The sequence below is a fragment of the Gryllotalpicola kribbensis genome (assembly GCF_039538245.1).
GTDB lineage: Bacteria > Actinomycetota > Actinomycetes > Actinomycetales > Microbacteriaceae > Gryllotalpicola > Gryllotalpicola kribbensis.
Genome location: NZ_BAABBX010000010.1, coordinates 1 through 115,343 on the forward strand (window position 1 = coordinate 1; position 115,343 = coordinate 115,343).

At 71.0% G+C, this 115,343-nt stretch carries 98 protein-coding genes and 1 pseudogene (1 of these 99 running past the window's edge); 49 read left to right on the top strand and 50 right to left on the bottom strand.

What is annotated here, in order from left to right; translation table 11 throughout:
* Window positions 1–562: 562 nt before the first annotated feature.
* Genes ABD716_RS06490 through ABD716_RS06500 form a run of 3 tightly spaced genes read right to left on the bottom strand, consistent with a single transcriptional unit; the run spans window position 563 to window position 4,612 of the window.
* Window positions 563–1,087 (bottom strand): hypothetical protein, encoded by a 525-nt coding sequence (locus ABD716_RS06490; RefSeq protein WP_344775027.1) that lies wholly within the window; start codon window positions 1,085–1,087, stop codon window positions 563–565.
* Window positions 1,074–3,101 carry a primary-amine oxidase gene (locus ABD716_RS06495; RefSeq protein WP_344775029.1) on the bottom strand — a complete coding sequence of 676 codons (2,028 nt, stop codon included), beginning with the start codon at window positions 3,099–3,101 and terminating at the stop codon, window positions 1,074–1,076. Before ABD716_RS06495 ends, ABD716_RS06490 begins: the two co-directional genes overlap by 14 nt.
* A 5-nt stretch (window positions 3,102–3,106) precedes the next feature.
* Entirely contained in the window at window positions 3,107–4,612 is a 1,506-nt protein-coding gene (locus ABD716_RS06500) for an APC family permease (protein WP_344775031.1), read from the bottom strand.
* A gap of 179 nt (window positions 4,613–4,791) precedes the next feature.
* On the opposite strand from ABD716_RS06500, the gene ABD716_RS06505 reads away from it, so the two are divergent.
* Window positions 4,792–6,291, top strand: coding sequence for an APC family permease (locus tag ABD716_RS06505; protein WP_344775033.1), 1,500 nt, complete (start codon window positions 4,792–4,794; stop codon window positions 6,289–6,291).
* Window positions 6,288–6,953: a helix-turn-helix domain-containing protein gene (locus ABD716_RS06510; protein ID WP_344775035.1), complete on the top strand. Its 666-nt coding sequence runs from the start codon at window positions 6,288–6,290 to the stop codon at window positions 6,951–6,953. Before ABD716_RS06505 ends, ABD716_RS06510 begins: the two co-directional genes overlap by 4 nt.
* 101 nt (window positions 6,954–7,054) lie before the next feature.
* Here the strand turns inward: ABD716_RS06510 and ABD716_RS06515 are convergent, their stop codons facing one another.
* Entirely contained in the window at window positions 7,055–7,918 is an 864-nt protein-coding gene (locus ABD716_RS06515) for an ADP-dependent NAD(P)H-hydrate dehydratase (RefSeq protein ID WP_344775037.1), read from the bottom strand.
* A 23-nt stretch (window positions 7,919–7,941) separates the two neighbouring features.
* Between ABD716_RS06515 and ABD716_RS06520 the strand changes: the two genes are divergently transcribed.
* Both ABD716_RS06520 and ABD716_RS06525 read left to right on the top strand, forming a co-directional pair.
* On the top strand, window positions 7,942–8,565 hold the full coding sequence (locus ABD716_RS06520; RefSeq protein ID WP_344775039.1) for an HAD family hydrolase: 624 nt from the start codon (window positions 7,942–7,944) through the stop codon (window positions 8,563–8,565).
* Window positions 8,566–8,711: 146 nt separating this feature from the next.
* Window positions 8,712–9,794 carry an NADH:flavin oxidoreductase/NADH oxidase gene (locus ABD716_RS06525; RefSeq protein WP_344775041.1) on the top strand — a complete coding sequence of 361 codons (1,083 nt, stop codon included), beginning with the start codon at window positions 8,712–8,714 and terminating at the stop codon, window positions 9,792–9,794.
* A 133-nt stretch (window positions 9,795–9,927) separates the two neighbouring features.
* On the opposite strand, the gene ABD716_RS06530 is transcribed toward ABD716_RS06525, so the two are convergent.
* The 3 genes from ABD716_RS06530 to ABD716_RS06540 form a co-directional block, all read right to left on the bottom strand.
* The gene (locus tag ABD716_RS06530; protein ID WP_344775043.1) at window positions 9,928–10,965 is read right to left on the bottom strand and encodes a hemolysin family protein; all 1,038 of its coding nucleotides are present in this window, start codon (window positions 10,963–10,965) and stop codon (window positions 9,928–9,930) included.
* On the bottom strand, window positions 10,958–12,310 hold the full coding sequence (locus tag ABD716_RS06535; RefSeq protein ID WP_344775045.1) for a hemolysin family protein: 1,353 nt from the start codon (window positions 12,308–12,310) through the stop codon (window positions 10,958–10,960). The genes ABD716_RS06530 and ABD716_RS06535 overlap by 8 nt, the downstream gene beginning before the upstream one ends.
* Window positions 12,311–12,385: 75 nt before the next feature.
* Window positions 12,386–12,769, bottom strand: a complete 384-nt coding sequence (locus ABD716_RS06540) for a hypothetical protein (RefSeq protein WP_344775047.1) — start codon at window positions 12,767–12,769, stop codon at window positions 12,386–12,388.
* Between the two features lie 9 nt (window positions 12,770–12,778).
* Between ABD716_RS06540 and ABD716_RS06545 the strand changes: the two genes are divergently transcribed.
* Window positions 12,779–13,624, top strand: coding sequence for a hypothetical protein (locus ABD716_RS06545; protein ID WP_344775049.1), 846 nt, complete (start codon window positions 12,779–12,781; stop codon window positions 13,622–13,624).
* 152 nt (window positions 13,625–13,776) lie between these two features.
* On the opposite strand, the gene guaB1 is transcribed toward ABD716_RS06545, so the two are convergent.
* Window positions 13,777–15,213: a GMP reductase gene (guaB1, locus tag ABD716_RS06550; RefSeq protein WP_344775051.1), complete on the bottom strand. Its 1,437-nt coding sequence runs from the start codon at window positions 15,211–15,213 to the stop codon at window positions 13,777–13,779.
* A gap of 149 nt (window positions 15,214–15,362) precedes the next feature.
* On the opposite strand from guaB1, the gene ABD716_RS06555 reads away from it, so the two are divergent.
* The gene (locus ABD716_RS06555; RefSeq protein WP_344775053.1) at window positions 15,363–19,073 is read left to right on the top strand and encodes a multifunctional oxoglutarate decarboxylase/oxoglutarate dehydrogenase thiamine pyrophosphate-binding subunit/dihydrolipoyllysine-residue succinyltransferase subunit; all 3,711 of its coding nucleotides are present in this window, start codon (window positions 15,363–15,365) and stop codon (window positions 19,071–19,073) included.
* Between the two features lie 195 nt (window positions 19,074–19,268).
* On the opposite strand, the gene ABD716_RS06560 is transcribed toward ABD716_RS06555, so the two are convergent.
* A complete protein-coding gene (locus ABD716_RS06560) occupies window positions 19,269–19,511 on the bottom strand; it encodes a zf-HC2 domain-containing protein (protein ID WP_344775055.1) in 243 nt (80 codons plus the stop codon).
* Window positions 19,508–20,119: a sigma-70 family RNA polymerase sigma factor gene (locus tag ABD716_RS06565; RefSeq protein WP_344775360.1), complete on the bottom strand. Its 612-nt coding sequence runs from the start codon at window positions 20,117–20,119 to the stop codon at window positions 19,508–19,510. The genes ABD716_RS06560 and ABD716_RS06565 overlap by 4 nt, the downstream gene beginning before the upstream one ends.
* A gap of 125 nt (window positions 20,120–20,244) precedes the next feature.
* Here ABD716_RS06565 and aroA point away from each other — a divergent pair, with 125 nt between their 5' ends.
* From aroA to bcp, 4 genes are read left to right on the top strand one after another with little or no spacing between them, the layout of a single operon-like run.
* Window positions 20,245–21,621 carry a 3-phosphoshikimate 1-carboxyvinyltransferase gene (gene aroA, locus ABD716_RS06570; RefSeq protein ID WP_344775057.1) on the top strand — a complete coding sequence of 459 codons (1,377 nt, stop codon included), beginning with the start codon at window positions 20,245–20,247 and terminating at the stop codon, window positions 21,619–21,621.
* Window positions 21,618–22,700 (top strand): ribosome small subunit-dependent GTPase A, encoded by a 1,083-nt coding sequence (gene rsgA, locus ABD716_RS06575; RefSeq protein WP_344775059.1) that lies wholly within the window; start codon window positions 21,618–21,620, stop codon window positions 22,698–22,700. Before aroA ends, rsgA begins: the two co-directional genes overlap by 4 nt.
* An 8-nt stretch (window positions 22,701–22,708) precedes the next feature.
* Entirely contained in the window at window positions 22,709–23,704 is a 996-nt protein-coding gene (locus ABD716_RS06580; protein ID WP_344775061.1) for a LacI family DNA-binding transcriptional regulator, read from the top strand.
* A 9-nt stretch (window positions 23,705–23,713) separates the two neighbouring features.
* Window positions 23,714–24,199, top strand: coding sequence for a thioredoxin-dependent thiol peroxidase (gene bcp, locus ABD716_RS06585; RefSeq protein WP_344775063.1), 486 nt, complete (start codon window positions 23,714–23,716; stop codon window positions 24,197–24,199).
* A gap of 87 nt (window positions 24,200–24,286) precedes the next feature.
* Here bcp and ABD716_RS06590 read toward each other — a convergent pair whose 3' ends face one another.
* Window positions 24,287–24,655: a hypothetical protein gene (locus ABD716_RS06590; RefSeq protein WP_344775065.1), complete on the bottom strand. Its 369-nt coding sequence runs from the start codon at window positions 24,653–24,655 to the stop codon at window positions 24,287–24,289.
* Window positions 24,656–24,901: 246 nt separating this feature from the next.
* Between ABD716_RS06590 and ABD716_RS06595 the strand changes: the two genes are divergently transcribed.
* Window positions 24,902–25,150, top strand: coding sequence for a WhiB family transcriptional regulator (locus ABD716_RS06595; RefSeq protein WP_120789842.1), 249 nt, complete (start codon window positions 24,902–24,904; stop codon window positions 25,148–25,150).
* Window positions 25,151–25,330: 180 nt separating this feature from the next.
* Here the strand turns inward: ABD716_RS06595 and ABD716_RS06600 are convergent, their stop codons facing one another.
* Genes ABD716_RS06600 through ABD716_RS06610 form a run of 3 tightly spaced genes read right to left on the bottom strand, consistent with a single transcriptional unit; the run spans window position 25,331 to window position 28,797 of the window.
* Window positions 25,331–26,833 (bottom strand): sensor histidine kinase, encoded by a 1,503-nt coding sequence (locus ABD716_RS06600; protein ID WP_344775067.1) that lies wholly within the window; start codon window positions 26,831–26,833, stop codon window positions 25,331–25,333.
* The gene (locus tag ABD716_RS06605; protein ID WP_344775069.1) at window positions 26,817–28,151 is read right to left on the bottom strand and encodes a CpaE/TadZ family protein; all 1,335 of its coding nucleotides are present in this window, start codon (window positions 28,149–28,151) and stop codon (window positions 26,817–26,819) included. The genes ABD716_RS06600 and ABD716_RS06605 overlap by 17 nt, the downstream gene beginning before the upstream one ends.
* A gap of 19 nt (window positions 28,152–28,170) precedes the next feature.
* Complete coding sequence (locus tag ABD716_RS06610) at window positions 28,171–28,797, bottom strand: hypothetical protein (RefSeq protein ID WP_344775071.1); 627 nt, start codon at window positions 28,795–28,797, stop codon at window positions 28,171–28,173.
* 87 nt (window positions 28,798–28,884) lie between these two features.
* On the opposite strand from ABD716_RS06610, the gene ABD716_RS06615 reads away from it, so the two are divergent.
* Entirely contained in the window at window positions 28,885–29,163 is a 279-nt protein-coding gene (locus tag ABD716_RS06615) for a helix-turn-helix domain-containing protein (RefSeq protein WP_344775073.1), read from the top strand.
* Window positions 29,164–29,202: 39 nt separating this feature from the next.
* On the opposite strand, the gene ABD716_RS06620 is transcribed toward ABD716_RS06615, so the two are convergent.
* Window positions 29,203–29,793: a hypothetical protein gene (locus ABD716_RS06620; RefSeq protein WP_344775075.1), complete on the bottom strand. Its 591-nt coding sequence runs from the start codon at window positions 29,791–29,793 to the stop codon at window positions 29,203–29,205.
* A gap of 142 nt (window positions 29,794–29,935) precedes the next feature.
* Between ABD716_RS06620 and ABD716_RS06625 the strand changes: the two genes are divergently transcribed.
* On the top strand, window positions 29,936–30,343 hold the full coding sequence (locus ABD716_RS06625; RefSeq protein WP_344775077.1) for an Rv3235 family protein: 408 nt from the start codon (window positions 29,936–29,938) through the stop codon (window positions 30,341–30,343).
* A gap of 480 nt (window positions 30,344–30,823) precedes the next feature.
* Here ABD716_RS06625 and secA read toward each other — a convergent pair whose 3' ends face one another.
* The 6 genes from secA to mtrA form a co-directional block, all read right to left on the bottom strand.
* Window positions 30,824–33,640, bottom strand: coding sequence for a preprotein translocase subunit SecA (gene secA / locus ABD716_RS06630; RefSeq protein WP_344775079.1), 2,817 nt, complete (start codon window positions 33,638–33,640; stop codon window positions 30,824–30,826).
* A gap of 127 nt (window positions 33,641–33,767) precedes the next feature.
* A complete protein-coding gene (gene hpf, locus ABD716_RS06635; RefSeq protein WP_344775081.1) occupies window positions 33,768–34,469 on the bottom strand; it encodes a ribosome hibernation-promoting factor, HPF/YfiA family in 702 nt (233 codons plus the stop codon).
* A gap of 98 nt (window positions 34,470–34,567) precedes the next feature.
* Complete coding sequence (locus ABD716_RS06640) at window positions 34,568–35,278, bottom strand: ComF family protein (RefSeq protein ID WP_344775083.1); 711 nt, start codon at window positions 35,276–35,278, stop codon at window positions 34,568–34,570.
* Window positions 35,279–35,457: 179 nt separating this feature from the next.
* Window positions 35,458–37,161, bottom strand: a complete 1,704-nt coding sequence (locus tag ABD716_RS06645; protein ID WP_344775085.1) for an LpqB family beta-propeller domain-containing protein — start codon at window positions 37,159–37,161, stop codon at window positions 35,458–35,460.
* On the bottom strand, window positions 37,158–38,783 hold the full coding sequence (mtrB, locus tag ABD716_RS06650; protein WP_344775087.1) for an MtrAB system histidine kinase MtrB: 1,626 nt from the start codon (window positions 38,781–38,783) through the stop codon (window positions 37,158–37,160). The genes ABD716_RS06645 and mtrB overlap by 4 nt, the downstream gene beginning before the upstream one ends.
* A gap of 34 nt (window positions 38,784–38,817) precedes the next feature.
* Entirely contained in the window at window positions 38,818–39,501 is a 684-nt protein-coding gene (mtrA, locus tag ABD716_RS06655) for an MtrAB system response regulator MtrA (RefSeq protein ID WP_344775089.1), read from the bottom strand.
* A gap of 64 nt (window positions 39,502–39,565) precedes the next feature.
* Between mtrA and ABD716_RS06660 the strand changes: the two genes are divergently transcribed.
* The 6 genes from ABD716_RS06660 to aqpZ all read left to right on the top strand — a co-directional run bounded on the left by ABD716_RS06660 (window position 39,566) and on the right by aqpZ (window position 45,696).
* A complete protein-coding gene (locus ABD716_RS06660; RefSeq protein ID WP_344775091.1) occupies window positions 39,566–40,744 on the top strand; it encodes a hypothetical protein in 1,179 nt (392 codons plus the stop codon).
* Window positions 40,738–41,406 carry a DUF4129 domain-containing protein gene (locus tag ABD716_RS06665; protein WP_344775093.1) on the top strand — a complete coding sequence of 223 codons (669 nt, stop codon included), beginning with the start codon at window positions 40,738–40,740 and terminating at the stop codon, window positions 41,404–41,406. The genes ABD716_RS06660 and ABD716_RS06665 overlap by 7 nt, the downstream gene beginning before the upstream one ends.
* Window positions 41,403–42,521, top strand: coding sequence for a hypothetical protein (locus ABD716_RS06670; protein WP_344775095.1), 1,119 nt, complete (start codon window positions 41,403–41,405; stop codon window positions 42,519–42,521). The genes ABD716_RS06665 and ABD716_RS06670 overlap by 4 nt, the downstream gene beginning before the upstream one ends.
* Complete coding sequence (locus tag ABD716_RS06675) at window positions 42,518–43,480, top strand: AAA family ATPase (RefSeq protein WP_344775097.1); 963 nt, start codon at window positions 42,518–42,520, stop codon at window positions 43,478–43,480. Before ABD716_RS06670 ends, ABD716_RS06675 begins: the two co-directional genes overlap by 4 nt.
* 13 nt (window positions 43,481–43,493) lie before the next feature.
* A complete protein-coding gene (locus ABD716_RS06680; protein WP_344775099.1) occupies window positions 43,494–44,813 on the top strand; it encodes a DUF58 domain-containing protein in 1,320 nt (439 codons plus the stop codon).
* A 127-nt stretch (window positions 44,814–44,940) separates the two neighbouring features.
* Window positions 44,941–45,696, top strand: coding sequence for an aquaporin Z (gene aqpZ / locus ABD716_RS06685; RefSeq protein WP_344775362.1), 756 nt, complete (start codon window positions 44,941–44,943; stop codon window positions 45,694–45,696).
* A gap of 25 nt (window positions 45,697–45,721) precedes the next feature.
* On the opposite strand, the gene ABD716_RS06690 is transcribed toward aqpZ, so the two are convergent.
* A complete protein-coding gene (locus tag ABD716_RS06690) occupies window positions 45,722–46,717 on the bottom strand; it encodes a stage II sporulation protein M (protein ID WP_344775101.1) in 996 nt (331 codons plus the stop codon).
* A gap of 18 nt (window positions 46,718–46,735) precedes the next feature.
* Here ABD716_RS06690 and ABD716_RS06695 point away from each other — a divergent pair, with 18 nt between their 5' ends.
* Window positions 46,736–47,596 (top strand): RDD family protein, encoded by an 861-nt coding sequence (locus ABD716_RS06695; RefSeq protein ID WP_344775103.1) that lies wholly within the window; start codon window positions 46,736–46,738, stop codon window positions 47,594–47,596.
* Between the two features lie 221 nt (window positions 47,597–47,817).
* Here the strand turns inward: ABD716_RS06695 and ABD716_RS06700 are convergent, their stop codons facing one another.
* Entirely contained in the window at window positions 47,818–48,027 is a 210-nt protein-coding gene (locus ABD716_RS06700; RefSeq protein ID WP_344775105.1) for a DUF3499 family protein, read from the bottom strand.
* A gap of 158 nt (window positions 48,028–48,185) precedes the next feature.
* Between ABD716_RS06700 and ABD716_RS06705 the strand changes: the two genes are divergently transcribed.
* On the top strand, window positions 48,186–48,632 hold the full coding sequence (locus tag ABD716_RS06705; RefSeq protein ID WP_344775107.1) for a metallopeptidase family protein: 447 nt from the start codon (window positions 48,186–48,188) through the stop codon (window positions 48,630–48,632).
* Window positions 48,633–48,686: 54 nt separating this feature from the next.
* On the opposite strand, the gene ABD716_RS06710 is transcribed toward ABD716_RS06705, so the two are convergent.
* The 4 genes from ABD716_RS06710 to manA all read right to left on the bottom strand — a co-directional run bounded on the left by ABD716_RS06710 (window position 48,687) and on the right by manA (window position 55,109).
* The gene (locus ABD716_RS06710; RefSeq protein WP_344775109.1) at window positions 48,687–50,108 is read right to left on the bottom strand and encodes a DUF5719 family protein; all 1,422 of its coding nucleotides are present in this window, start codon (window positions 50,106–50,108) and stop codon (window positions 48,687–48,689) included.
* On the bottom strand, window positions 50,105–53,053 hold the full coding sequence (locus tag ABD716_RS06715; protein ID WP_344775111.1) for a glycosyltransferase: 2,949 nt from the start codon (window positions 53,051–53,053) through the stop codon (window positions 50,105–50,107). The genes ABD716_RS06710 and ABD716_RS06715 overlap by 4 nt, the downstream gene beginning before the upstream one ends.
* A 177-nt stretch (window positions 53,054–53,230) precedes the next feature.
* Window positions 53,231–53,554: a WhiB family transcriptional regulator gene (locus ABD716_RS06720; RefSeq protein ID WP_120789821.1), complete on the bottom strand. Its 324-nt coding sequence runs from the start codon at window positions 53,552–53,554 to the stop codon at window positions 53,231–53,233.
* 262 nt (window positions 53,555–53,816) lie between these two features.
* On the bottom strand, window positions 53,817–55,109 hold the full coding sequence (manA, locus tag ABD716_RS06725) for a mannose-6-phosphate isomerase, class I (protein ID WP_344775113.1): 1,293 nt from the start codon (window positions 55,107–55,109) through the stop codon (window positions 53,817–53,819).
* A 114-nt stretch (window positions 55,110–55,223) separates the two neighbouring features.
* On the opposite strand from manA, the gene ABD716_RS06730 reads away from it, so the two are divergent.
* The 3 genes from ABD716_RS06730 to ABD716_RS06740 all read left to right on the top strand — a co-directional run bounded on the left by ABD716_RS06730 (window position 55,224) and on the right by ABD716_RS06740 (window position 59,132).
* Complete coding sequence (locus ABD716_RS06730) at window positions 55,224–56,441, top strand: acyl-CoA dehydrogenase family protein (protein WP_344775115.1); 1,218 nt, start codon at window positions 55,224–55,226, stop codon at window positions 56,439–56,441.
* Between the two features lie 64 nt (window positions 56,442–56,505).
* Window positions 56,506–57,831, top strand: a complete 1,326-nt coding sequence (locus tag ABD716_RS06735; RefSeq protein ID WP_344775117.1) for an O-antigen ligase family protein — start codon at window positions 56,506–56,508, stop codon at window positions 57,829–57,831.
* Window positions 57,828–59,132, top strand: a complete 1,305-nt coding sequence (locus tag ABD716_RS06740; protein ID WP_344775119.1) for an O-antigen ligase family protein — start codon at window positions 57,828–57,830, stop codon at window positions 59,130–59,132. Before ABD716_RS06735 ends, ABD716_RS06740 begins: the two co-directional genes overlap by 4 nt.
* On the opposite strand, the gene ABD716_RS06745 is transcribed toward ABD716_RS06740, so the two are convergent.
* Window positions 59,119–59,820: a class I SAM-dependent methyltransferase gene (locus ABD716_RS06745; RefSeq protein ID WP_344775121.1), complete on the bottom strand. Its 702-nt coding sequence runs from the start codon at window positions 59,818–59,820 to the stop codon at window positions 59,119–59,121. The two genes, ABD716_RS06740 and ABD716_RS06745, sit on opposite strands and share 14 nt — an antisense overlap.
* Before the next feature lie 155 nt (window positions 59,821–59,975).
* Here ABD716_RS06745 and ABD716_RS06750 point away from each other — a divergent pair, with 155 nt between their 5' ends.
* Both ABD716_RS06750 and ABD716_RS06755 read left to right on the top strand, forming a co-directional pair.
* A complete protein-coding gene (locus tag ABD716_RS06750) occupies window positions 59,976–60,941 on the top strand; it encodes a class I SAM-dependent methyltransferase (protein WP_344775123.1) in 966 nt (321 codons plus the stop codon).
* 9 nt (window positions 60,942–60,950) lie between these two features.
* On the top strand, window positions 60,951–62,117 hold the full coding sequence (locus tag ABD716_RS06755) for a glycosyltransferase (RefSeq protein WP_344775125.1): 1,167 nt from the start codon (window positions 60,951–60,953) through the stop codon (window positions 62,115–62,117).
* On the opposite strand, the gene ABD716_RS06760 is transcribed toward ABD716_RS06755, so the two are convergent.
* Together ABD716_RS06760 and ABD716_RS06765 are read right to left on the bottom strand one after the other, a co-directional pair.
* Window positions 62,111–62,866: an ABC transporter ATP-binding protein gene (locus tag ABD716_RS06760; protein ID WP_425553396.1), complete on the bottom strand. Its 756-nt coding sequence runs from the start codon at window positions 62,864–62,866 to the stop codon at window positions 62,111–62,113. The genes ABD716_RS06755 and ABD716_RS06760 overlap by 7 nt on opposite strands.
* Complete coding sequence (locus ABD716_RS06765) at window positions 62,866–63,792, bottom strand: ABC transporter permease (RefSeq protein WP_344775127.1); 927 nt, start codon at window positions 63,790–63,792, stop codon at window positions 62,866–62,868. The genes ABD716_RS06760 and ABD716_RS06765 overlap by 1 nt, the downstream gene beginning before the upstream one ends.
* A gap of 380 nt (window positions 63,793–64,172) precedes the next feature.
* Here ABD716_RS06765 and ABD716_RS06770 point away from each other — a divergent pair, with 380 nt between their 5' ends.
* On the top strand, window positions 64,173–65,621 hold the full coding sequence (locus ABD716_RS06770) for a glycosyltransferase (RefSeq protein WP_344775129.1): 1,449 nt from the start codon (window positions 64,173–64,175) through the stop codon (window positions 65,619–65,621).
* A complete protein-coding gene (locus ABD716_RS06775) occupies window positions 65,618–67,066 on the top strand; it encodes a glycosyltransferase (RefSeq protein WP_344775131.1) in 1,449 nt (482 codons plus the stop codon). The genes ABD716_RS06770 and ABD716_RS06775 overlap by 4 nt, the downstream gene beginning before the upstream one ends.
* Here ABD716_RS06775 and ABD716_RS06780 read toward each other — a convergent pair.
* From ABD716_RS06780 to ABD716_RS06795, 4 genes are all read right to left on the bottom strand, one after another.
* Complete coding sequence (locus tag ABD716_RS06780) at window positions 67,056–68,516, bottom strand: glycosyltransferase (RefSeq protein WP_344775133.1); 1,461 nt, start codon at window positions 68,514–68,516, stop codon at window positions 67,056–67,058. The two genes, ABD716_RS06775 and ABD716_RS06780, sit on opposite strands and share 11 nt — an antisense overlap.
* Window positions 68,513–70,021: a glycosyltransferase family 4 protein gene (locus tag ABD716_RS06785; protein WP_344775135.1), complete on the bottom strand. Its 1,509-nt coding sequence runs from the start codon at window positions 70,019–70,021 to the stop codon at window positions 68,513–68,515. The genes ABD716_RS06780 and ABD716_RS06785 overlap by 4 nt, the downstream gene beginning before the upstream one ends.
* On the bottom strand, window positions 70,018–70,242 hold the full coding sequence (locus tag ABD716_RS06790) for a hypothetical protein (protein ID WP_344775137.1): 225 nt from the start codon (window positions 70,240–70,242) through the stop codon (window positions 70,018–70,020). The genes ABD716_RS06785 and ABD716_RS06790 overlap by 4 nt, the downstream gene beginning before the upstream one ends.
* A gap of 77 nt (window positions 70,243–70,319) precedes the next feature.
* A complete protein-coding gene (locus ABD716_RS06795) occupies window positions 70,320–72,461 on the bottom strand; it encodes a carbohydrate binding domain-containing protein (protein WP_344775139.1) in 2,142 nt (713 codons plus the stop codon).
* 199 nt (window positions 72,462–72,660) lie between these two features.
* Here ABD716_RS06795 and gmd point away from each other — a divergent pair, with 199 nt between their 5' ends.
* Genes gmd through ABD716_RS06825 form a run of 6 tightly spaced genes read left to right on the top strand, consistent with a single transcriptional unit; the run spans window position 72,661 to window position 80,102 of the window.
* Complete coding sequence (gene gmd, locus ABD716_RS06800) at window positions 72,661–73,644, top strand: GDP-mannose 4,6-dehydratase (protein ID WP_344775141.1); 984 nt, start codon at window positions 72,661–72,663, stop codon at window positions 73,642–73,644.
* A 7-nt stretch (window positions 73,645–73,651) separates the two neighbouring features.
* Window positions 73,652–74,611, top strand: a complete 960-nt coding sequence (locus tag ABD716_RS06805; protein ID WP_344775143.1) for a GDP-mannose 4,6-dehydratase — start codon at window positions 73,652–73,654, stop codon at window positions 74,609–74,611.
* 51 nt (window positions 74,612–74,662) lie between these two features.
* On the top strand, window positions 74,663–76,774 hold the full coding sequence (locus ABD716_RS06810; RefSeq protein WP_344775144.1) for a hypothetical protein: 2,112 nt from the start codon (window positions 74,663–74,665) through the stop codon (window positions 76,772–76,774).
* Between the two features lie 22 nt (window positions 76,775–76,796).
* A complete protein-coding gene (locus tag ABD716_RS06815) occupies window positions 76,797–77,927 on the top strand; it encodes a glycosyltransferase family 4 protein (protein WP_344775146.1) in 1,131 nt (376 codons plus the stop codon).
* The gene (locus tag ABD716_RS06820) at window positions 77,924–79,042 is read left to right on the top strand and encodes a glycosyltransferase family 4 protein (RefSeq protein WP_344775148.1); all 1,119 of its coding nucleotides are present in this window, start codon (window positions 77,924–77,926) and stop codon (window positions 79,040–79,042) included. The genes ABD716_RS06815 and ABD716_RS06820 overlap by 4 nt, the downstream gene beginning before the upstream one ends.
* A gap of 49 nt (window positions 79,043–79,091) precedes the next feature.
* A complete protein-coding gene (locus ABD716_RS06825) occupies window positions 79,092–80,102 on the top strand; it encodes a glycosyltransferase family 2 protein (protein ID WP_344775150.1) in 1,011 nt (336 codons plus the stop codon).
* On the opposite strand, the gene ABD716_RS06830 is transcribed toward ABD716_RS06825, so the two are convergent.
* Complete coding sequence (locus tag ABD716_RS06830) at window positions 80,099–81,055, bottom strand: lysylphosphatidylglycerol synthase domain-containing protein (protein WP_344775152.1); 957 nt, start codon at window positions 81,053–81,055, stop codon at window positions 80,099–80,101. The genes ABD716_RS06825 and ABD716_RS06830 overlap by 4 nt on opposite strands.
* 86 nt (window positions 81,056–81,141) lie before the next feature.
* On the opposite strand from ABD716_RS06830, the gene ABD716_RS06835 reads away from it, so the two are divergent.
* Complete coding sequence (locus ABD716_RS06835) at window positions 81,142–82,041, top strand: glycosyltransferase family 2 protein (RefSeq protein ID WP_344775154.1); 900 nt, start codon at window positions 81,142–81,144, stop codon at window positions 82,039–82,041.
* 22 nt (window positions 82,042–82,063) lie between these two features.
* A complete protein-coding gene (locus ABD716_RS06840) occupies window positions 82,064–83,209 on the top strand; it encodes a glycosyltransferase family 4 protein (RefSeq protein ID WP_344775156.1) in 1,146 nt (381 codons plus the stop codon).
* A 3-nt stretch (window positions 83,210–83,212) separates the two neighbouring features.
* Here ABD716_RS06840 and ABD716_RS06845 read toward each other — a convergent pair whose 3' ends face one another.
* The 6 genes from ABD716_RS06845 to purE are packed head-to-tail and all read right to left on the bottom strand — an operon-like array spanning window position 83,213 to window position 89,461.
* A complete protein-coding gene (locus ABD716_RS06845) occupies window positions 83,213–84,181 on the bottom strand; it encodes an NAD-dependent epimerase/dehydratase family protein (protein ID WP_344775158.1) in 969 nt (322 codons plus the stop codon).
* On the bottom strand, window positions 84,178–85,197 hold the full coding sequence (locus ABD716_RS06850) for a glycosyltransferase (RefSeq protein WP_344775160.1): 1,020 nt from the start codon (window positions 85,195–85,197) through the stop codon (window positions 84,178–84,180). The genes ABD716_RS06845 and ABD716_RS06850 overlap by 4 nt, the downstream gene beginning before the upstream one ends.
* A gap of 20 nt (window positions 85,198–85,217) precedes the next feature.
* On the bottom strand, window positions 85,218–87,515 hold the full coding sequence (locus tag ABD716_RS06855) for a hypothetical protein (RefSeq protein ID WP_344775162.1): 2,298 nt from the start codon (window positions 87,513–87,515) through the stop codon (window positions 85,218–85,220).
* Window positions 87,512–88,360 (bottom strand): glycosyltransferase family 2 protein, encoded by an 849-nt coding sequence (locus ABD716_RS06860; RefSeq protein WP_344775164.1) that lies wholly within the window; start codon window positions 88,358–88,360, stop codon window positions 87,512–87,514. The genes ABD716_RS06855 and ABD716_RS06860 overlap by 4 nt, the downstream gene beginning before the upstream one ends.
* Window positions 88,361–88,891 (bottom strand): GtrA family protein, encoded by a 531-nt coding sequence (locus tag ABD716_RS06865; protein WP_344775166.1) that lies wholly within the window; start codon window positions 88,889–88,891, stop codon window positions 88,361–88,363.
* 60 nt (window positions 88,892–88,951) lie between these two features.
* Entirely contained in the window at window positions 88,952–89,461 is a 510-nt protein-coding gene (purE, locus tag ABD716_RS06870; RefSeq protein WP_425553397.1) for a 5-(carboxyamino)imidazole ribonucleotide mutase, read from the bottom strand.
* Between the two features lie 67 nt (window positions 89,462–89,528).
* Here purE and ABD716_RS06875 point away from each other — a divergent pair, with 67 nt between their 5' ends.
* A complete protein-coding gene (locus tag ABD716_RS06875; protein ID WP_344775170.1) occupies window positions 89,529–91,607 on the top strand; it encodes an acyltransferase family protein in 2,079 nt (692 codons plus the stop codon).
* Window positions 91,608–91,618: 11 nt separating this feature from the next.
* Here the strand turns inward: ABD716_RS06875 and ABD716_RS06880 are convergent.
* The 4 genes and pseudogenes from ABD716_RS06880 to ABD716_RS06895 form a co-directional block, all read right to left on the bottom strand.
* A pseudogene (locus tag ABD716_RS06880) lies at window positions 91,619–92,788 on the bottom strand (5-(carboxyamino)imidazole ribonucleotide synthase); the annotation flags it as partial.
* A gap of 28 nt (window positions 92,789–92,816) precedes the next feature.
* Complete coding sequence (locus ABD716_RS06885; protein WP_344775172.1) at window positions 92,817–93,392, bottom strand: PH domain-containing protein; 576 nt, start codon at window positions 93,390–93,392, stop codon at window positions 92,817–92,819.
* A gap of 7 nt (window positions 93,393–93,399) precedes the next feature.
* Entirely contained in the window at window positions 93,400–94,194 is a 795-nt protein-coding gene (locus ABD716_RS06890; protein ID WP_344775174.1) for a biotin--[acetyl-CoA-carboxylase] ligase, read from the bottom strand.
* A gap of 147 nt (window positions 94,195–94,341) precedes the next feature.
* Window positions 94,342–95,121: a hypothetical protein gene (locus tag ABD716_RS06895; RefSeq protein WP_344775176.1), complete on the bottom strand. Its 780-nt coding sequence runs from the start codon at window positions 95,119–95,121 to the stop codon at window positions 94,342–94,344.
* Window positions 95,122–95,390: 269 nt separating this feature from the next.
* Here ABD716_RS06895 and ABD716_RS06900 point away from each other — a divergent pair, with 269 nt between their 5' ends.
* The 9 genes from ABD716_RS06900 to ABD716_RS06940 all read left to right on the top strand — a co-directional run bounded on the left by ABD716_RS06900 (window position 95,391) and on the right by ABD716_RS06940 (window position 105,907).
* Window positions 95,391–97,028, top strand: coding sequence for an acyl-CoA carboxylase subunit beta (locus ABD716_RS06900; protein ID WP_425553399.1), 1,638 nt, complete (start codon window positions 95,391–95,393; stop codon window positions 97,026–97,028).
* Between the two features lie 30 nt (window positions 97,029–97,058).
* A complete protein-coding gene (locus ABD716_RS06905; RefSeq protein WP_344775178.1) occupies window positions 97,059–97,328 on the top strand; it encodes an acyl-CoA carboxylase epsilon subunit in 270 nt (89 codons plus the stop codon).
* A 48-nt stretch (window positions 97,329–97,376) separates the two neighbouring features.
* A complete protein-coding gene (locus ABD716_RS06910) occupies window positions 97,377–98,672 on the top strand; it encodes a class I SAM-dependent RNA methyltransferase (RefSeq protein ID WP_344775180.1) in 1,296 nt (431 codons plus the stop codon).
* A 22-nt stretch (window positions 98,673–98,694) separates the two neighbouring features.
* Entirely contained in the window at window positions 98,695–99,357 is a 663-nt protein-coding gene (locus ABD716_RS06915) for a response regulator transcription factor (protein ID WP_344775182.1), read from the top strand.
* Window positions 99,344–100,648 carry a sensor histidine kinase gene (locus tag ABD716_RS06920; protein WP_344775184.1) on the top strand — a complete coding sequence of 435 codons (1,305 nt, stop codon included), beginning with the start codon at window positions 99,344–99,346 and terminating at the stop codon, window positions 100,646–100,648. Before ABD716_RS06915 ends, ABD716_RS06920 begins: the two co-directional genes overlap by 14 nt.
* Complete coding sequence (locus ABD716_RS06925; RefSeq protein ID WP_344775186.1) at window positions 100,645–101,631, top strand: hypothetical protein; 987 nt, start codon at window positions 100,645–100,647, stop codon at window positions 101,629–101,631. The genes ABD716_RS06920 and ABD716_RS06925 overlap by 4 nt, the downstream gene beginning before the upstream one ends.
* A gap of 292 nt (window positions 101,632–101,923) precedes the next feature.
* Entirely contained in the window at window positions 101,924–102,592 is a 669-nt protein-coding gene (locus ABD716_RS06930) for a Maf family protein (RefSeq protein ID WP_344775188.1), read from the top strand.
* Between the two features lie 98 nt (window positions 102,593–102,690).
* Complete coding sequence (locus tag ABD716_RS06935) at window positions 102,691–104,466, top strand: acetyl/propionyl/methylcrotonyl-CoA carboxylase subunit alpha (protein ID WP_344775190.1); 1,776 nt, start codon at window positions 102,691–102,693, stop codon at window positions 104,464–104,466.
* Window positions 104,467–104,548: 82 nt separating this feature from the next.
* A complete protein-coding gene (locus ABD716_RS06940) occupies window positions 104,549–105,907 on the top strand; it encodes a GH25 family lysozyme (RefSeq protein ID WP_344775192.1) in 1,359 nt (452 codons plus the stop codon).
* On the opposite strand, the gene ABD716_RS06945 is transcribed toward ABD716_RS06940, so the two are convergent.
* Window positions 105,904–106,497, bottom strand: coding sequence for a TetR/AcrR family transcriptional regulator (locus ABD716_RS06945; protein WP_344775194.1), 594 nt, complete (start codon window positions 106,495–106,497; stop codon window positions 105,904–105,906). The two genes, ABD716_RS06940 and ABD716_RS06945, sit on opposite strands and share 4 nt — an antisense overlap.
* Window positions 106,498–106,591: 94 nt before the next feature.
* Between ABD716_RS06945 and ABD716_RS06950 the strand changes: the two genes are divergently transcribed.
* The gene (locus ABD716_RS06950) at window positions 106,592–108,709 is read left to right on the top strand and encodes a YhgE/Pip family protein (protein WP_344775196.1); all 2,118 of its coding nucleotides are present in this window, start codon (window positions 106,592–106,594) and stop codon (window positions 108,707–108,709) included.
* A gap of 162 nt (window positions 108,710–108,871) precedes the next feature.
* Here the strand turns inward: ABD716_RS06950 and ABD716_RS06955 are convergent, their stop codons facing one another.
* Window positions 108,872–110,311, bottom strand: a complete 1,440-nt coding sequence (locus tag ABD716_RS06955; RefSeq protein ID WP_344775198.1) for an NAD(P)H-quinone dehydrogenase — start codon at window positions 110,309–110,311, stop codon at window positions 108,872–108,874.
* A gap of 55 nt (window positions 110,312–110,366) precedes the next feature.
* Between ABD716_RS06955 and ABD716_RS06960 the strand changes: the two genes are divergently transcribed.
* Both ABD716_RS06960 and ABD716_RS06965 read left to right on the top strand, forming a co-directional pair.
* On the top strand, window positions 110,367–111,194 hold the full coding sequence (locus tag ABD716_RS06960; protein WP_344775200.1) for a purine-nucleoside phosphorylase: 828 nt from the start codon (window positions 110,367–110,369) through the stop codon (window positions 111,192–111,194).
* On the top strand, window positions 111,191–112,891 hold the full coding sequence (locus ABD716_RS06965) for a phospho-sugar mutase (protein ID WP_344775202.1): 1,701 nt from the start codon (window positions 111,191–111,193) through the stop codon (window positions 112,889–112,891). The genes ABD716_RS06960 and ABD716_RS06965 overlap by 4 nt, the downstream gene beginning before the upstream one ends.
* 35 nt (window positions 112,892–112,926) lie before the next feature.
* On the opposite strand, the gene ABD716_RS06970 is transcribed toward ABD716_RS06965, so the two are convergent.
* The 3 genes in view from ABD716_RS06970 to ABD716_RS06980 are tightly spaced (at most 49 nt apart) and all read right to left on the bottom strand, a layout consistent with a single transcriptional unit that may run on beyond the window.
* Window positions 112,927–113,367, bottom strand: coding sequence for a PTS sugar transporter subunit IIA (locus ABD716_RS06970; RefSeq protein WP_344775204.1), 441 nt, complete (start codon window positions 113,365–113,367; stop codon window positions 112,927–112,929).
* 31 nt (window positions 113,368–113,398) lie between these two features.
* Window positions 113,399–114,517, bottom strand: coding sequence for an adenosine deaminase (locus ABD716_RS06975; protein ID WP_344775206.1), 1,119 nt, complete (start codon window positions 114,515–114,517; stop codon window positions 113,399–113,401).
* A gap of 49 nt (window positions 114,518–114,566) precedes the next feature.
* On the bottom strand, window positions 114,567–115,343 hold the 3' portion of the coding sequence (locus ABD716_RS06980; RefSeq protein ID WP_344775208.1) for a thymidine phosphorylase. 519 nt of this gene lie beyond the right edge of the window; the window shows 777 of its 1,296 coding nt (coding positions 520–1,296); the start codon falls outside the window, past its right edge — the gene reads right to left on this strand; it ends in the stop codon at window positions 114,567–114,569.

Consider the following 115,343-nt stretch of genomic DNA (forward strand, 5'->3'; position numbering starts at 1 on the left):
CATAATCAAACCCAAGCTGACCCGCACGGTGTCGAGAAACTCCACCACTCAACGGGACGCGGCCCCCAGTCGTGCGGCGAGTCGTGCGGCGACAGTAGATGCCGCATCGGGCTCGTGCCGCTTCCGACCGACGACATTCCTTGGCGTAAAGGTCGTCGCATATCGGCCACAACTGTCGCCACTTGAGGCGCCGGCCGTCGTATTCCGGCACCTACTGTCGCCGCGCGAGCCAGCGCCGCCCGATACCGACAACGACTGTCGCCGCGCGAACCCTCGCCACCCGATACCGACATCCACTGTCGCCGCACGAACCCTCGCCACCCGATACCGACAACGACTGTCGCCGCGCGAGCCGTCGCCGCCCGATACCGGCATCTACTGTCGCCGCACGAGCCAGCGCCGCCCGATACCGACATCCACCGTCGCCGCACGAGTGGGCGCAGCGGTCACAGGGCGCCGCAGCCAGAGGGCGCAGCGGTCACAGGGCGCCGCAGCCACGGCGTGCAAAGGCCCAGGGCGGCCGTGGGGACGACGCCTTCGCCCCACGCCACGCCACGTCTCGTCACGTCAGGGCGAATGCGGCCATGAGGGCGACGGATGCCGCCGCCGCCAGCATCTCGACGCGGCCGGCATGCCGCCGTGACCGCCAGAGCGACCACCCGCAGTACACCGCCGCCGCCGCGAGCGCCACCGGCGTAAAGCCGACCCCGACCCCGAGCCCGTGTTCGTGGCGCATGCCCGCCATGGGCGCGGCGGCCGGGGCATCCCCCATCGCCCCCATGCCCGCCATCGCCCCCATGCCGGCCATCGCGATCGTGAGCGCCGCCATCACGACGAGCCCGAGCGCACGGTGCGCGGCGAGTGGGGTGCAGCAGCGCGCGCCCCGCCCCGGCACCGCGACGACGATCGCCAGGGCGAGCTCGAGGGCGACCCAGGCGTCGGCGGGCACCACGCCGAGCGTCGGCACCATGGTGTCGAGCATGCCGAGCACCATGACGGCCATGGCGGCCGGGCCACGCCAGGCGACTGCTCGCCTCGCGCCCCGGCGGCCACGGGCCGAGCCGAAGACGGACTCAGTGGTGGTCATGCCCCGCATGCCCCGAGTGCCCCGCATGCCCCGCATGCCCCGGCGCGCAGTGGTCCGACACGGTGGGCTTCACGTTGAGGGCGGGGTTCCTGTCGAAGAACCCATACGGCTTCATCGTGAACTTGACGTAGTCCGTCGGCATGACGGGCCAGTCCTCGGGTCGCGGGAAGTGCGTGAGGCCGAAGGTGGTCCACAGCACGATGTCGTCGCCGTCGAGGTTGCGGTCGGCCTGCTGCCAGGCGGTGATGCCGTCGACCCCGGGGTTCTGGTTCACGAACTCGCCCGCGGGGTAGCGCTCGTCCGAGGCATACTGCGTCACCCACAGGGTCTTCGTCGTGTATGCGGCGCGCTTCGCGATCGACGAGCCGGGGTCGGCGAGCAGCGTCGGCGACTGCTCGACGTGCAGCACGTAGCCGGGGTGCTGGCCGAGGCCGTTGACCTTCTCGGTGTTCGAGATCATCCAGTTGCGGCTGACGGCGCCCTGGGCCTCGAGCGCTCCTTCCGCCTCGGAGGAGATGCGCCGCACCGACTTGGTGAACGCGTTCCCGTGCTCGTTGCCCGGCCCCATCGGCAGCCGCACCGCGTCGATCTCGTCGACGGCGTTGGCGAGGCCGTCGACCGTCATGTCGAGCCGCGCGCTGAAGAGGTGCTGGTGGTAGGGCGCGCCGACGCCGGGGGCCACCAGCGTCGCGTAGGGGTAGTCCAGGTCGCCCGTGTGGGCGGAGGGGAACAGGATGCCGGTGAGCTTCGCCTCGAGCTCGATGGTGCCGTCGAGGTAGAGGTACCAGTAGAAGCCGTAGTCGTAGTTCCCGACGGTCGTGAAGAACGAGATCACGAGCCGGCGCGAGCGGCGCACCTCTGACTCGCCCGTGAACACGTCGGTGTGCTTCCAGAGCACGCCGTAGTCCTCCTCGTGCATGCAGATCGCGTTCTCGATGACGCGCGGGTTGCCGAGCTCGTCGGCCAGCGTCGCGTCGAAGTAGCGGATCTCGCCGAGGCAGTCGCAGCCGAGGGTGAGCGAGTTCGTGTAGCGGCCGAAGACGTACTCGCCCGTGTCGAAGTAGTTCTGCCAGTAGCGCGACGGCGAGGGGTCGCCGTAGGGCACGACCATCTCGGCGATCGACCCGCGGTACATGATGGGGCGGACTTCGCCGCCGCGGTCGGGGTCGGCGAAGGCGAGGTTGCGCAGAATGAGCCCCTCGCGGGCGTCGAAGCCGATGTCGAGGCTCCAGTTCGCCCACTCGACGTGCTCGCCCGTGACCGTGAAGCTCGGCCCCTCGGGCTGGGTGATCTCGAGCGGCTTGAGCCCCTCGAGGTCGGCCGGGCGGCCCTCGGGCAGGTGGTAGTTCGCCGATGCCTCGGGCACGGGCGCGGCATCCGTCTCGACGATCTGCAGCAGCTCGTGCGAGATCACGTCGACGTACGCGCACAGCCCGTCGACGGGGTGAGCCCACGGGTGGTCGTGCTCGTGGTCCATGCGGAAGGCGAAGACGCGGATGACTCGGCGCCCCTCCTCCCCCGGGATCTCGTAGTAGCCGGGCGAGAGCGGCACCTGGACGACCTGATCCGGCGCCACGCCCTTGCGCGCGAGCGCCTCGACCCAGCGCGGGTCCTCGTTGACGATGTCGGCGATGTCGGCGAACTCCTCGTCGAGGATCGGAACCTGACCGCGGCTGCCGTCGATCGGCACGCTGGCGACGACGGCGGCGTCCGTGAGCGACACGGTGACGTCGAGGGATGCCCCGCTCGCGCGGTCGAGCAGCAGGGCGCGCACCTCGCGCGCGGGCAGCGGGCCCGTGCCCTGCTGCCACGCGAGCACATCGGCTTTGTCGGGCTCGAGCAGGCCGACATACGCGTAGCGCGTGGCCGTGGTGACAAAGCCGGCCGCCGCGATGATCTCGCTGGCAGCCGCGATCTCGGCCGCCGTCAGGCTGGCGAGCGGGCCGCCCGCAGGGGCTGGGGATGCCTGACCCTCGCGCTCGTGGTGGGCGTGGCTGTTCTCGGTGATGGTCACGGTCGTTACTCCTCGATGGTGCTGATGGTGTCGATGACGTTCTCGTAGGCGCCGGGTCGCTTCGCCCTCATGACAAGGGCCTGCACGACGCCGAAGACGGGGAAGGCCGCCATGACGGCGAGGAACGCGATGGTCAGGGTGCCGAAGACCGGGTTGCCCTTCGCGTCGGCGTCGCCGATGAGCAGGGGGAAGTTCTGGGCGATGATCACGGCGACGGCGGCGAGGCCGAGGAATCCGATCACGGGTGCAATCCAGGTCTTCCAGACGCCCGCCCTGATCTTCTTGACGGCGAAGTAGGAGATGACGGCGAGGCAGGTGAGCCCCATGAGCACGACGATCGCGAAGGTCGAGATGCCGCTGAACCAGGTGAAGACCTGCAGCACGGGGTCGAGCTGGAACAGCGCGAACGCCACGGTGAGCACGGCGGCGGTCACGGTCTGCACCATCGACGACGTGTGCGGCGAGCGGTGGGTGGCGTGCACCTTGCCGAGCGCGCCGGGCAGCACCGCCGCGTTCGACATGGAGTGCTGGTAGCGCGTGATCACGTTGTGGAACGAGAGCACGCAGGCGAACATGCTCGTGATCATCAGGATGTTGACGATCCAGCCGCCCGCGGCGCCGAGGTACTGCGTCGTCACGGTGCCGATGAAGGCCGACGGGTCCTTGGCGAGCTCGCCCATGAGGTGGCTCGGGCCGATGCCCATGACGAGCGCCCACGACGCGAAGGTGTAGAATACGGCGATGACGATGAGGGCGACATAGGTCGCGCGCGGGATGGTCTTCTGCGGGTCCTTCGCCTCGTCGCGGTAGATCGCCGTCGACTCGAAGCCGATGAAGCCGGCGAGCGCGAACATGAGCGCGAGGGCCGGTGCCCCGCTCAGCACATTCGACGGCAGGAACGGCGCGGCCGAGAGCCCCTCCGCGCCGCCGGTCGCGACGACGGCGCCGGCGAGCACGAGAACGACCCCGATCTCGCAGACGAGGAAGACGCCGAGCACCTTCCCCGACAGCTCGATATGCCGATAGCCGAGAAAGCCGACGATCGCGACGACCGCCAGTGAATAGAGCCACCACGGCAGCGTCGGTCCGCCGAGCGAGCCGACGAAGCCGCTGATCACCGCGCCGACGTAGCCGTAGACCGCGATCTGAACCGTCGTGTAGGTGAGGATCGCGAGCCATGCGGCGGCGAGGCCGAGCGGGCGGCCGAGGCCGTAGCCGACGTAGGTGAAGAACGCGCCGGGCCGTGGCACGTAGTTGCTCATGGTCGACAGCCCGACGGCGAAGAACAGCAGGATGACGCCGCCGATGAGGAACATCGTCGGGGCGCCGATGCCGTCGCCGAGGAGAGCGCCGACGGGGAATCCGCCCCCGACGACGGTGAGCGGCGCGGCGGCCGCGATGACCATGAAGACGATGGATCCGACGCCGAGACGGCCCGAGAGGGTGCGGGCGGGGCGTTCGGTCAGGGCAGATGGCGCTGCGGGAAGGGCGGTGGGGTCCGCGGTTGTCATACGAGCCTCCTCAGGGGTGTGACGCCCATGCTGGGCGCGGCCCGTTTCGCCCGAATGACCCGGCCGTAACGCTCATCGCGCTGCGAACGAGACAGGCCGGGGCATCCGTCTCAGTCGCGGTCTCACGGCCGCGACGCACCGGAAACGCGCGCGCAACACGGCGTTGAGACCCTGACGGCATGACCGCGCAGAACCCGCCCGACCGCCTCGTCGCGCTCGGCCGTGCGATCGCACGGCCGCCCGTGGTCGCGGGCGTCGCGCGGAACAGCCCCATGGCGGGGCTCGAGCGCCGCACGGTCGGCTTCGTCGACGTGCTCGCCCAGTCGATCGGCGCCGTCGCGCCTGCGGCGGGCACCGCGACCGTTCCGGCGCTGATCGCCGTGCAGGCCGGTTCCGGCGTGCTCATCGCGGTCGCGGCCGCCTGGCTGCTCGCGATCTGCGTCGGGGCGACCCTGAACCAGTTCGCGCTGCGCCTCGCAGCCCCCGGCTCGCTGTACACCTTCACCGCGAAGGGACTCGGCGCCGGGCCCGCGTTCGCGGCGGGTGCGGGGCTCCTCGTCGGCTACGGGTTCATCGCCATGTTCGGCGTCGTCGGGGCGGCCTACTTCCTGCAGAGCTTCCTCGCGGTGCTGGCCGGCTCGTGGGCCGCCTCCGGGTGGGTCGCCGCGGCGCTGCTCGTCGGGGTCGGCGCCGTCTGCTTCGCGGTGCTGCGGCGGGGCATCCGCCTGTCTGCCCGAGTCACGCTCGTCATCGAACTGGCCTCGCTGCTCGTGATCCTCGCACTGCTCGCCGTCGTCCTCAGCCGCCTGTCTCCCGCGGAGCTGGTCGCGCCGTTCACCGCCCCGCGCCCCGCAGTGGGCGGGGTCGTCGCGGGCACGGCGGTCGCCCTCACGGCGTTCGTCGGCTTCGAATCGGCGGCGTCCCTCGGGCGCGAGGCGGCCCGTCCGTTCCTCACCGTGCCGCGCACGATCCGCTGGACGGTGCTCGGCGTCGGCGCCGTCTATTTGCTGTCGTCGTACACCCAGCTGGCGGGCGCGGGCGCGTTCGGCATCGCGTTCGACGGCGGCCAGGCGGTCGCACGACTCGCGAGCGATACGGATGTCGCGGCCGTCGGCACCCTGCTCGACCTCGGCCTCGCCGCGTCGTTCACGGCGTGCGCCATCGCGTCGCTGACCGCCCTCGCCCGCGCGGTGTTCACGCTCGGCCGCGAGGGTGTGCTGCCGCGGGCGGTCGGCCGCATCGAGCCGCTGCGCAAGACCCCCTATCGGGCGCTCGCCCTCGTCGTGCCCGTCACGGTCGCGGTGCCGCTCGTGCTGCACGCCGCCGGGTGGTCGCCCTGGCAGTCGCTCGAGTTCCTCATCGTGGTCTCGGCGGCGGGCTATCTGTTCGCCTACGTGCTCGCGACCGCCGCGCTGCCCGCGTTCCTGCGCCGCATCGGCGAGTCGAGCGCCCGAACCGACCTCGTCGCGGTCGTCGCCGCGGGCGGGCTCGGCGCGGTGCTCATCACCTACCTCGCCGTCTCGGTCGAGGGCGAACCCGTCGCGGTGATCGTCGTCGGCGGCCTCGCCGTGCTCGCCGCCCTCTGGTACCTCTACGTGCGCCGTACGCGCTCGCGCGCCCTGGCCGGGGCGGGGCTCTTCGACCACACCACGTCGTCCGACCTGCTGGGCGGCTCATGAGTCGGCCCGGGTCGGACCCCGGGCTGACGGGGCGCCAGCCGAGCGCGGTGCACGGCGCGCTCAGCGTGCTCGAAGAGGTGGCGCGCGCCGGGCCGGGCGTCACCGCGCAGCAGATCTCGCGCAGTCTGGGACTGCCGCGCGCGACCACCTATCGCCTGCTCAACCTGCTCGTGCAGGACGAGTACCTGGTGCGCATGCCCGACCTGGCCGGGTTCGCCCTCGGGCACAAGGTCGCGCTGCTCGCCGGTCTCGCCGCGGCGGCGGCCCCGGCCGAGAACCCGCACGACATCGTCGTCGAGCTGCGCGGGCGCATCCGCGGCGGCGTGCATCTCGCCTCCTACCGCGACGGCGTGCTCGAGCTCGTCGACGTCGACCCCGACTTCCCGCTCTCCGACGAGCGCCGCTTGCTCTCCGACCTGTCGTCCTCGGCCCTCGGCACGCTGCTGATCGCCGAGCGGCGCCACGACCCCCTGCCGTTCAGCTCGCGCCCCACGCCCGCAATGCCGGGGCGGGGCTGCTTCGCGGCGGCCCTGCGTGATGCCACCGGAGCTCTGGTCGCCGGCGTCGCCCTCGCCCTTCCCGAGCAGCGCCTCGCCGAGCCCGAGTCGCTGCTCGAGCTCATCGCCCCCGAGTGCCGCCGCCTCGAGGCCGCGCTGCGGTAGGCGCCGCGCGTAAAACGCACGATTCCGCGCACGCGCGGGGGCGGTTCATAGGAGCAATCGTGCGAACTGCGCGCCGCGCCTACATCCCCCTCCCGCAGACCTCAGTCCGTGGCGTCCCCGTCCCGCATCTGCAGCAGCGCCGCGACGACGCCGGGCAGCGCCCGGGCGATGTCGAGCGCCGCAATGGGGCCACCGCCCGAGGCCTTCACCGCCGCCAGACCGTGCAGCGCCGCCGCCGTCGCCGCGAGCTCGGCGAGCGCCGCATGGCCGCGCTCCTCGATGTCGGCGGCGTGCGTCGCGAGCAGCGCGCCGAGGACTCCCCCGAGCACGTCGCCGCTGCCGGCGGTCGCGAGCCACGGCGTTCCCAGCGAGACCGAGATGGGCTCGCCGCCGGGCGACGCCACGTGCGTCACGGCGCCCTTGAGCAGCACGGTGACGCCGAGCGTCTCGGCCGCGCGGGATGCCGCGGCCGCGGCATCCGCCCTGATCTCATCCAGCGTGAGCGGCGACGTCGTGCGCTCCAGCGTGCGCTCGAGCTCGCGGTAGTGCGGCACGATCACCGCGGGCCCGGCAGCGGCGTCGACGCGGTCGAGCGCGCCCGCGTCGATGACGAGCGGCACGCCGTCCATGAGCGCGGCGCCGAGGTGCGTGTTGTCGTCCATGGTGCGCTGCGCGGCGCCGGGGATGCCCGAGCCGACCAGCCACGCCTGCACGCGGCCCGTGCCCGTGACCACCTCGGGGCGCTTGCGCAGCACGAGCCCCGTCGGGGTCGGTGGGCCGACGTAGCGCACCATCCCGACGCCGGTGCGCACGGCGGCCTCGACGCCGAGCACGGCGGCCCCGGGGAAGGCCTCAGAGCCGGTCGCGACACCGAGGACCCCCCTCGTGTACTTGTCGTCGCCGGCGACGGGTGCCCGCAGCATCCGCGCCGTGTCCTCCGGTGTCCACACCCGCTCTGCCGTCATGTGACCACGATAGGTTCGTGAGCGTGAGCTCGCCCATCTCCCTTCCCGGCCGCACCGTCGTCTTCGACTACGGCGAGGTGATCTCGCTGACGCCGACAGAGGCAGACCGCGCGGTGATCCTCGACCTCGCGGGCGCACCGGCCGAGCCGTTCTGGCGGGCATACTTCGCGCACCGCAACGGGCTCGACCAGGGCACCGCCGACGTGGCGGCCTACTGGCGCGCGATCGGCGCCGAGCTCGGAATCGCGTGGTCCGATGCGCGCATCCACGAACTGTGGGCCGCCGACTTCCGCTCGTGGCTGTCGGTGAACCCGGGCACGGTCGAGGTGCTCGCCGATCTCAAGGCGGGCGGCACGCCCCTCGCTCTGCTGTCGAACGCGGGCCCCGACTTCGGGTCCTACTTCCGCCATGGGCCCCTGTCGGACTGGTTCGACCGCTTCTACGTCTCCGGCGAGCTGAAGCTGCTGAAGCCCGAGGCGGCGATCTACCGGCACGTGCTCGACGACCTCGGAATCTCGGCGGAGCAGATGGTGTTCACCGACAACAGGGCCGACAACGTGGCGGGTGCCGAGGCGCTCGGCATCACGGGTCACGTGTTCACCGACCCTGCCGCGCTCCGCGTCTTCCTCAACTCGCTGGCCGAGTAGCCCGCGCCAGCTCCCACCCGCTGGTCGAGTAGCCCGCGCCAGCCCCACCCGCTGGTCGAGTAGCCCGCGCCAGCCCCCCGCCCGCTGGTCGAGTAGCCCGCGCGAAGCCGGGCGTATCGAGACCCCCACTCCGACAGAAAGCACCGATGCCCTCCCAGCTCTTCACCCCGATCACCCTCGGCCCGATCGCGTTCGCGAACCGCGTCTTCATCGCGCCGATGTGCCAGTACGCGGTCGAGAAGCGCGACGGCGTGCCGACCGACTGGCACCTCGTGCACCTCGGCTCGCTCGCGTCGGGCGGGGCCTCGCTCGTGATCACCGAGGCGACGGCGGTCTCGCCCGAGGGGCGTATCTCGCCCGAGGACACCGGCATCTGGAACGACGAGCAGAAGGACGCCTGGGCCCGCATCGTCGGCTTCGTGCATGAGCGCGGGGCGAAGGCGGGCATCCAGCTGCAGCACGCGGGCCGCAAGGCGTCGACCTTCCGGCCGTGGGGCGCGGCCGGCCGCCACGGCACCGTGCCCGCCGCCGACGGCGGCTGGGCGCCCCTCGGCCCCTCGGCCGTCGCCTACCCGGGCTACGACACCCCGCAGGCGCTCGACGCCTCAGGAATCGACAAGGTCGTCGCCGACTTCGCCGCGGCCGCTCGGCGCGCCCTCGACGCGGGCTTCGACGTGCTCGAGCTGCACGCCGCGCACGGCTATCTGCTGCACCAGTTCCTGTCGCCGCTGTCGAACACCCGCGACGACGAGTACGGCGGGTCGCTCGAGAACCGCGCACGCCTGCTGATGCGCGTGGTCGACGCCGTGACGGATGCCGCGGCCGGCCGCGCCGCCGTGTTCGTGCGCTTCTCGGCCACCGACTGGGTCGAGGGCGGCTGGAACGAGGCCGACACCGCCACCGTCGCCCGCTGGGCGCGTGACGCCGGCGCCGACTTCTTCGACGTGTCCACGGGCGGCAACGCCCACGCCGACATCCCCGTCGGGCCCGGCTACCAGGTGCGGTTCGCGCACTACGTGCGCTCGCTCGCCGAGGTGCCGGTCGGCGCCGTCGGGATCATCACCGACGCCGCCCAGGCCGAGCAGATCGTCGCCTCGGGGCAGGCCGACGCCGTGCTCATCGCCCGCGAAGCGCTGCGCGACCCGCACACCCCGCAGCGCTGGGCACGCGAGCTTGGCGCCGACGCACCCGAGCTCTGGCAGCCGCAGTACATCCGCGCCCGCCGCTGACCCTCACCCCGCCTCTGCTCACCTCACCTCTGCTCAGCTCACCCGAAGTGTGAGTTTGGGCTGCCTATTTGCCCGCGAAGCCGCCCGAACTCACACTTCGGGTGAATAGGGGCGAGGGCGAGGGCCGGCGGGCTCAGTCGCGCCGCGTCGCGTCGTGCACTTCGCCGACGAGCTCTTCGAGGATGTCCTCGAGGAACAGCACCCCGACCGCCTCGCCCGACGCCTCGGTCGTGCGCGCGATGTGCGTGCCCGAGCGGCGTAGCACGGCGAGCACCGACTCGATCTCGGCATCCGCGTCGACATCGACGAGCGGCCGCACCGACGAGGGCGGGATCGGCAGCTCGAACGCATCGCCCTCGAGGTCGAGCACATCCTTGAGGTGCACATAGCCCACGGGCATCCCCTGCTCGTCATCGATGACGTAGCGGCTGAAGCCGTGCTTCGCGACCGCGTGCTCGACGTCGGCCGGCGTCGCGGAGCGCGGCAGCCTCTCGATGTCGACGAGCGGCACGCTCACCTCACGGGCGGTCTTGGCGCTGAACTCGAAGGCGTTGCTGAGCGCACCGGTCGAGTCCTGCAGCAGGCCCTCGCGCGTCGACTGCTGCACGATGGTCTCAACCTCTTCGAGCGTGAACGTCGACACCGCCTCATCGCGCGGCGTCACGCCCGTGAGGCGCACCACGCCGTTCGCCGCCCAGTTGAGGGCGTGGGTGATGGGCCCGAAGACGCGCCCGATGCCGACCAGCGGCGGCGCGAGCAGCACGACGGCGCGGTCGGGGAACGAGAACGACAGGTTCTTCGGCACCATCTCGCCGAGCACGACGTGCAGGAACGAGACGACCACCAGCGTGATGATGAACGACGTCACGTCGATCACGCCCTCCGACAGACCGGTCAGACCGAGCGGCCCGTGCAGCAGGTGGTGGATCGCCGGCTCGGACACGTTCAGGATCAGCAGCGAGCAGACCGTGATGCCGAGCTGAGTGGTCGCGAGCATCAGCGTCGCGTGCTCCATCGCCCACAGGGCGGTCTTCGCGCTGCGCTTGCCCCGCTCGGCCGCGGGTTCGATCTGCGACCGCCGGGCGCTGATCACCGCGAACTCGGCGCCGACGAAGAACGCGTTGCCGAGCAGCAGCACGAACAGCCAGACGATTCCTGCCCAGTCAGACATCGGCCTCACCCGCCTGCGCCGCGCTGTCGATGTCGACGGATGCCTGCGGCTGCCGTGTGAAGACGATGCGGTCGGCCCGGCGGCCGTCGAGTGCGGTCACGCGCAAGGTGCCACCCTCGACCGGAACGGTGTCCCCGAGCTCCGGCAGCCGGCCGAGCTGCGCCATGAGGAATCCGGCGACGGTCTCGTAGCGCTCGTCCTCGGGCACCTCGACGCCCGCGCGGTCGAGCAGCTCATCGGGGCGCAGCAGGCCGCTGAACTCGATCTCGCCGCCCGGGCCGGGGGCGAGATCGACGTCGTCGGCGCCCGTGTCGTGCTCGTCGGCGACCTCGCCCACGAGCTCTTCCACGAGATCCTCGAGGGTGGCGACGCCTGCCGTGCCGCCGTATTCGTCGACGACGACGGCCATCTGCAGACTGCGCGCGCGCAGCTCGGCGAGCAGCGAGTCGAGGTGCATGGTCTCGGGCACGCGCAGCGCCTCGGTCTGCAGCGCGCTCACGGGCACGCGCCCGCGGCGGTCGTGCGGAACCGCGACAGCGTGCTTGACGTGCACGATGCCGGCGATGTCGTCGATGCCGTCGTCGATCACGGGGAAGCGCGAGTGGCCGGATTCCCGGGCCAGCGCGATCACGTGCTCGGCGGTGTCGTCGCGCTTCACCGCGTCGAGCTGCGGCCTCGGCGTCATGACGTCGCTCGCGACGCGACTCGAGAACATCAGGGTGCGGTCGAGCAGGCTCGCGGTGTCCTGCTCGAGCACGCCCTGCTCGGCCGAGCGGCGCACGAGCGAGCTGAGCTCCTCCGCGCTGCGGGCCCCCGAGAGCTCTTCCTTCGCCTCGATGCCGAAGAGCGCGAGCACCGCGTTGGCGCTGCCGTTCAGCACGGCCACCGCTGGGCGGAACACGCGGGTGAACACCGTCTGGAACGGGATCACCACGCGCGCGGTCGCGATCGGCAGCGCGAGCGCGAAGCTCTTCGGCACCAGCTCGCCGAGGATCATCGACCCGAGCGTGGCGACGACGATCGCGACGATCGACGAGGTGACCGCGGCGGCGGCATCCGCCAGGTTCAGCGCATCAAGGGCGGGCGCGAGCAGCCTGCCGATCGACGGCTCGAGCGTGAAGCCCGTGAGCAGCGTCGTCAGGGTGATGCCGAGCTGGGCGCTCGAGAGGTGGGTCGAGGTATGCCGCAGCGCATCGATCGTCATCGAGAGCCGGCTCTCGCCGCGCTCACGCCGCGCCTCGAGCTCGGCGCGGTCGAGGTTCACGAGCGCGAACTCGCTGGCGACGAAGAACCCCGTGCCGATGATCAGCGCGATACCGATGAGCAGCAGGACCCAGTCAGGCACGAGTGCGCACCGCCCGGGGCGTCACGGGCTGAGGGCTGAAGGCGCTCGCAGACGGGGGCTCCATACGCGGCCAGTCTATCGGCGTCGCCCGCGCATGCCGCCGCCCGCGGCGTCGCGCCGCCCTTCTCGGACGACTTTCCCGGTTGCGCTGCTCGGATCCTCTTCGCGCTGCTCGGATCCGGACAGCGCGAAGCGGGTCCGAGCAGCGCGACCCCCGGTGGAAGGCCGCGCCGGCACCCGCGTCTTGCCCAGCACAGCTTGCGAACTCGCGAGATTGTCCACGGATGCCTGTTCCGCGGTCTCACTGTCACGCGCCGGTGCTCCACCATCGACGGCATGAAGCACGCGGATCACGCCATCGCTCTCGCCCACGAGTTGGGTCTCATCGTGAACTTCGACGCGCGTGAGCGCCGCGTCGACTCCGACGCCTTGGCCCGAGGCGTCGAGCGCGGAACGCACCTGAGATTGGTGCCCGGCGTGTTCGTCGAAGCGGCCGTTTGGAACGCTGCCGATCGCTTCACGAGGTTCCGTATGCGGTTTCTCGCGGTGGCAACGACCATGGAGCCCGATGTGGTGTTCTCACACCTCACTGCCGCGACCTGCCTGGGGCTCCCGGTGCTGGGCGAGCTTCCCGACCGCATCGACGTGACGATCCCGCCATCCACCGGCGGCCGCAGCAGCGGCAATGTGCGTCGGCACGCAGCGGTTCTCTCCGACCAGGAGATCATCAGAGTCGGCGGCTTCCTCGTGACGAGCCCCGCACGAACCGTCGCCGACATTGCCCGTTCCGAGTCCTTCACGCGCGCAGTAGCGACCGCGGATGCCGCCCTGCGCATCAAGCGGAAGCCGTCGCCACTGCTGACGCTCGACGAGTTCGCTCAGGTGGTGGAGCTCGATCGCAACCGATACGGCGCGGCGAAGCTGCGGCGCGTGGCTGCTTTTGCGACCACTCTTTCCGATTCAGTACGCGAATCGGAGAGCCGCTGCCTCATTCATCTCGCCGGATTTCCCGCGCCGGTGCTGCAGCAGGAATGGCGCGACCATGACGGGCTCGTCGGCTATTCGGACTTCTGGTGGCCCGATCACGGGCTGATCGGCGAATACGACGGTCACATCAAGTACGTGAAGCCAGAGTTCATGAAAGGCCGAACGCTCTCAGAGGTCGTCGAAGACGAGAAGCGACGCGAGGACCGGATGCGCGCCCTCGGCCCCCGGGTGACCCGCTGGGTGACCACGGATCTCACCCTGGCGCGGCTGACCGCCCATCTCACTCGTGCGGGCCTGCCGCTCATTCGAGCGCCGCGACGCGCCTGACTCATCGGCAGGTGGCCTTTGCCTCGGCATCCCCTCGCGTTGCACTTGCGCTGCTCGAATCCTCTTCGCGCTGCTCGGATCCGGGCAACGTCAAGCGGATCCGAGCAGCGCAACCGGAACGGCGCGGGGAGCGGGGCGCGCAGCGCACCCCCTCACCACGAGACCGGCAGCGCCTTGCCCTCCTCATAGCCGGCAGCCGACTGCAGCCCCACGAGCGCGCGCTCGTGGAACTCCGGCACGGTCCGCGCGCCCGCGTAGGTGAACGACGAGCGCACCCCGGTCGTGATCATGTCGAGCAGGTCCTCGACCGAGGGCCGCTGCGGGTCGAGGTAGATCTTCGACGACGAGATCCCCTCTGCGAACAGCTCCTTCCGGGCACGCTCATACGGCGACAGCCGCGCGAACCGCGCCTGCACGGCCTTGTTCGACGCCATGCCCCAGCTCTCCTTGTAGAGCCCGGCGGCGTCGCTGCGCAGCAGGCCGGGCGCCTCGATCGTGCCCGCGAACCACGACCCGATCATGACGGATGCCGCACCTGCGGCGAGCGCGAGGGCGACGTCCCTCGGGTACCGCACTCCCCCGTCGGCCCACACGTGCGCGCCGAGCTCGCGCGCGGCCTCCGCCGTCTCGAGCACGGCCGAGAACTGCGGCCGCCCGACCGCCGTCATCATGCGGGTCGTGCACATGGCACCGGGCCCGACACCCACCTTGAGGATGTTCGCGCCCTCGGCGACGAGGTCCTGCACAGCCGCCGCCGTCACGATGTTCCCTGCCACGAGCGGCAGCCCCAGATCGAGACCGGCGACGGCGCCGAGCGCCCGGCGCATTCCGTCCTGGTCGCCGTGGGCGGTGTCGAGCACCAGCACGTCGACGCCCGCATCGCGCAGCGCGCGGGCCCGCCCCGTGACGTCGCCGTTGATGCCGATGGCGGCGGCGACGAGCAGCCGCCCCTGCGCGTCGACCGCCGGCGGGTAGATCGTCGATCGCAGCGCCGAGGTCTTCGAGAGGGTGCCGATCACACGGCCCTGGCTGATCACGGGCGCGAACTCGACGCCGGCGGCGTCGAGCAGATCGAAGGCGGCGCGACCGTCGGGCACGTCCTCGGCCTCGAGCGCGGTGAGCTCGCCGTGCACGAGGTCGCCCAGCCGGGCATCCGGCGGCACGACCGCGAGCCGCGTCGCGAGCACCGCGCCGGCGTACGTGTCGTCGGCATCGTGCAGCACGACGCCGAGCCCGTGCACGGCCGGCACCCGCTCGAGCGCGTCACTGGCCGTGTCGTCGGGCGACATGATGATGGGCGTGTCGTAGGCGACCGGCTGCTCTTTGACGAACCGGATGCCTGCCGCGAGCTCCTGCGGAGGGAGATCCTGGGGCAGCACGCCGAGCCCGCCGCGCCGCGCGAGAGTCGCCGCGAGGCGCGGCCCGGTGACCGAGTTCATGTTGCTCGCCACGATCGGGATGCGCGCGCCCGTTCCGTCGCCCGGGGCGAGGTCGACGTCGAGCCGGCTGGTGACGGCGGAGCGGCTCGGCACCAGGAAGACATCGGAATACGTCAGGTCGTGCTGGGGCGCTTGGCCGTAGAACCTCATGCCTCAACGCTATGCCGCGCCGGGCAAGTCGGGCACGGGGCGTTGTCCACAGGGCTTAGGCTTGATAGTCGTTGGGCGCTGGGGCCGGAAAGGCCCCGGCCTGATGAAGCAGGACACCAGACGTCAATGGAGAAGGTGGGCGATCGGCTGTGGCAAGCCAGCTGACTGGCACGGAAGAGGGACAGTTCGGAGCCAACGACTGGCTGGTCGAAGAGCTCTACGAGCAGTACCTCGCCGACAAGAATTCGGTCGACCGGTCGTGGTGGCCGATCTTGGAGCAGAAGGCAGCTGAGGCCGCGGGGGCTCCCGCTCAGGCCGCGCCGGCTCAGGCATCCGCCCCCGCTCAGCAGGCGCCCGCCCAGCCCGAGGCACCTGCCCAGCCCACACAGCCTGCCCAGGCACCCGCCCCCGCCCCGCAGGGGCAGCCCACGCAGCCGGTCGCACGCACGACGTCCGTCGCGCCCAAGCCGACCCCGGTCCCGGCCGACGCCCCGGCCGTCGCCCCGAAGAACGACGGGCCGGCCGAGGCCAACGAGGTCACTCCGCTGCGCGGCATGTCGAAGACGCTCGCCGCCAACATGGACGTGAGCCTCACGGTGCCCACCGCGACGAGCGTGCGCACGATTCCGGCGAAGCTGATGATCGACAACCGCATCGTCATCAACAACCACATGGCCCGCACGCGCGGCGGCAAGGTCAGCTTCACCCATCTGATCGGGTGGGCGCTCATCAAGGCGCTGAAGCAGTTCCCCAGCCAGAACGTCTTCTACGACGTGATCGACGGCAAGCCCTCGGTCGTGAAGCCCGCCCACATCGGCCTCGGCATCGCGATCGACCTGCCGAAGCCCGACGGCACGCGCTCGCTTCTCGTCCCGGCGATCAAGCGCGCCGAGACGCTGGGCTTCACCGACTACCTCGCCGCCTACGAGGACCTCGTCAAGCGCGCCCGCGGCAACAAGCTGACGGCCGACGACTTCTCGGGCGCCTCGGTGAGCCTCACCAACCCGGGCGGCATCGGCACCGTGCACTCCGTGCCGCGGCTCATGAAGGGCCAGGGCTGCATCATCGGCGCCGGCGCCCTCGAGTACCCCGCCGAGTTCCAGGGCGCGAGCCCCGAGACCCTCAACGACCTCGGCATCTCGAAGACCATCACCCTGACGAGCACCTACGACCACCGCGTGATCCAGGGCGCGGGCTCCGGCGAGTTCCTCAAGATCGTGCACGAGCTGCTGGCCGGCGGCCAGGACTTCTACCAGGAGATCTTCGCCGCGCTGCGCATCCCCTACGAGCCGATCCTGTGGGCGCAGGACATCAACGTCGACCTCGCCCACCAGGTCAACAAGACGGCGCGCGTGCACGAGCTCATCAACTCGTACCGGGTGCGCGGGCACCTGATGGCCGACATCGACCCGCTCGAGTACAAGCAGCGCACCCACCCCGATCTCGAGATCGCGAGCCACGGCCTCACCTTCTGGGACCTCGACCGCAAGTTCGTCGCGGGCGGCTTCGCCGGCAACTACGGCGAGATGAAGCTGCGCGACATCCTCGGCGTGCTGCGCGACTCGTACTGCCGCACCGTCGGCGTCGAGTACATGCACATCCAGGACCCGGCCCAGCGGCGCTGGTTCCAGGACAAGCTCGAGCGCCCCTATGTGAAGCCAGGGCACGACGAGCAGCTGCACATCCTCACGAAGCTCAACGAGGCCGAGGCCTTCGAGACCTTCCTGCAGACCAAGTACGTCGGCCAGAAGCGGTTCAGCCTCGAGGGCGGCGAGTCGACGATCCCGCTCATCGACGAGCTGCTGCAGGGCGCGGCGGATGCCGGGCTCGACGGCGTCGCGATCGGCATGGCCCACCGCGGGCGCCTCAACGTGCTCACCAACATCGCGGGCAAGACCTACGGCCAGATCTTCCGCGAGTTCGAGGGCGAGTTCGACCTCGCCGGCACCGGCGACGTGAAGTACCACCTCGGCACCGAGGGCACCTTCGTCTCTCCCGACGGCAAAGAGGTGCCGGTCTACGTCGCGGCGAACCCGAGCCACCTCGAGGTCGTCAACGGCGTGCTCGAGGGCATCGTGCGCGCCAAGCAGGACAGGCGCCCCGCGGGCACCTACACGACGCTGCCCGTGCTCGTGCACGGCGATGCGGCGCTCGCCGGCCAGGGCATCAACGTCGAGGTGCTGCAGATGTCGCAGCTGCGCGCGTACAAGACCGGCGGCACGATCCACGTCAACATCAACAACCAGGTCGGCTTCACGACGTCGCCGAGCGAGGCGCGCAGCTCCGTGTATTCGACGGATGTCGCAAAGACGGTCCAGGCGCCGATCTTCCACGTGAACGGCGACGACCCCGAAGCGGTGGTGCGCGTCGCGAAGCTCGCGTTCGAGTACCGCCAGGAGTTCGGCCGCGACGTCTTCATCGACCTGATCTGCTACCGCCGCCGCGGTCACAACGAGGGCGACGACCCGTCGATGACGCAGCCGCTCATGTACGGCCTGATCGAGGCGAAGCGCTCGACCCGCAAGCTGTACACCGAGGCGCTCGTCGGCCGCGGCGACATCACGGAAGAGGAGTACGAGGAGGCGCATCGCGACTTCCAGGCCCGCCTCGAGCGCGCCTTCGCCGAGACGCACGAGGCGCAGACCTCGCCGATCCCCGTGGTCACGCAGCTTCCGAAGAACGACGAGCCGGCGACCGGCGAGCTCGAGACGACCGGCGTCGCGGAATCCGTCGTGCGTGCCGTGGGCGACGCCTTCGACAACGTGCCCGACGGCTTCACGGTGCACAAGAAGCTCACCTCGCTGCTCAAGAAGCGCGTCGACATGAGCCGCCAGGGCGGCATCGACTGGGGATTCGCCGAGCTGATCGCCTTCGGCTCGCTCGTGCTCGAGGGCACCGCCGTGCGTCTCGTCGGCCAGGACTCGCGGCGCGGCACCTTCGCGCAGCGCCACGCGGTCTTCCACGACCAGGTCAACGGGCAGGAGTGGGTGCCGCTCGCGAACCTCGCCGAGAACCAGGGCCGCTTCTGGGTCTACGACTCGCTGCTCTCCGAGTACGCGGCGATGGGCTTCGAGTACGGCTACTCGGTCGAGCGCCCCGACGCCCTCGTCCTGTGGGAGGCGCAATACGGCGACTTCGCCAACGGCGCCCAGAGCGTGATCGACGAGTACATCGCCGCCTCCGAGCAGAAGTGGGGCCAGCGCTCGTCCGTCGTGCTGCTGCTGCCGCACGGCTACGAGGGCCAGGGCCCCGACCACTCGTCGGCGCGCATCGAGCGCTACCTGCAGCTCGCCGCGCAGAACAACATGACGATCGCGCGGCCGTCGACGCCGGCGTCGTACTTCCACCTGCTGCGCCGCCAGGCATACGCCCGCCCGCGCAAGCCGCTCATCGTGTTCACTCCAAAGGCGATGTTGCGCCTGCGCGGTGCGACGAGCGACCTGTCCGAGTTCACCTCGGGCCGCTTCCAGCCGGTGATCGACGACCCCGATGTGAGCGACAAGGGCGCGGTGCGCCGCGTGCTCGCCTGCGCGGGCAAGATCTACTACGACCTGAAGGCCGAGCTGGCGAAGGCGCCCAACCCGCAGATCGCGGTCGTGCGCCTCGAGCAGTTCTACCCGCTGCCCAAGCAGGAGCTCGTCGGCGTGCTCGACAGCTACCCCAACGCCGAGGTCGTGTGGGTGCAGGACGAGCCCGAGAACCAGGGCGCGGCCCCCTACTTCGTCGATGCGGCGCGCCGCGCGGGCAAGCGCGACATCTCGGTGGTCTCGCGCCCGGCATCCGCCTCGCCCGCCGTCGGCACGGCCAAGCGCCACGCGGTCGAGCAGGCGAAGCTGATGGCGGATGCGCTGACCGTCTGACCCTCGTACGCGAAGGGCCCCGATTCCTTGAGGAACCGGGGCCCTTCGTCGATGCGCGCCCCCGCCTTCCGCGCCCGCGCTGCTCAGATCCTCTCGACGCTGTCCGGATCCGAGCAGCGCGAAGCGGATCCGAGCAGCGCGATCACGCGGCCGGCCGGCCATCGCGGCCCCCGCGGGCTCCGCGATCAGCGCGCGCTACGCGTGCGTCTGAAGCGCCCGCAACTTGGTGAGCACCTGCACGCGCAGCTCCTCCGGCGCCGTCTCGCGGCAGGCCCGCTGCACGGCCTCGATCAGCACGACGCCGACCTTGTGCTCGCCGGCGCAGTCGGCGCAGGTGGCGAGGTGCTCGCGGATGTCGGCCGCATCGTCGGCCTGCAGCTCGTGGTGCAGGTATTCCTCAAGGTCCTTCTTGGCTTTGTCACAGCCGCAGTCGGTCATCGTGTACTCCTGGCAGGTGGGGTCTGTGCGGCGCTCCCCCGGTCGCGCGCGTAGTCGGAAAGCAGATCGCGAAGCATCCGCCGGCCACGGTGCAGGCGGCTCATCACGGTCCCGATGGGTGTCTTCATGATGTCGGCGATCTCCTGATAGGAGAAGCCTTCGACATCGGCGAAGTAGACGGCCATCCGGAAGTCCTCGGGGATGGCCTGCAGCGCGTTCTTGACGTCGGAGTCAGGAAGGTGGTCGATCGCCTCCGCCTCGGCGGAGCGGGCCGCGCGGGCGGTCGTCGACTCTGCGCCACCGAGCTGCCAGTCCTCGAGATCCTCGATGGGGGTCTGGTACGGCTCGCGCTGCTTCTTGCGGTAGTTGTTGATGAACGTGTTCGTCAGAATGCGGTACAGCCACGCCTTGAGGTTCGTGCCCTGGTGGAACTGCGCCCAGGCCGCGAAGGCCTTCACGAAGGTCTCCTGCACGAGGTCCTGCGCGTCAGACGGGTTGCGCGTCATGCGCAGGGCCGCCGCATACAACTGGTCCATGAAGGGAAGCGCCTGCTCTTCGAAGCTCCGCTCCGCGGGAGTGTCGCTCGAGAGCTCGAGGTCGTCTGTCATCGCGGCCAATTCTACGGCCCAGGCATCCGTCGCTTCGCTGCCGACGACGGGCCGCTCGATGAGCGCTGATGCGGGCACTGGCGTCCTTTCGTTGGTGCGATCAAATCCTCGATATCCTGCAACCGATGCAGTTCCGCACCTATTCCGCGCCCGAGTTCGATCCGTACGGCGACAGCCGCCAGACCGAGACCTCCGAGCTGTGGGCGGCGCCGTTCGCGGGCGCGCCCGTCGACGCCGACGTCGCCCTGCCCGGCTCCAAGTCGCAGACGAATCGCGAGCTGGTGCTCGCCGCTCTCGCCGACGCGCCCTCGGTGCTCACCGCTCCCCTGCACTCGCAAGACAGCGACCGCATGGTCGAGGCGCTCGCGGCGCTCGGCACGGGCGTCGAGCGGATGCCTGAGCCGGGCCCCTTCGGGCCCGATCTGCGCATCGTCCCGGCCGCCGAGCTCACCGGCTCGACCACGATCGACGCGGGCCAGGCCGGAACGGTCATGCGGTTCATCCCGCCGGTCGCCGCCCTCGCCCTCGGCCCCGTGACGATCGACGCCGACGAGTCGGCCCGGGGCCGCCCCATGCACGCCATGGTCGACGCGCTGCGCGCGCTCGGCGTGGACCTCGCCGACGAGGGCCGTGCCGCCCTGCCGTTCACGGTGCACGGCACCGGCCGGGTCGCCGGCGGCGAGATCACGATCGACGCGTCGAGCTCGAGCCAGTTCGTGTCGGGGCTGCTGCTGTCTGCGGCGCGCTTCGAGAACGGGCTCGTGCTGCACCACGCGGGCGAGCGCCTGCCAAGCATGCCGCACATCGAGATGACGATCGCCGCCCTCGCGGCCCGCGGCGTCGAGGTCGAGACGCCTGAGCTCGGCACCTGGGTCGTGAAGCCGCAGCCGGTCGGCGCGCGCGACGCCGCGATCGAGCCCGACCTGTCGAACGCCGCGCCGTTCCTCGCGGCGGCGGTCGCGACGGGCGGTCGCGTCACCATCGGCAACTGGCCGGCCAAGACCACGCAGGTCGGCGCCGACCTCGCGAGCTATCTGCCGCTGTTCGGGGCCGAGGTCGCCCTCGACGGCGACCGGCTCACGGTGCGCGGCACGGGCGAGATCCGCGGTGTGACGCTCGACCTCTCCACCGGCGGCGAGCTCGTGCCCGCCCTCGCGGCCCTCGCCGCTCTCGCCGACGGCCCGAGCGAGTTCACGGGCATCGGGCACATCCGCCACCACGAGACCGACCGCCTCGCCGCGCTCGTCGCCGAGATCAACGGCCTGGGTGGGAAGGCGACCGAGCTCAAGGACGGGCTGCGCATCGAGCCCGCCGAGCTGCACGGCGGCGTCTGGAAGTCGTACAAGGACCACCGCATGTCGACCGCGGGCGCCCTGATCGGGCTGCGCGTCGCGGGCGTCGAGGTGCACGACATCGGCGCGACGGCGAAGACGCTGCCGCAGTTCCCCGAGCTGTGGCGCCGCATGGTCGCCGGGCCCGAGCACGGAGTCCTGCCCGCTTGAGCTGGTGGTCCGACGACGAAGACGACGACGAGCCGTACGGCGAGTACGACGAGTCGTCCGTCCGCGTCAGGCCCAACCCGAAGGGCAACCGACCGCGCACCAAGCAGCGCCCCGAGCACGGCGACGCCGTCACGGGCCGAGTGCTCGCCGTCGACCGCGGCCGCTACACGGTGCTGCTCGATGAAGACGAGCCGAGCGAGCATCAGCTCACGGCATCCCGCGCCCGTGAACTGCGCAAGCAGGCGATCGTCACCGGCGATCGCGTCGACCTCGTCGGCGACACCACCGGCGGCGAGGGCACGCTCGCGCGCATCGTGCGCATCGGGGAGCGCACGACCCTGCTGCGCCGCTCGGCCGATGACACGGACGCCGTCGAGCGCATCATCGTCGCCAACGCCGACCAGATGCTCATCGTCATCGCGGCCGCGAACCCCGAGCCGCGCGTCCGCCTCGTCGACCGCTACCTCGTCGCCGCCTACGACGCGGGCATCGAGCCGCTGCTGTGCATCACCAAGACCGACCTCGCCGACCCTGCGCCGTTCCTCGCGAACTTCGGCGCCCTCGACCACCTCACGGTCTTCACGAGCGCGCGGGGCGCCATGCCGACCGCCGAGCTCGCGGCCGCGCTCGTCGGCCATACGACGGTCGCGGTCGGGCACTCCGGGGTCGGCAAGTCCACCCTGGTCAACGCGCTCGTGCCCGACGCGAACCGCGCGACCGGGCACGTGAACGAGGTCACGGGGCGCGGCCGCCACACATCGAGCTCGACCGTGTCGCTGCGCGTCGAGACGGATGCCGGCCGCGGCTGGATCATCGACACCCCCGGTGTGCGCAGCTTCGGTCTCGGGCACGTGGACCCGGCCAACATCCTGCGCGGATTCCCCGACCTCTTGGCGCTCGCGCAGGAGTGCCCGCGCGGCTGCACGCATCTGCGCGACGCCCCCGACTGCGCGATCGTCGAGGCCGTCGAAGAGGGGCGGCTGGGCCCCGCCGGCGCGGTCCGCCTCGACTCGCTGCAGCGCCTGCTGCAGACCCTCGCCCCGGGGGTCGGGGGCCAGAGCGGCGAGGAGGGCCGCTAGTGGCCCGCGTGACCATCGCGGACATCGCCGAGCGCCTCGGCCTCTCGAAGGCATCCGTGTCGTACGCCCTCAACGGCCAGGCCGGCGTGAGCGAGCAGACCCGCCAGAAGGTCGTCGCGATGGCCGCCGAACTCGGGTGGCATCCCAGCTTCTCGGCACGCGCCCTGTCGCGCTCGCGCGCCGACGCGATCGGCATGGTGCTGCGCCGCGACCCGGCCCTGCTCGGCACAGAGCCCTATTACATGCGACTGCTCGAAGGCGTCGAGGACGTGCTTTCCGAGGCCGGGCAGAGCCTGCTGCTGCGCATGGTCGGCACCACCCCCGGCCGCGACACCGCCGTGTACGAGCGCTGGGCTGGCGAGGGCCGGGTCGACGGCGTCATCGTGCTCGACCGCGCGATCGACGACCCGCGCCCCGCGCTGCTCACGCGGCTCGGCCTGCCGTTCGTGCTGCACGGCGTCCTGCCCTCTGGGGCGGGCGAGCGCATCGAGGACCAGCATCGCGACGCCCAGCTGATCGTCGCCCACCTCGATGAGCTCGGGCACCGCCGCATCGCGCACATCACCGGCCCCCTCGGCCTCGCGCACGAGGTCGACCGCCGCACCGCCGTGCGGCACGAGAGCACCGCCCGGGGCATCGCCGTGGAGTTCGCCGAGGCCGACTACACCTTCGACACGGCGCACGCCCGCGTGCTCGAGCTGCTCTCGTCAGGCATCCGGCCCACCGCCCTCGTGTTCTCGAACGACGTGATGGCCGTCGCCGGCCTGCGCGCCCTGGCCGATGCCGGCGCACACGACGTCGCGGTCGTCAGCTGGGACGACTCGATGCTGTGCCAGTTCTCATACCCGACGGTCACGGCGCTCGAGCGGTACCCCGACCGCGCCGGGCGGCGCAGCGCCGCCATGCTTCTCGAACTGCTCGACGGCCGCAGCTGGAGCACCGCCGCGCCGAGCCCGAGCACCCTCGTCGTGCGCGAGACCAGCACGCCCGCGCCGCGGCCTTAGGGTCGAAGGGTGACTTCTGCTCCCGTTGCCGGCCGCCTCTCGGCGGGCGACCCCGCGCCCGCGTTCTCCCTTCCCGATGCCTCCGGAACCACCGTGTCGCTCGCCGACTTCGCCGGTCGCCACGTGATCGTCTACTTCTACCCGGCGGCGCTCACGCCCGCCTGCACGACGCAGGCCTGCGATTTCCGCGACGGGCTCGCAGCGCTGACGGATGCCGGCTATGCGGTGCTCGGCATCTCGAAGGACCCCGTTGCGACGCTCGCGAAGTTCGCCGAGCAAGAGCACCTCAACTTCCCGGTGCTCTCCGACGAATCCCTCGAGGTGCACCGGGCCTACGGCGCCTGGGGCGAGAAGCAGCTGTACGGCAAGACCGTCACGGGGGTGCTGCGCTCGACCTTCGTCGTCGGGCCGGACGGGGCCCTCGAGCACGCCCTCTACAACGTGAAGGCGAAGGGGCACCTCGGCATGCTGACGAAGAAGCTCAAGCTCGCGTGATGGCGGGCGGGTTCGGCGCAGTCCGCCCCGTGGGTCGACTCGGCGCAGTCCGCCCCGTGGGTCGACTCGGCGCAGCCGAATGGAGACCTACGCCGCGTTCCCGCGCAGCGCGCGTGTGACCCCCGGGGTCAGCACCAGCACGATTCCCGCGAGCCCGAGCGTGAGCAGCACGGCCCCCTCGAGCGGCCCGGCGAGCAGCCCCTGCAGAGCGCCGACGCCGACCACGAGCTGGATGATCTGCCACACGATCGTGAGGCCGCGCGACCAGCGCTTCTCGAGCCACACCCCGACGGCGGCGAGACCTACCCACAGGAATCCGATCACCAGGCACGCGACGAATGCGAAGCCGTCGGCTTCGACCTGAGCACCGTGCGTCGCGAACTGCACTATGGTGAGTGCGGTTGCACCGAGCACCAGCACCGCCTCGACGCCCAAGACCACCGCGAGCGCCGTCACAGCGCCGCGGGATCCCTTATCAGATGCGGGTTTCCGGCTGGTGTTCACAGTGTTATCCCACTCAAAACTCTTGATCTGGCTCTTGCCCCCATGGGAGGATACAGGGGTCCGGTTAATCGCTCACGGGGCTGTGGGCAGGTCAAAAATCCCCACGATCTTTCGGCCCTGATCCGGTCGTCATCACTGCCGACGAGGCGACAACCCGAATGCCTGCGTCTGCTTTCATGCAACAAAAGGAGCATCCCCATGGACTGGCGCGACAAGGCCGCATGTCTCACCGCTGACCCCGAGCTGTTCTTCCCGGTCGGCAACACGGGCCCTGCCGTCGACCAGATCGAGAAGGCCAAGCAGGTCTGCGGCCGTTGCCCCGTCACCGAGGTCTGCCTGCAGTACGCCCTTGAGACCGGCCAGGACTCGGGCGTCTGGGGCGGGCTGTCCGAAGACGAGCGCCGCGCACTCAAGCGCCGCGCCGCGCGCGCCCGCCGCTCGGCCTAGCGCGCGCCGGCGCCCCGGCGGCCCAGCGCCGCTTACCCTCACCCGGCCGGCGGCCCGACGCCGTCACATGGCTGCGCGCGACACCTAGAACGCACGATTCCGCGTACGCGGGGGGTGCATCGGTACGCGCGAGCGTGCGGAATGCGCGCCGCGCCTACGGCCGTACGCACCCGGCGCGCCTCAGGCGCCGGCGGAACCGCTGGTCAGGAACCGCAGCGGGATCTCCACCGTCACCTCGGTGCCGGTGCCCATCATCGTGTGCCAGTCGATCGATCCGCCCAACTCGCCCTGAATGAGGGTGCGGACGATCTGCGTGCCGAGGCCCGCACCGACCTTGCCCTCGGGCAGGCCCGTGCCGTCGTCGACGATCTTCACCGTCAGCTGCTCCTCGCTGCGCTCGGCGATGATCTGAACCTCGCCAGAGCGGTCGGCGAGGCCGTGCTCGACGGCGTTCGTCACGAGCTCGGTGAGTGCGAGCGCGAGAGGGGTCGCCGCCTCGCTCGGCAGCACCCCGAAGCGGCCCTTCTTCACGGGGCGCACCGAGGTGTTGTGCCCCGCCGCGACCTCGGCGACGAGCAGCAGCACGCGGTCGAACACGTCGTCGAAGTCGACCGCCTGCGCGAGTCCGGTCGACAGCGTGTCGTGCACGACCGCGATCGCGGCGACGCGGCGCTGCGCCTGGCCGAGCGCGTCTTTCGCCTCGTCGGAGTGCGAGCGACGCGCCTGGATGCGCAGCAGAGAGGCCACCGTCTGCAGGTTGTTCTTGACGCGATGGTGGATCTCGCGGATCGTCGCGTCCTTCGTGATCAGCTCGCGCTCCTGATGGCGCATCTCGGTGACGTCGCGCACGAGCACGATCGCGCCGACGCGCTCGCCCCGGTTGCGGATGGGGATGGCGCGCAGCGAGACCGTCACCCCGCGCACGTCGATGTCGGTGCGCCACGGCGCCCGACCCGTCACCACGAGGGGCAGGGATTCGTCGAACGCGGTGTGCCCCGTGAGTAGCTGCGTGGTGACCTCGGCGAGCGACTCGCCCTCGAGCTCGTCGGTGAACCCGATGCGGTTGAACGCCGACAGTGCGTTCGGGCTCGCGAAGGTCGTGATGCCCTCGACGTCGAGCCGGATGAGGCCGTCGGACGCGCGCGGTGCGCCACGGCGCGGACCGCTCGGGGCGCCCAGGTCGGGGAAGTCGCCCGAGGCGATCATCGCGAACAGGTCGTTCGCGCAGTCGTTGAAGGTGAGCTCTTGGCGACCGGGGGTGCGCGCCTCGCTCAGGTTCGTGTGGCGCGTGAGCACGGCGATCGGGGAATCGGTCGTCTTGGCGCTGCCTGCGCCGAGGCGGCGCAGCACCGGCACGGCGCGCACGCGGGTCGGCGTCTCTTCGTACCACTCCGGGGCGCTCGAATCGACGATCTGCCCCGTCTCGAACGCCTCGGTCACCTGTGTGCGCCACTCGGGGCGGATCTTCTGCCCGACGATGTCGCGGTAGAACAGCGTCGCCGCGCTCGATGGGCGCGAGTGCGCGACGGCGATGAACCCGTCTTCGGTGGGCACCCACAGCACGATGTCGGCGAAGGCGAGATCGGCGAGCAGCTGGGCGTCGCCCACGAGCATGTGCATCCACTCGATGTCCTCGGGGGTGGAGCGCCCGTGGGCGATGACGAGGTCACTGAGGGTCGACACCCGACAATTCTATGGTCGGCCGCGACGCGGCCACCGGGGCCGGCAGAGAGGCTCGCGCATGCTTCGAGCGGATGCCTCGACGGCGGCTCGGCTGAGGGGTCGCCGGTAGACCGAGCAGCGCACCGTGCACGAATCCACGAATCTCCTCGCGCGCTGCGGAGCGCGGAGCCGCGATCGCAAGCGGCGCCGCCGCCAGCATCGCAGCGTCGAAGGCCGGCGGATCGTCGGGGATGAGCGCCGCGGGGGCGATGCCGCCGAAGCGCTGCAGGGCCCCGCTCACCTGCCCGGCGGGGTTCCCGCCCAGAACGGAGGCGCGCAGCCGGTTCACGACGAGACGGTGGCGGGCGCCCGGGGCTGCGGCCACGGCATCCGCCCAGCCGCGAAGCAGCCGCGACAGTCCGAGCGGGTCCGCGAGCCCGACGGCGACGAGCTGCGTCGCGTGCTCGAGCACGGTCAGGGTCGCCGCATTGCGCCGCGGGGCGAACAGATCGCTCGCGATCTCTTCGTCGGCCTCGAGGTTGAAGCCGACATCGACGACGACGTGGTCGAACCAGCCCGCGGCCGCGTCGACGACGCGCCCCACCCGCTCGCTGCCGAGCTCGGGCCAGCGGCTCGCCCGGGCGATGCCGGTGAGCACGGCGAGCGCGCCCTGCGGCATCGGCACGTATTGCGCGACGCGGTCGAACTCTGCCCGGGTGAGGGCGTCGTTCCCGGCGAGGCGGCACGCGGCGGCGAAGCCCGGCGTCTCGTCGAGCAGTCCGAGCCATGGTGCGACGGCGCCCCCGTAACTGTCGGCATCGATGAGCGCGACATTGCTGCCGAGCAGAGCCAGCTCGGCCGCGACTGAGACAGCGAGCGAGGTGCGACCCGGAGCCCCCGTCGGCCCCCAGACCGCGATGACCGAGGACTGCCGCATCGGCGCGCCCGGCCCGGACTCGACGCTCGCCGTGCGCACGCCCCCACCCGCGCCGGGCGCACCGGAGGCGGCGGACGTGAGCAGCCGCTCGAGCTCGGCCCAGCTCGCGGGCTCGATCAGCACCTCGGGCGCGCCCGCGCGCGACGCGACGTCGCGCTCGTCGACCGTCTGCGCGAAGACGACCAGGCGCACGCCGGCGGCTGCGGCCGCGGCGCAGAGCTCAGGGGTGAGCCGCGACCTGGCCGCCGACACGAGGGCGAGCTCGACGTCGTGCGCGGCCAGCGTGGCCGCGAGCTCGCCCGCGGTCTGCACCCGCGCGACGACCGCGTGGCCGGCCTGCAGCGCTCCGGGCAGCAGTGCGTCTTCGGCGTGACGGTCAAGGCTCAGAGCGAGCTGGGCCATCTCGGTCCTCCCCTTCCCCTCACGCGTCCGCCGGCAGCACCGTGATCGCGTCGCCGTTGGCGAGCGACTCGAGCACTTCGGCGGTCGCGTCCTTCGGGACGCGCACCTCGACCGCGACGCCGCCGGTCGCCCCGAGGCCCGAATCGCGCACGACCCGCACGACGGTGCCGTCGGGCACGAGCACCCGCGGCGCCGCGAACTTCGGCGCGCCCGTGCCCTCCCCCGTCGCCGCAGCCGACCAGACGTCGACGGCACTGCCGATGTCGATCGACGCGGGCAGCTCGCCGTCGACGCTGATCACGACGCTCGTCCTGCGCTGGGCGGACGCGGCGCCGAGGGCGCCGACCGGCACCAGCTCGCCCGCGGCGATGGTGCGGGTGACGACCGTGTCGGACTGGGGCGCAGCCCGCAGGTATGCCGAGGATGCCGCGCCCAGTCGCACCCGCACGCCGACCAGGTCGCTCGCCGAGACCTCGTCGCCCGCCGCCAGGGCGTGCCGTGCCGCGAACACCTCGACGCTGCGGTCGGAGGCGACCACGAGCCCGGCCACGCCGGCCACCGACGCGATGACCAGCACGATTCCGAGAAGGAAGCGGGGCTCGCGCCAGGTCGGGCGGGGTCGGGGCACGGTCGGCGGTGTGCTCATGACCCCATGCTGGCGAATCCGTCAAGCCCCGGGGAAAGTTATCCACAGTGACGCTGGATCGCTCGGATGGTCGACACAATAGAGGACATGACCAGCCACTCCGCAGGCGATGCCGTGCGTTTCCTGACGACGGCCGACTGCGCGGAGATCCTGAACGTCGAGCTCGCCGACGTGACCGCTCTCGTCGAGACGGGCGAGCTGCCCGCGATCAAGGTGGGCCCGCAGTGGCGCATCGAGCGCGAGGTGCTCGAGTCCTACATCGCGAGTCTCTACGAAGAGCAGCGCCGTCGCGCCCTGTGGGAGCAGTCCGACTTCGCGAGCCTCACCGAGCTGTCGGGCGGCACGATTCTGCGCCCCGGCGACTGACGCCGCCGCGGCCGCTCCAGCCGCCGTGGTCGCCCCCGGTCAGAGCCGCAGCAGCGTGACCGCCGTGAGGGCGACCATGCGGTGCTCGATCACGCTGGACTCGCGTCGCACCGCCCCTCGCTCGTGCACGGCGAGATCGAAGTGGTCCGCACCGACCCGGTCGATCGTGCCGTGCAGCGGAACGGGTTCCGCGCGGCCCAGCACATCGAGCGGAACCCGCCGACGGGCGAGATCGCGCAGCACCACCCCGATGCCGATCTTGGCCGAGAGTCCGCCGGCCGCGGGCGGCTGCTGCTCAGGCATCTGCTCTCTGCTCTGGCGAAGCCGCGCCGCGCTCAGCGTGACCGACGCGATCGACCCGAGCGGCACCACACACTCGCCCCCGCCGTCGAGCTCGGCCGCGAGCCAGTCGCGCCCCACCGTCACCGGCGCGATGTCGACGGCCAAGCCGTCAACGAGGCGCAGGCGGATGCCCGGCCCGGCCTTCCCCGCGAGAGAAGCCAGCCGGTCGCGCAGACTCGTGCGGGCGGCGCGCAGCCGCTCCTCTTCGCCGCGCTGCTGCGCGCCCTCTGCGTCGAGCCGGGACTCGAGCTGAGCCTCGAGGTCGTCGAAGAGCAGATCGAAGCGCATGGGGGCGACGCTAGCCGGCGCCGAGGCGCGGCGGAAAAGTTATCAACAATGGAAAAAACCTCTGGCGCTGGCGCCGTGACCCATGAAAGGGTCACAAACACTCGACGACCGTCTCGTCGAGCTCGCACAAGCTGGGGGAAGAATGGCGAACGCACAGCGCCATGAGCGGTTCGATGTCGACGACTACTTCGGGGTTCAGCGCACGGCGGATCTGCCCGATCCTGAACCCCTCATCACCAACCTGACGCGCTGCGTGATCGAGATCCTGGCGGGCGCCCGCGAACTCGAGCAGATCGCGCGCTGGATCACCGACGACGTCTACACGAAGCTCGCTCGCCGGGTCAGCTTCGCAGCGCGGTCGCGGGCGCTGAAGCGGGCACCCGCGCAACGGCCGCGATTGACGATCCTCTCGATCCGCACCTTCGAGCCCGACGCCGGCATCGTCGAGGCGACCGTCGTCGTTCAGATGCCGCAGCGCGTGCGCGCCGTGGCGCTGCGCCTCGAGGGGCTCGACTCGCGCTGGCGCGCGACGAGCATCAGCGTGCTGTAGCAACCCGCTCGGCGGCGCGCGCGACGTCGATCAGCGTGCTGTAGCAACCCACTCCGCGGCGCGCGCGTCTCGGGCGAGCCGACCGCGCACAGTCGCGCCCGGTCGCGGGTGGGCTGTTCGATCGTGCGGTGATGCCGGGCGTCGTTCTGCGCCCTCGTGCCCCTGCGCGGCGACATTCGATGCCGGAATGCGCCCACGCAGTTCCGCGCGGCGACACTAGACGCCGGAATGCGCCCACGCAGTTCCGCGCGACGACACTAGACGCCGAAACGCGCCCCGCGATTCCAGCCCGGCGACACTAGACGCCGAAATCCCGCGGGAGAACGGCATCTACTGTCGTCCGGCGGGAGATCTGCGTCGCAAAAACGGCATCTAGTGTCGCCGCGCAAGTACCGGCAGGGCGCAAATCGGCGTCTAGTGTCGCCGCGCGAGAACCCGCAGGGCACAAAACGGCGTCTAGTGTCGCCGCGCGGGAAGGCCCTACCGCTTGCGGTTCTGGGCGCGGCGCTGGGCGCGGTTCTGCGGCTCGTCCTCGGAGGCAGCGGCGTCGCCGGTGCGCTGACCGAAGGCGCCGCGAGCACCGCCCTGCTGCGCGGCGGGCGCCTGCGGCTCCCCCTGCTGCAGCTCGCGGCGGCGCGCCGCGCGCTCGGCGCGCTCGGATGCGGCGCGGTCGACTTGGCCGCTCTGGCCGCGCACCTCGACCCCGCCCGAGTCGCTCGGAGCCGAGTACGACAGACCCTGCTGCTGCGACTGGTCGAGCCCCTTCGCGGCGACGCCCGAGACCTCGCCGGCCGCCTGCGTCACCTCGACCTCGAGGTTGAACAGGAATCCGATCGTCTCTTCGCGAATCGCGCCCATCATCTGCTGGTACATGGCGTAGCCCTCGCGCTGGTACTCGACCAGCGGGTCGCGCTGCGCCATGGCGCGCAGGCCGATGCCGTCCTTCAGGTAGTCCATCTCGTAGAGGTGGTCGCGCCAGCGGCGGTCGATCACCGAGAGCACGACGCGGCGCTCGAGCTCACGCATCGCGGGCGCACCGAGCTGCTCCTCGCGGCGCTGGTAGGCGACGTGCGCGTCGGAGAGGATCTCGCGACGCATGAACTCGCGGTTGATGCGCCCCTTCGACCCGGCCTCGGCGACGACCTCGTCGATCGTGATGCCGACGGGGTACAGCGTCTTGAGCTCGCTCCACAGGGCGTCGAAGTCCCAGTCGTCGCCGTTGCCCTCGCCGGTGTGCTCGTCGAGTACCTCGTCGACGACGTCGTCGAGGAACTTCTGCACGCGCTCGTGCAGGTCGTCGCCCTCGAGGATGTGGCGGCGGTCGGCGTAGATCGCCTCGCGCTGGCGGTTCAGGACGTCGTCGTACTTGAGGACGTTCTTGCGGATCTCGGCGTTGCGCGCCTCGACCTGCGCCTGGGCGCTGCGGATCGCGCGCGAAACCAGCTTGGACTCGATGGCGAGGTCGTCGGGCGTGGATGCCCGGCCGAGCAGCGACTCGGCGGCGCCGGCGTTGAACAGGCGCATCAGGTCGTCGGTGAGCGACAGGTAGAAGCGGCTCTCGCCCGGGTCTCCCTGGCGGCCCGAGCGGCCGCGCAGCTGGTTGTCGATGCGGCGCGACTCGTGGCGCTCGGTGCCGAGCACGTAGAGCCCGCCCGCTTCGCGGACCTTGTCGGCCTCTTCGGCGGCGGCCGACTTCAGCTTCTCGAACGTCTCGTCCCAGGCGGCCTGGTACTCGTCGGGCGTCTCTTCCGGCGACAGCCCGCGCGCGTTGAGCTCGGCGACGGTGAGGAACTCGACGTTGCCGCCGAGCATGATGTCGGTGCCGCGGCCGGCCATGTTGGTCGCGACGGTGACGGCGCCGAGGCGGCCGGCCTGTGCGACGATCGCGGCCTCGCGAGCGTGGTTCTTCGCGTTGAGCACCTCGTGGCGCACGCCGCGCTTGGCGAGCAGCCGCGAGAGGTACTCGCTCTTCTCGACCGAGGTGGTGCCGACGAGCACCGGCTGGCCCTTCTCGTGCCGCGCGACGATGTCCTCGACGACCTGCGCGAACTTGACCTCTTCGTTCTTGTAGACGAGGTCGGGCATGTCCTTGCGGATCATGGGCTTGTTGGTCGGAATGACGACCACGCCGAGCTTGTACGTCGACATGAACTCGGCCGCCTCGGTCTCGGCGGTACCGGTCATGCCCGACAGCTTCTTGTACAGGCGGAAGTAGTTCTGCAGCGTGACGGTGGCGAGGGTCTGGTTCTCGGCCTTGACCGGCACGCCCTCCTTCGCCTCGATCGCCTGGTGGATGCCCTCGTTGTAGCGCCGGCCCATCAGGATGCGGCCGGTGTGCTCGTCGACGATGAGCACCTCGTCGTTCATGACGACGTAGTCCTTGTCGCGCTTGAACAGCGCGTTCGCCTTGATCGCGTTGTTGAGGAACGAGATCAGCGGGGTGTTCGCCGACTCGTAGAGGTTGTCGATGCCGAGGTAGTCCTCGACCTTCGCGATGCCGGGCTCGAGCACGCCGACCGTGCGCTTCTTCTCGTCGACCTCGTAGTCCTCGCCGGGAACCAGCCGGGTCGCGAGCCGCGCGAACTCGGTGAACCACCGGTTCGCCTCGCCCGACGACGGCCCCGAGATGATGAGCGGCGTGCGCGCCTCGTCGATGAGGATCGAGTCGACCTCGTCGACGATCGCGAAGTTGTGGCCGCGCTGGACCATGTCGGATGCCTGCCACGCCATGTTATCGCGCAGGTAGTCGAAGCCGAACTCGTTGTTCGTGCCATAGGTGATGTCGGCGGCGTACTGCTCGCGGCGCTCCTCGGGCGTCTGGCCGGCGAGGATGACGCCGGTCGACATGCCGAGCGCGCGGTAGACGCGGCCCATGAGCTCGCTCTGGTAGCTCGCGAGGAAGTCGTTGGTGGTGATGACGTGCACGCCGCGGCTCGGGATGGCGTTGAGGTACGCGGCGGTCGTCGCGACGAGGGTCTTGCCCTCACCGGTCTTCATCTCGGCGATGTTGCCGAGGTGCAGCGCGGCGCCACCCATGATCTGAACATCGAAGTGGCGCATGCCGAGCACCCGGCGCGCCGCCTCTCGCACGGCGGCGAACGCCTCAGGCAGCAGATCGTCGAGGCTCTCGCCCTCGGCGTAGCGCTCGCGCAGCTCGACGGTCTCGTTGCGCAGCTCGTCGTCGGTGAGCTCCTTGAAGTCGTCTTCGAGAGCGTTGACGGCGCGCGCATAGCCTTCGAGTTTGCGCAGCAGCCGGCCTTCGCCGACGCGCAGGACCTTTTCCAGGACTGAGGCCACTGAAGAACTCCACTTGTTCGAGAGCGGGGGATCCCGGTCAGTCTAGACGAGCGGGTCACGCCCGCCCTGAACGGACAGGGAGAGGGCGGCGGATGCCTCAGGCATCCGCCGCCCCGTGAGATCGCCGCTACTTGACGGACTCGAGTTTGCGGGCGGCCGTGGCGGCCTCCTGCAGCTCGTCGGCGTTGTCATCGAGCTGGATCACGCCGTAGTCCCAGCCCTTGCGCCGGTAGACGACGCTCGGCCGCTCGGTCTCTGCGTCGATGAACAGATAGAAATCGTGCCCGACGAGCTCCATGTAGTAGAGCGCGTCGTCGACGGTCATCGGAACGGACGCGAAGGTCTTCGTGCGGATGACGACGGGGCAGTACTCGTCCTTCTCGTCCTCCGCCGCCTCGGACTGCACCGGGACGGCGCCCGTCGCGAGCTGCGTGAGCGCGTTGCCCGAGATCGGCGTCACGTCGGTCTGGGCGAACGCACCGCTCGCCGCGTCGTGCAACGAGGTCTGCCGGTGCGCGCCACCGCGGTGCACCTTGCGGCGGTCCTTCGCGCGGCGCACGCGCTCGAGCAGCCGGCCGATGGCGATGTCGAACGCCGCGTATTTGTCGGCGGCCGTCGCCTCCGCGCGGACCACGGGCCCGCGCCCGACGAGCGTCAGCTCGACCCTCTCGTCACCGGGCGTTCCGCCCCGCGTGGTGAGACGGGAGAGCTTGATCTCGAAGACAAGAGCTCGCTCGGCCAGGTGGGACACCTTCTCGGCCTTCTCGGTCACGTACTCGCGAAAACGGTCCGTGATCTGGGCGCCGCGTCCGACGATGTCGATTTCCATCGCAACCTCCTGTTCTCGGTGCGTTCCCACCGTGGTTGCCGGTGGGTGGAGCCGCACCTGCTCTGTGCCGACCAACCTAGTTCCGCCCTCTGGTGATGTCACGGGCAATTTCTGCGGATTTCGGCATGCGCTCCCAGCTTCGGAACGCGGCGCGCGGTGCGCGCCAGGGCGACCACGCCGACCACGACATGCCCCGCCGCCCGAAAGGCCCGATCAGCTTCCAATACCGTCGCGCCGGTCGTCACGATGTCGTCGACGATGAGCACGAAGCGGCGGCCGGGCGGCCCCGTGACTGTCAGCGCCTCCGCACGATTCGCATATCGCGATGTGGTATCTAAGTTGGATTGGTCTTGAGTCTGTCGGGTGGCGCGAAGCGCACCGGAGTCCCGGTACCCGGCCCGGCGCAGCAGCAGCGGCACGTGGCGGTAGCCGCGGCGGCGGAAAGCGGCGCGCGAGCTCGGGATCGCGGCCAGCTCGACGCGGCCGTGCGCCTCGCGAGGCGCCTCGGCGAGCGCCGCGCGCAGCACCCGCCCCAGCACGGAGGCGAGCGCGGGCGCGGCATCCGTTCGCCCTCCGTCCTTGAAGGCGAGCAGGATGCTGCGGGCCACTCCCCCGTATTCGAAGGCGCGCCACACCCCGAGCTCGCTGCCGTCGTCGCGGGTCAGGGACTCGCGCACGGGGTGCACGGCCGCGAGCTCGGCGCGGCAGGAGGCGCACAGCGCGCGGTCGGGGGCGCCGCAGCCGGCGCACTCCGTCGGCGCGAGCACGGCCCAGGCATCCAGCACCGCTTCGCGCACGCGCTCCCACATGGCACGCGATCCTGCCCCATCCGCTCCGCCGCCGCGCGCCCACACCGTTCCCCCTGTGGAAAGCCCCTTCGGAGCTCACGCGAGACGACCGCAGGTGCCGCAATGCGGCGCCAGAGCGACATGTGGCGTCGTCTCGGCGGAGGGGGCCGCGCTCATGCGGCGGCTCGCGGGCGCCCGCCCTAGGAGCGGCCCTGCTGGGTCGCGAGCACCTCGACGTCGGTCGCGGTCGTCTGCCAGCCGTTGCCGGCCGGGCTCTCGAGCGCGCCGCCCGAGGTGAGCACCCAGAGCTCCGACGACGGGTTGCCCGCGGCGATCACCGTGCCGTCGGCGGGGCCGGCCGTCGGGTCCGAGAGGGTGCCGCCCAGCTGCTGGGTCACGATCGCGGTGCCGCCCTGGGGGCTGACGCCGAGCACGGCGACGGAGAGCTCGTCGCTCCACGCCAGGCTGATGCCAGAGGAGAGCCCCAGCCCGCCCAGGTCGACCGGCTCGCCGATGCGGGTCGGGTGGCCCGTCGAGTCGCGCACGATGCCGGCGACCATGAGGTGCGACTGCCCGTCGCTCGTTCCGATCAGGGCGGCGAGCCGGGTGCCGTCGCGCGAGATCGCGAACGAGAGCAGCTGGCGCGCATCGGGCCAGGCGGCCTTCAGCGACGCGGTGGCGCCGTCACCCGCCGAGACCGCGAAGTCGGCCCTGGCGTCGCGGGTCGCCGACCACACGATGCCCCGACTGTCGATGGCCGGAGCGATGAGACCGTGCCGCGTGTCGATCATGACCGGGTTCTCGAGCGCCGCCGACACGGCATACGCGGCACCGCCCGCGAGCGCGGCCGCGGCCGCCCCGTTGGCGCTCACGGTCGCGGCCGTCGGGTGCAGCGCGACGAGCTGGTCGGCGACGCCGCCGAGGGAGACGACCGATTTGCCCGAGAGGAAGCCGAACTTGCCGCCCTTGAGCACGAGGGGGCTCGAGACGACGGGCGGGTCCTGCACGGCATCCGTCGCCCCGCTCACGTTCTGGTTCACGCCGCCGATCGAGAGCGTGACGGAGGACGCGCTCGTGCCGAGGCTCTCAGTCAGCTGCTCGTCCATGCGGTTCACGGTCGGCTCGTCGGCGCCCGCCGCGACGGCATTGAGCGCGACCTGCGCCGCCCCGCCCGTGACCACGACCGAGCCGCTCGCGAGCTGGGTCCCCTTCGGGAAGGCGGTCACGACGGCATCCTGCAGCCACGGCGACGGCCCCGCGAGCAGCGCCTTCGCGATGCGGGTCGCGATCGTCGTGCGCGAGGAGGGGAACCAGCGCAGGTCGGGCACGAGGAAGCGGTAGTCGGGGCTGTAGAAGTAGAGCGGATGCGGGCTGAAGACGTTCTGGAACTGGTCGGAGTCGATGACGATCCCCGACGGGGCGTCCGAGATGCGCCACTGCCCGTGCTCTTTGACGAAGGTGTATCTGAGCGGCACGGGCGCCTGCGAGTCGGCTGCGCGGTAGTTGCCGCTCTGGTCGATGAACGCCGAGGGCGTGATCTGCAGGTTCAGCTCTGTCGAGTTCACGCGCTGCGGCTCGCGGCGCAGCGCCGCACGGTCGACCGTCACCGAGGCGTCCGGATTCCACTGGCTGCGGAACGACGACGAGAGGAACTCGCGGGCGATCTGGTAGCCCGTCTCGGGGCTCACCGCGGCCTGGATGAACCCGTTCAGGATCTGCGCCTGCGTCTCGCCGTCGCCCGGGCCGAGCGGGTGGTAGTCGACCTGACCGAACGGGTTGTCCTGCGCGGACACCGGCCCGCCGCGGGTGACGGGCCCCTCGCGCGGGATCGTGGCGCAGGCGGCGAGAACGGATGCCGCGAGCGCGGCGACCACGACGAGAAGCGCACTGCGCCAGCGCCTCATCGGCTCACCTCCTGGGGGTCGGCGGGCTGCAGCGGAATCGGCGACTCGCCGATCGCCCCGCCACGGCGCCGCGGCAGAGTCAGGCGGAAGCAGGACCCCTCGCCCGGCCGCGACCAGACGTCGAGCAGCCCGCCGTGCACGAGCGCGTCCTCCTGCGAGATCGCGAGGCCGAGCCCCGTGCCGCCGATCGTGCGGCGGCGCGAGGGGTCGGCGCGCCAGAACCGGTCGAAGACGTGCCCCACCTCGCTCTCGCTCATGCCCATGCCGTGGTCGCGCACGGCGAGTGCGACGGCGCTGCGGTTGCTGTCGACGATGACCTCGATCGGCTTGCCCTCGCCGTGCTCGATGGCGTTGCCGATGAGGTTGCGGATGACGCGGCGGATGCGCCGGGCATCCATCGGCACTTCGGCGTAGCCCCCGGGCGCCGACAGGCGCAGGGTGGTCCCGTTCGCCTCGGCGAGCGGCTCGAACTCGTCGATCGCGTCCTCGGCGAGTCTCACGAGGCTCGTCATCTCGATCTCGAGCGAGACCGACCCCGCGTCGTAGCGGCTGATCTCGAGCAGGTCGGACAGCAGCAGGTCGAAGCGCTCGACCTGCGCGTGCAGCAGCTCGGCGGTGCGCATCGTCGACTCGTCGAAGTCGCCCTTGCGGTCGTGGAGGTGCTCGGAGGCGAGGCGGATGGTGGTCAGCGGCGTGCGCAGCTCATGCGAGACATCCGAGACGAATCTCTGCTGCAGCTGCGAGAGGGTTGCGAGCTGCGTGATCTGCCGCTGCAGGCTGTCGGCCATCGCGTTGAACGAGCGGGCGAGCGACGTGAACACGTCCTCGCCGTTCTCGGGGATGCGCACCTCGAGGTCGCCGGCTGCGAGCCGCCGGCTGGTCGCCGCGGCGAGCTGGATCGGCGCGACGACGAAGCGCACGACGACGAAGGTCAGCGCACCGATGAGCGCGATCAGCGCGATGCCGGCGAGCACGAGGGTGCGCTGCACGAAGTTGAGCGTCTGCTCGGCATCGCTCAGGTCGTAGCCGAGGAAGAGCTGGTACGTGCCCGCCGTGGGCAGCTGGATCTGCGTGCCGACGATGACGCCCGGGTGCGTGCTGGTGCGGGAGCCGCTGTCCACGGGCAGCGCGACCGACTGCGAGTAGAGCGTGTCGGCCGACTTCGCCACCGCGTCCGAGAGCTGCCGCGAGATCAGGCTCTGGCTCATGCCGCCCGCCGTGTAGTCGGTGGGGGCCTGCGGGTCGGCGGCTTGGCCGGGCTTGCGCACGAAGGCGAGCATGCGGCTCGAGGAGGCGCCCTGCACGACGGACTTCACGGCCTGGCCGAGCCCCAGGACCGTGGCCGGGTCGCTGGCATCGGTCGCGTCGAGGCTCGACTGCACCTGCTGCTGCGCACGGCCCGCGTCGTGCAGCGCCTGATCGAGCCGCGACTTGTAGAGGTCGTTGCCGACGGAGTACGAGATGACGAGGCCCGTCACGAGAATCGCCACGCCCGAGAGCAGGATCGTGATGGCGACCGTGCGGAACTGCAGCGAGCGCGCCCACGCGCGAGCGATGCGCGCCGGCCATTCGGACGGGCGGCGCCACCACCCGCCCGTCACGCGCAGCGCCGCCGTTGTCATGGGTGGATTGTAGGAAGCTCTGCTGGGGCCGCCGCTAGGCGGTGAGGCCCGCGCGGTAGCCGACGCCGCGCACCGTCTGCACGATGCGCGGGTTGTCGGGGTCGTGCTCGACCTTGGCGCGCAGCCGCTGCACGTGCACGTTCACGAGCCGCGTGTCGGCCTTGTAGTGGTAGCCCCAGACCTGCTCGAGCAGCATCTCGCGCGTGAACACCTGCTGCGGCTTGTTCGCGAGCGCGAGCAGCAGGTCGAACTCGAGCGGGGTCAGGTTGATGCGCGTCTCGCCGCGCCGCACCTCATGCGCGGCGACATCGATGACGAGGTCGCCGACCTGCACCGACGGCGTCGCCGGGCCGGCGCTCGAAGGGCGCAGGCGGGCGCGCACGCGGGCCACCAGCTCTTTCGGGTTGAAGGGCTTCACCATGTAGTCGTCGGCGCCGGACTCGAGACCGCGCACGACATCGGCCGTGTCGGACTTGGCCGTCAGCATGATGATCGGGATGCCGGAGAAGGAGCGGATCCGCTCGGCGACCTCGATGCCGTCGAGCCCCGGCAGCATCAGGTCAAGCAGCACGAGATCGGGCGCCGCCTGCCGGAAGGCCTCGACCGCCTGGGCGCCGTCTGCGCAGAACACGGGGTCGAAGCCCTCGCTGCGCAGAACGATGCCGATCATCTCCGCGAGCGCCGTGTCGTCGTCGACAACGAGGATTCGTGTGGTCATTTGTCCCCAGATCACGCCGGAGAATTCGGGTCTCCGGGCTCTTCGGTTCTCTAGGTTAGTGGTTATGAGCGATCAGACCGGCTGGCGGCCACCCCAGTACGGGGCTGCGCCGGCCTGGGCGCCGCCGCCGAAGCCGGGGCTCGTTCCGCTGCGGCCGCTCACCTTCGGCCAGCTGCTCGGCACGCCGTTCCAGGTGCTGCGGCGCAACACCGGCGCCCTGTTCGGGGCCGCGGTGCTCATTCAGGTACTCGTGGTGATCGGCTCGCTGCTCGTGGTCGGCAGCGCGACGGGCTGGTTCCTCTACCGTGCAGCGCACGCGACGGATGCCGACAGGGACGCCATCGAGGCGGGCGGCGTCGCCGCCGTGATCGTCGCGGCGCTCGTGGCGGTGGCGTTCAGCGTGATCGCGAGCGGTGTGCTGCAGGGCATCGTCGTGATCGACGTCGCGAACGGCGTGCTCGGCTACCGGCCCCGCGCCGGCCAGCTGTGGCATGCGACCAGGGGGCGGCGCTGGGCGCTCGCCGGCTTCGTGTTCCTCGTGGGCGCGGCGCTGCTCGTCGGCGTCGCGGTGCTCGCCGGGATCGTGGCCGCGCTCGTGATCCCCGGCGCGGCCAGCGGCGGGGGCGGCGGCGCGGCCCTCATCGCCGTCGGCGTCATCGTGGGGCTGCTGTGTGGCGCGGGTTTCGCCGTGCTGTGGGCGTGGCTGTGGGGGAAGACCTCGCTCGCAGCATCCGCCATCATGCTCGAGCGGCTCGGCATCCGCGCCGCGATCGCGCGCTCGTGGCGGCTCACGCGCGGTGGGTTCTGGCGTGTGTTCGGCGCGCAGGTGCTCGTCATCGCCATCTGCTGGGTCGCGACCCAGATCGTCAGCACGCCGATCTCGCTGATCTTCCAGTTCGCGCTGCAAGCCGCGTTCCCGACCGGCACGCCGAGCTCGTTCACGGGGGTCGACGCGTCGTCGCTCGCGATCGCGGGCATCTCCTACGGCGTGCTGCTGCTGTTCACCCTCGTGATCGGCGCGGTCACGAGCGTCATCCAGTCGGCCACCGGGGTGATCGTCTACGTCGACCAGCGGATGCGGCGCGAGGGCCTCGACCTCGTGCTCACCCGCTACGTCGAGGACAGGCAGCTGGGGCGGCCGCTCGGCGACCCCTTCGCGACGCCGCGCTTCGCCGAGCAGCAGGCACAGCAGGCGCCGCAGCCCCCGCAGCAGCAGGCCCCGCAACCGCCCGGGGCGTGGTGACCCTCGGCGAGGGGCTCGGCGCGCCGCCGCTCACGCCCGACGACGACACCGCCCGGCGCTGGCTCACGCAGGAGCTGAGCAAGCCCGAGTACGCCTCCGCACGCCCGAACTGGTTCGATCTGCTCAGCCGGCGCATCGCCGAGTGGTTCGATTCGCTGAGCCTCGGCGGCGGGCACGGGGCACCGGGCTGGCTCGCCGTGATCGGCGGCGGCCTCGTGCTCGTGATCGTCGTGTTCGCGCTGCTGCGCTTCGGCCTGCCGCGCCGCAGCCGGCGCTCGCGGGCGCGACGCGTCGGCGGCGAGGTGGCCGACACCCGCAGCGCCGAGCAGCTGCGCGCCGCCGCCGATCGGGCCGCGGCACAGGGCGACTGGTCGCTCGCGGTGATCGAGCGCTTCCGGGCGATCGCGGCCTCGCTCGTCGAGCGCACGATCGTCACCGTGCGGCCGGGCACCACCGCGCACGAGGTCGCCCTGCAGGCCGCCGGCGCCTTCCCGGCAGAGGCGGCCGCCCTGCGCGGCGCCGCCGACACCTTCGATGCGGCGCGCTACCTCGGCCGTGCGCAGGACCGCGCGGCCAACGAGCTGCTGCGCGAACTCGACGAGCGCGTGCGGCGCGCGACACCGCAGTTCGTGTTCGCCGCGGAAGGCGCGGTGCGCGCATGAGCACCACGATCGAGGATGCCGCAGCCCGGGCATCCGCCCCCGTTCTCACGCCCACGCTCAGCGCGCGCGTGCGGCGCAGCCGCGGCAGGCTCGTGATCGCCGCCGTCGTCGTCCTCGTCGCCGTGCTCGGCGTGCTCATCGCCGGCCAGTCGACGCAGCAGCGGCCCGAACTCGACCCGGCGAGCGCGACGCCGACGGGGGCGAAGGCGCTGCTCAGCGTGCTGCGAGCGCACGGCGTCGAGGTGCGCACGGCGACCACGCTCGCGCAGGCGGGCCGGGCCGCGGCGAGCGCGTCGCCCGACGATCTCACGGTCGCCGTGTTCGACCAGAACCGCTACCTGTCGCCCGCGAAGCTCGCCGCCGACGACCGGCTCGACGCGCGGAGCGTGCTGATCGCACCCGCCCCCGGCATGGAGGAGGCGCTGCGCGCGGTCGGCCGCGACGTCGCCGTGATCCGCACCGCGAGCGTGCTCGAGAACCAGCACATCGCCAACGCGTCGAACGCAGGCGAGGCGATCCGGCTGCTCGGCGGCACGCGGGTGCTGATCTGGTACACGCCGAGCCCGGCCGACGTCGGGGTGGGCACCCCCAAGACCATCGCCGATCTCACGCCGCCGTGGGTCACGCCGCTCATCGTGCTCGCCGCGCTGGTCTGCGCCGCCGCCGCGGTGTGGCGCGGGCGCCGCTTCGGGCCGCTCGTCGTCGAGGACCTGCCGGTCGTCGTGCGGGCGAGCGAGTCGCTCGAGGGGCGCGCGCGGCTGTACCAGCGCTCCGACGCGCGACTCACGGCGCTCGATGCCCTGCGCATGGGCGCCGTCGGGCGGCTCGCGACGGCCGTCGGGCTGGGTCCGGGCGCGGCGGTGGCGGATGTCTGCGCCGCGGTCGCCACGCAGACGCGGCTCGACCCCGCCGAGGTGCGCGCCGTGCTGCTCGACGCCGAGCCGGCGAGCGACGCCGAGCTCATGAGCCTTGCCAGACGGGTCGCCGCGGTCGAGGCCGCCGTGTCGAGCCCGTCGACTCCACCCACGCGCCCCGCGGTCGTCACGAACGCGGCGGAAACCGAGCGACACGGCCGAATCGTGACGACCGGAAGCAGCAGAGAAAGGCAGCGATGAGAGCGGAAGACGATGAGCTCAGGACGGCGTTCGCGCGCGTGCGCGACGAGGTCGGAAAGGCCGTGGTCGGCCAGGGCGGCGCGGTGAGCGGCCTCATCATCGCCCTGCTCGCGAACGGGCACGTGCTGCTCGAGGGGGTGCCGGGCGTCGCCAAGACCCTGCTCGTGCGCGCGCTCTCGGCGGCGCTCGCGCTCGACACGACCCGCGTGCAGTTCACCCCCGACCTCATGCCGGGCGACGTCACCGGCTCGGTGGTGTTCGACCCTGCGACGGCGCGGTTCGAGTTCCGCGAGGGCCCGGTGTTCACCAACATCCTGCTCGCCGACGAGATCAACCGCACGCCGCCGAAGACGCAGTCGGCGCTGCTCGAGGCGATGGAAGAGCGCCAGGTCTCGATCGACGGCGTCTCGCACCCGCTGCCCGAGCCGTTCATCGTCGCCGCGACGCAGAACCCCATCGAATACGAGGGCACCTACCCGCTGCCCGAGGCCCAGCTCGACCGCTTCCTGCTGAAGGTCGGCCTGCCGCTGCCCGAGCGCGACACCGAGCTCGAGGTGCTGCGCCGGCACTCTGCGGGCTTCGACCCCCGCTCGCTCGACGCGGCCGGGGTGACCGCGGTCGTCGGCGCCGCCGAGATCGCGGCGGCTCGCACGGCCGTCACCCGGGTCGGCGCGCGCGATGACGTGCTGGGCTACATCGTCGATCTCGCCCGCGCGACGCGGCTGTCGCCGTCGGTGCGGCTCGGGGTGAGCCCGCGCGGCGCGACGGCGCTGCTGGCCGCCTCGAAGGCCTGGGGCTGGCTGTCGGGCTACGACGCGATCACGCCCGACCACGTGAAGGCGATGGCCGTCTCGGTATGGCGGCACCGCATCCAGCTGCGGCCGGAAGCCGAGCTCGAGCAGGTGACGCCGGACGCGATCCTGCAGTCGATCCTGCAGCAGGTGCAGGTGCCGATCTAGTGGCGGATTCCACATGGCGCTGACCGGCCGGTTCGCGATCCTCGTCGCCCTCGGCGCGGTGCCGCTCGTGCTGCTCGGGGACTCTGCCGTGGCGGCCTGGGGAGTCGTCGCGGGCTGGGTCGCGCTGTGCGCCCTGCTCGCCGCCGTCGACGTGTGGCTCGCCGCGTCGCCGCGGGCGCTCTCGCTGACGCGCGAGCTTCCCGTGCGCGTGCGGCTGGGTGAGTCGGTCGAGTCGCGTCTGCTGGTCGGCAATCAGGGCGGGCGGATGCTGCGCGCGGTCGTCCGCGACGCCTGGCAGCCCTCCGCGGGAGCCTCGACGACGCGGCAGCGCGTGCGCGTACCCTCCGGCGAGCGGCGCGCGCTCGCTCTGACGCTCACGCCCACCCGCCGCGGCGAGCGCCGTGCCGAGCAGGTGACGGTGCGCGCGCTCGGCCCGCTCGGTCTCGCCGCCCGGCAGGCGGTGCTGGCCGCGCCCGGCCGGCTGCGCGTCCTGCCGCCCTTCCTCGCTCGCAAGCACGTGCCGTCACGGCTCGCGCGACTTCGCGAGCTCGACGGGCGCACGGCGGTGATGATCCGCGGGCAGGGAACCGAGTTCGACTCGCTGCGCGAGTACGTGCGCGGCGACGACGTGCGCAGCGTGGACTGGCGCGCGACGGCCAGAGCGGGCACCGCGTTGCCGACGCTGATGGTTCGCACCTGGCGGCCCGAGCGCGACCGCCGCATCGTCATCGTCGTCGACTCGAGCCGCACCTCGGCCGCGCGCATCGGCGACGAGCCGCGCCTCGACACCGCGATCGAGGCGAGCCTGCTGCTGTCGGTGATCGCCGATCGCGCCGGCGACCGCGTCGACCTGCTCGCGTTCGACCGCCGTGTGCGGGCGCGCGTGCACGGCGCCTCGGGCGCCGAGCTTCTCGGGCGCGAGGTCGACGCGCTGGCATCCGTTCACCCCGAGCTCATCGAGATGGACTGGCGTGCCGTTCCCGGCCAGGTGCGCGCGCTCACGACGCAGCGAGCGCTCGTCGTGCTGCTCACCTCGCTCGATTCCATCGGAGCGGCACAGGGACTGCTCTCGGTGCTCGGGCAGCTCACGGCGGCGCACACCGTCCTCGTGGCATCCGTCACCGACCCCGAGATCGCCGAAGCTGCCCGCCACCTCGACGACCGCGCCGCCGTCTATCGGGCGGCGGCCGCCGAGCGCGCGCTGCTCGACACCGCGCGGCTCGGCGAGGCGGTGCGACGGCTCGGGGCGCACGTCGTCACGCGCACCCCCGCGGCGCTGCCACCGGCCGTGACCGACGCCTACCTCGACCTCAAGGCGGCCGGCCGGCTCTGAGCAGCTGCCTGTTCCCTCAGCCCGAGCGTGTCGCTAGTCTCGCCGGTAGCGGGGGCAGGCGCTCCCCGATGATCGCGTTAGGAGAGCACTCGTGACGACAGAGCCCGCCATTCCCGCCGAGCCGACGATTCCCGAGCCGAACCCGTCCTCGAGCTTCTTCAACAGGCTCGTCGCCGAGGCGCTCGGCACCCTGCTGCTCGTCGCGGGCGGCGTCGGAACCGCCGTGTTCGCAGCGAACTTCCCTTCCGCAGACAAGAACTCCCTCGGCGTCGGCTTCCTCGGCGTCGCGCTCGCGTTCGGCCTCACGGTCGTCGTGGGCGCCTATGCCTTCGGCCCCATCTCGGGCGGCCACTTCAACCCCGCCATCACGCTCGGCGTCGCCGCGGCCGGCCGGTTCCCGTGGAACGAGGTGGTCGGCTATATCGTCGCCCAGCTCGTCGGCGGTGTGATCGGGTCGTCGATCATCGCGCTGATCGCCTCGACGGGCGACGGGTTCTTCAGCGCGGCGCACGAGGCCGGCTTCGCCTCGAACGGCTTCGGCGACCACTCCCCCGGCGGCTTCGGGCTCGGCGGCGCGATCGTGGTCGAGATCGTCTTCACCGCGATCTTCGTCTTCGTCGTGCTCGGCACCACGGCGAAGATCGGGGCGGTCGGCTTCGCGCCGCTCGCGATCGGCCTGTCACTGACCCTGATCCACTTGATCACGATCCCGATCGACAACACCTCGGTGAACCCGGCCCGATCCATCGCGGCGGCCGTCTACGGCGGCGGCTGGGCCTGGGCGCAGATCTGGGTGTTCATCGTCTTCCCCATCGTCGGCGGGCTGCTCGCCGGGTTCAGCTACCGCCCGCTGTTCGGGCGCACCTTCACCGAGGCGCCGTAGCCGCCAGGCATCCGCTCGCCCGCATCTAGCCTGCGGTCAGCTGCGTCGCGCCCCGGTCGGCCTCGGCGAGATCACCGGTCTCGCCGGCGCGGGCGGCCCGGCCGCCGACGACCAGCATGTACGCGAGGAAGGCGAGCAGCGCGAGCGCGCCGATCAGCAGCTTGAGCCACACGGGCAGGTGCGACGGGGTGACGAACCCCTCGATGATGCCCGAGACGAACAGCGAGATCGTGAGCCCGATCGCGACGATGAAGAGCGCCCGGCCTTCCTCCGCGAGCGAGCGCGAGCGCGTGCGCGGGCCCGGCGCAACCCAGGCCCAGAAGATCCGGAAGCCGGCGGCGGCCGCGACGAACACCGAGGTGAGCTCGAGCATGCCGTGCGGCAGCACGAACGAGAAGAAGACGTCGCCCTTCCCGAAGGCGAACATCGCGGCCGCGTCGATGCCGACGTTGACCGCGTTCTGGATGATGACGAGTGCCGGGTAGACGCCCGTGATGCCGAAGGCGATGCACTGCGCCGCGACCCAGGCATTGTTGGTCCATACCTGGCCCGCGAATCCGGCGGCGGGATTCTCGCGGTAGTAGTCGACGAAGTCGCTGTCGACCAGCTTCTTGAGGTCTGCCTGGTTGCCGAGGGCGGCGAGCACCGCGTGGTCGCCGTTGATCCACGCCGCGAGCAGCACCGAGATTCCGATCGTGGCGACGGCGACCGCGAGGGTGAGCCACCGCAGCCGGTAGAGCGCGGCCGGCAGCTGCAGCACGAAGAAGCGCGGCAGAGCGCGCAGAGGGTTGTCGGATGCCCCGGTGAAGCGCAGCCGGGCACGCGACAGCGTGACCGACAGTCGCTCGCCGGGGATGCTGTCGCCCGCGGTCGACGCGATGGCGGACAGCTGCGCCGAGCCGCTCTGGAACAGCTCGATCAGCTCGTCGGCCTCGCGCCCGCTGAGACGGCGGCTCGACGCGAGGCGGTCGAGCCGCTCCCACTCGCCGCGGTGGGCGGCCGTGTAGGCGTCGAGGTCCATCGTGCTTTGATGATAGCCATGGCCGCAGCCCCGCCGACCGTCATCCCCACCGCTCCCGGTGATCGCGGCGGCGAGCTCGGCGGCGTCGTCACGGGCGAGGCGGTCGCGCTCGCGGTGCGGCCCGCGGGCTTCCTGCTGAGGGCGCTGTCGGGGTTCATCGACCTGCTGTGCTCGATCGCGGTGCTGCTGATCTGCACGGTGCCGCTGCTCGTCTTCGGCAGCGGCCTCGACGACTCCGTGGCGACGGCGCTGACGATCGTCGCGCTGGTGCTCGCGGTGATCGGCTACCCCGTCGCGATGGAGGTCGCGACCCGGGGGCGCTCGGTGGGGCGCTTCGTGGCAGGAACGCGCATCGTGCGCGACGACGGCGGCGCGGCAGGCACGCGCCACGCCTTCGTCCGAGCGCTCGCGGCCGTCGTCGAGGTCTACGCGACGCTCGGCGGACTCGCCGTGATCGTCGCCCTGCTGAACGCGCGCTCGAAGCGCATCGGCGATCTGCTCGCCGGAACGTACGCACAGCACGAGCGCGTGCCGGCGCTCGCACCGGCTCTGCTTGCGGTGCCCCCGCAGCTCGCCTCGTGGGCTCAGCTCGCCGATGTCGCCGCTCTGCCGGATCCGCTCGCGCGGCGGGTGAGCGCCTTCCTCGCCCAGCAGCACCGCCTGTCGCCGCAGGCACGCTCAGGGCTCGGCGCCGAGCTCGCTGCCGAGGTCGCGCCGTTCGTGCACCCGCTTCCGGTCATCGACCCCGTGACGCTGCTCTGGGCGGTCTCGGCCGTGCGACGCCTGCGTGAGACCCGCGCGCTCGAAGCCGAGGGCCGCCGGCTCGCCGCGCTCTCACCCACCCTCGCGCGCCGCCCGAACGGATTCCCCGACCGCTGAGAGCCCGGCTTCTCAGCGCGAGCAGTGCGGCCACGCCCGCGAACCAGTTGCATGAGGGAACAGCTTCTACAGGGGCACCGAATCTGTTCCCTCATGCAACTGCCTCGGGGGTGAGGCGTCGCATTCATCGAACCGCGCCGGCGCAACGGCCTGCGACACTGCGCGAGCGCGCGGAAGACTTATGAGCGCGGGGCGAGGCGGCAGCAGCCCGCCGCGAGCGATCAGCCGTTGCCGAGCGTCTGGTGCCGCACGACCCGCCAGCCCTGCGGTGCCGACAGACGGTCGGCGTGCTCGGCGCACAGGTCGAAGCCGTGCGGGGCCTTCACCGGCGCGAGCGGCCCGACGACCGCCATCGAATCGGCGTAGACATACGTCAGGGTGGCGACCGCCTCGCGCTGACAGGTCGATTTGGAGCACTGGCGGTCGAGCATGAGTCGAGACTACGCCGCCCTCCGACACGACGGCGAACCCACTCCGGCGCGGGTCCGAGCGGCGGTCGAGCGGCGGCCACGCGGAGGTTGAGCTGCGGTCGAGCGGTGCGCACCCGGACGCGCGCCACCGCTCGCGCCGCCGGACGTAGGATTCCTGCATGCCCCGACCCCGCCGCCGCGAGGCGCAGCCCGCCACCCCCGCAAAGCGCCTCAACCGCCACGGCCGGCGCGGCGTGCGCGGCCCCGTGACCGGCCCGCACCTGCCGCTGCTGCAGGGGCGCATCGACTTCTTCGAGACCGCGGTCGCCTCGTGCGCCGACTACCTGAAGGGGCTGTGGCCCGACGCGCTCGGCGACGTGCGCTTCGAGATCGCGGCGGCGCCTGCGAACGCGCTCGGGCTCGACGAAGTCGAGCGCTGGGCCGTCGACACCGCTCGCGGTCGCATCACGCTCTTCCGCGTGCCCATCGAGCGGCTCGCGAAGCTGCACCGCAACGACGAGCTGCACAAGCGGATGCTGATCGAGAGCTGCGTCTTCCGCGCGGTCGCCGAGTACCTCGGCAAAGACCCGTGGGACCTCGCCCCCGAGCGGTTCCGGCACTTCTGACGCCGGCCGCACCGACCACGCCCGCCACCCCGGCCACGCTGGGCCGGCGCCGGGTCAGCGCCGATAGACGGTGAGCGCCGACGCGCTCGCACTGGTCGGGTAGGCGACATAGGCCCCAACCATTCCGCTCGCCGCGTAGCTCACCGATGCGTAGACGCCGTGCCCGTCGGAGGTCGTGAGCACCCCGGGCTTCGCGACCTTCCGCGACACCGAGCCGCCCGCGGGCACCGACACCGTGCCGCCGTTCGGGCCGCTGAGCTTGAGCTTCACCGCCGCCGACGAGGTGTTCACGAGGTGCAGCACCGCCCCCGGCCCCGGCGCGATCGGGAGCGCGGCCGCGCCCGTGAGCGGCGCGGCCGCCGCGTACCACGCGAAGTCCGTGCCGCGCTTGGTGTCGACCGTCGATGTGTGCACGGCCGCGACGAGGGGCTCGGTGCTGTCGATCGTCACGGTGAACGTCCCCGTGCCGGCCTTCTCGAGCGGGATCTCGGACACCACGCCATGGCTGGCCGTCGCGCTGAGCGCCGTGCCGCCGCCCTTGCCGGCGTCGGGCTTCACCCCGATCGTGACCTTGGCGTCCTTCGTGCCGACCGGCAGCACCCGCAGCACGGGAACGCCGCCGTCGCTCGAGTCCGTCGCAGTCGCCGTCGACAGGCCGGAGCCGTCGAACACGGCACCCGGGATGACGAGCTTCTTCGACGGCGACGCGGTCGGCCCGACCCACTCGTCGCCCTGCGGGGTCACGCCCGAGATCTCGGATTCCTGCAGCTCGGCGCTCACGGTGCCGCCGGTGCTCGTGACGTGCACCACGGTCGCGCTCGCGTTCGGCACGAGGCCCGCCAGCGGCACGACCCGCTGCGTGTGGGGCTGCACGAGGATGCCCGTGCCGCCGGCCGCCGCCGCGAGCCCCTGCTCGGAGTACGCCTCGATATCGACCGTCGCCGCGACATCGCCCGGGTTGCCGAGCTCGACCAGCGTCGTCGAGCCGAGGGAGGTCGCCCCGCCGACGAGCCAGTGGTCGAAGTCGGGCTGCGCGCAGTTCGCAACCGAGAGGCCTCGCATGTCCTCCGTGCTCGACTCGGAGCTCTGCGCCCCGGCGAGCAGCGGCTCGCGCGCGGCATCCTTCGCCTTCTCCTCGAAGGCCTGGGGAGCCGTGCCGCCCTCCTGCACGTCGGCCGCCGTGAAGGGCACGGATGCGGGCGACGAGTCGTCACCGCCCGAGACGACGGTGGGCGCCGACAGAGCCGAGAGCGTCGACGTCGACGTCCCCGAACCGAGCTGAAGCAGCGGCCCCGGGCAGGCGACCGACGCGGCGGCCGGCACCGGGGTCACGGCGCGCGACGCCGGCTGTGCCTGCGCGCTCGGCAGCGGCAGCGTGAACACGGCCGTCACGACCGCGAGGGTGGCGGCGAGCCCCGCGGCGCCGGCGAGCACGCGCACACCGGCCCGGGTCAGAACGGTTCTGCGGTCGCTCACAGCTGGGTCTCCTCGTCGGAGCCGCCGACGGCGGCATAGGCGGGTTCGAGCTCGACGCCCGGCTCGGCGGTCTGCTCGAGGTCGGGGTCGGGGCGATCGGATGCCTCGGCCGGATCCTCGGGAACGCGGGCGGCCTCACCCCCGCCCTTCGGCCGGCGGATCCGCCGCCGGGGAGCGGCGGTGTTGCCGATCGGCACCGCGAGCAGCGCGAACACGCCGAACACGACGACGAGCATCAGGACGATGAGCGGCTGCCGCCAGCCGCCGGGGTTGTCGGGCAGCGCCACGGGCGCGATGTCCTTCGTGGTGCTCCACAGCGTGCCGTTCGACGTGCTGCCGACGCGGGCGAGCAGCGGGTCGCTGTCGAGCGCGGTCGCGGCGCGGTCGCCGAACGCCTTCTGGCTGACATCGGGCGACTGCCCTGTGTGCAGGAAGACGAAGCTGATGCCGAAGCGCTTCAGATCGGCGGCCGCGTCGAAGCCGCTGCGCGAGACGAGGTTCACGGCCAGTCGGGCGAGCTCGGCGTTGCTGGCGGACAGGCTCGGCTCAGTGGACTCGAGCGTGCTCTGCTGCTCGAGGGTCTCGCCGGAGCCGTGCACGACGCCGGCCGTGATCTCGCCCGTGTCACCCGGCGTGACGACGAGAGTCGCCGTGCGCGGCTCGCTCGCCGCCTCGGCCATGACGTAGGCGGGCAGCTGGCCGCCCGGGTTCGAGATCACGGCGGCCGAGCCGAGCAGCCCGGTCGCGGCGAGCGGCACCACAGCGGCGATCGCGCCGACGGAGGCGACCCAGGCCGGGCCGACGGAGAAGCCGCCGAGCGCGGCGAGCGCGAACAGCGCGGCACCGGTGAGCCCCAGCCAGTACAGGCTGAGCCCTGACCCGGCCCAGAGCCTGACCGAGTGCGCTCCGGAGACCTGCAGCGCGCTGTGCGAGGCGACGGCCGCGGTCGCGAGCCCGAGGAACGCGCCGAGAAGCGCGCCGCCTGCCCGCACGGTGGGGCGCAGGAACAGCGCGAGCAGCGCGAGCACCATGAGCGGCGCGACCAGCACGATGAGGAGCACGGTCAGGGCGCCGGTCGACCAGCCGAGCGTGTGCGCGAGACCCTGCCAGCCGCTCGTCGCGCCGCCGGGGAATCCGAGCAGCAGCTGCCAGTCGGCGGCCGCGGGCCCGGGCACCGGCACGCCGGGGTCCGCGAAGATGCGCAGGGGGTGGCCCGCGCCCAGCTGGGTGAGCACGAGCGGCAGGAAGAGGGCGATGGCCGGCAGGGGCACGAACAGCGCACGGAAGACGCTGCGGCCGCTCGCCGCCGTCCACACGAGCCAGGCCAGGGCCAGCGCCGGCGTCAGCGAGGGCGCGCACGCGGCGACGCCCGCGGCGAGCAGGGCGGTGGCGCCGGCTGCCGACCACGACCGGCGCGCGGAGACCGCGGCGAAGATCAGCCACGGCAGCAGCACGTGCGCGAGAACGGCCGCGGGGCGCCCGGCGGCGAGCGCCGCGAGCAGAGGCGGCGCGAACGCCCAGGCGAGGGCGAAGACCGCGCGGATGCCGGGGCGGCGGGTGAACCGCGCGGCGAGCACCCAGGCGCCGATCGCCGCGATGGGCATCGCCGCGAACCAGAGCAGCACGAGCGAGAGCGACGGCTGCCAGAAGGTCAGAGAGCCGAGCAGCGCGAGCACCGCCTGGAACGGGTCGCTCGGCCCGGCGAATCCGACGCCCACATTGCGCCAGCCCCACCCGAGCCCGCTCCACAGCTGGCCGACCGAGGTGTTCAGCGGCAGCAGTCCGCCGCCGCCGAGCGCGCTCGCGCCGAGCAGGCGGCCGTTGACGGCGACCGAGGCCGCGAGGGCGGCGATGAGCACCCAGCCGCCGCCCGAGCCGAAGAAGTCGAGCTCGCGCCACTCGCCGTGCGCGGCGGTCAGGGCTGCCTCGCGCGCGAGCATGCGCCGTCTGCGCAGCTCGGAGGCCGGGAGTCGAAGCGGGGCGATGACGGCCCAGCCGGCGCGCTTCGCGTTGGCGACGTTGCGGCGTGCGGTCGCCAGCTGGCCGTCGGCGAACGCGGCCTGGAAGGCAGCCGCGAGCTCGCCGCCGACGGCTCCTGGGCGCTTGGCGATGAGCCAGGCGATCGCACGGGCGAAGCCGAGGGGCACGAGGGTCAGCCAGTGCAGCGCGAGCGCGACGCCGGGCGCGTAGGCGAGCCTGCGGTGCAGCTGGGCGAGGCGGCGCTGGCGGTGGCTGACACGCTCGGCGCCGGTGCGCTGCGAGAGGCGGGGGCCGACGACGCCGTCGCCGCCGATCGCGACCCGGGCACCGGGGGCGACGACGACGCGGTGGCCGGCGAGCCGCACGCGGACGCAGAAGTCGAGGCCCCCGTCGACGACCGGCAGCGCGAGGTCGAGGCCGCCGAGCTCGGTGAAGACCTCATGCCGCACGAGCATGCCGGCCTCGTGGACGCCGAGCACGTCGGAGGCGCCGTCATGCTGCCCCTGGTCGAGCTCGTCGTCGACGAGGGGAACCGTCGCGCCGAAGCGGGTCATGGTGAGGCCGAAGCCGCGCAGGCGATCTCGGTCGTCCCATTCCACGAGCTTCGGCCCGGTGACGGCGACGGAGGGCGAGACCTCCCCGACGGCGAGCAGCTGCTCGAGCGCCTGGGGCTCGGGCGCCGTGTCCTGGGCGAGCAGCCACAGCCACTGCTCCGCGTGCACCGGCGGCTCGACCGCGCGCAGGGCGGCGGCGACAGCGGCGGGGAAGCTCAGCTTCTCTTTCGTGGCGAGGTGCTGGGTCGGCGCGAAGGCGGCGACCTCTGGGGTCACGTCGCCGTCTGAGCCGGTCTCGATCACGACGACGGAATCGGGCCGGCGGGTCTGTGCTCGCAGCGACTCCAGTGTGCGCTGCACACGCGCCGCCCCGTGCCGGACGACGATGATGGCGGTGACTGTCTGAAGCATCGCGGACAGCCTAGGTAGGCGTTTCCCGCCGCCCGCGCAGCGCTACAGGCGCGTCATGAAACCTGGGAGCGCGGTGAAACAGCGGTGCGACTCGGCGAAGCCGGATGCGCGCCGACTCGGCGACACCGGATGCGCGGGCCGACTCGGCGAAGCCGAATGGAGGCCGGTCGGACTCGCTCAGCCCGCGCGGCGGCGGAGCTTGCGGCGCTCGCGCTCGGAGAGGCCGCCCCAGATGCCGAAGCGCTCGTCGTTCTGCAGCGCGTATTCGAGGCACTGGGCGCGCACCTCGCAGGAGGTGCAGATCTTCTTGGCGTCTCGCGTGGAGCCGCCCTTCTCGGGGAAGAACGCCTCGGGGTCGGTCTGCGCGCACAGCGCGTCGGACTGCCAGGCAAGAGCGTTCTCGTCTTCGTCGACGTCGGCTCGGCGAACGCCGGGCACCCCCAGTCGTACAGGATCGACAAACCAGTCGTCCGGCACTGCGGAGCGATAAGCATCAGTCATATCGGACTCCCTTTCCCCACCCGGCCCCAACCCCTTGAGGACCGCCTGTCTTGCCGGTCGCGCCGGAACGGCGCTTGACCAATTACACCCGTGTAATTCACCGCAAGTCAAGTCGCGAATCGTAAGGGCAGACAGATCGATCGCGCCGCCCGGGCGTGTCGGCGTGTCACGAAATTGGCGGGATCGGAATCAAATGATGTCTACCCCCCATTGGGGGTCGCACCAGAACCGGTCGCACCTGAGCTGGGCTAGACGCCGGGGTCTACGCCGCGATCGAGTCTCCCGTGGTCGCGAGGAACAGCTCCCCCGCGCCGCCGATCGCGAGCTGCTGCTCGTCGGGGGTGATGTAAGCCGCCTGCCCGCGAGCGAGCGAGACGGAACCGGTGCGGCCCGTGAGCTCGAGCGCCCCGTCGGTCGCGATCGCGATCGCGGGCGCCGTGAGGGGGATGCCCGCGGGGTCATCGCCCTCGTCGACGACCGCGTGCACGAGCGCGAAGTCGGGCACGTCGGGGCGGAACACCTCGACGCCCGGCGCCAGCTCGGCCGGCTCGAGCAGCGGCGCCGGCAGCGGGGTGAAGTCGAGCACGCGCGCGAGCTCGGGCACGTCGATGTGCTTTCGCGTGAAGCCCCCGCGCAGCACGTTGTCGCTGGCGGCCATCAGCTCGATGCCGAGCCCCGCGAGGTACATGTGGATGTTCCCGGCCGGCATGTAGAGGGCCTGCCCGCGCACGAGCCGCACGCGGTTGAGCAGCAGTGAGATCACCACGCCGGACTCCCCCGGGTACGCGTCGTTGAGAGAGATGACGGTCTCGAACGGCAGCAGCGCAGGGTCGAGCGCGTCGACGCTCTCGAAGTCGTCGGCACCGCACTCGGCCAGCACCAGGCGCGCGGCCGCGACGGTCTCGGCGACCAGCTGGTCGACCTCGGCGCCGCCCGAGAGCAGCCACGTGACCGCGTCGCGCAGCGCCGCGCCGTCGTCGGGAGCGCCGGCGAGCCGGTGCGCGAAGTCCTCGAGCCCGGCCGAGGACGCACCGGCGCCGCGCGCCGCCGAGCTCAGCCGGGCGAGATCGCTGGCCACGGCGGCGCGGCTGCGGAATCCGCAGAGGGCATGGAACGCGTCGGACAGCGCGAACAGCATCTCGGGCTTGTGGAACGGGTCCTTGTAGTTCCGGTGCGGCGCATCGAGGGGAACGCCCGCCGCGTTCTCGCGCGCGAAGCCCTCGGCGGCCTGCTCGGGCGACGGGTGCGCCTGCAGCGACAGCGGCGCGGCGGCGGCCAGCACCTTCAGCAGGTACGGCAGGTGCGGCGACTGCCCCGCGGCCTGGTCTGCCGCGAGCTGCTGCGCACCGAGCGCCGACTGCGGGTCGGCCGCGATCCAGGCGGCGAGATCGGGGGCGGGCGAGCCGCCCTCGATGCGAGCCGGCGAGCCGGGGTGGGCGCCGAGCCACAGCTCGGCCTCGGGGCTCCCGGTCGGCGCGCGCCCCAGCAGCCGCGCTATGGCGGTCACCGACCCCCACGCATAGTCACGGGGCGTGTTGTCGATCCGCACAAACATCGGGGGCGCTCCTCGCGTCGTCACGTCAGCAAAGCCACACCAGGCTACCGACCGGTCCTTCCCCGACCGTAGCCTGACGACGACCACCCAGCAGCAACGGAGCTCAGAAGGATCATGACCGACACTGCCATCGCGCCCGCCACCGTCTTCGAGCCGCTCGTCGCGGACTTCTACGGATTCGCGAACGAGCTGACCGACGTCGAGAAGGAGGCGCTCGCGAAGCTGCGGGCGCACCTCGAGGCCGAGGTAAAGCCGCTCGTGACGGAGCACTGGGAGAAGGCGACGTTCCCCCGCGAGATCATCCCGGGCCTGCACGAGCTCGGCGTCGCGTCGTTCGCCTGGGAGGAGACGAAGCCGTTCCCGAACTCGGCCGTCTTCCGCGGCTTCGCCGCCCTCGAGCTCGCCCGCGTCGACGCGTCCGTGGCCACCTACGTCGGGGTGCAGAACGGCCTCGCCGCCGGCGCCGTGTCGCTCTGCGGCAGCGCCGAGCAGCGCGCGCACTGGCTGCCGAAGCTCGCCTCTGGCGAGATCGTCGGCTCGTTCGGCCTCACCGAGCCGCTGTCCGGCTCGGACTCGGCGCAGGGGCTGCGCACCACCGCCCGCCATGAGGACGGCCCCGACGGCGGCCACTGGGTGCTGAACGGCGCGAAGCGCTGGATCGGCAACGCCACCTTCGGCGACGTCACCGTGATCTGGGCGAAGGACGAGGCCGACAAGCAGGTCAAGGGATTCCTCGTGCCGAACGACACCCCGGGATTCGTCGCCACCAAGATCGAGAACAAGACGGCGCTGCGCATCGTGCAGAACGCCGACATCACCCTGACCGACGTCGTCGTGCCGCACGCCAACAAGCTCGTGAACGCGAACTCGTTCCGGGACACCGCGAAGGTGCTGCGCCAGACCCGCGCCGAGGTCGCGTGGGAGGCCGTCGGCGTCGCCATCGGCGCGTACGAGGCGGCGCTCGGCTACGCCAAGGAGCGCGTGCAGTTCGGCAAGCCGATCGCCTCGCACCAGCTCGTGCAGGATCTGCTGGTCAAGTCGCTCGGCAACATCACCGCCTCGCTCGCCCTCGTCGTGCAGGTCTCCAAGATGCTCGACGCCGGCACGCAGCGCGACGAGCACTCGGCCCTCGCGAAGGCATTCACGACGTCGAAGATGCGCGAGACGGTGGCATGGTGCCGCGAGGCGCTCGGCGGCAACGGCATCGTGCTCGACCACGACGCGGCGCGCTTCTTCGCCGACGCTGAGGCGATCTACTCCTACGAGGGCACCCGCGAGATGAACACCCTCATCGTCGGCCGCGCGATCACGGGCGAAGCCGCGTTCGTCTAGGCCGGCGGCGGGCGCGCGCGACACATCAGGGATTCCTGAGCGGGCGCGCCGATACCCTTTGGTTATGAGGATCCCGGCCGCGCCGCTGCACCCCGCCGCGGGCATCCTCGCGACCCTGTCGTTCTTCACGATGTTCGCCGGCGACTTCTGGCGCAACCTCATCGGCTGGCCGGCCTACCTCGCTCTCGCCGGCGTGCTCGCCATCGCGAACGTGGTCTGGATCTTCGTCGCCCGACCCCAGCTGCGCTTCCGCAAGTGGCCGAAGATGCTGCTGCTCTTCGTGCTGCTCGCCGTCGCCTCGATCGCATGGGCGCGCTACCAGGGCACGAGCGGCCCCGGCGGCCACCTCGATGTGACCCTCGGCGCGCTCGCGCTGATCGCGGCGGGGGTCGCGGGCCTCGCGCCCGCGCTCATCCTGACCCAGCGGCAGCTCGCCGCGGTCGTCGGCGGGGCGCTGCGCTGGGTGCTCGGGCTGTCGCTGCTCTTCGAGCTCATCGTGGCGCTCGTCGTGCGGCATCCGGTTTTGCCGCTCGTGCGCGTGGCGGGCGTCGACTACACGGGCAAGCTGCCCGGCGCCTTCTACTGGAGCCGCGACCAACTGCTGCACGGCGGCCAGATCCAGGGCATCGTCGGCAACTCCGACCTGCTCGCGATGTGCGCGCTGATCGGCCTCATCATCTTCGCGCTGCAGCGCGCCGACGGGCTCTCGCGGCCGTTCTGGGGCTGGTTCTGGATCGCGCTTGCGGTGCTCGAGCTCGCGCTCACCCGCTCGGCGACGGTGACGGTCGCCGCGTTCGCGACGGCGGTCGTGCTCGGTTTCGCCCTGTGGGCGCGCATGCGCGGGCAGCGGGGCCGCGGTCCGATCTACCTCAGCGCCGTGCTGCTCGTGGTGGTCGTCGTCGGGGGCGTGCTGACCGCGTGGCACGAGTTCACGGCGCTGCTCGGCAAGGAGCCCGACCTCACGGGCCGCACGACCATCTGGCACTCGGTCATCGCGCTCGCGCAGCAGCACCCCGCGTTCGGCTGGGGCTGGCTCGGCTACTGGGTGCCGTGGGCCGAGCCGTTCGACGGGCTCGCCGTGCGGCACGGCGTGCAGTACCTGCAGGCGCACAACGCCTGGCTGGATGTCTGGCTGCAGCTCGGCATCGTGGGGGTCGTCGTGTTCGCGTGCCTCGCGCTCACGACGCTGGGGCGCGCCTGGTTCATGGCGGTGGACCGACCGATCGTGGATGCCTCGGCCAGGCATCCGTTCACCGCCTTGACGCTTCTGCCCCTGCTCGTGTTCTCCGCCCAGCTCGTGCAGTCGCTCGCCGAGAGCCGTCTGCTCATCGAGAGCGGCTGGGCGCTGCTCGTGGTGTGGTCCGTGACGACCAAGGCGAGCCGCCCGTGAGCCGAGTCGGGGGCTGGCGCACCTTCGAGGAGCCGCTGCTGAACTTCTTCGGCTCCGGGCGGTTCGCGAACGCGCTGTCGCTCGTCATCGTCGGTGCGGCCTTCTCGACCTTCGCGCTCCTGCGCGTCGTCGCCTGGCCCGGCCTCATCGGCGCGCTCGGCACGCTCGTGGTGCTGGCGACCCTGTCGTTCATCGAGCGGCGCGGCCAGCACGAGGCACGCGGGCTGCTGCCGATCTCACTGCTGGTCTTCGTCGCCTGGTGCACGATCAGCGTGTTCTGGAGCGAGAATCGGGGCACCACCGTCGCCTCGTCGCTGTACCAGCTGGCCTGGGCATACCTCGCCATCTATCTCGCGATCGTGCGCGACACGATCCAGGTCGTGCGCGTCGTGGGCGACGTGCTGCGGTTCCTGCTGGCCGGCTCGCTCGCGCTCGAAGTGTTCAGCGGCCTCGTGGCCTCGGAGCCGGTGCACTACCTCGGCGTGAGCGGCACCATCGCGCACGGCGGCCCGATCCAGGGGATCTTCGGAAGCCGCAACGCGCTCGCGCTGATCTCGGTGATCGCGCTCGTCACCTTCTTCGTCGAGTGGCGCACGAGGTCTGTGACGCGCGGGCGGGCGGCGCTGTCGATCCCGCTCGCGGCGATCAGCCTGCTGCTGTCGCGCTCCCCCGTGGCCGTGGCCGTCATCGCGATCGTGGTGGTCGCGGCGCTGTTCCTCGCCCTGCTGCGCAGCATTCCGGATGAGCGGCGGCGCTTCTCGGTGCAGGTCACGCTCGCGGTCGTCACGGTGCTCGCCGCCGCCGCGGCGTGGGTGCTGCGCGACCGGATCATCGCGCTGCTGGATGCCCGCAGCATGCTCAAGGTGCGGCACGAGCTGTGGATCCAGATCTGGGACTTCAGCAAGGCGAACCCGCTCGTCGGCTGGGGCTGGACAGGGATCTGGCGCGGCGACGAGTTCCCCTACAGCCTCATCAACCAGTTCAGCGGCATGCCTGAGGCGAACGGCCTGAACGCGTACCTCGACGTGCTGCTGCAGCTCGGCTGGGCCGGCGTGCTGATCTTCGGGGTGCTCGTGGTGCTCGCAACGGGGCGGTCGTGGCTCGTGGCATCCAACAAGCGCAGCGTCATTCACACGTGGACGCCGCTCGTGCTGATCGCCCTGCTCGCGACGAGCGCGACGGAATCGGTCGCGCTGGTCGACTACGGGTGGGTGCTGCTCGTGATCTGCACCGTGAACGCGTCGCAGAACATGAGCTGGCGGAGTGCGCTGCCGCGCTCGGCGCCGGTCAGTCCTTGGTGAGAATCGACGTCTGGTCGGGGTACGGCAGGGTCGGAGTGAGGCCGAACATGCGCCGCTCGTGCAGGCCGCTCTTCGCGATGGCCTCCTTGTAGCGGGCGCGGTGCGTGTTGTCGAAGACGATGATGCCGTCGTCCGCGAGGTGGGGGACGGCGCGCTCGAGGCAGGCCTCGCGGGCACGGCCGTCGATGACGATCAGGTCGAACAGACCGCCGACCTCGTCGATGACGGCGACGTAGTCCGCGAAGTCCTGGTTCTCGTAGCCCGGCTTGTGCGAGCCGATGACGGGATGCTGCGAGGGGACGCCCTCGCGCACCGTGAGGTCGACCTCGCCGGCCTCGGCGAGCATCGGGGCGATGAAGTCGGCGAAGCCCTGGTGGTTCTCGACGGAGTGGATCTCGTCGACGCGGCGCCGCAGATAGGCCGTTGATGCGCCCGAGCCGTATTCGAAGGCGCGGATCGGGTGCGGCCGCGCGGAGAGCCACGCGTCGACGTAGGAGATCGCGCGGTAGGTCCACCACGGCATGTCGAGCTCATTCATCGCCCGGACGTCGTGGACCCGCGGCAGGGTGAACGCCCAGTGGCGCAGCCGCGCATCACGCGGCGGGACGGTGGCCGGCAGCAGCCTGGCCGAGGTGAGCCCCTTGCCCACGGTCTGGGCGGCTTTCGCGTAAACGTTCTTGAGTGCCATGGGGGTGGTGTCGCCCTTCGGATCCGCGGAAATCCCCGCCAGCATAGCGACCCCGTCTGTCCTCGAGAGACGACCCGCGCACGACATGGCGCAGGCACAGCGCCGCCCCTTCTCGCCCTCTGTCGCGCGCCGCCCGGCGCCGCTAGCTTGGTCGCGTGATCGAGGACCACTACAGCACCTCACTCGACGCGCTCGGCGGCAGAGAGTCGTGGATCGGCAAGGAGGCGTTCTGGCTGCCGACCCATTTCGTTCCGCTCTCCGGATGGAATGAGCACGGGCCCTTCTTGTCATGGCTGATGGCGAGGCTGGCGCCCCGCACCTTCGTCGAGCTCGGCTCGCATTACGGTTATTCCTACTTCACGGCGTGCGACGCGGTAAAGCGGCTCGGGCTTCCGACGGAGACGTGGGCCGTCGATTCATGGGAGGGCGACGAGCACGCGGGCTTCTACGGCGACGAGGTCTTCGAATCGGTTCGGGCGATCAATGAATCCGAGTACGTGACATTCTCGACTCTCGTGCGCGGCTACTTCGACGCCGTGGTCGACGAGTTCGCCGACGGCTCCATCGATCTCCTGCACGTCGACGGGCGCCACCGCTATGAGGACGTGAAGCACGACTTCGAGACGTATCTGCCGAAGCTCTCCACGCGGAGTGTCGTGCTGTTCCACGACATTGCCGAGCATCAGTCCGACTTCGGCGTCTGGCGGTACTGGGAAGAGCTGTCCGAGCGGCACCCGTCATTCGCCTTCGAGCACGGCCACGGTCTCGGTGTGCTCGGCGTCGGCGCCGAGCCGCCCGAGTCGATGACGGCGTTCTTCGCGGCCGCCGGCGCGGACCCGGACGTGATCCGCACGGAGTACTCGCGACTCGGCCGCCGCCTGCAGGACGTGGCGGACTGGAAGTTCGAGACGCTGCGAATGCAGGTCGAGGTCGGCGAGCAGTCCGCGCGACTGCGAGCGAGCGAGACCGAGCTCGATGCCGTCCGTTCGGAACTCGCGTCAGCGCGAGAGGACCTGGCGGCCGCCCGGGCCGAGCTCGAGCGCACGAGGGCGACCCTGAGCTGGCGAGTCGGCGCGCCGCTGCGCGCCCTGCGGCGCCTCGACCCACGACGCCGCGCTTAGGATTCCTGGATGATCGCCTTCCCCGGCGCCGACGGCGCCGTCGCCGACATCGTCATCATCGCGTGGACTCGGGTCGACACCTTGCGGGCATGTCTGCAATCGCTCGCCGACGTGGAGGCGGCGCCCACATTCGGAGTCCGAATCGCGGCCAACGGCGCGACCGAGGAGGTCCGCCGGTTCCTGCGCGACGAGGTCTCCGGGGCCACGGTCGTCGAGATCCCCGAGAACATCGGGTTCGGCGGCGGTTGCAACGCCGCTGCGGCAGGCTCGCGGGCCGAGAACCTCGTCTTCCTCAACGACGACGCCGTCGTCGCCACGGACTGGCTCTCCGCCTTGGTCGACGCCGCGGCGCGCACGGGCGCGACGGCGGTCTCTGCCCTCATGCTCAACCCCGACGGCACCGTCCAGGAGGCGGGCTCGCGCGTGCGCGCCGACGCGGGAACGGTCCAATTCGGGGCGGGACTCAGTGTCGAGGAGGCGGCGCAGCGCGGGCTGCTGACCGAGAGACGGGTCGACTACGGCTCAGGTGCGAGCCTGCTCGTGCGGCGCGACGCCTTCGAGTCCGTCGGCGGCTTCGACGAGGCGTATCGCCCCGCGTATTTCGAGGATGTCGACCTGTGCTTCCGGCTGGCGAGCGCGGGGATGACGGTCTTCTTCACGCCGGCGGCGCGGGCAACCCACGCGTCGGGCGGCTCGACCGCGGCATCCCTGCGCTTTAGAGACTTTGCGTCGGACAACGCCGGATCGCTGTTCACGCGCCGATGGGCGGCGACTCTCGCCACGGCGCCCAGCCCCGACGAGCCGATCGATCGCCTCTGCCGCGTCGAGGCGCCCGACTACGCGGCCGTGCCGGTGCGCGCGCACGAAGAGGATGCCACCGCCGCCGCCCTGGAGATTCAGCGCGGGTACGCGGCGTGGCTCGAGAGGTCCCTCGATTCTGCGCAGAGCGAGTCCCAGGGTCTGCGCGCGGAACTCGAACGACAGCGCGCCGCCGCCGACGCCGCGAAGGCCACTGCGGACGAGACCGCCAAGCTGCTCGAGGTGGAACGCCTGCGCGCCGAATCCCTGGGCGACCGCGCCCATGACCTCGACCGCCAGATCTCCTCGCTGATCGACGCGAACCCGGTCAATCTGCTGCGCTGGCACAGCCGGGCGCGCCGCACGCGGGCTCAGTGATCGAACGAGCGCCGCAAGGCGGCGATGCCCGGCTCGGTGTCGCCGTCGAAGACGACGTTGCCGTGCTGCAGCACGACGACGCGGTCGCACAGCGCCATGATCTGCTCTGCCGAGTGAGACACGAAGACGATCGTGCGCCCCTCGCGCTGGAACTCGGCGATCTTGTCCATGCACTTCTTCTGGAACGGCTCGTCACCGACCGCGAGGACCTCGTCGACCAAGAGGATGTCGGGGTCCACGTGCACCGCGATCGCGAAGGCGAGACGCACGTACATGCCTGACGAGTAGAACTTCACCTGCGTGTCGATGAAGCCGCCGATCTCGCTGAACTCGACGATCGAGTCGAAGTAGCCGTCGACCTGGTCGTGCGTGAGGCCGAGGATCGCCGCGTTGAGGTACACGTTCTCGCGCCCGGTCAGGTCGGGGTGGAATCCGGCGCCGAGCTCGAGCAGGGCGGCGAGACGGCCGCGCCGCAGCACCTGACCCGTCGTCGGCGTGATGATTCCGCCGATCGCCTTGAGCAGCGTGCTCTTGCCCGAGCCGTTCGCGCCGACGAGGCCCACCGAGGTGCCGGACTGAATGGAGAAGTCGACGTCGCGCAACGCCCAGAAGTCGTCCTTGTGGGCCCGCGAGCGCCCGAAGTTGACGAGCCGCTCCTTGAGTGACTTGTCCTTGTGGAGCACGAACCGCTTCGAGACGTTCTCGATCCTGATGACGTCGGTCGTGCTGGTCGTGGTGGACATCGACATCAGATCTCCTGCGCGAAGTTGCCCTGCAGGCGCGAGAAGATGCGCTGCACGATGGCGAGGAACACGAGGCCGATGACGAGCATGATCAGCAGCCTGAGGTCGAGGTTCGGCGGATAGAGGGTGTGCGCCGAGGGGTCCTGACCGGCGATCCACATCGCCCGCTGGAAGGTCAGCATCGCGACGGACATCGGGTTCGCGAGATAGATCTGCTCGAGGATCGGATGCCCCGTGCTGAGGATGGCGTTGTGCACGAACGCGAAGGAGTACACGATCGGTGAGACCCAGAAGAAGATGTTGAGCCCGACCTCGACGAGGTACTGGACATCGCGCAGGTACACGTTGAGAGCCGACAGCAGGATGCCGATGGCGGTGCCGTAGACGACCGTGACGGCGAGCGCCGGGAAGATGCCGAGGAGCTCGAAGTGCAAAGGAGGCTGGCGCAGCGCCAGGGTGGCGATCACCAGGATCGCGAACTGCGACAGGAAGTCGACGATGGCCGACCCTGTGGCAGCGAGCGGGAAGATCTCGCGCGGAAGGTAGACCTTCTTGATGAGTCCCGCATTGGCGATGATCGAGCTCGTGCCGCTCGAGACGATCGCGGCGAAGAGGCCCCAGATCGTGAGCCCCGAGAACACGAAGATCGCGTAAGACGGGATCGCGCGCTCAGCCCCGAGGATCTTGCCGATGGCGAAGTAGTAGATCAGCAGCATCACGAGCGGTCGGATCAGGGTCCAGGCGAACCCCAGCGAGCTGTCCTTGTACTTCGCCTTGAGCTCGCGCCGCACGAGCAGCCCCATCAGCTCCCGCTGCACCCAGAGCTCGCCGATCGACCGGAAGAAACCCGTGAAGTGACCGACGCCGCTGGTGCTCGCGCTCTCAAAGGGCAGGGTCGCCAGTCGGGCGGCCCGTTCACTCGCTGCGCTCATCTACCATCCTTCATGCGCCGCGATGCGGCAGGTTGACAGCTAGATTGTATTGGGCGATCCCGTGGAAGCTGTGCAGGCGCCGGGTGCCGCCACATGCCCTCCTCGCTAAGCTATGCCGGCAGCCACTCGGCACAGGAGACCCCGACAAAGAACCGGAGCGCCCTCGCAGAATGACTACTCCACCTGCGGCAGGAATCGCTGCGCCGTCTGTCGATGGCCTAGCCGATTGGGAGAGCTACTTCACGACGCGTGACGGTGCGCTTCTTGATGTGAACGCGATCCGGCGCTCCGCGAGTTGGCGAGTCACGGCTCCCCTGCGGGCCGCTAGTTCGATCGCGACACGCCTTCTCAGACGAGGTGACAGGCCTGAGCGCACCGCTGTGGCGAGACTTGAGACCCGACTTAAGGCTGCGGCTGCCTACATCATTCCCAACGTCTCCGAGGCGCCCGTCGCGCAACTGCTTGAGGACTGCTGCACGACAGCGCGCGACAGCGGCGATGCCCACGTGTGGCTGCTCTTCATAGCCGTGTCGGGCGCCCTTCCCACGGAAGCTGAACTGCAGGCGCTCCGACGTGCCCTCTCGCTCGCCCCGGCAGGAAACCTCGGCGCCGCTGCGCTGCGCACCTGCGCTCCCGTTGCACTGGCGCACCACTCGCAACTTCGCACGTTGGATCTGCGTTCGGGCCTCGTTTCGCTCGTAGATTTCTCAGCGCGGCACGGCTTCACCTCGGGCGTGCAGAGGTTCACCCGCGAGGTAAGCAGACGCTGGAGTGAGCGAGCGAACGTCACCTTCGTGGCCTTCAACGATGATCCCTCGGCGCTTCGACACCTTTCCGCCGACGAGCGAATGCGGCTCGTCGACTGGAGTTCGGAACGTGCAACAGAGGAGTCACAGCATCGCGACAACCCCTGGGGGACCGTCGTCGTGCCCTGGAAAGCCACCCTCTTCCTGCCCGAAGTGCCGCAATATGGTCAGTCTCCGGTACTGGCGGCTCTTGCGCGATTCTCAGGTAACAGGGTCGTCGCGTTCGGTCACGACATGATCCCCATCGCGTCGGCTTCCGAGTTGCGCCTTGATGAACCTCTTCGATTCGGGTCGTACCTCACCGTCCTCAGGCACGCCACCGAGGTCGTGGCTAACTCCGCGACGTCTGCTGAAGAATTCCGCGGCTACGTCGGCGCGCTCCACGCGCAAGGGCTAGAAGGGCCCGCAGTCTCACACCTTCTGCTTCCGGTAGAGCGGCTCTCAGGCACCGCAGATCAGCTTCCTTTGTCGGAGCGAGCGATGGTTCTCGCCGTGGGCAGCCACGAGCCCCGCAAGAATCAGATCGCATTGGTCTACGCCGCAGAGCAACTCTGGCGCGAAGGTCTCTCATTTGAACTCAGACTTCTAGGGGGCCGCGGCCCCCGCAACTTCACCGTCCTGCGCGACGCGATCTCAGCCCTGCAACTTGCCAAACGTCCGATCACGGTGGAAAACGACGTCAGCGATGCTGAACTGGCTGCTGCATACCGCGCAGCACGCTTCAGCGCGTTCATCTCACTCGACGAAGGTTACGGTCTGCCTGTAGCAGAATCGCTTGCTTCAGGAACCCCCGTGCTGACGACGAACTATGGAAGTACCGCAGAGATCGCGTCGGGTGGAGGCTGCGTGCTCGTCGATCCGCGGGATGACGAGGCGATCGTCGACTCACTGCGCCGCATGCTCACGGACGACCGTCTGATCACGCAACTGCGGGCTGAGGCACTCGCGCGGGACGATGACACGTGGGACAGCTTTTCGCAGCGGCTGTGGGAGCGAGTGACCCTAAGCGAGGCCCGATCATGATCATCACGAACGAGCTTGAGGCGCGAATCGTCCATCTGCTTGAGCACTGGGATGCGGCGCCCGTCCGGACCGACTCGTCGTCGATCGAGTTGCTGTACACCGAACTGGATCGAGAGCCGAGTCTGACGCGTGCATGGGAGGCGCTCGCTGTCCTTCGGCTTACCCTGCCGACTCGAGACGACGTCTATGGCTTTGCTCGCGCGGTGAAACTCAACGGTGCGCAGGTCGCGGTCGATGCGCTTCCGTCCCCAGTCAACTGGTCTCCTTTCGGCCGAACCGCCGATGTGGTGATCATCAGCCGCGGGGTCGTCGCCGATGTGCACACGACCGTACATACCAAGGGGACTACCGGAATCCAGCGAGTTGCACGGGAGACCGTCAGCCGCTGGGCTTCGCTGGGGTTAGCGACGCCGGTCGCTTGGAGCGAGGAACATCTCGCGCCGCGTCTCCTGTCGGCTGAGGAAGCGGCTTCGCTGAGCGGCCGTTCGGACGGGGAAAGCTCGACGAACAATGAGCCCATCACCCTTGTGATTCCGCTTGGCGGCACGTACGTCATTCCCGAGCTCACGATAGAGCCGTGGCGTAATTTGCGATTGTCCGCCATTGGGCAGTTCGCCTCGACCAGCCTTACTGGGATTGGCTTCGATACCGTGCCCGTGACTTCGACTGAAACCGCGGCTGCGCCGATCGCCGAGCGCTTTCCGCGCTATCTCGACGCCCTCGGCTGGGCCGACCGCGTTGCGGCGATCTCAGAGGCTGCCGCAACCGAGTACAGAGGGTGGCGGCGCATGCTCGTCGGATCTGGGCGGATGGGTCCAGAGATCGAGAGCATCCCTCTCGCAGCGGAAGTCTCGCAACCCGGCAAGAGCGCTCACGACAGGGCGCGTTCCGCGTTGGACATCAAGGACCAGGCGCCATTTGTGCTCGTGGTCGGCAGTCACGAACCGCGGAAGAACCACCTCGCCATCCTGTACGCCGCAGAGGTGCTGTGGCGCGAGGGACACGATTTCCAACTCGCGTTTATCGGCGGGAACGCGTGGGGCGCAGAGATGTTCACGCGCGAGGTTGCCCGGCTCAAAGACAGCGGGCACCCGATCAGCATCGTAAGTGGAGCAGGGGACGACATAGTTTTTGGTGCGTACTATCACGCGGCGTTCTCCGTGTTTCCCTCCCTTAATGAGGGCTTTGGACTGCCTGTCGTTGAGTCCCTAGCGAGCGGCACGCCGGTCATCACGTCTGCATACGGAAGCATGCGCGAGATCGCCGAGCAATATGGCGGCGTCGTACTAGTCGATCCTCGCAACGACCAGTCCCTTATCGAAGCCATGCGAACACTACTCACGGACTCGGCTCTACTTGAATCTCTCACCCGACAGGCACAGAAGGTTACGCCGAAAACGTGGGACAGCTACGCGACCGAGGTCTTCGACTACCTCACGCGCTGACCGCAGCGCCTTCGATCCCGCGCCACAGTGTGGCCGCGTAGTCGTCCCACGTGGCGCGCGGGAGCGCGGCGGTCTCCGCCGCGAGACGGGCGAGCTCTGCATCGTCGTCGAGCAGCACGCGCATCGCCTCGGCGATGGAGCGCGGCTCGCGCGGGTCCGCCAGCACGCCGCCGTGGCCCTCTGCGAGTTCGCGCATACTGCCGAAGCCGGAGGTGACGACGGGCGTACCGCTCGCAAGCGATTCGGCGACGGGCAGGCCGAAGCCCTCGTTGAGCGAGCAGAACACGCTGAACCGCGCGAGCCGGTACAGCGCCCAGATGGTCGCGTCGCTCGCACGCGAGACGGTCGTGAGCGGGCGCCCGCGCTGCTTCAGCTCGGCGACGAAGTCGTCGAAGAGATCGGAGTCCCACGACGCGCCGCCGGCCATGACGACGGCGAACTGCGCGCCCTGCTGCCAGAGCAGCTCGCACGCGTGCAGGAAGGCGACATGGTTCTTGCGCGGCTCATGGCTGCCCACGGCGACGACGACGGGCAGGGCGGGGTCGAGGCCGAGCTCGCGCCTCGTCGCCTCGATCACGGACTCGTCGACGTCGCCGACCGCAAACGGAAGCTCGGCGACCGAGACCGCCGGCCCCGGCAGGCCCGCGCCGCCCAGCATCCGCCGCCACCCCTCGAACTCGGCCGCGGCCGCCCGGGAGATCGCCACCACCTCATCGAAGGAGGCGAGCGAGGCGAGGTACTGCGCGAAGGCAGCAGGCATGCCGGGCGGTGCGATCTCGGCGGTGGTGATCGCGATGCAGTCGAAGCCGACCGCGACGAGGCGGCTGCCCGAATGGCGTGCGACGGTACGGATGCCGCGGTAGCGGTGGCGCGCGACGGAGATCTCGGGCAGCACGTAGGTGGCGTGGAACGGCACCACGACCTCGTCCCCGTGCCCGGCTTCCTGCGCGGCTGCCGACTCCGCTGCGCTGAGGATGAGCGCGCGCTCCTCGTCCGTCGCGGTGTGGATGCGCGGCCGGGAACGGTCCCAGCAGACCAGCTCGATGCGTGCGAGCGGCCATCTGGCGATGCTCTCGCGCGCGACCCGCTGGATGCCCGTGGTGTACGGCGTGCGCCCCGTGTCGGTCGCGTCGACTAGGATCCCGTTGCTCACCCGCACCGCGGGGCGGCGCCGCCAGCGCGCGGCGCGCAGTCGCTCGCGCACGAGCTCGCCGAGCCCCTCGACGCGCCAGAGCCGCTCGGCCGCGACGACCTCCTCCGGCTCGGGGATCGCCCCGTCGAGAACCGCACGCACCAGATAGGCGGACTCCGACGTGGCCGTCACCCCGGCGGCGACCAGTCGTGCGACTGCGGCGTCGGCGTCGTCCGTCGAGCTCAGGGCGGTCTGGGGGGCGAGCTGAGCGGCGATCAGCCGCAGGCGCTCGGCGGTGGTCCGGGCGACGATGGTCACTTCGCGGTCTCCTGCTCGTCGGCGGTGAACTGCTGCCAGAGCTCATCGGCGAACTGAGCCCACGTTCGCTCCGGAGCGGCGGCGGCCTCGGCGCGCAGCCGGGCGATGAGCTCGTCGTCTGCCAGCATCCGCCGCATCGCGTCCACGATCTGCACGTCGGAACGCGGGTCGATCGTGACGCACCCGCCGGCCGCGGCGACCTCGGCCAGGCTGCCGAAGTCGCTCGTCAGCACGGGCGTGCCGAGTGAGACGGACTCGGCCACGGGAAGCCCGAAGCCCTCGTGCAGCGACAGCAGCACCGTGAACCGCGCCCGCCGGTAGAGCGACCACAGCTCGGGGTCCGAGAGGCGGCGGTGGGATTCCACCGCCATGCCGCGCGTGCGCCAGCGCGCGACCTTGGCATCGAAGCTCGCCGTCTGCTGGCGGCCTCCGCCGCCGACGAACACCATGCGGAACCGGACACCCTCGGCGAACAGCTGCTCGGCCGCGGCGAGCACGGCCTCCTGGTTCTTCCGGGGCTCGTGGCTGCCCACGCACAGCACGATCGGCAGCTCGTCGCCCGCGCCTTCCCCCGCGACCGCGGCACGCGCCTCCGCAGGCACCTCGACGGCGTTCGGCACCGCGACGATGCGGGGGCCGCGCAGCCCCTGTGCCGAGAGCGCAGTCGCGAACCCCGCGAACTCGTCGGCGGCCGACCGGCTCACCCCCGCGACGAAGTCGGCGTGTTTGACGACGTCGAGGAACTTCGCGAATCGCTCGCTCTCGAGCTCGGGCTGGCTGTCAGCGCTGCTCACCGGGATGGTGTCGTGACCGAGCACGCCGACCTTCGCGCCCGAGTACTCCGCGAGACACGCCGCTGCGGCGCACTCTGCCTGCTGCAGCACCTCGGGGTGGAAGACACGCGCGCCCCACGGGACGACGATCGGGCGCTCGGCCCGCTCGGCAGCGCGGTCCGCGACGGTGGTCGGAACGCCGGACCGCCAGGCCAGAATCCGCGCGCGCTCGCGATCGTCGAGATCGACGTATGCCCCGCCGAACGGCGACCAGCGCACGAGCCGGACCGGCCGGCCCGACGCGACCCAGTGCGGCACGAACGAGCGCACGACGCGCTGCACGCCGGTGTTGTGGTCATTGGAGGCAGAGAAGCTGACGTCGACGAGCACGGTCTCGGGGTCGTCGACGAGCTCGAGCCCGCGCGTGGCCCGACCCGGCCGGCCGATGTCGTCGACGGAGACGGCAAGTGCCGCGGCGACGCGCTCGGAACTCGGCGCGAGCTCGACCGCGCGACGGAAGGCCGCGAGAGCGTTGCGGTCGGGGAAGGTCGCGGCGATGGCCGTGTAGGCGAGCCACGCGTCGCGCGCGGACCCCGCTGCCACCCGCTCGACGAGCGCGGCAAGCTGCTGCGGCGGGTCGGCGTCTGCCGGCAGCCCCAGGGCTGTCGCGACGGCACGCAGTCTGGCGCCGAGCGCGGCCTCGACCGCGGTCGGCGACGGCGCCGGGCTCACCGAGCCGCTCTCAACCTGCTCACCGCGACGTCGCGTGCCAGCCGCAGAGCGCCCGAGAAGCCGATCTCACGAGACTTGCGCACGAACACGGTGGCGGCCCAGCGCGGCATGATCAGCGCGCGCCGCACCCCGGTAGCCTCTGGGGTCGACCGCTTGACGTACGAGGCGACGACGTCGCCCGACCAGGCGCGAAGGACGGCCTCGTCATCATGTCCTGGCATTGCTCACCGCCTTCTGGTCCACCTCGGTCGAACGCAAGCTGAATTATATGGAGCCGACTCGGGCGTCCCCATGCGCACTAGTGAATCACTGCGCCGTCGAAGAAGACGGTCGGCCCATTGGCGGTCTGGTACAGCTGCAGCCGCAGAGACGTCGCCGTGCTGTGCTGCACCGTCAGCGACACCGTGTACTTCGTCCACTTGGTGCCGACAGAGACAGCCGCAGACGCCGCCGAATTGCCGTCCGGTCCGAGTTCCCACAGCGCCAGAGTGCCCTTGAACGTCGAGCCAGCACTCCCGCTGCGCAACCAGATGGTCGCCGTGTAGCTGTCACCGGCGGCCAGCTTGCGGGTGACGTTCGCCTCGATCGAGCCGTTGGCATTGGGCGTGTTCGTGGCACCGAGGTGGGCACCGTCGACCGGGCCCGGCGACCCCACCTGCGAGCTCGCGTACACAGTCATGTTCGTGCGGCTCTCGTGAATGCCCCAGCCCGTGCTGCCCGACTCCAGTGACCCGTTGGGAAGGAGATTGGCCTGAAGAGAGACGTTGTCGATGAGCAGCGTCTGAGGCGCGAGCGTGTTCTCGTACACCTCGACCTTCAGGTGCGTCGCCGCCTGGTTGGTGACGGTGAGGGTCGTCGACACCGGCTGCCAGGTGGAGCCCGCCGTGAACGTCGTCGTCGCGACGGCGGATGTGCCGCCCAGCGACCACAGCGCGAGCTTTCCGCTGAACGGCTTGTCGCGCTGAGTCTTCACCCAGATCGTCGCGGTGTACGCGCTGGCACGGGCGACGGGCCAGGGGACGTCCTGCGCCACCGAGCGCCCGACGACGCTGGTGTTCGTGGCGAGGTAGTGCGTCCCGCTCTGCGCGGCGCCGGTCACGACGGAGCGGTTCAACTGGCCGTTGCCGAACCCCCAACCGGTTGCCCCTGACTCGAAGGAGGGCGACTGCAGCGGCACGGCCGTGCGCGCCGGCTGACGCGTCTGCGCCTGCAGCCCGATCTCATCGAGATAGAGGTGCGTGTTGGCGGACTGAAGATAGAACTGCACCTTGAGGGCCGTGTGCGACTTCATCGCAGCAGTGAAGTTGACCGTCACCTGGGTCCACGTGCTCGTCGCAGTGAAGGTCTTGATCGCCGCCTCGTTGCCGCTGCCGCCCGTTCCCCAGATGACGAACTTGCCGGTCGTCTTGGTGCCGGCCTTCGTGCGCACCCAGACCGTCGCCTGATAGGCGTCTCCGACCGCGGTCGGCACGGTCAGCGACTGCTGCATCGAGGAGCCCACCGTGGGCGTGGAGAGGTCGATGTAGCCCGACCCGCTCTTGGCGCCGGAGTCCTGGTAGACCTTCCGGTTGACGGTGCCCGTAAAGGTCCAGCCGGTGACGCAGCCGTCGAAAGTGGGGCACTTCAGGGTGCCGTTCTGGGGGTCTCCGAACCAGTCGCTGTAGATGCGCCAGAAGTTGCGGTTCCCGTAGGCGGAGCAGGTGTCGCCGGTGCCGTAGAGGTTCGCCAGCGCGGCCGCATTGGGGACATACGGCGTGTAGTCGTAGAGCCCGGCCGTCGCCTGGTTCTCGATGTAGACGGCCTTCGTGCCGCAGCCCTTGTCGGGGTTGTACTGGATGTTGTTGGTGCGCCCGGCCTGATAGTTGAACGAGCTCGGGTACTGGCGATAGATCTGGAACTGCCGCGCTGCGGCGTAGATCTGCGAGAAGAATCCCGCATAGTCCTCGCTGCACGGCGCGGTGTCCGGGCACGCGAATCCTGCGGCCTCCTGGTACATGTACGACGTGGGCTTCGACTTGGAGACCAGGCTCTGCTCTTTCTCGACGAGCGTGATCAGAACCGCGGGGCTGATGCCGCATGCCTTGCCCACCGTCGCGAACACCGTGCCCGCGTTCAGGCCCGAACGCGCAGAGATCGCGGAACAGTACTGGTTGGCCGCGATGCTGGGGCTGCTCACGACGAGGTTCTTGAGGCACGGGATCGACCCGTTGTTGGTGCAGCTCGCGCCCTTGGAGACGATGAAGCTCTGCGCCTGTGAGGCGGTGAGCGACGAAGAGTCGTAGAACACCTGATCGCTGATGATCATGCCGGGGTCGAACTTCGAGGCGTCCGCGGCCTTCGCGGAAGACGAGGGCAGCGTCGTCGCCGTCATCACTCCGGCCACTGCCGCCAGCACGGCGAGGACCGCCAGGAGGCGGGTTCGCGTCGATCGATTCGGCATCAGGAACACTCACTCGTCGGTCGGGGCGGCACTTCGGAACCCCTCGACCCTACGAGCCGGGGGGCGGACGGCCCGGACGCGACGCGCACCCGAGCCCGGATTGGGGGTGCACGCGACCACACAGAGTTCGGCAAGCCCCGCTTTCGGGGCCCGCCTATGATGTAGGGGCGAATTGCCCCACAACCGATAGGACTTTTGCATGAAACGCGCTCTGATCACCGGCGTCACCGGCCAGGATGGAATGTACCTGAGCCGCCTGCTGCTGTCGAAGGGCTATGAGGTCTACGGCCTGGTCCGCGGCCAGAACAACCCCAAGCTCGACGTGATCAAGGCGTGGGCCCCCGAGGTGAAGATCGTCACGGGCGACCTCCTCGACCAGTCCAGCCTGCTGCGCGCCCTCAACGAGGCCCAGCCCGACGAGGTCTACAACCTCGGCGCCATCTCGTTCGTCGCCTACTCGTGGGAGAACGCGCAGCTGACCAGCCAGGTCACGGGCCTCGGCGTGCTCAACATCCTCGAGGCCATCCGCCTCTACGCGCACGACGACCCCAGCAAGGTCCGCTTCTACCAGGCCTCGAGCTCCGAGATGTTCGGTCGCGTGCAAGAGGTGCCGCAGCGCGAGACCACGCTGCTGTGGCCGCGTTCGCCCTACGGCGTCGCGAAGGTCTACGGCCACTACATGACCATCAACTACCGCGAGTCCTACGGCATGCACGCCTCGAGCGGCATCCTGTTCAACCACGAGTCGCCCCTGCGCGGCCCTGAGTTCGTGACCCGCAAGATCAGCAAGGCCGTCGCGCGCATCGCGCTCGGCCTGCAGGACCAGGTCTCGCTCGGCAACCTCGACGCGAAGCGCGACTGGGGCTTCGCCGGCGACTACGTCGAGGCGATGTGGCTCATGCTGCAGCAGGACGAGGCGAGCGACTACGTCGTCTCGACCGGCGAGACGCACCCCGTCCGCGAGTACCTCGACATCGCGTTCAACCACGTCGGCATCTCCGACTGGGAGAAGCACGTCTACCAGGACCCGCAGTTCTTCCGCCCCGCCGAGGTCGACCTGCTCATCGGCGACTCCGCCAAGGCTCAGGACAAGCTCGGCTGGAAGCCGAAGGTCTCGTTCAAGGAGCTCGTCGAGATGATGGTCGACGCCGACCTCGAGCGCGAGAAGCCGGCCGGGGCCTAAGACCGCCGTGCCCGTCGCTTTCGTCACCGGCGTCACGGGGCAGACCGGCAGCTACCTCGCTGAGAACCTGATCGGCCGCGGCTGGCAGGTTCACGGTCTGTCCCGCGACGGCGATCGGCCCGCCGAGCTCGAGCAGCTCGGCGTCGCGTTCCACACGGGCGACCTCACGGATGCCGCATCCCTCGCCGCCCTCGTCGATGAGGTCGAGCCCGATGCGGTCATCAACCTCGCCGCGCTGAGCTCGGTCGCCGCCAGCTGGCAGCAGCCGCTCATCACGGCCGAGCTCAACGGCCTGGCCGTCGCCGCGCTCATCGACGCGGCCAACGAGCTGCAGAAGCGCCGCGGCGCCCCGGTCTCGTTCGTGCAGGCGTCCAGCGCAGAGATCTTCGGCGATGCGCCCGCGAGCCCGCAGAACGAGTCGACGCCGATCGCGCCGGTCAATCCCTACGGTGCATCGAAGGCATACGGCCACCTGCTCGTCGGCGTGTACCGCCGCACCGGATTGCGCGCGTCGAGCGTCATCCTCTACAACCACGAGTCGCCCCGGCGGCCCGAGCAGTTCGTGACCCGCAAGATCACCGCGGGCGCGGCGCGCATCAAGGCGGGTCTGCAGGACAGGCTCGTGCTCGGCGATCTGAGCGTCAAGCGCGACTGGGGCTGGGCGCCCGACTACGCCGACGCGATCGCGCGCGTCGCGGCCGGAGATCAGCCCGGCGACTACGTCGTGGCGACCGGGGTCTCGCACACGATCGAGGACTTCGTCGCGGCGGCCTTCGCCGCCGTCGGCATCGACGACTGGCGCCCGTATGTCGAGACGGATGCCGCGTTCGTGCGGCCCGCCGACGCCGCGGAGCTGCGCGGGGACGCGTCGAAGATCCGCGAGGTCTACGGCTGGGTGCCGACCGTCGGCTTCGACGACCTCGTCCGGAGGATGGCCAGGCGCGATCTCGAGCTGCTCGAGGCATGAGCCGTCACCGACTCGGACGTTCCACTCACACGATGCGAAAGGCGCGACACTGTGACAACTGAGCTGGTCGACCCCAGCGATGCCAGCGAGTCGGTCGCAGCCCGGCCGGACGCGGTGGATGCCGCACCCTGGTGGCAGCGCGCTCTCACCGCGGCCCCCGACGCGATCCTGCTGCCGTTGCTGTGGCTCTGCCTGACGGTGTCGGCGACGATCATCTTCCGCGTCTTCAGCCCCTGGCTCGTCATCCCCGTCGTCGTGGTCGCGTCCGCGCTCACCTGGCGGTGGCGGCCGCGCTCATACAGCGGGCGGTTCGCGTGGCAGTCCTCGCTCGCGGCGCTCATCGGAGCCGTCGTGTGGCTGGTCGTCAACGCGCGATTCGCCTCGCAGTGGCTGATCGTGACGCGCGACCCCGGGTTCCTCACGCTTGAGGGCGTGTGGCTGTCGAAGCACACCTCTCCCAACCTGCCCGCGGCCGACGCCGCCGCCCTCGCCGCGAAGATCCCCGGCGCGACCGTCAGCGGCTCGGCGTACTTCTACTCCGACGGCGTGCTGCACGTGCAGGGCGCCAAGCTCGTTCCAGGCCTCGTCGCGATCGGCGGCTGGTTCGGCGGCATCCACGGGGTGCTCGTCGCGAACCTCGTCATCGGCGCGATCGCGCTCCTGCTCTTCTACGGGCTGGGGCGACGGATGGTGGGGCCGATCTGGAGCCTCGCGGCGACGGCGAGCCTCGCGATCAGCATGCCGTTCATCGGGTTCACCCGCACGGTGTACTCGGAGCCCGTCGTCGTCGCCGTCACCTTCGGCGGATTCACGATGCTCTGGCTCGCGTACCGCGCCCGCAACCGCGTCCAGTTCGCCCTCGGCGGCGCGCTCATCGGCGCAGGCGGGCTTGCGCGCGTCGACGGCGCGGCGATCACCGTCGGCCTGGTCGTCGGGCTCGCGCTCGCAGCCGCCGGAACGACGAGCACGGTACGGCGCCGAGAGCTGCGGTCGGCCTTCCTGCTCGCAGGGGGCGCGGCGATCGTCGTGACCGCCCTCGGCCTCTACGAGCTGCATCTGGACAGCCCCGAGTATCTGGCCGCGCTGCGGGCTCAGTGGCACGACCTCGTGAAGGCCGTCAGCGCCGTGTTCGTGCTCGGGGTGCTGGTTCTGCTCGGCCCGCCGTGGCGGTGGATCACGGTCTTCCTCGCTCGGCACGCCCGAGTGGTGGGCGGCGTGGTCCTCGCGCTCGTCATCGTGGTGGGCGCCGCCCTCGCGTCGAGGCCGCTGTGGTACGAGGGCCACCACATCGTCGCCGGCTCGGCGTACTCGTCCTCGATCAAGAACATGGCGCAGGCGCAGGGCCTCACGGTCGGCCCGACGCAGAGCTTCGACGAGAACTCGCTGACGTGGATCGCGATGTACTACAGCTGGGTCGTCGTGGCGGCCGCCGTGCTGGGGCTCGGGCTCGCGTTGCGCCACGCCCTCGTCCACCGCGAGCCGGCGCTGCTGTTCATCGCCACCGTGATCGCGGCGCCTTCCCTTCTCTATCTGTGGAACGTGTCGATCACGCCGGATCAGCTGTGGGCCATGCGGCGCTTCCTGCCGATGACCCTTCCCGGCTTCGTCCTGCTCGCGGCGTGGTTCTTCCACAGAGCGGTGCTGTGGCTGCTGGCCCGCACCCGCCCCGTCGCGACCGTGACCGCCGTGGCCACCTGCCTCGTCGCCGCCGGCGGATTCGCGTTCCCCGCGGTCTCGTGGACCTCGTCGAACCTGTTCACCGCGGTCGAGTACGGCGGCCAACTCTCTCAGCTGAACGCGATGTGCAAGCTCGCGGACGGCCGCCCCGTGATCGTCGTCGGCGGCTTCCCGACGACCGTCATCCCGGCCATCCAGACCGTGTGCGGCGACCAGGTGATCGCTCTCGACAAACGGCTCACGACGGACGAGCTTAAGAACATCGCAGCGGTCTACGGCAGCTCCCAGCCGCTCCTCTTCATCTCAGACCCGATCGGCGTGCCCTGGGCGGGGGGAACGGCCCCCGCGCCGTACACCTCGGCGCAGATCCAGCGCTGGCCATCGGTTCTCAACGAGCGCCCGACGCAGCCCTTCTTCAAGCAGACGACCTGGCGCGCGGGGACGATCGACGCCGACGGCAAGGTCGTCGGAATCCCCGCGCCGTAGTCCGATGGCACAGTCCTCACCCGTGAGCGTCCTCTTCGACGCGACCGCGATCCCCGCAGACCGCGGCGGCGTCGGCCGCTACGTCGATGCGATCGTCGCCGAACTCGCAGCACGCAGCGAGATCGACCTCGCGGTCGTGTGCCAGAGCAGGGACGTCGACGGATTCCGCGCCGCCGGCGCCCGCACGGTGATCGGCCTGCCCCCTCGCTTCTCGCGCGTGCCGCTGCGCCTCGCGTGGGAGCAGCTGCGCCTGCCGCGGCTCGCGCGACGGCTCGGCGCCGACGTGATCTACTCGCCGCACTACACCTTCCCGGTGCTCACCGCGCTTCCCCGCGTGGTGTCGATCTGGGACCTCACCTTCTTCACGCTTCCCGAGGCGCACTCGACCCTCAAGCGGCTCTTCTTCCGCAGCTGGATCCGCGCGTCGCGGTTCACGCGCAACCTCGTCATGACGAGCTCGCAGGCGAGCGCCGACGAGCTCACACGCATCGTAGGGACGCCGGCCGCCCGCATCCGCGTCGCCCCGCTCGCCTACGATCGCGAGCGCTTCGCCGTTCCCGCGCCCTCCGAGGTCGAGGCGTTCCGCGCGAGCCTCACCCCGCCGGTCGCCGCCTGGATCGCCTTCCTCGGCACCCTCGAGCCGCGCAAGAACGTTCCCGCCCTCATCGAGGCCTACCGCAGCGCCGTGGCCGGCCGCAGCGAGCGGCCCGCGCTGCTACTCGCAGGCGGCAGGGGCTGGGACGACGACGTGCAGCCGGCCGTCGACCGGGCCGTCGCCGACGGCTTCGACGTGCGCGCGCTCGGCTACCTGCCGATCGAGCAGCTGAAGGACTTCCTCGGCGGTGCCGAGATCGTCGCCTACCCGAGCCTCGGCGAGGGCTTCGGGCTGCCGGTGCTCGAGGCGATGGCCACCGGCGCCTGCGTGCTCACCACCCGCGAGCTCTCCCTTCCGGAGGTCGGCGGCGACGCCGTGGCGTATGCGGGCACGGATGCCGCGAGCATCGCCACCGCGCTGGGCGAGCTCCTCGACGACGCCGAGGCGCGCCGCGTGCTCGGCCGGGCCGCCGTTGCGCGGGCGGCGCAGTTCACGTGGAGCCACAACGCCGACCTGCTCGTCGCGGCGCTCGTCGCGGCCGCCGAGGCGGCGCGATGACCACGCTCACGGTCATCGCCGAGCAGCTGCTCGCGCCGGTCCCCGGTGGCATCGGCCGCTACACCGCGAGCCTGCTGCCCGAGCTGATCGCGGCGGCGCCGGCCGGCTGGCAAGTCGAGGCGCTCGTGGCGCGGCATCCCGAGGCAGCCATCGCCGAGCTCGAGCAGCGCTTCCCCGGCCTCGCGGGCACGCGCGCGCTGCCGCTGCCGCCACGCCTCATGCCGGAGCTCTGGCGGCGCGGCATCCCCGGAACGATGCCGGGCGGCCACGTGCACGCGACCAGCTCGCTCGCCCCGCTCTCGCACCGCTCGCACACCGTCGTCTCGCTGCACGACGCCGTGCCCTGGACCCACCCCGAGACGCTCACCGCCCATGGCGCCGCGTGGCACCGCGCCATGGGCGAGCGCGCGGCGCGCTTCGCCGACGGGGTCGCCGTGCTCACCCAGGCGGTCGCCGACCAGCTCGCCGAGGTCGCCGACTTCGGCGATCGGCTGCACGTCGTGCCCCCCGCCGTGAGCCCGAGCCTGGTGCTGCCGAGCTTCGCCGACGAGCGCGCCGCCGCTCTCGGCCTGCCCGACGAGTACATCCTGACGGTGGGCACCCTCGAGCCCCGCAAGGCCCTCGGCGCGCTCATCGAGGCGATGGCCTCGCCGGCCGCTCCCCCGCTGCCGCTCGTCGTCGTCGGCCCGCCCGGCTGGGGCGGGGTGAGCGTGGCGGATGCCGCGGCCCGAGCCGGCCTCGCCCCCGATCGTGTCCTCCCGCTCGGCTTCCTGCCTGACACAGACCTCGCGGTCGCGTACGACCGCGCGACCGTGTTCGCCTTCCCGAGCCTCGCCGAGGGCTTCGGGCTGCCCGTGCTCGAGGCGTTCAGCTTCGGCACGCCTGTCGTCGTCTCCGACGACCCGGCGCTCGTCGAGGTCTCCGCCGGGAACGCGCTCGTCGTGGAGCGCGCGCCGGCCGCCTCCTATCCCGAGCGTCTCGCCGCAGGCATCCGCTCGCTCGTCGACGGCCCCAGTGACTCCGCCGACGCGATCGGCGCTCGACGCGCGCGCGCCGCGGAGTTCACGTGGAGCCGCACAGCGGCCGCGGTCTGGCAGCTGCACCTGCCTCACTGACGCGTGCCCACTGCCGGGATTCGCAGGCGCGGCGCGGCATAATGTCGGGGTGAAGCTCTTCATCCAGATCCCCTGCCTCAATGAGGAGACCACACTTCCTCTGGTGCTCGAGTCGATGCCGAAGCACATCGACGGCATCGACGAGATCGAGATCCTGGTGATCGACGACGGCTCGAGCGACCGCACCGTCGAGGTCGCCAAGTCCTACGGGGTGAAGCACTTCGTGCGCCACACGCGCAACATGGGCCTCGCGCGGTCCTTCCACGACGGCGTCGACTACGCGCTGCGCCACGGCGCCGACATCCTCGTCAACACCGACGGCGACAACCAGTACCCGCAGGCGATGATCCCCGAGCTCGTGAAGCCCGTGCTCGACGGCCAGGCCGAGATCGTCGTCGCCGACCGCCAGACCGCGACCATCGCGCACTTCTCGCCGTTCAAGAAGCTCATGCAGCGGATCGGCAGCTGGGTCGTCAACAAGGCGGCGGGCACCGATCTGCCCGACGCGGCGAGCGGATTCCGCGCCTACAGCAAGTACTCGCTGATCAAGCTCAACGTCGTCACCCAGTTCAGCTACTGCATGGAGACGATCATCCAGGCCGGCAACAAGCGGCTCGCGATCACCAGCATCCCGATCGAGACGAACGCGAAGACGCGCGAGTCCCGGCTGTTCAAGAACATCTGGCAGCACATGTGGCAGTCGGGGCTCGCGATCCTCCGGGCGTACCTCATGTTCAAGCCGTACGCCATCTTCGCGAGCATCGGCGCCATCTTCGGCGTGGCAGGGCTGATCCCGTTCATCCGCTACCTGTTCCTCCTGGGCGACGGGGCGCGCGGCGGTCACATCCAGTCCCTGCTCGTCGGCGTGACCCTGCTTCTGGCCGCGGTGATGTCGCTCGTGATCGGCATCGTCGCCGACCTGACGCGCATCAACCGCATTCTGCAGGAGGACCAGCTCGAGCTCGCCAAGCGGCAGCACTACGGCGTGGGGCTCGGCGCTCGCGAGTACCCGCATTCGGCGCAGCCGGCCGTGGCCGAACGGAAGCGGGACGCCGCCTAGGGTCGTTCGGGGCCGACGGCCGACGACGCCGGCTCTGGCCGCCCGCGACGGTCGAGAGCGCGCAGAAGAAGGCCGTAGCAGAGCGAGACGACGTCGACTACGACGAGCAGGATCCTGCTGACGACGGCGACGCCGAGGACGACCGCGGCGCCGTAGATCCCCGAGAAGAGCAGCACGAGGATGCCCTCGCGGACGCCGGCTCCTGCGGGGGCGAGCACTGCCAGGAATCCGACCGCCCACGCGAGCGAGAAGCCCGAAACGGACGGGATGAAGGTGCGCGCGCTCAGCCCGTCGATCGCCCCGAACAGCAGCCACAGGTGCAGCCCCCACATGATGTAGCCGAGCAGCGACCAGACGATCGACAGCCCGAGCTTGCCGCCGCGCAGCTCGGGCAGGTGCTCGCGGCGGCGCATGAGGCCGAACAGGACGCCGAGAATGCGGCGCATGACGGGCGGCAGCAGCGCCACGACCCCGATCACCAGCACGAGCAGGATCAGCCACCAGTACTCGTGGGCGAGCGCGGGGACCAGCAGCAGGCTGCCGACGGCGAGCACCGTCGCGGTCGTCAGCTGGACGCCCATCTGCATGATCATCGTCACCGCGACGGACGACGCCGGGATGCCGGCGGACGCGCCGAGCTGCGAGGCCACGACCGTCGGCCACACGCCCCCTGGGATGTACTTCCCGATCTGCGCGATGAACGTCATCTCGGCGGCCTTGCGCACGCCGAGGCCGAAGCCGAACGCGTGCACGAGCGACCGCCAGTTGAGCATCTGGAAGTAGTTCCCGACGAGGCCGAGCACGAACGAGGCCGCAACCCAGGCCGGGTTCATGCGCCCGAGCGCAGCCGCGACGTCTCCCCAGTTCCTGGCGACGAAGTAGACGAGGAAGGCGACCGCGATGACACCGAAGGCGATCTGCAGCGGTCTCTGAAGCTTGCGGAGAAGGTGCACCTGACGACGTTACCCGCTCGACCTGAACGGTTCCGACGGCCTCGCGCTCAGGCCGCGCCCCGGCAATGCCCCCGTAAACTGTCCCCGTGCGAGTCGACGAGAAGGCGGGGCCGGAAGGAGCGATGACGCCCGAGCTGCCCCACACCGCCTCCGCGCTCGCCGTCGTCACCGTGAGCTACCACTCGCAGGGGGCGCTTCGCGAACTCGTCGGCTCCCTGGCCCGCAGCGAGCTCGTTCCCACCGCGACGATCGTGGTCGACAATGCCCGCGACGACGGCCTCGACCTGCCGACCCTCGACGGCCTCGAGGTCGTCGCGGCACCGACCAACCTGGGCTACGGCGGCGGCATCAACTTCGGCGCGCGGCGCCTGCCGCAGAGCGTCGAGTGGATTCTCATCACGAATCCCGACGTCACCTTCACCGAGCACGCGATCTCGACGCTCCTCGCCGTCGCGAGCGAGCAGCCGGATGCCGGCGCCGTCGGCCCCCGCGTTCTCGAGAGCGACGGTGAGACCTACCCCTCGGCGCGGGAGCTGCCGAGCCTGCGCACGGGCATCGGCCACGCCCTGTTCGCCAACGTGTGGCTCGGGAATCCCTGGACGCGCCGCTACCGCGGCGAGAACCGCGTCACGACCGGCACCTGGCGCGAGACGGGCTGGCTCTCGGGCTCGTGCCTCTTGGTGCGCCGCAGCGCCTTCGAGGCCATCGGCGGCTTCGACGAGAGCTACTTCATGTACTTCGAGGACGTCGACCTCGGCGCCCGGCTCGCGCAGGCGGGCTGGCGGAACCTCTACGTGCCCGGTGCGGTGGTCACTCACACCGGCGCGCACTCGACCACGAACCATGCCTCGGCGATGCGCAGAGAGCATCACCGCAGTGCGTACCTGTACCTGTCGCGGAAGTACTCGGCGCCCTATCTGTGGCCCCTGCGAATCGGCCTGAAGATCGCACTGTCGGTGCGCGCCCGATTCACGAGCCGCGGCTGAGCCCCGATAGTCTCGTGGCACCATGACGACCCTCCGCGTGATCGCCGACGACACCATCGCTCGCACGTCGACACAGCCGAGGATCAACGGCCTCACCCGCTACGCCGGCGAGCTGACCCGGGCGCTCATCGCCACCGCTCCCCCGGAATGCGACGTCGAGCTGATCGTCTCCCGCCGCCCCACGAGCGAGCTGGCCGCGTTCGAGAGCGCGTTCCCCGGCACCACCCGCACGACGGTGTCACGGCTGCCGCACGGCGCGCTGGCGAGCGCCTGGGCCAACGGCGTCCGGGTCGCCGCGGGCACCGGCATCCTGCACGCCCCGAGCCTGTTCGCCCCGCTCGTGCGCGGCGACCAGCACGTCGCGCGTCAGCTCGTCGTGACCGTCCACGACACGATCGCGTGGACGCACCCGGGCTCCCTCGACGACGCCGCCTGGGCGCGGCGGATGGCGCACCGGGCCGCGAAGCACGCCGACGCGATCGTGGTGCCGAGCCACGCCGTCGCCGCCGAGCTCGCCGAGCACGTGAACGTCGGCGAGCGCATCCGCGTCATCCCGGGCGCCACGAGCGCCGGCATCACGCTGCCCGACGACCCAGAGGTCCGCGCGAGCTGGCTGAAGCTCCCCGAGCGCTTCGTGCTGGCGTCCGGCTCGATGGACCCCCGCAGCGGCATCGACGCCCTCGTCGAGGCGGCGGCGCTGCCCGAGTTCCAGGACGTGCCCGTCCTGGTCGTCGGCGACGACGAGTGGCGCGGCCGCCGCATCACCGAGGCCGCGATGCTGGCCGGGCTGCCCGAGGGGCGGGTGCGCCCGCTCGGCACCGTCAGCGACAGCGACCTCGCCCTGCTGCTCACGCGCGCCGCGGCGTTCGTCGCCCCCAGCTACGCCGAGGGCTTCGGGCTCATGGCCCTCGAAGCGCTCGCATTCGGAACTCCGCTCGTGCACTCAGACGCCCCCGCGCTCGTCGAGCTGGCGAGCGGCGCCGGCTACCAGGTCGCGCGCTACGACGCCGGGTCGCGATATGCGGAGCGGCTCGCGGCCGCCGTCGGCACCGTGCTCGCCGGGGATGCCAGGGCCGAGGCGCTCGCCACCCTCGGGCGCGACCGCGCCAAGGCCTTCAGCTGGCGCGATTCCGGAGCGCGCGTCTGGCAGCTGCACGCCGAACTGTAGGCGTCAGCGGACCCCGTCGGGGTGCTGCACCTGAAGCAGCACGTCGTCCATGGTGGCGCCGATGCCGGCGGCGAGGGGGGTCAGCTCGCGGTGGTCGAGCTCGGGCCAGACGACCGACCTCATCCTCAGATCGAGCCCTTGCAGCGCCGCCTGCGCCGAGTAGCCGAGCATCGCGTTGGGCCGCCGCTTCTCGATCTGGCGGAACTGGCCGAGCAGATCGGCGATGCTCGTGCCCCGCCCCGAGCCGAGGATCTTCGTGACCCCGGTGCCCGGCGGGCAGCCGAGGAGCCGGTCGAGGGCATCGAGCAGCAGGCGCGCGCAGTCGTCGACGAAGATGTAGTCGCGCACCGTCTCGACGGGCACGAAGATCGTCGCGGGTTTCGGCGACAGCTGCGCCTTCGCCAGGTGCGAGATCAGACCCTGCAGTTTTCCGAGTTTCTGGCCGGGGCCGTACAGATTGGTGATCCGCCCGACCAGCACGCGGCATCCGCTCGCGGTGAGGCACACGGCGAGCTGTTCTGCGTCGAGCTTGAACCGGCCGTAGAGCGAGATCGGCGCCGGCTCGGTCTCTTCCGTGAACGGCGGGTTCGTCGACCCGCCGTAGACGCCGCCTGCCGACGACGAATAGAACAGGCATCCGCGCGCCAGCAGCTCAGCGTCGAAGACGGCGGCGACCCGCTCGCAGAAGAGGCGGAACTGCGCGAGTTCGCGCGCTACCTGCGCCGCGGTCGCCGCGGTCACGGCCGCGCCGGCGACCCAGACGATCGCCCAGTCCTCGCCCGCCGCCGCGCTCACCGCATCGCGGAGCGCCTCAAGACCTGCGTCCACCGCGGCGGCGAACGCGCCGTCATCGCCCCACGGCAGCCCTGGCTGCCGGATCAGGCGCCATCGCCGCCGCGGGTCGGCGTCGATGGCATGGGCCACCGCGCCGCCGAGCATGCCGCCCTGGCCGACGACCCATGCGATCGTCACCTGCGGCTGCCCGGCAGCGCCTTGCCCATGGGGCCGTCCGCCGGATCCGTGGTGATCAGGTACAGCGGCTTCCCCATCGCCATGTTCACCGACACGCCGATGTACTCCGCGATGACCCCCAGCGAGAACAGGATCGCGCCAGAGGTGATCGTGACGATGATCGTCGTCGACGCCCAGCCCGGCGGGGTGTTGTTGCCCGCCGCGGTCGCGATGAGCACCCAGATCGTGAGGGCGATGCCGAACGCGGCGAAGAGCACGCCGATGTAGCTCACGATGCGCAGGCCGCGCGTGCCGTTCGAGATCACGAGCCGCCAGAAATGGGAGAGCAGTCGTCGTAGGGAGTAGCCGGACTGCCGCCCGGCCCCCTCCTGCCGCAGCGTCGTCGGGCTCGTCGCCGTCGAGGACACGATCCAGCTCAGCGCGACGTCGAGGTAGACCCCGCTGCCGGCGTAGGCCGCGACGCTGCGCCCGATCGAGCCGACCACGAGCCGGAAGCTCTGGTAGTTCTTCGCGTTCGCGCTGCCGAGCAGCAGCGAGATGAGCGCCTTCGCCGACTTCGAGGCCAGGTTGCGCAGGAACCCGTGCGGCGCCTCGTTCACCGGTTTGGAGTAGACCAGCGGTGCCTGCTCGCGCAGGGCGGTGTCGAGCATGCCCGCGATGTCGGCCGGGTCGTGCTGGCCGTCCTCGTCGAGCGTGACGATCCAGTCGCCGGCCGACGACGACATGCCGGCGAGCGTGGCCGCGTGCTGCCCGTAGTTGCGGCTCAGCCAGATGGCGCGGGCGAACGGATGCTTCCCCTCGAGCTCCCTGATGACGCGGGCGGAGTCGTCGCGGCCGTTGTCATACGAGAACAGCACCTCTGAGACGACGAAGTGGTTCCCGTCGGGCGTGACGCTCTCTTCGGTCAGGGGCACGAGCTCCTCGGTCAGCGGCGCGAGGGTGTGCTCGCCGCCGTAGACCGGGATCACGACCGACACGGTGTGCAGATAGGGCCGTTCGTCGGAGGGCTGTTCCATAGCTCGTCTTCCCTCTGGGCTCACTTCGCCACGGCCGACGCAGTGCGATCGAGGAACCGCTGCGTGGCGTCTTCGGTGAACAGGATATTGGAGAGGCCCAGCTGAACCGTCTGCCCACTCGCCGGGATGGCCACCCTGAGCTGGGACTGGCCGGGTGCGAGGCTCAGACGCAGGCGCACGCTGCCCGTTCCGCCCGTGAGACGCACGGTCTGGTGGGAGCCATCGGGCAGCGTGAGCTGCACGGGGCCGGCGACGGCGGGCACCGTGCTCACCGTGAAGCTGAAGACGCCGTCGACCGTGCCGGAGCGCGGGTTCTCGAGGGTGAGGGCCGAGTCGGGCTTGTTCGACGCCCAGAGCTCGCGCGGGTTCGGCTTCGGCGTCGTCGTGAGCTGGAAGTCGGGCACCGGGTACGGCGTGACCGGCTCGATGACCGCCCGGCGCGTCGCGTCGAGCAGCGACGGCGGCACCTCGCCGCGCAGCTGCGACGCCAGCGGTCGCAGGTCGAAGGCGACCCAGCGGCTGCTCTCATCGCCGACCGCGCGCACCGCGGGCAGCGCCTGCAGACCCGTCACGAGCGCCCGCCCGCCGTCGTTGTACGCGTCACGGTCGACCAGGATGCCTGTCATGCCCGCCGCCGCCGCGAGCGCCGCGATCTGGGCGGGCGAGTGCCCTTCGAGCTCATCGGGCCAGTCTGCGATGGGGCGCCCCTTGATGCCGCCCGCCGTCCACCTGATGCCGGTCGTGTGCAGGAACGGGACGAGCTCGCTGGAGGCGAGCGTGCCGTTCGGCGACGAGTCCTCCGGGAAGCGGATGTACGGCAGCTGCAGGATCGTCGCATCGTCGGGGAACGCCTTCTGGAGCGAGGCGAAGTAGGCCCGGTCGCCGAGGAACGACGTCTGCGCGGCCTTCAGGCTCGTGGAGGCGTCGTAGGGCGTCTGGTCGATCAGTGCGATGCAGCCGATCAGCACCGCGGCGACGAGCGACACCCAGGCGGGCGCGACCGAGCGGTGGGGCGCGCGCCGCCGATTGGCGAGCCAGACGAGACCGCGCTGGATCAGCAGGCCGATGATGCCGAGGCACATGATCGCCATGACGATCGAGATCCGGTTCCAGCCGCGGATCACCGTGGTGACGAAGGAGATGAAGGTCGAGATCCCGCCCACGCTGCCGAGCAGGAATGCGAAGAAGGTCAGAGCGGAGAGGGCGATGAGGTTCTGGAACCAGGGCCGGGCGACGACATCGTCGCCGCGCCCCGCACGCAGGCGGCTCAGCACGAGGTAGGCGATGACCGCGAACGCCGCGACCAGCCCGGCCGCCGCGAGGCCGCCGAGCGCGGGGTGCTCGCTGATCATCGGGTAGCCGTTGTCGTAGGCCGCGCGCAGCCTGCGCAGGATGCCGATGTTGTGCCCCGACCAGGGCAGCACCAGCTGCGCCAGCTTGAAGGCATACAGCTCGGTGTCGCCGTGGCTGCGCTCGAGCGCTTGCAGCGCGGCGCCGTGGGTGCGCTGGAAGATCAGGTTCGGGGCGACGTTGATCAGCATCGTGACGACGACGACGGCGCCCGCGACGACCGCACCGCCGAAGCGGCGCCAATCGCGCCTGAGGATGAGGGCGACCACGCCCGCGAAGGCGAGCAGCAGCAGGAAGAACACGGAGTAGTACTGACTGGCCGTGGCGAGCAGCGCGGTGATTCCGACGACGGCCGCACCCCGACCGGTGAGCACCGCCAGCACCGGGTGAACCCCGGGACGCCTCGTGAACAGCGCTTCACCGCGCAGGACCCAGACGAGCACGACGACCGCGAGGGGCACCGGGAAATACTCGCCGAGATAGAGGTGCGACTCGCCGCGCTGGAAGTGGTACGGCGCGATCGCGTAGGCGACGGCGAGCGCCACGGCGAGCGCCCGGCCCACCCCGACCGTGCGCAGGAACCACGTCGCGGTGAGCGCGGCGAGCGGGAAGCCCAGCAGGAACACGACGTTGAAGACGACGACCCAGTCGTGGCTGAACAGCCCGACGACCTTCGCCATGATCAGCGTGAAGTTGTCCGCCTGCGGGAAGTCGTAGTAGAACTCGCCGGCGGGCGCGCCGAGTCGCGGCTCGAACTCGAACCAGCCCTGGGTCAGCACGGTGCTGATGTGCGCCGCACTCGCGATGGCGTCGCCCTGGTATTCGAACGGCACGCTCAGCTTGGCGTTCCACAGCCTCAGCCCGATGACGGCCGCGACGCAGCCCGCGACGAACGACCACGCGTAGACGACCCACTCGCGCCGCCACCACGCGAGAGCGGTCTCGCGCCTCAGAGTGCTCTCGCTCACGCCGCCGCCTTGCTCATCCGGCGGCGCAGGTACGCATAGGCGAGCCGGCGCAGAAGGGCCGTCTTCGTCGCGTTGAGATCGCCGATGCGGCGGTCGGCGGCACTGACGATCTCGGGATGCCGAGCGTGCATGTTCGCGTGGAAGTCGGCGGCCTGGCGGGACTGCTGTCGCATGAGCCGCACGCTCCACTGGGTGTCGCTCACGCGGAATCCGGCGAGAGACTCGTCGATCCCCACGAAGTCGCCCTGCAGCAGCACATTGGCGTAGCTCGCCTCGTCGATGAGATAGGGCGCCGCGTCGTCCCACCACCCGGCGCGCTCGAGAGCCTCGCGGCGCATGAGCACGCAGGCCGGCTCTCCGAGCAGGTTGGTGCCGGCGCGCACCGTGGCGCGGATCGCGTCGGCGCCGCGGTGAACGCCGACGAGACCCGCGAGGCCGCGCCCCGTGACGACCGGGGCGCCGTGGGCATCGATGACGTCCCGGCGGGATGCCGCGAGCACAGCACCCGGGTTCGCCTCGAGCGCCTCCACCTGCCGCGCGACGAGCTCGGGGTGCACGAGATCGTCCCCGCACACGAGCTTCACGTAGTCGCCGGTCGCAGCCTGGCTGACGCGGTCCCAGTTGGCCTTCGCGCCGCCGCCGGCCGGGGTGGGCGAGAGCACCCTGACGCGGTCGTCGGCGGCGGCATAGCGATCGAGAATCAGCTGGGTGCCGTCGCTCGAGGAGTGATCGGCGACGATCACCTCAAGCCGCTCGTAGCTCTGCGCCAGGACGGCGTCGAGGGTCTCGGCGAGATAGAGCTCGTTGTTGTAGGCGGGGATCACGATCGAGACGGTCGCGGTCACTCACGCCTCCTCTCTCTTGCGGCGGAACGAGAAGTCGCGGTGGCCGAAGAAGCTGATCATCGTGGTCACCAGCACGATGAGAGCCTGCGCGAGCAGCGGCTGCATGTGCAGGACGCCTGCGAGCAGGGTGAGCAGCACCGCGTTCACGCCGAGCGAGACGAGATAGACCGTCTCGAAGCGCGCAAGGTCGGTCCACAGGTGCCCGCGCACCCGGAAGACGAAGCGACGGTAGAGCACGAAGGCGCACAGCACGCTGAGCACGTGCGCGCACAGCAGAGTGAGCAGATAGTCGAAGCGCAGCGTGAAGCCCGCGATGGTCGCATGCCACGCGATGTTGCGGAAGAGCGCGTCGAAGAGCGCGAACCACAGGAATCCGATGACCGTGTTCGCCGTGCCGACGATCAGGAACGCGATGCGGTAGTCCTTGACGAGCCGCAGCATCAGCCCCGGCGCACCGCTCATCCCGGCAGGGGCGACGGGAACCGCTCCCGCCTCCTCAGGCGCCGACGGCTCGTCTCCCTGGTTGTGCATCGCGTGAATACTACCGGCGACGCACGTCGCGTTCGGTGACGGTGGCCGTCGCCGCGCCGGTCAGAGCCCGGCGATCAGCGCCCGGTTCTTCTCTTCGACGAGGGCCTCGAGCTCGCGGGCGTACTCCGCGACCTGCGCGCTGAGCTCGGCGTCGCCCGAGGCGAGGATCCGGGCGGCGTACAGCCCCGCGTTCGCCGCCCCGTTGATCGCCATCGTCGCGACCGGGATGCCGGCGGGCATCTGCACGATCGACAGCAGCGAGTCGAGCCCGTCGAGCCGCGCGAGCTGCACCGGCACGCCGATCACGGGCAGCGTGGTCACGGACGCGACCATGCCCGGCAGGTGAGCGGCGCCGCCTGCGCCCGCGATGATGACGCGGATGCCCCGCCCGGCCGCCTCCTTGCCGAAGGCCACCATCTTCTCGGGTGTGCGGTGCGCCGAGACGACCTGCACCTCGTAGGCGATGCCGAACCGGTCGAGCGACTCGGCAGCGGCCTTCATGGTCGGCCAGTCGCTGTCGGAGCCCATGATGATGGCGACCTGCGCCTCGGTCGTGTTGATCGCTGCCATGGAGCCCATCGTACGGACAGGCCCCGACCAGGGCCGAGCCGAGAAAGGCGGCTAGGCTCGATGCTCGATGTCTTCGCCGAACACCCTCGTCGCGGGAGCGCTCCGGCACCGGGCAGGTCGTCGCCCGTCATCCGGCCGCCCCGGCTTCCGACTCGATGTCCAGGGTCTGCGCGCACTCGCCGTGGGGTCGGTCACGCTCTACCACGCGCACCTTCCCGTTCTCACCGGCGGGTACGTCGGCGTCGACGTGTTCTTCGTCATCTCCGGCTTCCTCATCACCTCCCATCTGCTGCGCGACGTGCTCACCCGAGGGCGTCTGGACTTCGGCCGGTTCTACGCAAGACGTGCGCGCCGCATCCTTCCGGCGTCCTTCGCCGTGCTGCTGGCCACGCTGGTGGCGGCGGTCTTCGTCGTTCCCCCCGCTCAGCTGCGGCAGGTCGCGCACGACGCCGTCATGACCGCGCTGTACGTGCCGAACTGGGCGTACGCGGCAGGGGGAACCGACTACCTCGCCCAGTCCGACGCGCCGAGCCTGTTCCAGCACTACTGGTCGCTCGGGGTCGAGGAGCAGTTCTACCTCGTCTGGCCGCTGTTGCTCGTCGTCGCGTTCGCGCTCGTGCGCCGTCGGAAAACGCGGCTGGCCGGCGTGCTCGGCGCGATCGCAGTCGTCTCGTTCCTGCTGTGCGTCGTGCTGACCCGCACCAGCGAGCCCTGGGCGTTCTTCGGCCTGCACACGCGCGCGTGGGAGTTCGCGGCCGGCGGCCTCGTCGCCCTTCTTCTCAGCGGCCGCTGGCGGCTGCCGAGAAGTGCCGCGACCGTCGCGGGCTGGCTCGGCGCCGCAGCGCTCGCCTGGTCGCTGTTCGCCTTCACGGACGCGACGGAGTTCCCAGGAGCGGCGGCCGCCGTTCCCGTGCTCGGCACGGCGCTCGTCATCCTGGGCGGGGCGTCCGCACCGCCGCACGGCCCCGGCGCCCTGCTCAGCTGGCGCCCCGCGGTCTTCCTCGGCGAGATCTCCTACTCCCTCTATCTCGTGCACTGGCCTGTGCTCACGCTGGCGCAGGCCGCCGTGGGCGCGGAACACCCCCTGCGCATCCGCTACACGCTGCTGCTCGCGGTGCTGTGCGTGCCGCTCGCCTGGGTCCTCTACCGGTACGTCGAGAACCCCCTGCGACGCAGCGCCCGCCTGTCGGCGCTTCCGGCACGCACGACGCTCACCAGCGCCCTCGCGGGCTCGCTCGTGGCTGTCGTCGCCGCGGCGGGCGTGTTCGGGATCGCGGTCGCGGCCCCGACGAGCACCTCACGCACCGTCCGCCCGACGGCTGCGACGCTCAGCCCCGATGCGACCCCGTTCGTTCCGGCGAACCTGCAGCCGGCGCTGGACAAGGCGAGCACGGACAACCCCGCCGTCTACGCCGACGGATGCCACCTCGAGTTCTCGAGCACCGCGCCGCCGGGCGACTGCCGCTTCGGCACCAACGCCGCAGCCCCGCACGTTCTGCTTTTTGGCGACTCGCATGCCGCGCAGTGGTTCCCCGCGCTCGACGCGCTGGCCGACGACGGCGCCATCTCGCTGCAGTCCGTGACCAAGAGCGGCTGCCCGGCGGCGAGCATCTCGGTGGACTTCACGTCGCAGAGCGGCCCGATCGCCTACCCGCAGTGCGAGATCTGGCGGGACGCCATGCTGAAGCAGATCGCTGCGGATCCGCCGCAGCTGATCGTGCTCTCCGACGACAGCGCCCCGCCGCTGCCCGACGGCGGAACGCCGACGGCGGCGCAGTGGCAGCAGGCCGTGGCGCAGACGCTGTCGCGGCTGCCGCAGCAGTCGCGCGTGCTCGTGATCGGAGACACCCCGCTGCCCGGAACGCCCCCCTCCGCCTGCCTGTCGGCGCATCTCGATGACGCGGCGAGCTGCGCTCTCCCGAAGGCGACGGCCGTGCGCTCCGACTTCATCGCCGCCGAGCGGGCAGCCGCGAAGGCCGCTCATGCGCAGTTCGCCGACGTCGACGACTACCTGTGCAACGACACGTCCTGCCCCAGCATCATCTCGAACCGGCTGGTCTATCGCGACGGGTCGCATCTGACCGCGACGGCGGCGCGCAGCCTCGCCCCGGAACTGGGCAGGGCCGTGAGGGCAGCGCTCGGCTGAGCGGGCTCGGCTCAGCCCTCGAAGAAGGCTGCGGCCGCGCGAGCATCCGCCAGCACGGCGTCGAGGTCGGTGCCCGTCACCGTGACGTGCCCGACCTTGCGGCCCGGGCGGGACTCCTTGCCGTAGCCGTGCAGCTTGGCCGCGGGGTGCGCGGCCGCCACGGCCGGGTAGCGGTCCTGCAGGGTCTGGCCCACCGGGCCGCCCAGCACGTTGATCATGACCGCCCACGGCTCACGCGGGCGGGTCGAGCCGAGCGGCAGGTCGAGCACCGCGCGCAGGTGCTGCTCGAACTGGCTCGTGACGGCTCCGTCGATCGACCAGTGGCCGCTGTTGTGCGGGCGCATCGCGAGCTCGTTGACGAGAACGCGGCCGTCGCGCGTCTCGAACAGCTCGACCGCGAGCATGCCCGTGACCCCGACGCCCTCCGCGACCCGCACCGCGATGTCTCGGGCCACCTCGGCGACGGTCGACGCCGTGCCATCGGCTGCGCGCGCGGTGTCGGCGGCGGTCGGCGCGGGCGCGGTCACCTCGGCGCACACCCCGCCCTTCTGCACGGTCTCGACCACGGGGTAGGCGACGATCTCGCCCGACGGGCGACGCGCCACCTGCTGCGCGAGCTCGCGCACGAAGTCGACGAGCTCCTCGACGATCAGCGAGCCGCCGCGGCCGTCCTCCTCAAGGGCGATGAACCAGTCATCCGCCCCGTTCTTGTCGTCGACGACGCGCACGCCCTTGCCGTCGTAGCCGCCGCGCGCGGTCTTCACGACCGCACGGCCGCCGTGCGACTCGAGGAACGCGCCGAGCTCGTCGGCGTTCGAGATCGCGGCCCAGTCGGGCGACGGCAGCCCGAGCTCGGTGATCTTCTGGCGCATCAGCAGCTTGTCCTGCGCATAGAGCAGCGCATCCGGGCCCGGGTGCACAGTAATCCCGGCGTCGACGAGCGCGTGCAGCACGTGCTGCGGCACGTGCTCGTGGTCGAAGGTCACGACGTCGACCGTGCGGGCGAACGCGAGCACGGTGTCGAGATCGCGGTAGTCGCCCACCCCCGTCGCGGCGAGCTCGGCAGACATCCCCGGCGCCTCTTCGAGCACCTTGATGGTGAGGCCCAGCGAAACGGCGGGCGGGATCATCATGCGGGCGAGCTGACCGCCGCCGATCACTCCGACAGTGCTCTTCATGCTCTTAACGCTATCGGTCGGCCGCGATCGGTCAGCGCCCGTCCCACACGGTCGTCTGACGCGTGATCGTCGGCGACTGCATCACCTGCCGCTGAGCCGTCTGCAGGCTCGCGGCATTCTCCATCAGATCGTGCAGCGCGACCTGCACCGTGCGCGCCTTGGGGATGTCGGCGAGGACGAGCACCGTCTCGCCCGAGACCGTGATGCGCAGATTCCCCGAGCCGAACATCACCTGCAGCGGCCCGCGCGACAGCTCGACCTCGTAGCCGCGCAGGTGAAGCAGCTCCTGCCTGCGGCGCACGAAGAAGCCGCGACGCACCACGATGCGCCGCGTCGTGATGATGTACCGCTTCGACAGCCACGAGAAGTACGGCAGCAGGAAGAACAGCAGCACGAGCAGCGCCGCGGCGAGCATCACGGCGTAGTGCGCCCAGCTCGCGGGGAAGCGCTCGGCGAAGTATCCGTAGGCACCGCTGACGAGGATCAGCGCGATCGACGGCCAGAACAGCACCCGTGCGTGCGGGCGCAGGCGAGCGACCACCCGCTCAGGCGGGGGCGCGGGGACCTCGGGGGCCGCCGCCGTGCGCGGGGCTACCGGTCGGGCCATGTGCCCATTAATACCGCAGGTGCGTCACGTCTCCCGCCGCCACCGCCGTGGGTCCGGCATCCGTTATCACCATGAGACGTCCCTCGGTGTCGAGGCCCGTCGCGTGCGCCGTCACGAACGTGCCGTCAGGCAGCTCGATGCGCACGTCGCGGCCGACGGTCGCGCACTCGCGCTCGATGAGCGAGCGGATGCCCGAGCCCTCGGCGTCCCCCCGCGCGTTCGCCAGCTCGTACGTCAGCACCCGCAGCTCGCCGAGGTAGGCCGCGAGGATCGCATCCGGGTCCGGCGTCTCGACCCCCGCGAGCCGCAGCGAGGTCGCGGTCTCGACGGGCAGCTCGTCGGCGGCGATCGTGACGTTGAGGCCCGCGCCGACGACGACGGCCGAGGCGTCGGGCAGCAGCTCGGCGAGGATCCCGCAGACCTTCCGCCCGGCGATCAGCACGTCGTTCGGCCACTTGAGCTCGACGCCGCGCGCGCCTGCGGCGTCGACCGCGCGCTTCATGGCCACGCCGGCGATGAGCGGCAGCCAGCCGAACGCGCCGACTGGCAGGCTGCCCGGCAGCTCGTCGGGGCGCAGCAGAACGGAGACGGCGAGGCTCGTCCCGGGCGGCGCGCTCCACTGCCGATCGAGGCGGCCTCGCCCGGCGGTCTGCTCATCGGTGAGCAGCACGGACAGGTGGGGCCAGTCGGCCGGTGCGGCGGATGCCTGCTCGACGAGGTCCTTGTTGGTGGAGCCTGTGCTCGGCACGACCACGAGCCGCGAGGCGACCGAGCGGGCGAGCGGCAGCTCAGAAAGAGTCACGCCTCATTCTCCCGCGGCGCGCTCGCCGAAGGGTGCCGCCGGGAGCCTTCGCTGCGCGGATTCCTCACGGCGCATTCGCCGAAGGGTGCCCACGTGAGGCTTGCACGCGGCGGTCGACCGTCGCCGCACCCCTCGGCGAGGCATCCGTCAACCGCGCCAGCCCTTGAGGACGAGCGCCTCGCGCGTCATCCGCTCGACGTCCGCCTCGGTGTGGTGCTTGCGGACCCTGATCACGGTCCACCCCGCGAGGACCAGCTTGTTGTACCTGTCGACGTCGATGCCCGACCACCGATCCCCATGCCACCGCTCGCCTTCGTACTCGATGACGACCTTGTAGCGCCGATAGACGAGATCTCCGATCGCGATCTGCTTTCCGTCGGAGCTGTAGATGCGCGCGTTGCGCTCGGGCTCGGGCAGTCCCGCCCGCAGAATCACCAGTCGCACCCAGGTCTCTCGCGGCGACCACACGTTCTCGCGCAGCTGAGGAAGCGCCTCACGCAGCTTCCGGACGCCCCGCCCTGCGCCGTACGCGGTCAGCGCGCGCTCGAGATGACGCCTCGTCGTGAGCATCACCGGCTTCTCCGACAGCATCCGATCACCCGCCGTGATCAGCTCGTCGACGGTGAGAACGGATGCCAGCTCACACCAGAGCTCGGCCGGTACTCGCACGCGGTGGCCGAACATCGAGGTCGTCTCGGCCGCGGCCGCCTTGTGGCCCACGACGAACGTGCCGCGCGGGAGAAAATCACCCGGTGCCGTGACATGCACCTCGAGCCGCTCGAGCCTGTTCGGCAGGGGAACGCCGATGATCCGAGCTGCAGTCGGGCCGCTGAAGAACCAGCCGCGCGGAAGCTTCGCGCGATAGCAGTCGCACAGGATCGAGAACTGAGCGTCGGCATCCGCGCCGTCGAGCAGCGCTCGCGGCACGCGCACCGGTCGAGGGCCTGACCGCGCGAGCGCCCCGATTGAGGAGAGTCGGCTCGGGGCGCACCCTGTGCTGGGCGAGTCCACACCGTCGCGGGAGGCGAGCGCTCGCCGAAGGGTGCCCACGTGAGGCTTGCACGCGGCGATCGACCGTCGCCGCACCCCTCGGCGGGGCATCCGCATCGGGCATCCGTAATCGCTAACGATCTCGCGCGCCTTTGTAGGAAATCCTCAACGCAGCGCGCCGGAAGTGCGCGGGTAGGGTGAAAAGCGTGACCGAAGACGCCACTTCGCCCGAGCCCGAGCCCGCGATTGCGACCGAGACAGAGGGTCCCGACCTCGCGACCACCGCCGGCCGCATCGCCGACCTCAAGTCCCGCTACCACGAGGCTGTGACCGTCAAGGAGGAGGCGAGCGCTGCCAAGCAGCACTCGAAGGACAAGCTGACGGCTCGCGAGCGCCTCCTCAACCTGCTCGACCCCGGCACCTTCGTCGAGTTCGACGAGTTCGTGCGCCACCGCTCGACGGGCTTCGGCCTCGAGGCGAAGCGCCCGTTCGGCGACGCCGTCATCACGGGCGTCGGCGCCATCGACGGCCGCCAGGTCGCCGTCTTCAGCCAGGACTTCACGACCTTCGGCGGCTCGCTCGGCGAGGTCGCGGGCGAGAAGATCATCAAGGTCATGGACCACGCCCTCAAGACGGGTTCGCCCATCATCGGCATCCTCGACTCGGGCGGCGCCCGGATTCAGGAGGGCGTCGTCGCCCTCGGCAAGTACGCCGAGATCTTCCGCCGCAACACGGCGGCCTCCGGCGTCATCCCGCAGATCTCGATCGTCGTCGGGCCGGCCGCGGGTGGCGCCGTGTACTCCCCCGCCCTGACCGACTTCGTCATCATGGTCGACAAGACGAGCCACATGTTCGTCACCGGCCCCGATGTGATCAAGACGGTCACCGGCGAGGACGTCGGCTTCGAGGAGCTCGGCGGCGCGCTCACCCACAACAAGCTCTCGGGCGTCAGCCACTACCTCGCGACCGACGAGGCCGATGCGCTCGACTACGCGCGCAACCTGCTGAGCTACCTGCCCGACAACAACCTCACCGACGCGCCGGTCTACGACGTCGAGCCCGAGCTCGAGATCACGGATGCCGACCAGGAGCTCAACGCCCTGATCCCGGATTCCCCGAACCAGCCGTACGACGTGACGCGCGTGATCGAGCACATCGTCGACGACGGCGAGTTCCTCGAGATCCAGCCGCTGTTCGCCCCGAACATCGTGATCGGCTTCGGCCGCGTCGAGGGCCGCTCGGTCGGCATCATCGCGAACCAGCCGAACGCGATGGCCGGCACCCTGAACATCGACGCGGGCGAGAAGGCGGCGCGCTTCGTGCGCTTCTGCGACTCGTTCTCGATCCCGATCGTCACCCTCGTCGACGTGCCCGGCTACCTGCCCGGAACCGACCAGGAGTGGACGGGCGTCATCCGCCGCGGCGCCAAGCTGCTCTACGCCTACGCCGAGGCGACCGTTCCGCTCGTCACGATCATCACGCGGAAGGCCTATGGCGGCGCCTACATCGTCATGGGCTCGAAGCAGCTCGGCGCCGACATCAACCTCGCGTGGCCGACGGCCGAGATCGCGGTGATGGGCGGCCAGGGCGCGGTGAACATCCTGTACCGCTCGCAGATCTCGGATGCCCGTGAGCGCGGCGAGGACGTGCAGGCGCTTCGCCAGAAGCTCGCGAGCGACTACGCCTACGAGGTCGCCTCGCCGTACCTCGCCGCCGAGCGCGGCGCCCTCGACTCGGTCATCGAGCCCGCCGCCACTCGCACCGCGATCATCAAGGCGCTGCGTTCGCTGCGCACCAAGCGCGCGTCGATGCCGCCGAAGAAGCACGGGAACATCCCCCTGTGAGCGGAACGACACTGTGAGCGGAACGACACTGTGAGCCCCAAGCACCGCGCCGAGATCGCGGGCGACGCAGTGGCCCCTGTCGAGCCCGCGGCGGTCGACATCCGCTTCGTGACGACGGGTCTCTCGCCCGAGGAGGTCGCCGCCGCGACCGCCGTGCTGACGGCGGCGCTTCAGCAGCAGGCGCAGTCCGCCGCCGCACGCCCGAGCGAGCCGCCCCGCTCTGAGTGGGCGCGCTCGACCCGCGGCCTGCGCCGCCCGCTGCGCGGCGACTGGCGCGGCTTCACGGCAGAGGGCCTGTAGCCGCAGCGGAGCGCCCGACGCTCAGGCGCCGCATGGGACGATTGACGGATGCCCGCACGCCAGCCCCGCCGCCGCCCTCAGCGCCCCGCCGCCGCCCCGCACCCCGCCGTCGGCACCGAGCTCGAGCTCGAGGTGACCGGCGTCGCCCACGGCGGCGTCATGGTCGCCCGGCACGAGGGCCGCGTCGTGTTCGTCGCCGACGCGATCCCCGGCGAGCGCGTGCGCGCCCGCGTCACCGAGGCGAAGAAGTCCTTCTGGCGCGCCGACACCGTCGAGGTGCTCGAGGCGAGCCCGCACCGCCGCGAGCATGTCTGGGCCGAGGCATCCGTGACGCGCGACCCGGAAGGCCGCGCGGGCGGCGCCGAGTTCGGCCACATCGAGCTCGCGCATCAGCGCGAGCTGAAGCGGCAGGTCGCCACAGACGCCCTCACCCGCATGGCCGGCATCGACCCCGGCACCGACTTCGCGGTGCAGGCACTGCCCGGCGACGACGAGCGCCACGGCACCGGCTGGCGCACGCGCGTGCGACTGCAGGTGGCCGCCGACGGCACCGTCGGCCCCTTCGCCGCGCGCTCGCACACCGTCATCCCCGTCTCGTCGCTGCCTCTGGCCGCCGAGGCGATCGCCGAGATCGCTCCCCTCGCCACGCGCTTCGGCGATGCGGCATCCGTCGACCTCATCGCGCCCTCGCAGGGGCGCCCGCTCTCGATCGTCACGACGCGCGACGGCGCCGTGCCCTCCCTCGCGCCGATCGTCGAGAAGGTGGGCGATCGCGAATTCGCACTCGATGCCCTCGGCTTCTGGCAGGTGCATCGCGAGGCCGCGGCGACGCTCACGGCCGCCGTCCAGCGCGCCGTCGACGCCGACGAGTTCGACCCGCGCGCCGCGAACCTCGATCTCTACGGCGGGGTCGGCCTGCTCGCCGCCGCTGTCGGAGACCGCTTCGGGCAGGCCACGCGCATCACCAGCGTCGAGTCCTACGAGCCGGCGACCGATTTCGCCGCCCGCAACCTCTCCGACTGGGTCGGCGCTCGCGCGATCACCGCGCGCGTCGAGCGCTTCGTGCAGCGCCTCGCCGACGACGCGACCGCCGTCGAGCGCGGGCGCCAGCGCGCAGCCACCGTCGTGCTCGACCCGCCGCGCTCGGGCGCGGGCAAGGCGGTCGTCGACGAGCTCGTGCGCACCGCCCCCGCTCAGCTCGTCTACGTCGCGTGCGACCCGGTCGCCTTCGCACGGGATGCTGCACTCTTCGGCGAGGCCGGTTACGGCATCCGCTCGCTCGAGGCCTTCGACCTGTTCCCGAACACGCACCACGTCGAGCTTGTGGCGCGCCTCAGCAGATAGACGCCCGGCTACAGTTGCCTGCATGGTGACAGTGGCGATCGTCGACGATCACGAGTCCGTGCGGCTCGGGCTGCGGGCCGCCTGCGGGGACGCCGGCTTCACGGTGACCGGTGAGGCGGCGACGGTCGATGAGCTGCTGCCGCAGCTCGCCGGCGCCCCCGCCGACATGGTCGTGCTCGACCTCTCGCTCGGCGACGGATCGAGCGTGACCGACAACGTCCGGCGGCTGCAGGATGCCGGCAGCGCGGTGCTCGTGCACTCGATCGCCGACCGGGTGCAGGCCGTCCGCGAGGCGCTCGCGGCGGGGGCTGCGGGCGTCATCCCGAAATCGGCGCCGACCGGCACGGTCATCGACGCGATCCGCACGGTGGCCGAGGGCGGGGTGCTCAACAACCTCGAGTGGGCGAGCGCGATCGACGCCGACAACGATTTCGCGCGGGCCAAGCTCGGCCAGCGCGAGCGCGACGTGCTGCACCTCTACGCCTCGGGCCTGCCGCTCAAGGCCGTGGCGAGCGAGCTCGGCATCGCGCATTCGACGGCGCGCGAGTACCTCGACCGCGTACGCGTGAAGTACGTGGAGATCGGCCGCCCGGCGCCCACCAAGGTCGACCTGCTGCGGCGCGCCGTCGAGGACGGCATTCTGCCGGGTCTCGCCACCGACACCACGGGCGATGACCGGCGCTGACGCCCCGCACGGCCCGGCGCCCGCGCTCGGGTTCGAGCCGCCGCCCGCGCCGAGCCCGCTGCCGCCCGCGCCGCGCTCGCCGCTGACGCAGGCGCGCATCGAGACGATGGTGTCGCGCGCGATCGTGCTGTTCGGCGTGGTCTTCGGCGTCCTCGTCATCCCCACCCTGGTGAGCCAGCAGCAGCGCGTGCACCAGCCGCTCGGCTGGATCCAGGCCATCGCGCTGTGCGTCTGCCTGCTGTGGGCGGTGGCCGGAGCGATCTCGCAGCGCGGCGTCGGGGCCGCGACCACCGCGTTCGCCGGGGTGTACCTCATCGTGCTGGCGCTGTGGCCGCTGACCGCCGAGGGCACCGACGTCGACGGCACCCCCTGGCTGTGGACGCTCTGCACCGTCGCATCGGCCTACGCCGCGGTGCGCCTGCCGCTCTGGGTGGCCGCGGTCTACGCCCTCGCCGCTCCGGCGCTGTTCGGCCTGATCCTCTGGAGCGTCACCGACGGGCGGCAGTGGGACATCGCGCTGCTCGACGCGCTCTATGCGGCGATCGTCGGCAGCGTGATCCTCACGATCGCGTGGATGCTGCGCACCGCGGCGGGCGTCGTGGACACCGCCCAGCGCGCCGCGCTCGACGGCTATGAGCGCGGCCTGCGCGAGCACCTCGGCGAAGCCGAGCGCGTCGAGGTCGACGCGCTCGTGCACGACAGCGTGCTGACGACCCTGCTCGCGGCGGCGAACGCGCGCACGCCAGAGGCGAAGCGGCTCGCGGCGCGCATGGCGGCCGACGCGCTCGGCCACCTGTCGTCGACGAAGCCGGCGCCGAGCGCCGCGCCGGAGGGCCTGACGGATGCCTCGAGCCTCGCTGCCGGCATCCGCGCTGCCGCCGCCTCCATTCCCCATGCGCCGCGCTTCCACAGCTACGGTGAGCTCGCCGTCGCGCTGCCCGTGAGCGTCGCCGAGGCGCTGCACGCGGCGACGGTCCAGGCGATGCTGAACAGCTCACAGCACGCCGGCGGCGCCGAGGTCGCGCGCTCGGTCACCTTCATCGGGCTCGGCGCGGCGGGCGCCGACGGCCTGCGCATCCAGATCGTCGACAACGGCGCGGGCTTCGACCTGGCGGACGTCGCACCGCGGCGTCTCGGCCTCGCGACGTCGATCGTCCAGCGCGTCGAGGTCGCCGGCGGCGCGGCACGGGTCGACTCGGCGCGGGGCCGCGGCACGACGATCACGCTGACGTGGCCCGCAGGCGACCGACCGCGCACGCGGGCCGCCGGCCCGGAAGAGGCGGCGACGTGATCGCCCCCTCGCGCGTCGTCATCCTGCTGCTCGCCGCGCTGTTCTCGGCCTACCACATCGTGCTCGGGCTGTCGGCGCTCGAGGTGCCGCGGTCGCCGTGGCCGACTCTCTGGTCGCTCGCGGCCTTCGCGACGGCGATCACGCTCAGCCTGCTGCGCCCCGCCGTTCGCGTGCTGCCTGCCTGGGTCGCGCTGTTCGATCTCGCGGTGTCGATCGCCGTTCCCATCGCCGTCTCGTCTCAGCTCGACCCGAGCCGGCCCAACGGCTACGCCACGTGGTACGTCGCCGCGATCGGCACCCTGCTCACGATCGTCATGGTGCGCGGGCGGGATGCCTGCGCCTGGATCGGCATCGCCTTCCTGTCTGTGTTCACCATCTGGTGGGCGGGGTTCGACTCGCTCGGCGATCTCGGCGTGGTCGGCTCGATCGTGTGGGTCGTCGCGGCGAACGTCGTGATGTACGCGGTGACCAAGACCGGCGAGGATGCCGAGCGCTTCGCCGCCGTCGAGCGGAAAGCCTCCGAGTGGCGCGCCGCTTACGACGCGCACGTGGTCGAGCGGCGGCGGCGCCTCGAGCACACCTACACCCTCGCCGAGCCGCTGCTGACCGAGATCGTGCGCTCGGGCGGCGAGCTGAGCGAGGAGCAGCGCGTCGAGTGCCTGCTGCTCGAGGCGACGATGCGCGACGAGATCCGCGGGCGCGGTCTGCTCAACGACGCGGTGCGGCGCGTGGTGACGGCCGCGCGGCGGCGGGGCGCGGCGGTCAGCCTGCTCGACGAGGGCGGGCTGGACGAGCTCGACGACGCCCGGCGCGACCGCATGCTCACGCGCCTCGCCGATGCGATCGCGGGCGCGGATGCGGACACGCTCATCGTGCGCACGGTGCCGCGTGCGGAAGAGGTGTCGGTCACCGTGGTGGGCCTGCGGCACTCCCCCGACGACGATGACAGCGACGTGACGCTGCGGCTCGAGCTGAAGGGCTGACGGAGCTCGGCTGCGCCCTGAGCGCGGGCGAACCGCGGCGGGAACCACCAGGCTTGCGGTGGGGGCGGAACCCCGCCCCCACCGGAAGCCTCGAGTCGGAACGACAACCCGAATGTCGTTCCGACTCCCCCCAATGGCACTCGCCCTGCATACCCTTATCGGCGAATGATCGGACAGCCTCTGCTGAAGAGAGTCGCTGTACGTTACCCATGGTCCCCATAGACACACGTATAGAACAGTCGGCTCTTAGGGGGACACGAGGGGGACCACGGGGTTTCGTAGGCTGAGGCCCATGCGCCTGTATCTCGCGTCGACATCGCCCGCCCGACTCTGGCTGCTGCGCAACGCGGGCATCGAACCCGTCGTCGTGCCCTCCCACGTCGACGAGCCGGCCGCCGTCGCCGCCGCGGAGGCCGAGCGCGCCGCCTCGGGCGAGCCGAGCCGGCTCGGGGCAGCGGAGATGGTGCAGCTGCTCGGCCGCGCCAAGGCCGAGGCGGTCGCGGGCAGCGCGGTCGACGAAGCGCCGATCGACGGCATCGTCGTCGGCTGCGACAGCGCGTTCGAGATCGACGGCGTCATCTACGGCAAGCCGCACCTCGCCGACGTCGCGACCGAGCGCTGGCACGGCCAGCGCGGCCGCACCGGCGTCCTGCACTCGGGCCATTGGGTCATCGACCACCGCGGCGGCACGGCGAACGCCGCCGTGGGCGCGGTGGCTCGGGCATCCGTCTCGTTCGTCCCCGACATGACGGACGCCGAGATCGACGCGTATGTCGCAAGCGGCGAGCCCCTGCAGGTCGCAGGCGCCTTCACGATCGACAGTCTCGGCGGCGCCTTCATCGAGAAGATCGACGGCGACCCGTCGACCGTGGTCGGCATGTCCCTTCCGACGCTGCGCCGGCTCGTGCGCTCACTCGGCGTCGAGTGGACCGAGCTGTGGAACCGCGCCGGCGCGTCCTGAGCGCCCGTCACCCCTCTGGGCTGATCTCACAAAGCCCTCCGGGGAGTTTTGTTCATGCCATCCAAATGCCCCTCCATCGAGCTTCGTAGGCTGGTGGGGTGCCCCGTATCTCAAAAGTCCTGATCGCCAACCGTGGCGAGATCGCCGTTCGAGTCATCCGCGCAGCAAAGGACAGTGGGATCGGATCGGTCGCCGTCTACGCCGACCAGGATCGGGACGCCCTGCACGCCCGCCTCGCCGATGAGGCCTATGCCCTCGGCGGCACCACGAGCGTCGAGACCTACCTCGTCATCGACAAGCTGCTCGCCGTCGCGCGCCGCTCGGGAGCGGACGCCGTCCACCCCGGCTACGGCTTCCTCGCCGAGAACGCCGACTTCGCCCGCGCGGTCATCGACGCCGGCCTGATCTGGATCGGCCCGAGCCCCGAGGCCATCGAGCGCCTGGGCGACAAGGTCAGCGCACGCCACGTGGCCGAGATCGCCGGCGCGCCGATGGCGCCCGGCACTCTGAACCCGGTCGCGGGGCCCGACGAGGTGCTCGCCTTCGCCGACGAGCACGGGCTTCCCGTCGCCATCAAGGCCGCGTTCGGCGGCGGCGGCCGCGGCCTCAAGGTGGCCCGCACGCGCGAGGAGATTCCCGAGCTGTTCGACTCGGCGACCCGCGAGGCCGTCGCGGCATTCGGCCGCGGCGAGTGCTTCGTCGAGAAGTACCTCGACAAGCCGCGGCACGTCGAGACTCAGTGCCTGGCCGACGCGCACGGCAACGTCGTGGTCGTCTCGACCCGCGACTGCTCGCTGCAGCGGCGTCACCAGAAGCTCGTCGAGGAGGCGCCCGCGCCGTTCCTCACCGACGCGCAGCGCGACGAGCTGTACCGCGCGTCGAAGGCGATCCTCAAGGAGGTCGGCTACCTCGGCGCCGGCACCTGCGAGTTCCTCATCGGGCAGGACGGCACCGTCAGCTTCCTCGAGGTGAACACGCGACTGCAGGTCGAGCACCCCGTCTCTGAGGAGGTCACGGGCATCGACCTCGTGCGCGAGCAGTTCCGCCTCGCCGAGGGCGGCGTGCTCGACTACCCGGACCCCGAGCCGCGCGCCCACTCCTTCGAGTTCCGCCTGAACGGCGAGGATGCCGGCCGGAACTTCATGCCGGCGCCCGGCCCCGTGCACGTCTTCACTCCGGCTTCGGGCCCCGGCGTCCGCGTCGACTCCGGTGTGCGGGCCGGCGACGAGATCTCCGGCGCCTTCGACTCCCTGCTCGCCAAGCTCGTCGTGACGGGCGCGACCCGCGAAGAGGCTCTCGAGCGCTCGCGCCGCGCGCTCGACGAGTTCGAGGTGGCCGGCCTTCCGACCGTCCTGCCGTTCCACCGCGCCATCGTGCGCGACCCCGCGTTCGCCCCCGAGAACGGTGAGCCGTTCAGCATCTACACCCGCTGGATCGAGACGGAGTGGGCGGGCGGCATCGAGCCCTGGAGCGGTGCCGCAGAGGCGCCGCGCGAGGCCGAGGAGCGGCAGAGCGTCGTGCTCGAAGTGCAGGGGAAGCGCGTCGAGGTGACGCTGCCGGCGAAGCTGCTTTCCGCCGCCCCGGCGGCGCGGTCGACCGGCGCCGCCCCGAGGCGCGCGACGGGCGGCCGCGGCTCCGCGGGCGGCGTTCCCGTGGCATCCGGCACCGCGATCACCGCGCCCATGCAGGCGACGGTCGTGAAGATCGCCGTCGAAGAGGGCGCCGAGGTCGCCAAGGGCGATCTCGTCGTCGTGCTCGAGGCGATGAAGATGGAGCAGCCGCTCGTCGCACACCGCGACGGCCGCGTCGAGGGCATCAACGCCACGGTCGGCGCGACGGTCTCGAGCGGGACGCGCCTGCTCAGCATCGTCTAGCCGCGACCGCGGCCAGAAGCCGGTTTCCCAGACTTCCGGCTAGGATTCTCGCGACGCGCCCGAGCGTCGCGAAAGGGGAGCCGTGCCTCGTCTGGCCCGCACGACGTTCATCACCGGGGCCGCAGCCCTGCTCGTGCTCGCCGGCGCGCTCGTCGCCGAGCCTGCGCTGGCCGCATCGCCGTCGGCGCCGCACCCGAGCTGGGCCCAGGGCTTCGACGTGAGCACGGGGACCGCTTCCGACATCGACGCCGGCGTGAAGGCCGGCGCGAAGTTCGTCTTCATCAAGGCGATCGAGACCGATGACAAACTCGGCAACATCTCGAACCCCGACTTCGCCGCCCTGTGGAAAGAGGCCGGCGCGAAGGGGATCTCTCACGGGGCGTACGCCGTCGCGGACATGGGCGACGGCAAGGGCGACTGGGCCAGCTCTCACCAGGGCGGCACCGACTTCGTCAACAAGGTGAAGTCGTCGATGGCCGGAAAGGCCTATGTTCTGCCGCCGGTGATCGATCTCGAGGCCGGTGCGACGACCACGTGCTGGGTCACCACGGACGCCAAGTGGAACAAGAGCCTGGCGGCCAATCAGAAGCTCATGGTGACGTGGATCAAGACCTACATCCAGATGGTCACGTCGGGCCTCGGGCGAACGCCGATCGTCTACACGAGCCAGAGCTGGTGGAAGACCTGCACGGGCAACAGCAGCGCCATCGCGCCGCTCGCCAAGCTCTGGGTCGCGAACTACAACACCTCGCCCGGCAGCCCCGCGATGCCCGGAGGCTGGGGCGCCTGGACCTTCTGGCAGTGGAACGGCGGCACCGCCACCGGAACGGGGACGTTCCCCGGTGACCAGGACGTGCTGGACACGACCATTGCGGGCCTGAACCAGTACGTGACACCGTTCGCCAGCGCCCCGACGCCGACCATCTCGGGCACGGCGAAGACGGGCCGGGTGCTGACCTTCGCCAACCTGAGCTCGTGGCAGTCCAACGCTGCGAGCCTGAGCTGGACCTGGTACCAGAACGGCTCAGCCATCAGCGGCAGTGCCGACAAGGCCTCGATCACCATGACCGGCGCCCAGTACAACCACACCATCTCTCTCAAGGTGACAGCCAAGAAGTCCGGTTACGTCACGACGACGAAGGCGTCTGCCGCGACGGGCAAGGTCGTGGCGAGCGGGCTGACCGTCGGAAAGCCCGTGATCACGGGAACCGCCCAGGTGGGCCATCAGCTGCTGATCAGCACCGGCACCTGGACGGCCGGCACGAAGTTCGCCTACCAGTGGTACTCGAACGGCGCGGCGATCAAGGGCGCGACGACCTCTCACTTCACGCCGTCGGCGTCGTATGCGGGGAAGAAGATCACGGCGAAGGTCACCGGGTCGCAGACCGGCTACACCACGGCGAGCGCGATGACGAACACCCGCGGCCCGCTGCTGCCCTAGTCGTCGCGCGGCGCGAGCCGCACGAGCTGCACGCTGATGCGGTGCGCCATCGCCTCCACCGAGTCGCGCCCGGTCAGCGGCGTGCCGAGCCAGCCGCTCAGCAGCCAGACGATCCCGCCTGAGACGATGACGACGCTGTCGCGGATCTCCTCGGACTCGGGGTCCGCCACGGACTGCAGCAGGGGCGAGCGCTCGAGGATGCGCCGGGCCACCAGGTCGACCGCGGCGTTCACCGCCGAGCCCGAGCGCGGGCCGTGCAGCACACGGCGGTAGAAGGCCCGGTGGGCCGCGAGGTGCTCGAGCAGCTGTCGCACGACGGGCTCGACGCGGGCGAGACCGTCACCGGCATCCGCTGAGACGGGCTGATACCGCTCGAACTCGGTGTCGAGGCGTGTCACGGCCGCGGCGCGCGCGAGCTCGGCGAGGTCGCCGAAGTGCTGGTAGAACGTGGGCCGCGTGACCCCCGCCGCTGCGACGACCTGCGTGATGGACAGGGCGTCGAGGTCGTGCGCGTCGAGCAGCTCGGTGGCCGCCGCGACCAGCGCGCGCTTGGAGCGCGCTGCACGCGGATCATCGGTCGCGGCATCCATTCGCTCATCCTTTCAGCTTTCAAGCTTTACAAGTGTAAGATAGACCCTCGCGAGCTAATTTACATCTGTAAATCAGCGTGGAGAGGGTTGAGACATGGCACGTCCACTTCAGACGGAGACCGACAAGCGGCGGGGTCGCGCGGTGCGCATCGCGATCGGGGCGATCGCCTGCATCCCCCTGATCTACGGCGGCGCGCTCGTGTGGGCCAACCAGGACCCGACGCACCGCCTCGACAAGATCCCCGCCGCGGTCGTCGACCTCGACCAGCCGGTCACGCAGAACGGCACGACCGTCGATGTGGGCAAGCAGCTGGCGCACGAGCTCGTCACGGACGACGCCGACAACGACTTCGACTGGGTCGAGACGGATGCCTCGGCCGCGCGCGCCGGGCTGAAAGACGGCACCTACCTCGCCACCATCACACTTCCGAAGGACCTCTCCGCCAACGCCGCGTCGCTCGGCTCGGACACGCCGCTCGACGCGGCCGCCTCGAAGGTGACGATCACGACCGACGACGGCCACAACTACATCGTCGGCGTCGCCTCGAAGACCGTCGGCCTCGCGATCTCACAGTCGGCCGCCAAGTCGGTGTCGCAGCAGTACCTCAGCCAGATCTACGCCGGCTTCAACCAGATCGGCGGCAAGCTCGGCGAGGCCGCCGACGGCGCGAAGCAGCTCGCCTCGGGCGCCGGATCGCTCGAGTCCGGAACCACGACGCTCGTGACCGGCGCGCAGCAGAGCGCCACGGGGGCATCGCAGCTCGCCTCCGGCCTCGGCACGCTGTCGTCGGGGGCGCAGTCTCTCAAGAGCGGAACGGCACAGGTATCCTCGGGCGCCTCGACGCTGTCGAACGGAGCCGGGCAGCTCGCCGGAGGCGCCGACACCCTCTCGAGCGGTCTGACGGACCTCAAGAACCAGACCACAGGACTGCCGGACTCGGCGAGCCAGCTGAACAGCGGCGCCCAGGCACTCCAGAAGGGGCTGGCCGGCTCGGGCACCGCGAGCGACCCGGGGTACACCGGCGGCGTCGACCGACTCGCCGACTCGTGTGCGACCATCGCGGCGAACCCGCTGACGGCCGCGGACCCGATCGCGGCACAGCTGTGCGACGGCATCAATCAGGTCGCCGGTGCGAAGAGCGCGAGCGGCTACGCCAACAGCGTCGCCCTGCGCACCGGGGCACAGCAGCTCGCGACCGGCACCTCGAAGCTGAGCGCGCAGGCGCCCGCCCTTGCGAACGGGATCGCCCAGGCATCCGCCGGCGCCTCGCAACTGGACAGCAAGCTGCATGACGCGGCCTCGGGCGCGCAGACGCTCGCGAGCGGGGCGCAGCAGGCCGCGAGCGGGGCGTCGCAGCTGGCCTCGGCCGCCGCGCAGGCCCACAGCGGCGCGCAGCAGCTCGCCACCGGCACGGCGCAGCTCGCGGACGGGGCGAAGAGCCTCGATGCGGGAGCGCAGCAGCTGAGCTCGGGCTCGAGTCAGCTGGCCGACAAGCTCGCCGAGGGCAAGGCATCCGTGCCCAGCTACGACGACGCGGAGAAGACGCATCTGAGCGGTGTCGCCGCCCAGCCGATCTCGCTGGCGGAGACGAAGCTGCACAGCGTGCCGAGCTACGGCTACGGGCTCGCGCCGTACTTCCTGGCGCTCGGGGCGTGGGTCGGCGGGCTGTCGATCTACATGATCCTGCGGGCGATTCCGCACCGCGCGATCGCGGCCGGCCGCCCCGGCTGGCTCGCCGCGCTGCTCGGCTACCTGCGCGGCGCGTGGATCTCGCTCGTGCAGGCCGCTCTGCTGTACCTCGTCGTGACGCTCGGCATCGGTGTGCACCCCGCCCACCCGGTCGGCCTCGCGCTCTTCATGGGCCTCACCTCGCTCGCATTCACCGCCGTGAACCACACGCTCATGGTGCTGTTCGGCAGTCGCGGGCGGTTCCTCGGGCTGATCCTGCTCGTGCTGCAGGTCGCAGCGGCCGGGGCCACGTATCCGATCCAGACCACGCCCGCGTTCTTCCAGGTGCTGCACGGGCTGCTGCCGCTGACCTACGGCGCGAATGCGATCCGCTCGCTGATCGCCGGCGGGTCTGCCGGGGTCTCGACAGGGGTGGTCGTGATGGTGTGCTGGATGTTCGCGGCGCTCGTCATCTCGGTCGGCGCGACGGCGCTCAGGCACAAGAGGAACTCGGAGCTGCTGCTGCCCGACTTCGCGATCTGACCCCGCCCCCGGAAGTCCCCCCGCCCCCGAAGTGCCCTACCACCCCCGAAGTGTGAGTTCGGGTCCCCGTAGCCGCCAACAGTGAGCCCTAACTCACACTTCGGGGGAAGAAGGGAAGGAAGGGAAGCGAGGAAGGGAAGTGCAGCGGGTGAGACCGCGGGCTCAGCCCCCGACGATGTGCATCGCGCGGGCGGCATCCGTGATCGCCCCCGAGATCGACGGGAAGACCGCATAGGCCTTCGCCACGTCGTCGACGGTGAGGCGGTGCTCGACGGCGAGCGCGAGCGGGAAGATGAGCTCGCTCGCGCGCGGCGCGACGATGACGCCGCCGATCACGGTGCCCGAGCCGGTGCGGGCGAAGAGCTTCACGAAGCCGTCTTTGATGCCCTGCATCTTGGCGCGCGCATTGGTCTGCAGCGGCAGCTTGTAGATCTCGCCCTGGGCGATGCCGTCCTCGATCTGCTTCTGCGACCAGCCGACCGTGGCGATCTCAGGCTGGGTGAAGATGTTCGAGGTGACGTTGCGCAACTCGATCGGCGTGACGGCGTCGCCCATGGCGTGGAAGACCGCGGTGCGGCCCTGCATGAAGGCGACGGATGCCAGCGGAAGGACGTCGGAGCAGTCGCCCGCCGCGTAGATGTTGGGAACGGAGGTCCGCGCGACCCGGTTCACCCGGATGTGCCCGCTGGGCGCGAGCTGCACCCCGGCCTCCTCGAGGCCGATGCCGGCCGTGTTGGGGATCGAGCCGACCGCCATGAGGCAGTGCGACCCCTCGACGGTGCGGCCGTCGGTGAGGGTGACCAGCACGCCCTCGTCGGTGCGCTCGACCGTCTCGGCGCGCGACTTCGAGAGCACGGTCATGCCCCCGCGGGTGAAGACGTCCTCGAGGATGCGCGCCGCATCGGAGTCCTCGCCCGGCAGCACCTGATCGCGGCTCGAGACGAGGGTGACCTTCGCACCGAGGTTCATGTACGCCGAGGCGAACTCGGCGCCGGTGACGCCGGACCCGACGACGATGAGGTGCTCGGGCAGGCTCTTGAGGCCGTAGAGCTGCGTCCACGTGAAGATGCGCTCACCGTCGGGCTTCGCCGTCGGCAGCTCGCGCGGGCTCGCGCCCACGGCGAGCACGATCGTGTCGGACTCGATGCGGTCGAAGTCGGTGCTGCCGCGGCCGGTGCCCGTCGAGACCACGACGGTGCGCTCGCCCTCGAGCCGCCCCACGCCGTCGATGATGTTCACGCCGGCGCGCACGAGCTCCGAGCGCATGTCCTCGCCCTGCTGGCGCGCGAGCCCGAGGATGCGCTTGTTCACGGCCGCGAGGTTGACGGCGATCTCGGGGCGGTGCGGGCGCTGATCCTCACCGCGGGTGAAGAACTGCACGCCGAGACCCACCGCATCGGGGATGTTCTTCGCGGCCTCGGCCGTCGCGATCAGCGTCTTCGACGGGACGACATCGGTGATGACCGCCGAGCCGCCGATGCCGGAGCGCTCGACCACCGTCACATCGGCGCCGAGCTGGGCGCCGGCGAGCGCCGCCTCGTAGCCGCCGGGGCCGCCGCCCACGATCGTGATCCGCTGCTTCCGCTCGAATTCGAACGCCATGGCCCCAATCTTGCCAGTTCGGCGGGGGCGCCCGGGCGGGCAATAGACTCGCGACATGCCCGACGCCTCGATCCTGGACCTTCCCGAGACCGACCCCTTCGACATCGCCCACCAGGCAGCCGAGCAGATCGCCGAGAAGACCGGCATCGCGAAGCACGACATCGCCCTCACCCTCGGCAGCGGCTGGGGCAAGGCGGCCGACCTGATCGGCGAGACCGTGGCGACCGTTCCCGCCACAGAGGTGGTGGGCTTCCGCAAGCCGGCGCTCGAGGGCCATGTCGGCACGCTGCGGTCGATCGCGCTGCCGAACGGCAAGCACGCCCTCGTCATCGGCGCGCGCACGCACTTCTACGAGGGGCACGGAGTGCGGCACGTGGTGCACTCGGTGCGCACGGCCGCCGCCACGGGCGCATCCGTCATGGTGCTCACCAACGGCGCGGGCGGCATCAAGCCGCACTGGCAGGCCGGAACGCCGGTGCTCATCAGCGACCACATCAACCTCACCGCCTCGAGCCCCCTCGAGGGCGCGACCTTCATCGACCTGACCGACCTCTATTCGGCGCGCCTGCGCGAGCTCGCGAAGAGCGTCGACCCGAGCCTCGACGAGGGCGTCTACGTCCAGTTCCGCGGGCCGCACTACGAGACCCCGGCCGAGGTGCAGTTCGCGAAGACGATCGGCGGCCACATCGTCGGCATGTCGACGGCGCTCGAGGCCATCGCCGCCCGCCAGGCCGGCATGGAGGTGCTGGGCCTGTCGCTCATCACCAACCTCGCCGCCGGCATCTCGCCGACCCCGCTCTCGCACGCCGAGGTGATCGAGGCCGGCCAGGCCGCAGAGCCGGTGATCTCGGCGCTGCTCGCGAAGATCGTGGGGCAGCTGTGAGCGATGTCGAGAGCCGTGGGGCGGATGCCGTCGTCGACGCGGCCCGCGCCTGGGTCGCGCAGGACCCGGATGCCGAGACCCGTGCAGAGCTCGAGTCGCTGATCGCGAGTGCGGCCGACGGCGACGAGGCCGCCCTCAGCGAGCTGCACGCGCGGTTCGACGAGCGCCTCGCCTTCGGAACGGCCGGCCTGCGCGGCGAGCTCGCCGCCGGCCCGAACCGCATGAACCGCGTGCTCGTCACGCAGGCCGCAGCGGGTCTCGCCGCCTACCTGCGCGAGAAGCGCGGCGACGAGGCATCCGTCGTCATCGGCTACGACGGCCGCAAGAACTCGCGGGTGTTCGCCGAGGACTCCGCCGAGATCTTCGCGGGCGCCGGCGTGCGCACGACGCTGCTGCCGCGCTTGCTGCCGACGCCCGTGCTCGCCTACGCCGTGCGCCACCTCGACGCCGCGGCCGGCGTGATGGTGACGGCCTCGCACAATCCGGCCCGCGACAACGGCTACAAGGTGTACCTCGGCGGCGACGACCACGGCTCGCAGATCGTGCCGCCCGCCGACGCCGAGATCGCGGCGCACATCGCGGCTGTCGCCGCAGCGGGCCCGATCACGAGCCTGCCGCGCTCGAGCGACTACGCACTTGCAGACGAGTCGCTCGTCTTCTCGTATGTCGCGGCCACGGCGGCCGTTGCCGGCGAGCTGCCAGAGGGCACGAGCCTCGACGTCGTGTACACCGCCATGCACGGCGTCGGGTGGGACACCGCCTCGCGCGTCTTCGAGGCCGCCGGGCTGCCGGCTCCCGTCAGCGTCGCCGCCCAGCAGGAGCCCGACGCGGCCTTCCCGACCGTGTCGTTCCCGAACCCCGAGGAACCGGGCGCGCTCGACCTCGCCATGCAGACCGCCCGCGAGCACGGCGCCGAGCTGATCATCGCGAACGACCCGGACGCCGACCGCTTCGCCGTCGCGATCCCCGACCCGAGCGCGGAGGGCGGCTGGCGCCGCCTCTCCGGCAACGAGGTGGGCACGCTGCTCGGCTGGGCGGCCGCCGAGGAAGAGGCCGGTGCGGCGCACGGCGCCCACCGCGAGAAGGGCGTGCTCGCGTCGTCGATCGTGTCGGCCCCGGCGCTGGGCGAGGTCGCCGCCCACTTCGGGCTCGACTACGTCGCGACGCTCACGGGCTTCAAGTGGATCTCGCGCGCCCCCGGGCTGCTGTTCGGCTACGAGGAGGCGCTCGGGTACCTCGTGAACCCCGAGACCGTGCGCGACAAGGACGGCATCTCGGCAGCGGCGCGCTTCCTCGCGCTCGCGCTGCGCTGGAAGGCCGCGGGCCGGACGGTGGCCGACCAGCTCGAGCTCATCGCCGCTCGCATCGGCCATTTCGCGAGCGGCCAGATCTCAGTGCGCGTCTCGGATCTCTCCGAGCGCGGCCGCATCATGGACCGCCTGCGGGCCGAGCCGCCGCGCGAGCTCGGCGCTGCCGCGGTCACGTCGTTCGACGACCTCGCGACGGGCGTCGCCGGGCTGCCCGTGGACAACATCCTGCGCGTCCTGACCGCGGACGGGTCGCGGGTGATGATCCGCCCCAGCGGCACCGAGCCGAAGCTGAAGGTCTATCTCGACGTGCGGGGCGATTCCGGGGCGGATGCCTCGGCCAGGCTGGCCGCGCTCGATGCGGCGCTGCGCCCCCTGCTCGTGCCCTGAGTTCTGAGGGGTTCTGCCGAGGACGCGTGGGTCTGCTAGGCGCCGAGGACCCGGCGCACCTCGTCGGGCGTGGACGCGGCGCACAGCGCAGGGATCGCCTGCGGGTCGTTGAACACGTTCGCGATCTCGGCGACGAGGCCGACGTGGGTCTCGGGGCTCACGCTCGCGATGCCGACGACGACCGAGACCGGGTCGTTGTGCGGGTGCCCGAACACGACGGGCTCGGCGAGCGTCACGACCGAGAGGCCGTCGCGCAGCACGTCGCGGCCGGGGCGCGCGTGCGCCAGGGCGAGCCCCGGGGCGACGACGATGTAGGCGCCGAACTCGTCGACCACGCCGATCATGCGGTCGGTGTAGGACGCAGTCGCGGCGCCGCTGCGCACCAGCGCGTCGCCTGCGCGGCGCATCGCCGCCCGCCAGTCGCTCGCCTCGACGTCGAACTCGATCGCGTGGTCGGGAAGCTCGGGCAGGGGCATGGATCGATTTTATCGAAGACGGCGAGGTCTTCTACACGGCGTCGAAGCCGACGGCGATGCGGTCGATGAGCTCCTCGCGCTCTTCGATCGGCAGGAACGCGGCCGCTGCGGCGTTGAGCTGGAACGTCTCGAGGTCGTCGAGCCGGTAGGCGAAGGCGTCGGCGAGCAGCGACAGCTCTCGGCTGAGGCTCGTGCCGCTCATCAGGCGGTTGTCGGTGTTCACCGTGACGCGGAAGCCGAGCTGGTAGAGCAGGTCGAACGGGTGCTCGGCGAGCGTCTGCCCCCACTGCGCGATCGCGCCGGTCTGCAGGTTGCTGGTCGGGCTCGTCTCGAGCGCGATCTCGCGGTCCTTCACCCACTGGCTCAGCAGGCCGAGCGAGACATACGTGTTCTCGTCGTCCTGCCGCTCGATCAGCAGATCCTCGGCGAGACGCACCCCGTGACCGAGCCGCAGCGCGCGGCCGTCGAGCAGTGCCGAGCGGATCGACTCGAGCCCGTCGGCCTCGCCCGCGTGCACGGTGACGGGGAACCACTCGGACGCCAGGTAGTCGAACGCCGCGCGCATGCTCGACGCCGGGAACCCGGCCTCTGGCCCCGCCGTGTCGAACCCGACCACGCCGCTGTCGCGGTGCCGCACGGCGAGCCGGGCGACCTCGATCGCATGCCCCGGGTTCTGCCTGAGGCTCGACAGCAGCTGGCCGATGCGGATGTAGCCGCCGGCCGCCTCGACCTGCGCGACGGCCTGGTCGATGCCGGACTGGACGGCGTCCACCGCCTGGTCCAGGGTGAGCCCGCGCGTGAGGTGCTGGTCGGGAGCCCACCTGATCTCGCCGTAGATGACGCCGTCGGCGTGCAGATCCTCGACGAACTCGCGGGCGACCCGTGCCAGGCCCTCGGCGGTCTGCATCACGCCGACCGTCACGTCGAAGGTCTTGAGGTACTCGACCAGGCTGCCGGCCTCCGAGCGGCTCTCGAACCACGTGCGCAGCTCGTGCGGCTCGGTCGCGGGCAGCTCGAGGCCGAGCTCGTCGGCCAGTTCGATGATCGTCTGGGGGCGCAGGCCGCCGTCGAGGTGGTCGTGCAGGCTCACCTTCGGCAGCGCGTTGATGCTGACGCCGTCGAGCAGATAGTCGAAGTCGGGTGCGCTCATCGCACCCCTCCTCTCGAGGGGCGCCGCTGCGCGGGCACGGCCGGCGCCGTCATCGCCCCAGCCTCTCCACGACGAGCGGCGACGGGGTGTGATCGGATGCCTCCCCGATCGCCCACGCCCCGTCAAGCGCCTCGAGCGCACGGTCGAACCGTGCCGCGTCATCGGCGGCCAGCGTGAAGAGGGGCTGGCCGGCGGCGACGCTGTCACCCGGCTTGGCGTGCAGCTCGATGCCGGCGGCGTGCACCACGGGGTCCTCCTGCCGGGCGCGGCCGGCACCGAGCCGCCAGGCGGCGATGCCGAACGCGAGCGCGTCCTGCTTGGTCAGCACCCCTGCGCGCGGCGCGGTGACGGTGTGGGTCTCACGCGGCTCGGGCAGCGCCGCGTCGGGGTCGCCGCCCTGCGCGGTGACGAAGGCGCGCCACTGGTCCATCGCGCGGCCGTCGGCGAGCGCGGCCTCGACGTCGGCATCGGGCTGGCCGGCGAGGGCCAGCATCTCGCGCGCGAGGGCGATCGTGAGCTCGACGACGTCGGCGGGGCCGCCGCCCGCGAGCACCTCGACCGACTCGCGCACCTCGTTCGCGTTGCCGATGGTGAGGCCGAGCGGCACGTTCATGTCGGTCAGCAGAGCGGAGGTCGCCACGCCGGCATCCGTGCCCAGCTCGACCATCGTCTGCGCCAGCTCGCGGGCCTTCGCGAAGTCCTTCATGAACGCGCCGGAGCCGAACTTCACGTCGAGCACCAGCACGCCCGTGCCCTCGGCGATCTTCTTGCTCATGATCGACGAGGCGATGAGCGGAATCGCCTCGACGGTGCCCGTCGTGTCGCG

Excerpts from the sequence above, each read along its gene's own strand:
- ABD716_RS06490 (WP_344775027.1), bottom strand. The coding sequence starts at position 1,087 with ATGACCACCACTGAGTCCGTCTTCGGCTCGGCCCGTGGCCGCCGGGGC.
- ABD716_RS06500 (WP_344775031.1), bottom strand. The coding sequence starts at position 4,612 with ATGACAACCGCGGACCCCACCGCCCTTCCCGCAGCGCCATCTGCCCTG.
- ABD716_RS06505 (WP_344775033.1), top strand. The coding sequence starts at position 4,792 with ATGACCGCGCAGAACCCGCCCGACCGCCTCGTCGCGCTCGGCCGTGCG.
- ABD716_RS06510 (WP_344775035.1), top strand. The coding sequence starts at position 6,288 with ATGAGTCGGCCCGGGTCGGACCCCGGGCTGACGGGGCGCCAGCCGAGC.
- ABD716_RS06515 (WP_344775037.1), bottom strand. The coding sequence starts at position 7,918 with ATGACGGCAGAGCGGGTGTGGACACCGGAGGACACGGCGCGGATGCTG.
- ABD716_RS06525 (WP_344775041.1), top strand. The coding sequence starts at position 8,712 with ATGCCCTCCCAGCTCTTCACCCCGATCACCCTCGGCCCGATCGCGTTC.
- ABD716_RS06530 (WP_344775043.1), bottom strand. The coding sequence starts at position 10,965 with ATGTCTGACTGGGCAGGAATCGTCTGGCTGTTCGTGCTGCTGCTCGGC.
- guaB1 (WP_344775051.1), bottom strand. The coding sequence starts at position 15,213 with ATGAGGTTCTACGGCCAAGCGCCCCAGCACGACCTGACGTATTCCGAT.
- ABD716_RS06560 (WP_344775055.1), bottom strand. The coding sequence starts at position 19,511 with ATGACCGACTGCGGCTGTGACAAAGCCAAGAAGGACCTTGAGGAATAC.
- ABD716_RS06565 (WP_344775360.1), bottom strand. The coding sequence starts at position 20,119 with ATGACAGACGACCTCGAGCTCTCGAGCGACACTCCCGCGGAGCGGAGC.
- aroA (WP_344775057.1), top strand. The coding sequence starts at position 20,245 with ATGCAGTTCCGCACCTATTCCGCGCCCGAGTTCGATCCGTACGGCGAC.
- ABD716_RS06595 (WP_120789842.1), top strand. The coding sequence starts at position 24,902 with ATGGACTGGCGCGACAAGGCCGCATGTCTCACCGCTGACCCCGAGCTG.
- ABD716_RS06605 (WP_344775069.1), bottom strand. The coding sequence starts at position 28,151 with ATGGCCCAGCTCGCTCTGAGCCTTGACCGTCACGCCGAAGACGCACTG.
- ABD716_RS06610 (WP_344775071.1), bottom strand. The coding sequence starts at position 28,797 with ATGAGCACACCGCCGACCGTGCCCCGACCCCGCCCGACCTGGCGCGAG.
- ABD716_RS06615 (WP_344775073.1), top strand. The coding sequence starts at position 28,885 with ATGACCAGCCACTCCGCAGGCGATGCCGTGCGTTTCCTGACGACGGCC.
- ABD716_RS06620 (WP_344775075.1), bottom strand. The coding sequence starts at position 29,793 with ATGCGCTTCGATCTGCTCTTCGACGACCTCGAGGCTCAGCTCGAGTCC.
- ABD716_RS06625 (WP_344775077.1), top strand. The coding sequence starts at position 29,936 with ATGGCGAACGCACAGCGCCATGAGCGGTTCGATGTCGACGACTACTTC.
- hpf (WP_344775081.1), bottom strand. The coding sequence starts at position 34,469 with ATGGAAATCGACATCGTCGGACGCGGCGCCCAGATCACGGACCGTTTT.
- ABD716_RS06640 (WP_344775083.1), bottom strand. The coding sequence starts at position 35,278 with ATGTGGGAGCGCGTGCGCGAAGCGGTGCTGGATGCCTGGGCCGTGCTC.
- ABD716_RS06645 (WP_344775085.1), bottom strand. The coding sequence starts at position 37,161 with ATGAGGCGCTGGCGCAGTGCGCTTCTCGTCGTGGTCGCCGCGCTCGCG.
- mtrB (WP_344775087.1), bottom strand. The coding sequence starts at position 38,783 with ATGACAACGGCGGCGCTGCGCGTGACGGGCGGGTGGTGGCGCCGCCCG.
- mtrA (WP_344775089.1), bottom strand. The coding sequence starts at position 39,501 with ATGACCACACGAATCCTCGTTGTCGACGACGACACGGCGCTCGCGGAG.
- ABD716_RS06660 (WP_344775091.1), top strand. The coding sequence starts at position 39,566 with ATGAGCGATCAGACCGGCTGGCGGCCACCCCAGTACGGGGCTGCGCCG.
- ABD716_RS06670 (WP_344775095.1), top strand. The coding sequence starts at position 41,403 with ATGAGCACCACGATCGAGGATGCCGCAGCCCGGGCATCCGCCCCCGTT.
- ABD716_RS06675 (WP_344775097.1), top strand. The coding sequence starts at position 42,518 with ATGAGAGCGGAAGACGATGAGCTCAGGACGGCGTTCGCGCGCGTGCGC.
- ABD716_RS06680 (WP_344775099.1), top strand. The coding sequence starts at position 43,494 with ATGGCGCTGACCGGCCGGTTCGCGATCCTCGTCGCCCTCGGCGCGGTG.
- ABD716_RS06690 (WP_344775101.1), bottom strand. The coding sequence starts at position 46,717 with ATGGACCTCGACGCCTACACGGCCGCCCACCGCGGCGAGTGGGAGCGG.
- ABD716_RS06695 (WP_344775103.1), top strand. The coding sequence starts at position 46,736 with ATGGCCGCAGCCCCGCCGACCGTCATCCCCACCGCTCCCGGTGATCGC.
- ABD716_RS06700 (WP_344775105.1), bottom strand. The coding sequence starts at position 48,027 with ATGCTCGACCGCCAGTGCTCCAAATCGACCTGTCAGCGCGAGGCGGTC.
- ABD716_RS06705 (WP_344775107.1), top strand. The coding sequence starts at position 48,186 with ATGCCCCGACCCCGCCGCCGCGAGGCGCAGCCCGCCACCCCCGCAAAG.
- ABD716_RS06715 (WP_344775111.1), bottom strand. The coding sequence starts at position 53,053 with ATGCTTCAGACAGTCACCGCCATCATCGTCGTCCGGCACGGGGCGGCG.
- ABD716_RS06720 (WP_120789821.1), bottom strand. The coding sequence starts at position 53,554 with ATGACTGATGCTTATCGCTCCGCAGTGCCGGACGACTGGTTTGTCGAT.
- manA (WP_344775113.1), bottom strand. The coding sequence starts at position 55,109 with ATGTTTGTGCGGATCGACAACACGCCCCGTGACTATGCGTGGGGGTCG.
- ABD716_RS06730 (WP_344775115.1), top strand. The coding sequence starts at position 55,224 with ATGACCGACACTGCCATCGCGCCCGCCACCGTCTTCGAGCCGCTCGTC.
- ABD716_RS06735 (WP_344775117.1), top strand. The coding sequence starts at position 56,506 with ATGAGGATCCCGGCCGCGCCGCTGCACCCCGCCGCGGGCATCCTCGCG.
- ABD716_RS06745 (WP_344775121.1), bottom strand. The coding sequence starts at position 59,820 with ATGGCACTCAAGAACGTTTACGCGAAAGCCGCCCAGACCGTGGGCAAG.
- ABD716_RS06755 (WP_344775125.1), top strand. The coding sequence starts at position 60,951 with ATGATCGCCTTCCCCGGCGCCGACGGCGCCGTCGCCGACATCGTCATC.
- ABD716_RS06760 (WP_425553396.1), bottom strand. The coding sequence starts at position 62,866 with ATGTCGATGTCCACCACGACCAGCACGACCGACGTCATCAGGATCGAG.
- ABD716_RS06765 (WP_344775127.1), bottom strand. The coding sequence starts at position 63,792 with ATGAGCGCAGCGAGTGAACGGGCCGCCCGACTGGCGACCCTGCCCTTT.
- ABD716_RS06775 (WP_344775131.1), top strand. The coding sequence starts at position 65,618 with ATGATCATCACGAACGAGCTTGAGGCGCGAATCGTCCATCTGCTTGAG.
- ABD716_RS06790 (WP_344775137.1), bottom strand. The coding sequence starts at position 70,242 with ATGCCAGGACATGATGACGAGGCCGTCCTTCGCGCCTGGTCGGGCGAC.
- ABD716_RS06795 (WP_344775139.1), bottom strand. The coding sequence starts at position 72,461 with ATGCCGAATCGATCGACGCGAACCCGCCTCCTGGCGGTCCTCGCCGTG.
- gmd (WP_344775141.1), top strand. The coding sequence starts at position 72,661 with ATGAAACGCGCTCTGATCACCGGCGTCACCGGCCAGGATGGAATGTAC.
- ABD716_RS06820 (WP_344775148.1), top strand. The coding sequence starts at position 77,924 with ATGACCACGCTCACGGTCATCGCCGAGCAGCTGCTCGCGCCGGTCCCC.
- ABD716_RS06840 (WP_344775156.1), top strand. The coding sequence starts at position 82,064 with ATGACGACCCTCCGCGTGATCGCCGACGACACCATCGCTCGCACGTCG.
- ABD716_RS06850 (WP_344775160.1), bottom strand. The coding sequence starts at position 85,197 with ATGGAACAGCCCTCCGACGAACGGCCCTATCTGCACACCGTGTCGGTC.
- ABD716_RS06865 (WP_344775166.1), bottom strand. The coding sequence starts at position 88,891 with ATGCACAACCAGGGAGACGAGCCGTCGGCGCCTGAGGAGGCGGGAGCG.
- purE (WP_425553397.1), bottom strand. The coding sequence starts at position 89,461 with ATGGCAGCGATCAACACGACCGAGGCGCAGGTCGCCATCATCATGGGC.
- ABD716_RS06875 (WP_344775170.1), top strand. The coding sequence starts at position 89,529 with ATGTCTTCGCCGAACACCCTCGTCGCGGGAGCGCTCCGGCACCGGGCA.
- ABD716_RS06885 (WP_344775172.1), bottom strand. The coding sequence starts at position 93,392 with ATGGCCCGACCGGTAGCCCCGCGCACGGCGGCGGCCCCCGAGGTCCCC.
- ABD716_RS06910 (WP_344775180.1), top strand. The coding sequence starts at position 97,377 with ATGCCCGCACGCCAGCCCCGCCGCCGCCCTCAGCGCCCCGCCGCCGCC.
- ABD716_RS06915 (WP_344775182.1), top strand. The coding sequence starts at position 98,695 with ATGGTGACAGTGGCGATCGTCGACGATCACGAGTCCGTGCGGCTCGGG.
- ABD716_RS06920 (WP_344775184.1), top strand. The coding sequence starts at position 99,344 with ATGACCGGCGCTGACGCCCCGCACGGCCCGGCGCCCGCGCTCGGGTTC.
- ABD716_RS06930 (WP_344775188.1), top strand. The coding sequence starts at position 101,924 with ATGCGCCTGTATCTCGCGTCGACATCGCCCGCCCGACTCTGGCTGCTG.
- ABD716_RS06945 (WP_344775194.1), bottom strand. The coding sequence starts at position 106,497 with ATGGATGCCGCGACCGATGATCCGCGTGCAGCGCGCTCCAAGCGCGCG.
- ABD716_RS06950 (WP_344775196.1), top strand. The coding sequence starts at position 106,592 with ATGGCACGTCCACTTCAGACGGAGACCGACAAGCGGCGGGGTCGCGCG.
- ABD716_RS06955 (WP_344775198.1), bottom strand. The coding sequence starts at position 110,311 with ATGGCGTTCGAATTCGAGCGGAAGCAGCGGATCACGATCGTGGGCGGC.
- ABD716_RS06960 (WP_344775200.1), top strand. The coding sequence starts at position 110,367 with ATGCCCGACGCCTCGATCCTGGACCTTCCCGAGACCGACCCCTTCGAC.
- ABD716_RS06970 (WP_344775204.1), bottom strand. The coding sequence starts at position 113,367 with ATGCCCCTGCCCGAGCTTCCCGACCACGCGATCGAGTTCGACGTCGAG.
- ABD716_RS06975 (WP_344775206.1), bottom strand. The coding sequence starts at position 114,517 with ATGAGCGCACCCGACTTCGACTATCTGCTCGACGGCGTCAGCATCAAC.